Below are 111,084 nucleotides of genomic sequence, written 5' to 3'. Positions count from 1 at the left end.
ACCACGATGGTGTCGCCGGCGGTGAACGTCAGCAGCCGGGGCGCCTCGGTGGCGGACCGGACGGCGGCGGCCGGCTCGGTGCTGGAGTCGGCGATGAGGTCGGCCAGCTCGGCGTCGACCGTCCGCCACGCCAGGCTCGCCTTGGCGACGTCGACCAGCCGGCGCGGCGGCGGGTCGGTCGCCTCGATGACCTCGCGGAGCTGGTCGACCAGGTGGTCGTCGTCAGCCATGGATGCCCCCTTCAGCGCCGGCCCGTGCGCGGGTGGGCGCGGGCCGGGCCGGTGTCGTCCGTGTCGCGGGCGGTGTCCGCCGCGCTGGTGGTGCCGTCGCTGGTGTTGTCGCTGGTGTTGTCGCTGGTGTCGCCGTCGTGGAGGAGCCGGCGCAGGTGCTCGATGCAGCGCTGCCGGGTCGGCCCGACGCTGCCGACCGGCATGTCGAGCTCGGCCGCGACGTCGGCGTAGCGCGGGTCGGCAGCGGCCACCGTGAGCCGCAGCAGGTCTTGGCAACGCGGCCGCAGCCGCTGGAACGCGTGCAGCACCGCGACCTGCTCTTCGCGGGCCAGCAGCGCTTCGACCGGGCCGGGATCTGGGGCAGCGGCGTCATCGGCGCGGTCGGCGATGTGGAGGTCCGGCAGTTCGGCGCCGCCCCGGCGCAGCAGCCGCAGGCACTCGCGGCGCGCCGTGGTGACCAGCCAGGCCGGCAGCCGCTCGGGCTGGGCCAGCCGGCCCAGGTTCTCGACCAGTCGCAGCCACGTGCTCTGGAACGCGTCCTCGGCGTCGCCGCCGTAGAGCCGGTGACTCCGGACGACCGCCCAGACCAGCGACGCGTGGTCGTCGACCAGGCGGTCCCAGGCGAGTTGGTCGCCCCCGGACGCCGCCTCGACCAGTTCGCTGACGGACAGATCGGCCACCGCCCAGAGTATAGATGCAGGTAGATCGCCGTCAGTGACGGGCACGTGCCCCCGGGCGCGGCGAACCACGCCCTGCCCACGTACCCGTCACCCCCCGTTGTGCCGATCATCGCAGCAGCCCCCCGGCTTCACAGACGTTGTACGAGCAGACGTCGTGGACGCCTGCGTCGCCTGGCTGCGAGGATCTCGACGACGCGGTTTCTCGAAAGAGCCCGCCACGGTTCCAGGGGAGCGAGGCCGTCGCGCACGGGCTGGTCGGGGAGGGCCAGACGCTGTGCTGGTGTCATGGCCGCCTCCCCTCGGTGTGCACGACACGGCCGGAGGTCCCTGGTCCGCGGAACGCCACCTGGTGGCCAAGTCGGCGTTCACAGATACAGAGCACGCTCGGGCCGCTCAGATACACCCGAATGAGACTTTTCTCAGATTTCTTCGTTCCCCCAGCTCAGCGCCCACCCCAGCAACTCGAACGGACGGGGCCGGGCGGGCGAACCCGCCCGCCCGGCCCCCGCCCGTCAGTCCTGGCCGGGTGCGTCGCCGTCCGCCGCGGCCGGTGCGGCGCCCGCACCGGTCAGGGCGACCTCGACGGCGTCGCCGGGGGCGTTCGTCTCGACCACCAGGTCCGCGGTCGCCGTCTCACCGGCGGCCGACGGGGTGAACCGGACCGGCACCTCGCACGACGCGCCCGGCTGGACCGGCGCCGCCGTGCACGCCGACGGACCGGCGAGCGCGAACTCGTCCGCCGTCACCGACAGCCCGGAGACCACCAGCGGCCGGTCGCCGCTGTTCGTCAGCGTCACCGGCTGGACGGTGCCGGCCGCGTCGGCCGCCACCGCAGTGAACACCGGCGCCGCCGCATCGACCCGTGCACCCGGACCGGCAGCGGCCACGACCCGGACCGTCGTCCGCCCGGTGACCGGGGCCATCGACTCGTCGCCGGTGTAGGCGCGCATCGAGTCGTTGGTGACCTCGAGCGTCACCTCGCCGGTGCGCAGGCCGGTCAGCTGCCGCGTCACCGGGTCCAGGATCGCGACCTTGCCCTCGGCCCTCGCCCGGCTGATCGCCGCCGCGCCGGAGCCGATGGCCAGGCCGTCGTCGCCGGACCAGTGCACCGACATCGGGTAGGCCAGCGGCACCACCCGGCTGCCCGGCAGGACGCCGGACGGCTGGACGACGTGCCCGCCGACGGTCACCGCGCGGCCGACCTCGACCGTCTCCGGCGCCTCGACGACGACCTCCTGCGCGAACGCCCGGACGTCGGCGCTGAGCCACTGCTGTGCGCCGGAGTCGTCCCCGTCGACGCTCCACTCGACCCAGCCGGTGAAGCCGCCGCGGTCCGGGGTGCCGTAGGGCGCCTTGCCCGACGACGGGTGGACGACGTACTGGACGCCCTCCTGCCGCTGGACGTCGACGATCTGGGCGTGCGAGCCGACCATCGCCGCGCCCTTGTTGGCCTCGGTGCGGAAGTCGGCCAGCAGCCGCTCGACCAGCTGCACCTCCATGCGGTCGCCGAGCTGGCTGGAGTTCGTCTCCGCCGGATCGTCGACCGGGTGGTGGGCGAAGACCATGACGTTGCTGACGGAGTCGTCGTCGGCCGCGGTCGCCAGCGCCTCCTGGAGCATCGGCAACTGGTCCCAGTCCGAGCCGCGCAGGCTGCCGAGCGCGCTGTTCAGCAGGATGAACCGGGTGCCCTTGTGGTCGAAGGTCCGGTACGGCTGGCCGAACTCGGCCTCCCACGCGGCCAGCGTCCCCTGGGTGTTGTTGACGCCGTACGACTCGTGGTTGCCCGGCACGTAATAGCAGGGGACCGTGCCGGGGTCGTCGTCCGGCTCGGCGCCGGCGGCGATGAGATCGCAGCCGCCCTCCTCGAGCGTCTCCCGGGCCAGCGCGATGTCCTCGGGCAGGCCTCGGTCGACGATGTCGCCGTTGAGCACGACGAGGTCGGGCTCCTCGGCGCGGATGCGGTTCAGCGCGGCGACGGCGACCTGGGTGAGGTCCGGCGCCGACGCGGTGAACTGGACGTCGGACAGCGTGGCGAAGGTCCAGTCGGCGCCCTGCTGCGGCTGGCCGTCGGCGGAGATCAGCGGGTCGGCGCGCAGCGGCGCCTGCTCGGGCAGGTCGATCTGCGACGGGATGTCCGCCTCCAGGCCGCCGATGACGAACCGGCCCGGCACCTGCTGGTCCACGGCGGTGTTGATGCCCTGGAACGAGTTGAACCGGATCGGGAACACCGCCGTCGACGGGATGACGAACGTCGCGTACTGCCACTCGTCCGACGGCTGCAGCCCGGTGCCGTAGACGCCGACGGAGGTGCCCTGGGCGTCCCAGAAGCCGGCGTAGGTGAGGCCGCTCGGGACGAACACGTCGGACTTGATCTTCAGCCGGACGCGCAGCGGCTGGCCCGGGATCTCGACCCACCGGTTCGGGTTGCTGGCGGCGGTGATGCCCTTGTTGCGGGCCGCGCCGAACTCCAGCCGGATGCCCTCCGGGTCGTCCAGGATGTCCATCCGGACGCCCGCGGTGCCGTTGCGGGTCCAGCGGCCGTTGGCGGCGTAGTCGTCCTGGAAGTCGTACACCTGGACGGTCTGGACGCCGACGGTCACCGGCAGCTTCAGGGTCTGGCCGGCGACGCTCAGCTCGAGGACGGTCCCGCCGGCGGCCAGCGGCGTGATCTTCAGGCCGCTGCCCGACGCCGCCACGTCGATGACCGACGCGTCGTAGCTGAGGTCGAGGTCGACCAGCTCGACGGGCGCGGCGTAGCCCTGGGCGTCGCGGCCGGTGACGGCGACCTGGACGGCGTTCTGCGGGACCGGGTCGCCGATCGAGACCCGGCTGGTGGACAGCTCCAGCGAGTTCAGCTCGCCGAGGATCTCCACACTGCGCACGCCCTGCGCCGCGCCGGACGTCGCGTGGACGACGACGCGGCCGCGCCGGCCCTCCGGCACCGCCAGGACGGAGCCGTCGAACGTGCCGCCGCTGCTGCGCCAGCGAACCGCCGCCGGGTCGAGGTCGACCGGCGTGAGGTGGTTGTCGACCGCCTTGGCCGTCAGAGTGCGGTGCAGGCCGGGGAAGGCCCGCGCCTCCTCCTCGCCGGGCGTGATGACCAGCTGCTTGGGCCGGCCGTTGCCCGGCGCGACGAACAGGCCGACGCCGTTGGGGTCGGGCCGCTCGGCGCCGTCGGACGGGCTGTTGCGGACGGTCGCCGTCTCCTCGCCGAGCGGGGCCGCCACCATCGACGTCGAGCCGCCGCCGTCGAGGTTCCAGGCCGTCTCGGCGCCCAGCCGGACCATGAACCGGGCCAGCTCGCGCATCGTCATGCCGGTGACGGGCGGCTGCCGGCCGTCGTTGGTGACCAGCAGCATCGTCTGGCCGTCGTCCTTGAACCCGATGACGGTGCGCGGGTGGACGTCGTTGTCGAGTTCGGAGTCGGGCCGGGCGACGCCGTCGCGGACCAGCTCGCGGTTGGAGCCGACGACGAAGCGCATCTGCTGGGCGATCTCGTCGCTGAGCTCATAGGCCAATGTGACGGCGTCGCCCGGCCGCAGCGCGCGGATGGCGGCCGCGCCGGCCTCGCGCCCGACCAGCACGAACGCGCCGCCGGGGATCGCCCCCTCGCCGGCCGTGCTCGGGTCGACGGTGACGACGCGGTCGTCCTGCACCAGCACGGACGCGACGTCGGTGGCGCCGTTGACGCCGATCGAGCGGCGGTAGGTGCCCCACGCCGACGTGTAGGCGATGATCGCGTCGCGCGGCGAGCCGGACAGCATGTTCGACGCGTTCAGCGACGCCACGGGGCGGGCGGTGCCGGCCAGCGTCGCCGTCGCGTCCAGCGTCATGTCGACCGCGCGGCCGATGCCGTCCATGCCGACGCCGACGTGGGTCCAGTTGCCGTAGTCGGAGGACTTCAGCAGCTCGCCGTCGCGCACCTCCGCGCCGAGCGGGGCGCCGGAGTTGTTGATGTCGAAGAAGTCGCCGTTGACGCCGGCGACCGCGTCCGCGTCGTTCACCAGCACCGACGTCGGCGCCCGCTCGGCCACGTACTCGCCGGAGATGAGGTCGCTGGTGACGGCCGGGTTGGCGAGATCGGCGGTGAGAATGTGCTGGTCGTACCACCCGGTCGGGGTGACGGAGGTCAGCTCGCGCAGCGTGATGCCGGGGCCGATCTGCTCGGTACGGTCGACCAGCTCGATCGCGTCGTCGGTCAGCGGCGGGCCGTCGCCCTCCGCGGCGTTGGCTGCGGGCACGGTGCTCAGCAGGCCGACGGCGACTGCGGACGCCGTCAGCGTGGACAACGACGTCAGCCATCGACGTCGTGCTGTGGTGCTCGACATTGGCATCGAGTCCTTGGACAGAGGTATAGGCCAATGTCATTCAAGTGGTTCGATGCTCCTTGTCCAAGTCGCCCCATTTGCGGCGAATGGAACTTTGGATGAACCCCACACCCACCCCAAGTTGATCTTGGAGTAGTTCGGCAATTGCGGCCCGAGATGCCGGATTGATCCCCGAAGAACTCCAAGATCAACTTGGGGTGGGTCCGGGCGGGGCGCGGCGGGGGAAGTGCGGTAGGGGAACGCGAGGCGGCCCGCCGCGTCAGGTGGACGGGGCGGGCCGCTGGTAAGGCCGGAGCGTCAGTCGTTCTTGCGGCGGCCGAACATGATCTCGTCCCAGCTGGGGACGCTCGGGCGGCCCTTGCGCGACGAACTGGTCTTGCGGGCGGGCGGGGCCGGCTCGTCGGCCGTGGGTGCGAGGTCGGCCTCGGCCGCCTCGTCCTCGGCCTCGACGTGCTGGGCGATGTCGCTGAGCCGCAGCCGCTCGCTGGTGACCGCATCGTCGTCAGCGTCGGCGGGCGGCTCGGCCGGCTCCGGGGCGTGCTCGTGGAACAGGTCGGGCTCGCGGCGGCGGCGCTCGCGGCCGGTCCGGCTGGTGCGCCGGTTGCGACGGGCGGCCGGGATCGGTGTGGTGTTCTCGAACTCGTCGTCGTCCTGCTCGGCGGGGTCGTCGTGGTCGAGGTCGCGGACCAGGCCGCGCACCGGGCCGACGCCCACCCCGGCCGGCTTGAGGAACGCGGGCAGGTCGGGGCCCTCGTCATCGGCGGACGGGGACGCGGCGGCCGGGCGCGGGTCGGACCCGACGACGGACAGCCGGGCCGGGCCGGCCGGCACGTCGGGCTCGGGGTCGGCGGGCGCCTCGGCGGGCAGCACGCCGGCGATGGAGCGGGCGTTGTCGTCCTCGGGGATGACGGTGCGGCCGGACGGGTCGAACGAGAAGAGGGCGGAGTCCTCCTCCTCGCCGGCCCAGGCGAACCTGACCAGCCAGCGTCCGTCCTCGCGCCGCCACGCGTCCCACTCGACGAGGTCGGGGTCGGCGCCGTGCGTCTTGGCGGTCGCGCCCGCGGCGGCCTCGAGGGTCTGCGGCGGGCCGTCGCCGCCCAGCCGGCGCACCGTCGCCTGCCGGGCCCGGCCGGCGATGTGCTCGCGCTCGGCGAGGACGGGGCCGGCGAAGCGCTCGACCTTCTCGCGTGGCATCCCCGCCACCGCGGCCACGGAGTCGACGGACTCGCCGGCCCGGATGCGTGCCTGGATGTCGCGTGGACGTAGCTGGCTTTCGAGCCGGATATCCAACTGTCCCAACCTCGCTCGGTCGCCTCGGATCGCGGCGAGCAGGCGGTCGTCCACCCGCAACGCCAGCTGTTCACCGTCGCGGCCGGAGAGGATCAGATGGGCGCCGTCCTCGCTGACCGCGATCAGCCGGAGCTCGCGCACATCCTCACCTCCCAACAACGACTGCCACCATCGTCACCCGCGGGACAGGGTCCGACCAAGCCGCCACGCCGCCGTATCGGCGGGTCTGACGAGCAGTTTTATTCGTCCAGGACCTGCTCGAGGTACTCGTTGGCCATGATCCTCTCGGGGTCGACCCGGTCGCGGACCGCCCGGAAGGACCCCATTCGCTGGTATTGATCGTGAAGATACCCCGAATCGCGGGTATGGAGCTTTCCCCAATGCGGCCGCCCACCGTACTCCGTCCACAGGCGCTCGACGGCGGAGAACCACCCGGTGTAGTCGGTGCGGGGGTAGGCGTGGGTCGCGACGTAGACGGTGTCGCGGCCGTGGGCGGGGGAGAGCCAGACGTCATCGGCGGGGGCGAGGCGGACCTCGACGGGGAACGCGACGCGCCACGGCCCGCGCGCCGTCAGGTCCCGCAGCGCCTGGAGCGCGCCGGTCGCGGCGGACCGGGGCAGCGCGTACTCCATCTCGTGGAACCGCACCCGCCGCGTCGTGGTGAACACCTTCGGCGCGGCGTCGACGAACGTGCGGCCGCCGATCAGCCGGGCGGCGACGGCGTTGACGGCCGGGGTGGTCTTGGGCGCGGCCCTGGTCAGCCGCTGGACGACCGCCAGCCCGGCGTTCTCGACGACGTCGCCGGACCACCAGGCGGCGACCGGGTTCGGCGGCGCGGCCGGCTCGCCGGTGCGGCGGTTGACGGTGAGCTGGACGGCGTTGGTGAACGGCAGCCAGTACAGGTCGCAGTGGTCCTCGGCCTCGAGGTCGCCGAACCGCTCGACGACGGCGTCCAGCGTCGTCCGCTCCACCGTCGAGCGCAGCGTGAAGGCCGGCTCGACCCGGAAGGTGACAGTGGTCACGATCCCCAGGGCGCCGAGGCCCAGCCGCGCGGCCTGAAACAGGTCGGCATCATCGGACGCCGACACCCGCCGCACCGAGCCGTCGGGCAGCGCGATCTCCAGCGCCACCACCTGCTCCGACAGCGACGCGCTGGCCCGGCCGCTGCCGTGCGTGCCGGTCGCGACGGCCCCGGACACCGTCTGGACGGCGATGTCGCCCATGTTCGTCAGCCCGTAGCCGCGCTCCGTGAGCAGGGCGTTGAGCTCGTGCAACCGGGTGCCGGCGCCGACGGTGGCGGTGTGCGCGGTCGTGTCGAGCGCGAGCAGGCCGCTGAGCCCGTCCAGCCGCACCTGGACGCCGTCCGTCGCCGCGATCGTGGTGAAGCTGTGCCCGGCGCCGACCGGCTTGACTCGCAGACCGTCGCGGGCGGCCGCGACGAGCACGGCGGCGGCCTCGTCGGCGCTCGCCGGCCGCTCGACCCGGACCGGGCGCGCCTGGACAGTCCGCGCCCAGTTCTGCCAAAGCATGGGCGTTAGGCTCTCACGTGTGAGCATCACCGATCCCTACGACGCTCTCCTGGTCGTCTCCTTCGGCGGTCCGGAGGGACAGGACGACGTCATCCCGTTCCTCGAGAACGTCACCCGCGGCCGGGGCATCCCCAGCGAGCGGCTGGAAGAGGTCGGCGAGCACTACCGCCTGTTCGGCGGGCGCAGCCCCATCAACGACCAGAACCGCGCGCTGATCGCGAACCTCGAGCACGAGCTGGCCGAGCGGAAGATCTCGCTGCCGGTCTACTGGGGCAACCGCAACTGGGACCCCTATCTGGCCGACGAGCTGGCGCGCATGCGCGACGACGGCGTCCAGCGGGTCGCCGCGTTCGTCACCAGCGCCTACGACTCGTACTCCGGCTGCCGGCAGTACCGCGAGGACCTGTGGCGCGCCGTCGAGAAGGTCGGGCCGGGCGCGCCGCGCATCGACCGGCTGCGGCACTCGTTCGACCACCCCGGCTTCGTGACGGCCAACGCCGACGGCGTGGTGGGTGCGCTGGGCGACCTCCCGCGTGACGTCGCCGACGCCGCGCGGATCGTCTACGTCACGCACTCCATCCCGAACGCCATGGCCGACACCTCCGGCCCGACCGGTGGCGCGTACGTCGCCCAGCACCAGGCCGTCGCCGCCGCCGTCAGCGAGCAGGTCGCGGCGCGGACCGGCGTCGCCCGGGCGCACGACATCGTCTACTGCTCGCGCAGCGGCCCGCCGTCGATGCCGTGGCTGGAGCCGGACGTCAACGACCACCTCGCCGCGCTGGCGTCGCAGGGGGTGGAGTCGGTGGTGCTGGCGCCGATCGGGTTCCTGTCCGACCACATGGAGGTCGCGTACGACCTCGACACCGAGGCGCTGGCGACGGCGAAGGAGCTGGGCATCGCGGCGGCTCGGGCGGCCACCGCCGGGACGCACCCCGACTTCGTCGACACCGTCATCGACCTGCTGCTCGAGCGGTCCGCCGTCGAGCGCGGCGAGTCCGTGGTGCGGGCCAGCATCGGCGCCCCCGGCCCCGCCGCCGACGTCGCGCCGGCCGGCTGCTGCCCCAACCTGCGTGAGGATCTCCCCGCCCTGTGCGGCGTCGACTCGCCCCCGTACCCGTGACCGCTCCTGGAGGATTCGCCGTGACGGCCGACCCCGCCGACCTGCTCACCCTGGCCGAGAAGACCGCCCGCGAGGCCGGTGACCTGGTCCGGGACCGGCGCGAGGCGGTGGAGCGGATGGCCGTCGCCGGCACCAAGTCGACGCCCACCGACGTCGTCACCGAGTCCGACACCGCCGCCGAGGCGCTGATCCGGTCCCGCCTGTTCGCCGCCCGCCCCGACGACGGCTTCGTCGGCGAGGAGGACGGCGTCGTGCTCGGCTCGACCGGCGTCGACTGGGTGGTCGACCCGATCGACGGCACCGTCAACTACCTGTACGGCATCCCGCAGTACGCCGTCTCCATCGCCGCCCAGGTCGACGGCGTCGTGCGGGCGGGTGTGGTGCACAACCCGGCGAGCGGCGAGACGTGGACGGCGGTGCTCGGCGGCGGGGCGCTGCTGGACGGGCGCCCGGTGCGGGTGTCGGCCTGTACGTCGCTGTCGTTGGCGCTGGTCGGGACCGGTTTCGGCTACGACGCGGCGCGGCGGTCGCGGCAGGCGGCCGTGCTGCTGGAGATCGTGCCGATCGTCCGCGACATCCGCCGGGCGGGCGCGGCGGCACTGGACCTGTGTGCCGTGGCGTCGGGCCGGCTGGACGCCTACTACGAACGCGGCCTCAACCCCTGGGACCTCGCCGCCGGCGGCCTCATCGCCGCCGAGGCCGGCGCCGTGGTCGGTGGGCTGCACGGCGCCCCTGCGGGCAACGACCTCGCGATGGCGGCGACGCCCGGTGTGGCCGCCGAACTGACCGCCCTCCTCGAACGCCTCGGCGCCGACCACGACTGACCGCCGCCCCCATGATCATCAATGATCCAACCACCTATCGAGCCTGCTGCGCTTTCGGCTGTCGTCGCGCCGGAGCCGGAGATCTTCCTGCCCACATCACGCGCCGCCGGCCTGGCTAGCCAAGGCGATCGAGGGTCGCGGCGAGAACGGCGGCCGCCGAAGATTCATCGGCAACGCCCGCACCGCACGCCATTCCGCAACAGGCGCTATCGGGGGTCGTGCTGGTGAAACGGGCTGGTACTCGAAATTCCGACGCGTGCTGCCCGGATCTGGCCCGCACTCGCCGGAAATTCGAGCATCCGCCGGTTCCCTGAGCATCCACCGGCCTACCGAGATCGAGGCGTGCCCAGTTCTTCCCCGTCCCCCTGCGGCCCAAGAACGGGCGGCAGGGGCGACGGCCAACTCGGCAAACCCACGGCCAACGGTCAAGCACCAGCCCGGCGGCGGGCGGCCCAGGCGTCCTTCAGTGACACCTTGGCGCCCATCCGGAGCACCGCCCCTTCGTACACCCGCGCCGCCAGCACCACCAGGATCGCGATCAGCCCGACCATCAGGCCCAGCGCCAGCCCGATCTCCCAGGCGGCCGCGTCGCCGCGAGCCATCCGCAACGGCATGATCAGCGCGCTGAACGGCGGCACCACGCTCAATACTGCCGCGGCCGGAGCGTCCTGGTTCAGGAACACGTAGAACGCGCCGAAGTACGACACCATCATCAGCGTGTTCACCGGCGTGGTGACGTTCTGCAGGTCCTCCTGCCGCGAGATGCGGGCGGCCGCGGCCGCGGACAGGGAGGCGTACGCGGCGAAGCCGAGGACGAACCAGCCGAGGGCGGTCAGGACGGGCGTGATCATCGGCCCGCTGAGGTCCACCGCGCCCAGTGCGGACGCGAGCCCCAGCCCCAGCCCGCCGATCAGGGCCAGCTGGACCAGCCCGAGCAGCCCGATGCCGATGATCTTGCCGGCCAGCAGCGCCCGCGCAGGGATCGTCGCGAGGATGACCTCGACGACGCGGCTGGACTTCTCTTCGACGACGCCCATGGCGACCCACATGGAGTAGGTGATGAGCTGGCCGAACAGCACGATGGTCCCGAAGAAGGCGATGACGCCGCGGGCCTCGCGCTCGTCGGCGTCGGGGTCGAGCGTCACCGTCTCGAGGGTCGCCGACGTCAGGGCGGCGGACACCTCGGCAGGGTCGATGCCGGCCGACTCCAGCGCCCGCGCGCCCTCGACCTGGCTGTACGCGTTGTCGAGGACGGCGCGCAGCGAGCTGTCGAGCGACTGGTCGACGACGACGTTGTCACCGTCGACGTAGGCGTCGATGTCACCGTCACGGACGGCCTGCTCGGCCTCGGACGCGTCGGACACCGACCGGAAGCTCACCTCGACGTCGGAGATCTCGGCCTGACGCGAGACGGCATCCTGCAGGCCGGCCGGCTCGCCGACCAGCGCGACGTCGTAGCTGCCGGTGCCGAAGTCGGTGAACCGCGGCAGCAGGACGACCACGGCGATGATGCCGAGCGTGATGAGCAGCGAGATGAAGAACGACCGCTCGCGGATGCGCTGCCCGAACTCACGCCGGGCGACCAGCGTGGCGGCCTCGCGGAACGACAGTGCGCGCATCAGGCGGCCTCGACCTTCTCGGGTCCGGACGGCGGCACGGACGGCGGCACCGGCGGCTCGGCCGGAGGGTCGGCGACGACGGAACGGAACAGCTCGGCGAGCGTCGGGCGCACCGGCGTGAACTGGTGGACCGGGCCCAGGGCGCGGGCGGCGTCGAGCAGGGTCTGGTCGTCGGCGGACGGTGGCAGCTCGACCACGGCGGACCGGTCGCCGTCGTCGACGAGGGTCAGGCCGGGCACCGCGGCCGTCAGCGACGCCGTCCAGCCGGGCTGCGCGCCGACGTCGAGCCGGTAGCGGCGCGCGGCGGTCCCGCGCAGGTCGTCGACGCTGCCGTCGGCGACCAGCCGCCCGGCCCGGATGATGCCGACGGCGTCGCAGAGACGTTCGACCAGCTCGAGCTGGTGGCTGGAGAAGACGACGGAGGCGCCGGCGTCGACCCGGGCGCGCAGCACGGCGGCCATGGAGTCGACGCCCATCGGGTCGAGGCCGCTGAACGGCTCGTCGAGGACCATGACGGTGGGCTCGTGCACGAGCGCGGCGGCCAGCTGGACCCGCTGCTGGTTCCCGAGTGAGAGCGATTCGACCCGATCTGAGGCACGTTCGCTCAGAGCGAGCGCCTCCAGCAGGTCCGATGCGGCCTTCGCGGCTGTGATGCCTGACACACCGTGCAGCCGGGCGAGATACACCAGATGCTCGTGTACCTGCATCTTCGGGTACAAACCGCGCTCTTCCGGCATGTAACCGAACTCACGCCGGATGCCCTGATCGAGGGGCGTACCGTTCCACCGGACCTCGCCGCTGTCGGGTTCGAGAACCCCCAGGACGATGCGCATGGCGGTGGTCTTGCCGGCGCCGTTGGTGCCGACGAATCCGTACATCTGCCCTGGTCGGACCGTAAACGAGAGATCGTCGAGGGCCACGACGTCGCCATAGCGGCGGGACAGCCGGTCGAGCTCGAGCATGTGCGTCCTCTCGGTGCGTACGATCCGATGACAGCCTCTCGCCTGGAATCCTGGCATCCCTCGTCCCCGAGGACGGTCTGAACGGTCGGTCCAAAGGACGACACGAATTCCCACAGTGTGGGGTGGCGTGCCAACGGGGTATCGCATCAGGCAGAATCTCCCGCTCGGAGCGGGCACAACCGCGGGCCGTCGTGCGTTACGGAGGGGCACGGAGTCCAAACCGACCCCGCCACAGTCATTCACGACGCGCCCAGTGAGGGGGAATAGATCAATGGCAACCGACTACGACGCGCCACGCAAGACCGACGACGATCTGTCCGAGGACTCGCTGGAGGAACTCAAGAACCGGCGTATGGACAAGTCGTCCGGCATCGTCGACGTCGACGAGTCCGACCTGAACGAGTCCATGGAGCTCCCAGGAGCGGATCTGTCGAACGAGGAGCTGGCGGTCCGAGTGCTGCCGCGGCAGGCTGACGAGTTCACCTGCTCGCAGTGCTTCCTGGTGCACCACCGCAGCCAGCTGGCGAAGGAGAAGGACGGGATGCTCATCTGCCGCGACTGCGCGGCCTGAGCCCCTCCGAACCCCTCACCGGCCGGCGGTCTGACGCGCCGCCTCGAGCTCGGCCACGAGCCGCTCGGGGCGGCGCGTCGACACCAGCCAGTAAGGAGTGGGGTCGGCGGCGTCGTCGACCCCGATACGCACGACCCCCGGCACGTACCCGCGGATCGCCACATAGGCGCGGCGGTCGAGGCCGGGGCCACGGGCCTCACGCGCGTCCTCGCCGGTGAGCGCCTCGGCCGAGCCGAGCGCCGTCAGCGGCAGCCGGGCCCGCCCGACGCTGACACCGTCCGCCCCGACGGCGATGGCCAGCCGGCCGTACGCGAGCAGCGCGACCCCCCCGAGCGCGAACACCCCGCCGGCCACCGGCAGCGACACTCCCCAGCCGTAGGCCTGGTGGTAGACCAGCCACGCCGACGCGGCCAGACCGGCCAGCAGCAGCCACCATCGAGCCGGCACCACCAGGCGTTCGCGGTAATGGGTCACTGTTGCAGACTGCCACGGTTCGCCGGAGCCGAGCGGGTAGGGTCGTCGATCGTGACCGAACGGCAGCACGGGGAGCCGCCTCCCACCGGCGAGATCCAGCGGCATCCCGACGCGCCGGCGCCCGGCAGCACCATCGCCTCGCACTACCGCATGTGCGTCGGCTGCGGCCCGGACCACCCGACGGGGCTGCACGTCACCGTCGTCGCGGGCGAGGGCCTCACCGTGGCCGGAACGTTCACCGTCACCGACGACCACCAGGGCGCGCCCGGGCTGGCGCACGGCGGCATCCTGTCGCTGGCCTTCGACGAGGTGCTCGGCTCGCTGATCTGGCTGATCGGCAAGCCGGCCGTCACCGGCCACCTGGAGACCAGCTACCGCCGTCCGGTCCCGGTCGGCACGACGCTGCACATCGGCGCCGCGGTCGACCGCGGCGAGGGCCGCAAGATCTTCATGTCCGCCGTCGGCCGCGAGAACGCGCCCGACGGCCCGGTCAGCGTCACCGCGTCGGCCGTCTTCGTCGTCGTCCCGCCGACCCATTTCACCGACCACGGCCGCCCGGTGGCCGCGTCGGAGCTGTCCCAGGCGGCCGCGAAGGTCGCGGAGGTGAACCCGTGACGAACGAGACCCGTCCGGTCGACGTCCTGATCACCCGGCTGGACCCGGACGTGCCGCTGCCGGGCTACGCGCACCCCGGCGACGCCGGCGCCGACCTCGTCACGACCAGCGACGTCACCATCGCGCCGGGGGAGCGGGCCATGGTGGGGACGGGCATCGCGATCGCCCTGCCCGCGGGATACGCTGCATTCGTCCACCCACGATCGGGCCTCGCGCACCGGCTCGGGGTCAGCATCGTCAACACGCCGGGAACGGTCGACGCGGGCTACCGGGGCGAGATCAAGGTGGTACTGGTCAACCACGACCTGCGGGAACCGGCGGTGTTCGCGCGCGGCGACCGGATCGCTCAGCTGGTGCTCCAGCGCGTCGAGCAGGCCCGGTTCCACGAGGTGGAGCGGCTGCCCGGCTCGGCGCGGGGCGACGGCGGCTACGGATCGACGGGCACGGCAAGCCAGGCCGGCGACACCGCCGGCAGTCGATGAGACGAAGGGGACGGTCAGGGTGTGGGGACGGCGGCGCCGCGACGGCGATGAGGACGAGCCCGAGGTCGAGGAGACCACGCAGGGCTCCTCGGCGGCGTCCGGTTCGGAGGCAGGGGCGCTGTCCGGCGACGCGTCCGATGAGGACGACGGCGAGTCGCCCAAGAGCGACCGCACCGACGGCCCGCTCGACGAGTCCGAGGTCGACCTCGCCGAGGCCCGCAAGGGCCGCATCGACCTCGGCGGCCTGCTGATCAAGGGCGCGCCCGGCATGAAGCTGCAGCTGCAGGTCGACCAGCGCACCGGCAACGCCACCAGCGCCGTCCTCGCCATCGAGGACGCCGCGGTGCAGCTGATCGCCGTCGCCGCGCCGCGCAGCTCCGGCATGTGGGGCCAGACGCGGCTGCAGATCACCCAGGACGCCAAGCGCCGCGGCGGCCGGGCCGACGAGGCGCCCGGGCCGTTCGGCACCGAGGTGCGGCTGGTCGTCCCGGTGCAGGCGCCCGACGGCAAGCAGGTGCTGCAGCCGTCGCGTGTGTCGGCCATCGACGGGCCGCGCTGGATGCTGCGCGCGACGTTCCTCGGCAAGGCCACCAACGACGCCGCCACGTTCCAGCGGTTCGTCGCGCTGGTCAAGGACACCGTGGTCGTCCGCGGGCAGTCGCCGATGGCGCCGGGCGACGTCATCGTGCTGAACCCGCCGCCGGGCAACCGCCCGGTCGACCCGTCCGAGCCCGTACAGGCCTGAGCTGCGCGTTTGCCGGGCGGACTAGTCTTAAGACGTGGACGAGAAGACGGGCAAGCGCGGGCTCTGGGGTGCCATCACCCGCTGGGTCGCCTCCGACGAGGAGGTCGAGGCCGAGGAGCTGCGCGACGACGCGCGCGAGGCCGGCTGTCAGCCGCTGGCCGGGGTCGAGGACCGCACGACGGCGCGCGTCCGAGGCGTGCTGCAGTCGGTCACGCTGCAGCCGCGCGTGGGCACGCCGGCGCTCGAGGCCGACTTGTACGACGGATCCGGTGCGGTGACACTGGTCTGGCTCGGCCGGCGGCGCATCGCCGGCATCAGCTGCGGACGCCGGCTGGTCGCGACCGGACGGGTGGCCACCCTCGACGGCCGCAGGGTCATGTACAACCCGCGATACGAGCTGCTGCCCGCAGGCATGGAGTGAGATGAGTCAGAGCGATCCCGGCGCCCCCGAGCCCGCCGGCCGGCCGAGCTGGGTCCAGGCCATCGCCTCGGACGAGCGGTTCCGCCCGAAGGACGTCCTCGGCCCGGCGGCCCTGCTCGACGCCGGGCTGCCGCTGGCGCTCTTCACCGTCGTCTACACCGCGGCGGGTCGCGACCTCACACTGTCGCTGTGGGTCGCACTGGCCTCCGGCCTCGTGCTCGGCGTCGTGCGGTTGCTGCGCAAGGAGCCGCTGCAGAACGTCATCGCCGGCTTCCTCGGCGTCGGCCTCGCCGCGTTCATGGCCAACCGCACCGGGCGCGCCGAGGACGTGTTCCTGCCCGGCCTGCTGATCAATGTCGGCTACGGGCTGGCGTACCTGGTGTCGATCGTGGTCCGCTGGCCGCTGCTCGGCGTGTTCGTCGGGCTGGTCACCGGCCAGGGGACGGCCTGGCGGAAGGACCCCGCGCTGCTGCGCGCCTACACGCAGGCGAGCCTGCTGTGGGTGGGCATGTTCGCGCTGCGGCTGGCGGTGCAGGTGCCGCTGTACCTCGCCGGCGAAGAGCAGATCGGCTGGCTGGCCGGCGCCCGGCTGGTCATGAGCTGGCCGCTGTTCCTGCTGGTGGCGTACCTGTCCTGGCTGATCATCCGGCCGGCCTACCGCGCCCACCAGGAGCGGCTGGCCCCGGCGGTCAAGCCCGACCCGGACCCCGTCGACAGCTGAGCCGCGCCGCGCGCTAGTTGGCGTGCGGCGAGAGCAGGTCCTCGAGCTGCTGCTCCCGCTCCGGCGCGGCGACGAACAGCAGCTCGTCGCCGGCCTCCAGCGGCAGGTCGGGCAGCGGGCTGTGCACGTGCTTGCCGCGGATGATCGAGACCAGCGAGGTGTCGACCGGCCAGGCGACGTCCGCGACCGCCGTCCCGGCGATGGGGGAGTCGGGCGGCAGCGTCAGCTCGACGAGGTTCGCCTCGCCCTGCCGGAAGCTGAACAGCCGGACGAGGTCGCCGACGCTCACGGCCTCCTCGACCAGCGCGCTCATGATGCGCGGCGTCGAGACGGACACGTCGACGCCCCAGGACTCGGTGAACATCCACTCGTTGCGCGGGTGGTTCACCCGGGCCACCACGCGCGGCACCCCGAACTCCGTCTTGGCCAGCAGCGACACGACGAGGTTGACCTTGTCGTCGCCGGTGGCGGCGATGACGACGTTGCAGCGGTCCAGCGCCGCCTCCTCGAGCATGGACAGCTCGCAGGCGTCGGCCAGCAGCCACTCGGCCTCGGGCACGCTGGCGGCCTTGATCGCCTTGGTGTCCTTGTCGATGAGCAGCACGTCGTGGCCGTTGGCCAGCAGCTCCGACGCGATCGAGCGGCCGACGTTGCCGGCGCCGGCGATGGCGACGCGCATCAGACCTCCACCTCCGGGTCCTTGGCCAGCGCCTGCGCGACGTAGGCGATGCGTTCGGTGTTGACGAGGACGTGCACGAGGTCGCCGTCCTGGAGGACGGTGGAGGCGGTGGGCAGGACGCCTTCGCCGTAGCGGGTGAGGAACGCGACCCGGGCGCCGGACGCCTCCTCCAGCCTGTCGATGGTGAGCCCGATCCAGCCGCTGCTGACGTGGAACTCGGCCAGCTGGACCGTCCCCGTGGGATCGACCCACTCGGTCTGCGCGCCCTCGGGGAACAGCCGGCGCAGGATCTGGTCGGCCGTCCACCGCACCGTCGCCACCGTCGGGATGCCCAGCCGCTGGTAGACCTCGGCGCGGCCCGGGTCGTAGATGCGGGCCACGACGTTGTCGACGCCGAACGTCTCGCGGGCCACCCGGGCGGCGAGGATGTTGGAGTTGTCGCCGCTGCTGACGGCGACGAACGCGTCGGCGCGCTCGATGCCGGCCTCGATGAGCACGTCGCGGTCGAACCCGACCCCGGCCACCGTGGAGCCCTCGAAGCCGGGCTGCAGCCGCCGGAACGCCTCGGGGTTCTGGTCGACGATCGCGACCGTGTGGTCGTGCGACTCGAGGATGTGTGCGACGGTCGAGCCGACCCTGCCGCAGCCCATGATGACGACGTGCACTGTGGTCCTCTCCGGGTCCAGGCGGCGCTGGGCTCGCCGTGTCGCAGCCGACGTTACACGGCTGCTACGGAAGGCATACCATTGCCGATCGTGCCGAGCCTCGGCGATCTGTCCAAGCGGCTGCTCATCGGTCGCAAGCTCCCCAGCGACCGCATGGGGCACACGCTGCTACCCAAGCGGCTGGCCCTGCCGGTCTTCGCCAGCGACCCGCTGTCGTCGGTCACGTACGCCACGCAGGAGATCCTGGTCATCCTGACGCTGGGCGGCCTGGCCTACCTGACGTACACCCCGTGGGTCGCCGCGGTCGTCGTGCTGCTGCTGATCACCGTCGTCGCGTCGTACCGGCAGCTGGTCCGCGCGTACCCGTCCGGCGGCGGCGACTTCGAGGTCGCCAACACCAACCTCGGCCCGACGGCCGGGCTGATCGTCGCGAGCGCCCTGCTCATCGACTACATCCTGACGGTGGCGGTGTCGGTCTCGGCGGGCGTGGACAACCTGATCTCGGCGGTCCCGGAGCTGAACGACTACCGGGTGCCGATCGCCATCGGGTTGGTGGTGCTGCTGGCGGCGGCGAACCTGCGCGGTATCCGCGAGAGCGGCACCGCGTTCGCCATCCCGACGTACCTGTTCATCGTCGGCATCGGCGCGATGATCGCGTGGGGCCTGGGCAAGACGGTGTTCGGCGAGGACCCGGTCGCGGAGTCGGCCTCGTACGACGTCCACGCCGAGATGACCGACCTCGGCGGTATCGCGCTGATGCTACTGGTGCTCCGCGCGTTCGCATCCGGTTGTACGGCGCTGACCGGCGTCGAGGCGATCGCCAACGGCGTGCCAGCGTTCCGCAAGCCCAAGGCGAAGAACGCCGCCGCGACGCTGGCCATCATGGGCACGCTGTCCATCACGATGTTCAGCGGCATCACCGCGCTGGCCGTGATCGCCGACGTCCGCTACGTCGAGAACTCCTGCGACCTCGTCGGGTTCGACTGCACCCAGCCGCAGCCGACCGTCATCTCGCAGCTGGCCGCGGCGGTGTTCGGCGGCGACACGATCCCCTTCTACTACATCCAGGGTGCCGCGGCGCTGATCCTGATCCTGGCCGCGAACACCGCGTTCAACGGGTTCCCGCTGCTCGGCTCGATCCTCGCGCAGTACCGCTATGCGCCTCGTCAGCTGCACACCCGCGGCGACCGGCTGGTGTTCAGCAACGGCATCCTGGTGCTGGCGGTGCTGGCCGGCCTGCTGATCGTCGCGTTCGACGCCTCGGTGACCCGGCTGATCCAGCTCTACATCGTCGGTGTGTTCACGGCGTTCACGTTCGGCCAGACGGGGATGGTGCGGCACTGGAACCGGCTGCTCGCGGCTGGGCCGACCGGGCCGGAGCGACGGCAGATCCTGCGCTCCCGCGTCATCAACGGCACCGGCGCGATGCTGACCGGCGTCGTGCTCGTCGTCGTGCTGATCACCAAGTTCGCCCACGGGGCCTGGCTCGTCGTCGCGATGATGCCGCTGCTGTTCCTGGTCATGCGCGGCATCCGCCGGCACTACGACGCCACCTCCCTCGAGCTGGAGGTCGAGGACTGGCCGGCCGAGTCGCTGCTGCCGTCCCGCGTGCACGCCGTCGTGTTGGTGTCGCGGCTGCACAAGCCGACGGTGCGGGCCATCGCCTACGCGCGGGCCACCCGGCCGGACATCCTCGAGGCCATCACCGTCGACGTCGACAGTGAGGCGACCGCCGTGCTGCTCGACGAGTGGGACCGGCACGACATCCCGGTGCCGCTGCGGGTGCTCGACTCGCCGTACCGCGAGATCGCCCGGCCGGTGGTCGAGTACGTCCGGGCGATCCGCCGGGCCAGCCCGCGCGACATCGTCACGGTGTACGTGCCCGAGTACGTGGTCGGTCGCTGGTGGGAGCGGATCCTGCACAACCAGAGCGTCTTCTGGCTCAAGGGCCGGCTGCTGTTCACGCCGGGCGTCATGGTCACCAGCGTGCCGTGGCAGCTGCGCTCCGCGGCGGCGGCCAAGGCCCGGGCCAAGGCGAAGCCGGCCCGCCGGGCGCCCGGCGACGTGCGGCGGGGCGGTCCGCGCTGAGCGGGCGGGCGCGCACGGTCCGCGGCGAGTCGGTCGCCGGCACGGAGGTCGTGGTCGACGTCGGCGCCGTCGCGCACGGCGGCGTCTGCGTGGCCCGGCACGAGGGCCGCGCGGTCTTCGTCCGGCACGCGCTGCCCGGCGAGCGGGTGCGCATCAGGGTCACCGAGGGCGGCACCGAGGACCGGTTCTGGCGCGCCGACGCGGTCGCCGTGCTGACACCGTCGCCGGCCCGGGTCGAGCCGCCCTGCCCGTGGTCGGGTCCCGGGAAGTGCGGCGGCTGCGACTGGCAGCACGTGCTGCTGCCCGCGCAGCGGTCGCTGAAGGCCGCGGTCGTCTCCGAGCAGCTGGAGCGGCTGGCCGGTCTGCGCCGCGAGGTGACCGTCGAGGCCGTGGCAAGTCGATCTGCGGCCTCGGCTGAGATGCGTACCTCGGCCGGCGATGATGACGGGCTGGGCTGGCGGACCCGCGTGACCTACGCCGTCGACGCGAGTGGACGGGCCGGGCTGCGTGCGCACCGCTCGCACGAGGTCGTGCCGATCGACCACTGCCGCATCGCGCACCCCGAGGTCCGCGCGGCGCACGTCGAGGACGGCGAGTGGCCGGGCGCGTCGTCGGTCGAGGTGGTCGCCGCGAACACGGGGGAGCGGCAGCTGCTGGTCGACGGCCAGGTGGTCGAGGGCCGCCGGTACGTCGTCGAGGAGGCGGCCGGACGGCGCTGGCGGGTCGGCGGCGGCGGGTTCTGGCAGGTCCACCCGGGCGCGGCCGAGACGCTGGTGAGCGCCGTGCTGGAGGGCGTCGAGGCCCGGCCGGGCGAGTCCGCGCTGGACCTCTACTGCGGCGTCGGTCTGTTCGCCGGCGCGCTGGCGCCGCTGGTCGGGCCGTCCGGCTCGGTGGTGGGCGTCGAGGGATCGCCGCAGGCCGTCGGCGACGCCAAGCGCAACCTGCACGACGTCGGGTGGGTGCGGCTGCTGACCGGCCGGGTCGACCGGGTACTGGCCGGGACCGGCCCGGCGGGCGTGCCCGACTCCGTCGACGTCGTCGTGCTGGACCCGCCGCGCGAGGGCGCCAAGGCCGCCGTCGTCCGGCGGATCGCCGAGCGCAGGCCGCGGGTCGTCGCGTACGTCGCCTGCGATCCGGCCGCGCTGGCCCGCGACCTCGCCACGTTCGCCGGCCACGGCTACCACCTCACCGGTCTGCGCGCGTTCGACCTGTTCCCGATGACGCACCACGTCGAGTGCGTCGCGATCCTGCATCCGGCGAGCTGATCACCCGCGGCGGCCGTCTGTGGACTATCCTGAACGGTGGCGTACCAGCGGCGACGTATCGGGAGGTGAGGCTGCCATGCGCAGTGAGCCTCCTAGTCATGCGACGCAGGACACCGAGGCCGAGGACAGCTGATGTCCGGCGGCCGGGTGGTCCTGCGTCCCACGACACCCGTCACCGTCCGCCTCATCGCCATGGGAGCGTCGCCATGCCGCCTCGTCGTCAGCGTGCCTTGCGTGTCATCCGTCCCGCTCTGCGCCGTCAGGGCCGGGGCGACACCGTGACCGACCGTCCGGCCGACGAGCCGGAGACCACCGTGCGCCGGTCGAGCATCGTCGACGCCGCGCTGTATCGCGACGGCAAGCGCATCAGCACGCCCAGCTCGCTGGCCGAGACGTACCGCCAGCTGCGCGCCGACGCCGAGGCGATGGCGTGGATCGGGCTGTACAAGCCGAGCGATGCCGAGCTGCTGTCGCTGGCCGACGAGTTCGACCTGCACCCGCTGGCCGTCGAGGACGCCATGGAGGCGCATCAGCGGCCCAAGCTGGAGCGTTACGGCGAGACGCTGTTCGTGGTGCTGCGCGCGGCCCGCTACATCGACTCCGACGAGGAGGTCGACTTCGCGGAGATGCACCTGTTCGTCGGACCCGGCTTCGTCATCACCGTCCGGCACGGCGCCGCGCCCGACCTCTCCGGCGTCCGGCGGCGCATGGAGGACGACCCCGACCTGCTGCGGCTCGGCCCCGAGTCCGTCCTGTACGCCGTCCTCGACTCCGTCGTCGACGGCTACATCCCGGTCGTCAACGGCGTCAGCAACGACGTCGACGAGATCGAGGTCCAGGTGTTCGGCCGCGACCCCGAGGTGTCGCGGCGCATCTACGAGCTGTCCCGCGAGGTGCTGGAGTTCCAGCGGGCGACGCGGCCGCTGGCCGGCATGCTGTCCGGTCTCGAGGCGGGCTTCGAGAAGTACGAGACCGACGAGGAGCTGCAGCGCTACCTGCGCGACGTCGCCGACCACGCCACCGAGGTGACTGAGCGGGTCGACGGCTTCCGGCAGGTGCTGTCCGACATCCTCGCCGTCAACGCGACGCTCGTCACGCAGCAGCAGAACGAGGAGATGAAGTCGCTGACGGAGGCCAGCTTCGAGCAGAACGAGGAGCTCAAGAAGATCTCCGCCTGGGCCGCCATCCTGTTCGCGCCGACCCTGGTCGGGACCATCTACGGCATGAACTTCGACAACATGCCCGAGACGCACTGGTCGCTGGGCTACCCGTTCGCGGTGTTCCTCATGGCGATGGTCTGCGCGTCGCTGTTCGTCATCTTCCGGCGGAAGGGCTGGCTCTGAGGCTGCGGGTGGCCCGTGAAAAGCTGGACCCATGCAGCTGCGGATCTTCACCGAGCCCCAACAGGGCGCGAGCTACGACGACCTGCTCGCCGTCGCGCAGGCCACGGAACGGCTGGGCTTCGACGCCTTCTTCCGTTCCGACCACTTCCTGAAGATGGGCTCCGTCAGCGGGTTGCCCGGCCCGACCGACGCGTGGACGACCCTGGCGGGGCTGGCCCGCGAGACGTCGCGCATCCGGCTCGGCACGCTGGTCACGTCGGCGACGTTCCGGCACCCGGGCGTGCTGGCCATCCAGGTCGCGCAGGTCGACCAGATGTCCGGCGGACGGGTCGAGCTGGGGCTGGGCGCTGGCTGGTACGCGAAGGAGCACGCGGCGTACGGCATCCCGTTCCCCGAGAAGCGGTTCGGGCTGCTCGAGGAGCAGTTCGCCGTCGTCACCGGGCTGTGGAACACCCCGGACGGGTCGACGTTCTCGTTCGACGGCGCGCACTACACCGTCAGTGAGTCGCCGGGGCTGCCGAAGCCGGTGCAGCAGCCGATCCCGCTCATCGTCGGCGGCAACGGCCCGCGCCGCACGCCCGCGCTGGCCGCGAAGTACGCCGCCGAGTACAACTCGTCGTTCCCGGCGAAGTCCGACATCGCCGAGCGGTTCGGCGTCGTCCGCAAGGCCTGCGAGGACGCCGGCCGCGACCCCGACTCGCTGGTCTACTCGGTCGCCCTGGTCGCCTGCGTCGGGGCCGACGAGGCCGAGTTCGCCCGGCGCGCCGCGGCCATCGGGCGCGACCCGTCCGAGGTCCGTCAGCACGGCCTGGCCGGCACGCCGCAGGAGGTCGTCGACGGCATCAACGCCATCCGCGAGCTCGGCGGCGGCCGCATCTACCTGCAGATCCTCGACCTCTCCGACCTCGACCACCTGGAGCTGATTGCCGCCGAGGTCGCACCCCACGTCGCGGGCTGACCCCGCCCCCACCTCGAAGTTGATCTTGGAGTTGTTCGGCAATTACAGGGTGATTTGCCCCATAGATGGCCGAACAACTCCAAGATCAACATGTGGCTCTGGATCCGATCACTCGACGGTGACGGACTTCGCGAGGTTGCGGGGCTTGTCGACGTCGTGGCCGAGCGTCAGGGCGGCGTGGTAGGCGAGCAGCTGGAGCGGGATCGTCAGCAGCAGCGGGTCCAGCTCCGGCTCGCTCTTCGGCACCGCGATCACGTGCGCGGGCACGACGCCGAGGTCGACGCCGTCGTGCGTCACCACGACGAGCGGCCCGGACCGCGCGGTGATCTCCTGCAGCGCGCCGAGGTTGCGCTCGAGCAGCTCGTCGTCGGGGACGATCGCGACCGTCGGCAGCTCCGGGCCGACCAGCGCGAGCGGGCCGTGCTTGAGCTCGGACGTCTGGTAGGCCTCGGCGTGCCGGTAGGAGATCTCCTTGAGCTTCTGCGCGCCCTCGCGGGCGACCGGGAAGCCGCGCGTCCGGCCGACGAAGAACAGGCTGGGGGCCTGCGCCAGGTCCTTCGCGACGGCGGCCAGGTGGTCCTCGTCGGCGAGGATGCGCTCGATCTGCTCCGGCAGCGCCTGCAGCGCGGTGATGAGCCGGCGTCCGTCCGCCGGTGAGACGTCGCGGATGCGGCCCAGGTGCAGGCCGAGCAGCGCGAAGCCGACCAGCATGTTCGTCAGCGCCTTCGTCGACGCGACCGCCACCTCGGGGCCCGCGTGCAGGTAGACGCCGCCGTCGCACTCGCGGGCGATGCTCGAGCCGACCGCGTTGACCAGGCCGATCACCCGGCCGCCCTTCCGCTTCAGCTCCTGGACGGCGACCAGCGTGTCGTACGTCTCGCCGGACTGGCTGACCGCGACGTAGAGCGTGTCCTTCTCGATGACGGGGTTGCGGTAGCGGAACTCCGACGCGGGCTCGGCGTCGGCCGGGATGCGGGCGACCTCCTCGATGAACTGCGCGCCCGCCTGGCCGGCGTAGTAGGCCGAACCGCAGCCGAGGATCTTCACCCGGCGGAACTCGCGCAGCTCGCGGGCGTCCATCTCCAGGCCGCCGAGTCGCACCGTGTGGAAGCGCTCGTCCAGCCGGCCCTTGAGGACGCGGCGGACGGAGTCGGGCTGCTCGGCGATCTCCTTGTGCATGAAGTGCGCGTGGCCGTCGCTGCCGTAGTCGGAGGTGTCCCAGTCGACGGTGACCGCGGTCTTCGTCGTGCGGGCGTCGCGGGTGAACGTCTGGTAGCCGTCGGCCTTGAGCGTGGCGAGCTCGCCGTCGTCGAGGTGGACGACCTGCTTGGTGTAGCGGACGAGCGCGGCGGTGTCGCTGGCGACGTGCATCTCGCGGTCGCCGATGCCGAGGATGATCGGGCTGCCGTTGCGGGCGACGACGATGCGGTCCGGGTGGGCCCGGTCGAGCACGGCCAGGCCGTAGGTGCCCTCGATGCGGTCGAGGGTGGCGAGGACGGCCTGTTCGAGCGTGGTGGTGTCGCTCGTGTGTGCTCGCGCGATCAGGTGGGCGAGGACCTCGGTGTCGGTGTCGGAGGTCAGCTCGACGCCGTCGGCCGCCAGCTCGGCGCGCAGCTGGGACGCGTTGTCGATGATGCCGTTGTGCACGACCGCGACCCGGCCGTCGGCGCTGAGCTGCGGGTGGGCGTTGCGCTGCGACGGGACGCCGTGCGTGGCCCAGCGGGTGTGGCCGATGCCGGTCTTGCCGGCGAACCGCTTCGGCAGGCTCGCCTCCAGCTCCCGCACCCGGACGGCGTCGCGGTGCAGCCGGATCTCGCTCGGCCCGAGGACCGCGACGCCCGCCGAGTCGTAGCCGCGGTACTCCAGCCGCGCCAGGCCGTCGACCAGGATGGGGGCGGCCGGCTTCGCGCCGACGTATCCGACGATTCCGCACATGCCGGGTGTCCTCTCGTTGGGTTCGTGTGTAGTCGGGTGGTCGTTGGGCGACCAGGGGACGGCGTCAGCCCGCCGCGTCAGCCGGCCGCGTCAGTCGGCCGTGTCAGCCGTAGACGATGCGGCGGAGCTGCCGGGCGGACAGGTCCGGCGCGCGGACCGGCCGGTGCGCCAGTTCGGCGCGGATCCGGTCGAAGATCTCGTCGTTCTTGCCGCCGCGCAGCTGCAGCTCCTGGTGGCGGCGTCGCACGTAGTCGTCGACCGGCTCGGAGAAGTACGCCGCGACGTCCGCGACGACCCGCCGCGCCTCGCCCGCCGGCAGCCCCGTCGTCCGGATGATCTGCTCGACGAGATCCGCGGCGGTGTGGGTCACGCGTCCCACCATGCCTTCGTGGCGCGGCGATTGCCAATTTTCTGCCCGGAATCAGGCAGGGATCGGTCTTTCAGCCGCCCGGCTGCACGAGCCCGGTCTCGTAGGCGATGACGACGGCCTGGGCGCGGTCGCGCAGGTCCAGCTTCATCAGGATCCGCCCGACGTGGGTCTTCACCGTCTGCTCGGCGAGCACGAGCGTGTCGGCGATCTCGCCGTTCGACCGGCCGGCGGCGATCAGCTTGAGCACCTCGGTCTCCCGCGGCGTCAGCACTCTGAGCTGGTCCGGCCGGGGGCGGTTCTGCTGCGGCCGGCGGGCGAAGTCGGCGATCAGCGTCCGGGTGATCGACGGCGCCAGCAGCGCGTCCCCGGCGGCCACCACCCGGACGGCGTGCACGAGGTCGGCCGCCGGCGCGTCCTTCAGCAGGAAGCCGCTGGCGCCGGCCCGCAGCGCCTCGTACACATAGTCGTCGAGGTCGAACGTGGTGAGCATGATGACGCGCGGGTGCCGGTCGCCGGGCGCCTTGAGGATGCGCCGGGTCGCCTCCAGCCCGTCCAGCACCGGCATCCGCACGTCCATCAACACCACGTCCGGCTGCTTCCTCCACACCGCGTCGACCGCCTCGGCCCCGTTGGCCGCGCTCCCGACCACCTCGAGGTCGTCCTGCGCCGCCAGCAGCGCCCCGAACCCTTCCCGCACCATCGCCTGGTCGTCCACGATCAGCACGCGTGTGGTCATGCGGTGGGCTCCTCGGTCTCGGCCGCGCTGTCGTGCGGAAGTCCGGGCGCGGCCGGTGCTCCGGCCTGGTAGGGCAGCACCGCGGCGATGGCGAACCCGCCGGTCGCGGTCGGCCCGGCCGTCAACGTCCCATCCACGACGGCGGCCCGTTCCCGCATGCCGGGCAAGCCGTGCCCGCTGGCGTCGCTCTTGCTCGTCGCCACAGCCACGGCCGGTGCCGTGTTGCGCACCCGCAGTTCGACCGCCTGTGCCGTGTACGACACGTCGACCGTGACCTCGGTGCCCGGCGCGTGCCGGACGGCGTTGGCCAGCGACTCCTGCACGATCCGGTATGCCGACAGACCCACCGCGGCCGAGACCTCCGTCGCCGGAGCCCCGGCCGTCGTCAGCTCGACCGCCACGCCCGACCGCCGGGCGCCGTCGACCAGGTCGGTGAGCTGGGCCAGACCCGGCTGCGGCGCCAGCGTGACCGTCTCGTCCGTCCCGCGCAGCACGCCGAGCAGGCCGCGGATCTCGTCCAGCGCCTGCCGGGCCGACCCGCTGATGGACGTGAACTCGGCGCGCGCGTCGTCGGACAGTCCGTCGATGCGGTAGGGCGCCGTCTCGGCCTGGACGACGACCATCGACATGTGGTGTGCGACGACGTCGTGGAGGTCGCGGGCGATGCGGCTGCGTTCCTCCAGGACGGTGCGGCGGGCCTTCTCCAGTTCGCTGAGCTCGGTCTGCCGCTCGAGGTCGCGGCTCGCGGTGCGGCGGGCGCGGACGAGGTCGCCGATGACCACGATCGCCGTCGCCGCGACGATCATCGTCACCGCCGTACCCGCGTCGTCGCCCGTGCCGGTGAGCATGGCGGCGACGGTGATCGCCCACGCGCAGACCGTCGTCCACCGGTCGTACCGGACGGCGACGAAGAACACCGTCGCGAGCCAGACCCACTGGAAGATCACCGGCCAGGCGCCGTCGTACTCGCCCTCGCTCGGTGTGCCGAGCAGCGCCAGCACGACGCCGAGGACGGTGGCGAGGCGCCAGCCGACGAGGGGGCTCCGGTCGACCAGCCCGGCCGGCAACGCCATCGCCACCCCGACGACCGGCACCAGTAGCGCATGGATCTCGACCGACGCCTCGACGGTCGAGATCGCGGTCCAGAACACGACGAACGCGGCCAGCCACGGCACGTAGCGGCGCACCCAGGGCGCGACCCCGCTCGGCTCGACGGCCGGCGGCGGACCCCAGTCGGCCACGACCTGGCTGAGTCCGGTGCGGAGCAGCGCGGGCAGGTCGCCGACCGGCACCGGTGGTTCGGCCGGCGGGACGCGGAACAGCGGAAGGCGCCGGGCGACCATCCCCGCCACCCCGACGGCCGATGCCCCGACCGCCCAGCCGGCCCGCAGGTCGTCCGGCACCGAGACGGCGAACAGGAACGCGGTCGCGACGGTCGCCACGACCGGGACGGCGAGCTCGCCCAGCACCCTCGCCACCCGCGACCGCCGCGTCCGTCCGCCGCCGACGCTCGCCTCGGCGCCCCCTTCCTCGGCGTCGGCGGGGGAGCGTGACCAGGGCAGCGGCAGCAGCCCCGTCGCGAACAGCAGCGCCAGCAGCACGACGCCGTGCACCGTCGGCCAGGGCCAGGGGTCGCCGTCGACCGCGTCGTAGACCTGCGACACCAGGAGCGCCGACCCGGCCGAGAGCAGCCAGCCGAGCGCCGGCAGCGTCGCGATCAGGCCGAGCGGCACCGCGGCGGCGGCCGCGACCAGCGGGGTCGCGTTGAGCGGCACGTCCAGCACGTCGCCGGCCGTCTGCAGGGTCACGACGAACGCCGCCGCGGCGCCCAGCCACGGCAGCCACGAGCGGATGGTGCGCCGTTCGCCGTTCACGCGACTCACATTAGGGCGGCGGCCGCGGCGGTGCGTCGTACTACGGAGGTGTCCCTCAGGGGATACCAGCGGGGTACGCCGAACCTGGCTCCGCAGCGTGACGATGCGGCGCGGCCGCGTTCCTAGCGTCCGCGGCATGTGGAATCGCATCGCACTGGTCGCGGCCGCCGTGGCCGCGTCGTTCGCGCTGACCGGCGCCGGGCAGGTGGCGTCGCCGTCGGCTCCGGAGAACGCGGCGGCCGCACACGCCGTCACCGTCCTGACCGAGCAGCCGGCTGGTCCCGGTGACCTCGCGGCGGCGATCCCCGCCGACTTCGCCGCCGTCGAGGGGTACGACCCGGTCGCCGTGGCCGGCCCGGACGGGGCGGTGCTGATGATCGACCCGGCCGGCGGCTGCTCGTGGCTGGGCAGCACCGACTACGACTTCGGCCCCGCATGCCGGGCGCACGACCTCGGCTACGACCTGCTCCGCTACGCGACGGTGAAGGGCGGCGAGCTGGGCCCGTGGGCGCGCCATGCGATCGACGACCGGTTCGCCGCGGACCTGCATGACCGCTGTGCCGAGGTGGACGGCGGCACGACCTGCGCGGCGCTCGCCCGGGCGACCGCCGGCGCCGTCGGGTTCAACTCGTGGCGCCAGGGCTACGGCAACCCAGGCGACGAGGCGGTCTGGCCGTACCTCGTGTCGGCCGCGCTCATCGCCGGCGCCCTCCTCTCGCCGTCGATCGTCCGGCGGTTTCGATGACCGGCCGCCTGAACCACGGTGGTTCCGGCCGCGGGCGCCAACCCGCGGACGCCCACGCCGGCCTCGGCGGCGCCCATCCGGCCAACCCCGGCCGCGCCGACCCCGCCGGCCTCGGCCGCGGTGACCCCGTCAGCCGCGACAGCGACCGCTCGGCCAACCGCGACCGCTCAGCTGAGCGCGACCACTCAGGCGGGCGGGACCGGCTGGTCGACGCGGCGCGGGCGGGCAGCTTGGCGATCGTCGTCGCCGGGCACTGGCTGATGGCGTCGTTCTCGGTGTCGCCCAGCGGCCGGATCGTGGGCGAGAACGCTCTCTCCTTCCTCCCGGCCCTGCGGCCGGCGACGTGGGTGCTGCAGGTGATGCCACTCATCTTCATGGCCGGTGGGTTCGCCAACCGCACCGTCTGGCGGCGGACGGTCGCGGCCGGCGGCGGGCCCCGGGACTTCGTGCGGTCGCGGCTGGTCCGGCTGTGGCGGCCGGCGGCGGTGTTCCTGGCCGCGGTGCCGGTGGTCGCGGTGGTCGCACTGGCGGCCGGGGTGCCGGCAGGCGATGCCCTCGCGGTGGCCGGCCTGCTGGTGCAGCCGCTGTGGTTCCTGGCCGTCTACACCGGGATCATCGTGGTCGCTCCCTTCCTGTTGCGTTGGCATGCGGCCGTCCCGCGGACGGTGCTGGCCGTGCTCGCGTCCGGCGCCGTGGCCGTCGACGCCGTGCGACTGACCGCCGGGCCGGCCGCGGGCCTGCCCGCTGGACCGGGCGGAACGCTGACCGGCTGGCCGGCCGCGGCTGCTGCGGTCGCCGCTGCGGTCGCCGCGGCGAACCTGGCGCTGGTCTGGCTCTTCGCGCACCAGCTCGGCGTCTGGTACGGCGACGGCCGGTTCGAGGTGGTGTCGCGACGCCGGTTGTGGGCCGTGCTCGCCGCCGGGTTGGCCGCACTCGTGGTGCTGACCGGCCCGGGTCCGTATCCGGTCAGCATGGTCGGTCTGCCGGGCGAGCTCTCGAACATGTCTCCGCCGACCGTGTGCGTGCTGGTGCTGAGCATCGGCCAGGGCGCGGCCCTGCTGCTGGCCCGGCCGCGGCTGCTCGGCTGGCTGCATCGGCCGGCGCCGTGGGCAGTGGTGCGGCGCTTCGGCGGCGTGGCGATGACGGTGTACCTCTGGCACCTCCTGGTGCTCGTGGCGGCGTTCGGTGTTGTGCTCGCCGTGGATGAGCTGCCGCCTCGGCCGGGGACTGCGACGTGGTGGCTGACCCGGCCGGTCTGGCTGCTCGCGCTCGGTGCCGCGCTACTGGCCGTGACGGCGTTCGCGCGCTGGCTCGGGCGGCGGCTGCGGCTACGGCGGCGCCCGTGCATCGAGGGACGGCGGCGCGTCCGGAAGACGGATGCGCACTGACGGCGGGCCGGACCCGCGCGACCCCCGGCCCGGCCGGCTGTGCGCGCACGTCACCCGCGTAGCCGCCCTCCAGCACGACCACACACTCAGCAACAGCATCCAAAGCCTCACACCCTCTATGGGTGCTTTCCGGAGCCCGAATGTGACAGCCGGGCGACAAGAACTTCGGATCAGCTCAGCGACAGCTCGGCGGTCAGCGGCTCGTCGACCTGGAACTCGTACGTCGTGTCAGGAGCGCGCGTGCTGACCGTCCCCGTCGGCTGGTAGACGAGCGTCGCGGCCTCGAGGTCGTCGGGCACCAGGAAGACCACCGGAGCGCCACTGTCGACCGGCTCGGCGGCGGGCAGGGTGGCGCCGTCGTGCTGCAGCACCCAGCTCGCGGCGAGGTCGAGCGTCGCCTCCCACCAGCCGTCGACGACGCGCTGGAGCGGGTCCTCGACCGGGACGACGAGCCAGGCCTGGCCGGACGGCGCCCAGCCGCGGGCGCGGTCGAACGGCGTCAGGACGACCTCCTCGAACCGGCCCTGGTAGACGACGCGGGCGCCCTCGCGGGTCTGGTCGCCGAGTCCGCTGCCGAGCTCGGCCTCCAGCTGCTCGGGCGTGCGCACGACGTACGTGGTCAGTGGCCACTCGACCGGATGCGGGAAGGTCAACTCCGCGCCGTCCTGGGCGATCAGTGAGACGTCGCCGGTGACCTCCCCCGTCGCGAGGTCGAGCCGCAGCTCCTCGCCGTCGACGGTGGCCACCAGCGCGGGGGAGGAGTCGGCGTCGACCGTCGCCAGCAGGATCCGCTCGGCGGGCTCGTCCTCGGCGCAGGGCAGCTCGGGGCACTCGAATGTCAGCTCGTCCGGGCCGAACTCGCCGACCACGGGGAGCGGGTCGCCGCCCGCGTCGAGCCGCACCGTCGCCGACGCGTCGCGCGGGCTCTGCTCCGGCTCGAAGGGGGCGAACACGTCGGCCGACATCGCCGGACCCGGCTCGAAGGTGACTCGCCAGGCGTAGACGGCCTGTCCGTCGGCGGGCCGGTACTCCTCGCCGTCGTCGGCCGACGCCTCCGTCAGGGCGCCGACGACGTCGGCGGTGAGCAGGTCGAGCGTCTGGACGCCGTCGACGATGACGGTGACGGACGGGAGGACGAGGCGCTGCGGCGTGGCGACCGGCTCGACCTGGAGGTCGTCCTGGACCAGGTGCGGCGAGATGAGGGCGACGGTGTCCTCGACGGGCGCGGCCGGCAGGTCCTCGTCCGGCCCGCCGGACGACGGTGCACCGGAGGGCTCCGACCCGCCCGAGCAAGCGGCCACGAGGAGCACGGCGAGGAGCGACGTCACGACGGAGCGGCTGCGAGTCATCATGGCGAGCAACAGACTATTGGGAGGACGGTGTCCGCGGGCGCCGATCGACGTCCCGGCCGCCGTGATATCTTGACTTCAAGAGACTTCTCCGGCTCGGGCTGGGGTGCCCGGACAGTGACCGGACAGTTAGGCGAGCCTCAGCGCGCCGCCGCCACCGCGAGTGCGCGACGATGTGCGGGAACGCCACGGATGCGAGAGGTTGGGGATCGAACGTGACCAGCAAGGACAGCTTCGGCGCGAAGGGAACCCTGCAGGTCGGTGACGCCTCGTACGAGGTCTACCGGCTGGCCGCCGCGGGCGACGTGAGCCGGCTGCCGTACAGCCTGAAGATCCTGCTGGAGAACCTGCTGCGCACCGAGGACGGCGCCAACATCACCGCCGATCACGTCCGCGCGGTGGTCGGCTGGGACGCCAACGCGCAGCCGAACACGGAGATCCAGTTCACGCCGGCGCGTGTCGTCATGCAGGACTTCACCGGCGTGCCGTGCGTCGTCGACCTCGCCACCATGCGCGAGGCCATGAGCGACCTCGGCGGCGACGCGGCGAAGATCAACCCGCTGGCGCCGGCCGAGCTGGTCATCGACCACTCCGTCATCGCCGACGTGTTCGGCGCGCCCGACGCGTTCGTCCGCAACGTCGAGCTCGAGTACGGCCGCAACAAGGAGCGCTACCAGTTCCTGCGCTGGGGTCAGGGCGCGTTCGACGACTTCAAGGTCGTCCCGCCGGGCACCGGCATCGTGCACCAGGTGAACATCGAGCACCTCGCCCGCACGGTCTACACGAAGACCGTCGGCGACACCACCGTCGCCTACCCGGACACCTGCGTGGGCACCGACAGCCACACCACCATGGTCAACGGCCTGGGCGTGGTCGGCTGGGGCGTCGGCGGCATCGAGGCCGAGGCGGCCATGCTCGGCCAGCCGGTCAGCATGCTGATCCCGCGCGTCGTCGGCTTCAAGCTGCACGGCAGCCTGCCCGACGGCGCGACGGCCACCGACCTCGTCCTCACCATCACCGAGCAGCTGCGCAAGCACGGCGTCGTCGGGAAGTTCGTCGAGTTCTACGGCCCGGGCGTCGCTGCGGTGCCGCTGGCCAACCGCGCCACCATCGGCAACATGAGCCCCGAGTACGGCTCCACCATCGCGGTCTTCCCGATCGACGACGAGACCGTCCGCTACCTGCGTCTGACCGGCCGGACGGACGAGCAGGTCGCGCTGGTCGAGGCGTACGCGAAGGAGCAGGGCCTCTGGCACGACGCCGCGCACGAGCCGACGTTCTCCGAGTACCTCGAGCTCGACCTCGGCACCGTCGTCCCGTCCATCGCCGGCCCGAAGCGCCCGCAGGACCGCGTCTCGCTCACCGACGGCAAGACGGCCTTCCGCACCTCGCTGCGCGACTACGTGGCGCACGACGAGGGCCCGCACACCGCGCTGGACGAGGCCGTGGAAGAGAGCTTCCCGGCCAGCGACCCGGCCTCGGTGCACCCCAACGGCGGCGAGGCCGAGGAGCCGCGTGTGGTGTCCGCGGCCGTCACCGCCGAGGGCCGGCCGTCCGCGCCCATCAAGGTGACGCTCGACGACGGCACCGAGTGCGAGATCGACCACGGCGCCGTCGTCATCGCGGCCATCACGTCCTGCACGAACACGTCGAACCCGTCGGTGATGATCGGGGCGGCGCTGCTGGCCAAGAACGCGGTCGAGCGCGGCCTGAACCGCAAGCCGTGGGTGAAGACGACGCTCGCGCCCGGGTCGAAGGTCGTCATGGACTACTACGAGCGCGCCGGCCTGACGCCGTACCTCGAGAAGCTGGGCTTCCACCTGGTCGGATACGGCTGCACGACGTGCATCGGCAACTCCGGCCCGCTGCCGGAGGCGGTGTCGGCCGCCGTCGACGAGAACGACCTCGCCGTCGTCTCCGTGCTCTCCGGCAACCGCAACTTCGAGGGCCGCATCAACCCCGACGTCAAGATGAACTACCTGGCGTCGCCGCCGCTGGTCGTCGCGTATGCGCTGGCCGGCAGCATGGACATCGACATCACGACCGAGCCGCTCGGGGTGGGCAGCGACGGCGAGCCCGTCTACCTGCGCGACCTGTGGCCGTCGCCGGCGGAGATCGAGACGGTCGTCGAGTCGGCCATCGCCAGCGAGATGTTCACCCGCGACTACGCCGACGTGTTCGCCGGCGACCAGCAGTGGCAGTCGCTGCCGACGCCGTCGGGCAACACGTTCGCCTGGGACGCCTCGTCGACGTACGTCCGCAAGCCTCCCTACTTCGACGGCATGGGCGTCGAGCCGTCGCCGGTGGGTGACATCGCGGGCGCGCGGGTGCTGGCCAAGCTGGGCGACTCGGTGACAACAGACCACATCAGCCCGGCCGGCGCCATCAAGGCCGACTCGCCGGCGGGGCACTACCTGTCGTCGCACGGGGTGCAGCGGCGCGATTTCAACTCCTATGGCTCCCGTCGCGGCAACCACGAGGTGATGATCCGCGGGACGTTCGCCAACATCCGGCTGCGCAACCAGATCGCGCCGGGGACGGAAGGCGGCTTCACCAGGGACTTCACGGCGGCCGACGCGCCCGTGACGACGATCTACGACGCGTCGGTGGCGTACGCGTCTGCCGGGGTGCCCTTGGTGATCCTGGCCGGCAAGGAGTACGGCTCCGGCTCGTCGCGCGACTGGGCGGCGAAGGGGACGGCGCTGCTGGGCGTGCGCGCGGTCATCGCGGAGTCCTACGAGCGCATCCACCGGTCCAACCTCATCGGCATGGGCGTCCTGCCGCTGCAGTTCCCGGAGGGCTCGAACGCGGAGTCGCTGGGGCTGACCGGCGAGGAGACGTTCGAGGTCACCGGGGTGACGGCGCTGAACGACGGCGAGACGCCGGCGACGGTGCGTGTGCGCGCGGATGACGTCGAGTTCGACGCGGTGGTGCGCATCGACACGCCGGGGGAGGCGGACTACTACCGCCACGGCGGCATCATGCAGTACGTGCTGCGCAGCCTGCTCTGAGATTCGTACGCCGCCGCCGGGCGGTCTGTTCTCCACAGGCCGCCCGGCGGCGCCGCGTTGTCCACATTTCCGGGATCGGCGGTGGCGGCGAGCGGCCGGTCGTGTTGATCTTGTCGGCATGCGATCCCTACCCGACGACATCACCCGCCTCCTCCGCGCCGGCCGCGGCGTCTTCAGCGTCGCCGAAGCGCGGCTGCGGGGCATCACCAGGCCACGGTTGACGCGTCTGGCGCAGGCCGGGCTCCTGGTACGGCTCGCCCGCGGTGTGTACGCGTGCGCATCGACCTATCGCGACGCCGACGAGTGGGCCGCGTTCGGCCTGCGGTCTCGGGCGTTCACGCTCGCCTGCGGCACTCGAGCGTTCGCGGCCGGTTGGTCCGCGGCGGCCCTGTACGGGCTGCCGCCTATCAACGCGCCGCCCGCCCGGCCCGTGGTGTGTCTGGCGGACGGCGCCGGCTCGGCGGTGAACAGCCGGTACGGGACCGTACGCGTGGCTGCGCTGCCGCCGAACCAGTGCCGCTACCAGGATCGTTGCCGGCTGACCTCGCTACCTCGGACGGTGGTCGACGTCGCCCGGGTAGCGCCGCGTGCGGACGCGATCGTCGTGGCTGACGCGGCGCTGTCGTCGGGCGTCACCGTCGCCGACCTACGAGGGGTGCTCGGCGTCCAATCGGGTTGGCGCGGCAGCCGGGAAGCCGCCTGGGTGATCGAGCACGCCGATGCCTACGCGGAGAGTGCACTGGAGTCGCTGGGGCGGCTGGCGTTCATCGCGCACGACCTGCCGGTGCCGATGTCGAACGCCTGGATTGACACAGGCGAGAGACGCTACCGGGTCGATCACCTGCTGCCGGACCGCTGGCTGGTGTTCGAAGCCGATGGTTCGCTCAAGTACGACAACCGCCTGGATGCGGGTCGAGTCGTCGCTGATCAGCGAGAACGTGAATGGCGTCTTCGCGAGCTGGGGTTGGAGGTGGTGCGGTACGGCTGGGAACAGGCGCGGCACGACCGAAAGCGGCTGGCGGCAAGGTTCGCTGCGGCGATCGAGCGTTGCCCGGTGCGCCCGGAGCCTGTCCAGTGGACTCGAGGGGCTGGTCCAGGCTCCCGCCTCATGGTCTGACGTCACGTCCTGGTCTGCCGTGACGTGTTTCGGCCGGAATTGCCTCCACAGCGTGACGTGAGACCAGGACGTTCCGTGGGACCAGGAGGCGACGTGGGGCCGGGACGCGCGCCACACCCGGGATGCGACGTCAGGGTTCTGGGGGTGGGACGGGTTCGGCGCGGGTGGGCGTCTCGTCGTCGGAGCGCTGGGAGCGGCCCGTGCCGATGATCCCGACGAGCAGGACCAGCAGCGCGACGCCGCAGAGCCAGGCGCCGGCCTGGAGGTCGCCGGCCGAGAAGGAGAGGGAGTTGTCGTTGACGGACATCACGATCCAGAGCGCCAGGGTCGCCGCGCCGATCAGCCAGCCCAGGAGGAGGACGAACCGTGACAGCAGCAGCGCACCGAGCACGCCCAGCAGGCCGACCACCGCGAGCGCCAGCGCCATCGAGTTCCAGTAGGACGACGGCAGGCCGACGGCGTCGGTCTGGAAGAGCCGCTCGAGTGGGATGTCGGTCGCGTCGCGACCGTCGTACCAGTCGAGGTAGCTGCTGGCGGTGACGCCCAGGGCGCCGACCACGGCGACGACCGCGCCGGAGGCACGTTGGCGTGTGGTCATGTGGATCGCCTCCTCATCGAGGGTCCAGACGACTCGTTCACGGCCTTGCGCCGGGCGGCACCGGCCGCAGTTCCACTGTGCCACGCGCACCGGCACCGCGCACGGCAGAGCGCCTCACTGCCGAGACGCACCCGGCGTCGGCGCTGCCACGACCCAGCCGGCGGGACGGGGTCAGCTGTCGTCGCCGAACATCCGCAGCGGGGCGTCGACCTCTTCCTTGCGTGGACCCATGACGACGACGCCGACGAGGATCGCCAGCAGCCCGATCGCGCACAGCCACACGCCGGCACCCGTCCCGACGCCCGCCGGCGCGTTGTCGGTCGCGTTGCCGATGGCCCGCATCAGCCCCCACAGGGCGAGCGTCGCGACCCCGACCATCCAGGCCAGGACCAGCAGGAAGCGGAACCGCACGAGCGCGCCGAGCAGGCCCAGCGCACCGACCACCGCCAGCGGCGCCGCGACCGACGCCCAGTAGCCGCTGGCCGCGCCGGGGGCGCCGGTCTCGGCCAGGTGCCGGATGGGCAGTTCGTATGGCGCGCGGTCGCCGTACCACGACAGATAGGCGCTGAGCGCGCACATCAGCGTGCCGGCTCCGGCGATGATGGCTCCGGTGGCTCGGCGTCCCAGTCGGGCGACCGGCCCCCACGCCCGTTCCTCGTGAGACACAGCGGAAGGGTAGTGGCCCGCGCGCCGCGCGCTCAACAACGACACCTGAACGTGATCGAGAGTCGTTCGCCCTCTAGACTCGGCAGTCAGCACCGGCGCGACTTGGAGGCAGCACGCGTGGGACTTCTCGACCGCATCAAGGACCCCCGCGACCTGCGGGCATTGTCCGATGACGAGCTCGAGTCGCTGGCCGCGGAGATCCGCGACCGGCTGGTGGCGACCTGCGCCTCCAACGGCGGCCACCTCGGACCGAACCTCGGCGTCGTCGAGCTGACCATCGCGGCGCACCGGGTGTTCGACTCCCCGCGCGACCCCATCGTCTTCGACACCGGCCACCAGGCCTACGTGCACAAGATGCTCACCGGCCGGCAAGACTTCACGCGGCTCAAGCAGTCCGGCGGGCTGTCCGGGTACCCGAGCCGGGCCGAGAGCGAGCACGACTGGGTCGAGAACTCGCATGCGTCGACGGCGCTGTCCTACGCCGACGGCATGGCCAAGGCGTTCGCGGTGCGCGGCGAGCGCGACCGCACCGTCGTCGCGTTCATCGGCGACGGCGCGCTGACCGGCGGCATGGCCTGGGAGGCGCTGAACAACATCGCCGGCGGGCCGCAGACCGGCCCCGACCGCCGGCCGCTCGTCATCATCGTCAACGACAACGGCCGCTCGTACTCGCCGACCGTCGGCGGGCTGGCCCGCCACCTGACCGGGCTGCGCACCGACCCGCGCTACGAACAGGCGCTCGACGTCGTCAAGCGGACGCTCGGCCGCACCGCGCTGGTCGGCCAGCCCCTCTACGACGCGCTGCACGGGGTCAAGAAGGGCCTGAAGGACCTGCTGGCGCCGCAGGGCATGTTCGAGGATCTCGGGCTCAAGTACATCGGGCCCATCGACGGGCACGACCGCGCGCAGGTCGAGCAGGCGCTGACGCAGGCGAAGAAGTTCGGCGGGCCGGTGCTGGTGCACTGCCTGACGCAGAAGGGGTTCGGCTACGACCCCGCCCTGCGCGACGAGGCCGACCAGATGCACAGCCCGCGGCCGTTCGATCCCGCCACCGGCGCCCCCGCGGGCAAGCCGGTGCGCGAGTGGACGGACGTCTTCAGCGAGGCGCTGGTGCGCGCCGGAAGAGACCGGCCCGACGTCGTCGCCGTCACGGCCGCGATGCTCGGACCGACCGGGCTCGAGCCGTTCGCCCAGGCGTTCCCGGACCGCTGTTTCGACGTCGGCATCGCCGAGCAGCACGCGGCCACCTCGGCGGCCGGCATGGCGGCGATGGGCCTGCACCCGGTGGTCGCGGTCTACGCGACGTTCCTCAACCGCGCGTTCGACCAGGTGCTGATGGACTGCGCCCTGCACAAGGCCGGCGTGACGTTCGTGCTCGACCGCGCCGGCGTCACCGGCAACGACGGGCCGTCGCACAACGGCATGTGGGACATGTCGATCCTGCAGGTCGTGCCCGGCCTGCGGCTGGCCGCGCCGCGCGACGGCGAGCAGCTGGCCGAGCTGTTCGCCGAGGCGCTCGACGTCGACGACGCGCCCACCGTCGTGCGGTTCTCCAAGGGCGCCGTCGGCCCGGACGTCCCGGCACTCGAGCGCATCGGCACGGTCGACGTGCTGGCCCGCGCCGAGACGCGCGACGTGCTGCTGGTCGCCGTCGGCGCCATGGGCAAGGTCGGCGTCGACACCGCGCAGCGGCTCCAGGCGCAAGGCGTCGGCGTCACCGTCGTCGACCCGCGCTGGGTGAAGCCGCTCGACGCCGCGCTCGTCGAGCTCGCCCGGCAGCACCGGCTGGTCGTGACCATCGAGGACAACGGCCGGGTCGGGGGAGTCGGGTCGGTGCTGGCCCAGCTGCTCCGCGACGCCGGGGTCGCCGTCCCGGTACACGACCACGGCCTGCCGCAGCGCTTCCTCGACCACGCCAAGCGCGACGAGATCCTCGCCGCCGCCGGACTCACCGCGCAGGACCTCGCGCGTGAGGTGTCCGGGCTGGTCGCGGCGCTCGACAGCACGCCCCATGACCGAACGACGACGGTGTGATCGGTGACCATTAACCCTCCCGGACGCCGTCCGGACCCTGACTGGCTGCGGCCCGAATCCATCATCGCGCTGCGCCTGCTCATCATCGGAGTGGCCATCGCCGCCGCGATGTGGCTGGTCCTGCAGGTGCAGTTCATCGCCACGGCGGTCGTGCTGGGCTTCGCCGAGGTGGCGCTGTTGTGGCCGCTGGCCCGGTGGCTGCGCAGCAAACGCGTGCCGGCCGTGCTGGCGGCGCTGATGTGCGTGCTGCTGTTCCTGGCCTTCTTCGCCGGGCTGCTGGTCTTCGTCGTCACCGAGGTGGTCGACTCCTGGCCGCGCATGGTCGACGCCATCACCGGCTCGGTCAGCGAGATCAACCGCTGGCTCGAGGACGGGCCGTTCGGCATGGACACCCAGAACGTCCAGGACCTGCTGGACGAACTGGAGTCGCGGCTCGGCGACGTGCTGGGCGACGTCACGAGTGCCGCGGTGGGCGGGCTGTCGCTGGTCGGCAACTTCGTCACCGTCATCCTCATCGCGACATTCTTCGCCATCTTCGCGCTGACCAGCGGCGACAAGCTGTGGAAGCAGTTCGTGGCGGCGCTGGCCCCGACGCACCGCGACCCGGCCGATGCCGCCTTCCGGGCGTCGATGCGCACCGCCGGCAACTGGTTCTACGCCTCGACGCTGACCGGTCTGGTCGACGGCGTGCTGATCGGCGTCGGCCTGCTGATCCTCGACGTGCCGCTTGCGGTGCCGATCGGCGCGCTGACGTTCATCATGGCCTACATCCCGCTGGTCGGCGCCACGCTGGCGGGGGCGGTGGCGGTGCTGGTCGCGCTGTTCTCCGGCGGCTTCACGACGTCGCTGTGGGCACTGGGCATCGTCGTCGTGGTGCAGCAGATCGAGGGCAACATCCTCTCGCCGCTGCTGATGTCGCGAGCGCTCAACTTCCACCCGGTCGTCACGCTGATCCTCACGACGGCAGCAGCCGCGGCGTTCGGCCTGGTCGGCCTGTTCCTCGCCGTCCCGGTGTCGGGCGCCATCGCCGCGGCCGTCCTGGCGTGGAGACGGGTCACGCGGGCGCGCGAACTGGCCGAGAGCGGTGAACCACCCGGCGAGGACGGCCAACCACCGCCCGTCGACGCGACCGCACCGCCCTCCGCCGACCCGCCGTCCCCGCTCGGATCGCCGTCGCGCTAGGGCTGGGCCTCGGCGGACAGCTCGCCGCTCGCGAAGAAGTACCGGGTATCGCCGAGAGCGCACGGGTGGTTCGGGTCGATGGGCATCAGCCCGTTGTCGTAGTCGAGGTTGCCGCCGCCGATGCCGATCGCGTCGCCTTCGCGGGCGCGGAGCCGGCCCGTCTCGTCGAAGAGCGCCGCACGTCCGTCGCCATCCCTGGCGACGCTCCAGCCGGGCGGCCACGCGACCGGGATGACGGGATGCGATTCGGCGATGCCCCCGAGGGCGACACAGCCGTTGTCGGTCACCGTGAGCGTGCCTTGGTAGAGCGCCTCCATGGCGACACCGACGCCGTCCGGCTCTGGCCAGGTCAGCAGCTGGACCGGACGGGCCACGGCGGCGTCACCGGCGCTGCGCGCGGTCGGGGGATCGCCGGGTAGCCAGGCGAGCGCCGCCGCGCCGGCGCCGGCGACCGCCAGGGTGACCACCGGAACGACCGCGAGCAGCGTCGTCCGCCGGCGGCGTCGTTGGGACCGCCCACGTTCGACGGCGCGGTCGACGGCGGCCGGGTCGAAGGGCTGGTCGGCCGCCTCGGACCGCAGCGCCTCCCGCAGTGCCTGTTCGTCCATATCGGGTCTCCTCCCGCGCTCAGCCGAGTTCCTCGACGGCCGCCGTCGTGCGCAGCCGGGCGAGGGCGCGCGACGCCTGGCTGCGGACGGTCTTGGGGCTGCAGCCGAGGGCGTCGGCGATCTGCTCGTCGGAGAGGTCGCAGTAATACCGCAGCACGACGACCGCGCGCTGCCGTGCGCCCAGCTCGGCCAGCGCGCCGGCCAGGGCCGACCGGTCGACGACGCGCGGCACGCGATCCTCGACCGCGGCCGGAGCACCGGGCCAGCGCCGGCCCCGCCGGTCGCGGCTCTGCGACCGGCGCATCGACACGTGCTGGTTGACCAGCATCGTCCGGACGTAGCCGTCCGGACTCTCCAGGCGGCTGATCCGGGACCAGCGCAGATACACCTTGACCAGCGTCTCCTGGACGAGGTCATCGGCGTCGGCGGCGTGGTCGCACAGCAGGCCGGCGATGCGCCGCAGCCCGGGCCCGGCCCGGTGGGCCCACTCCTCGAACGGCGGCGTGCTCACCCGGCCGGCTCCTCTCCCTCTACTCAGTCAACGCCACCCTCGGGGGCAGGTGTTGCATCCGGGAGAGGACCGGCCGGACGGCGCCGGCCGTCAGCTAGGCACGACGCTCGCGACGCCGGGCTGGAGGAAGCGCCGGCCGGTGGCCCGCTCGGCGACACCGCTGCGATCGAGGTACGGCGTGATGCCGCCCAGGTGGAACGGCCAGCCGGCGCCGAGCAGCATGCACAGGTCGATGTCCTGCGCCTCGGCGACAACGCCCTCGTCGAGCATGAGGCGGATCTCGTCGGCGACCGCGGCGAGCGCCCGCTCGCGTACTTCGTCCGACGTCAGCGCGGCATCGCCCTGCTCGAACAGCGCGGCGGTCGACTCGTCGAGGTAGGGCTTGCCCTGCTCGTTCCACGACCAGATGCCGGGCTTGCCGGCCGCGACCAGGCGGCGCAGGTTCTCGGACACCGGGAAGCGCTCGGGGTAGGCGTCGTGGAGGGTCTCGGCGACGTGGAGGGCGACGGCCGGGCCGACCAGCTGGAGGAGGACGAACGGCGACATCGGCAGGCCGAGCGGCGCGAGTGCGTTGTCGGCGACGTCGAGCGGAGTGCCCTCGTCGGCCGCGCGGGTGATCTCGCCGATGAACCGGGTCAGCACCCGGTTGACGACGAACGCCGGGGCGTCCTTGACCAGCACGCACGACTTCTTCAGCGTCTTGCCGACCGCCAGCGCCGTCGCCAGCGTCGCGTCGTCGGTCGCGCCGGCGCGGACCACCTCGACCAGCGGCAGCACGGCCACCGGGTTGAAGAAGTGGAACCCGACGACGCGCTCGGGGTGCCGCAGGCCGGACGCCATGTCGGTGATCGACAGCGACGACGTGTTGGTGGCCAGCACGCACTCGGGGGAGACAACGGCCTCGAGGTCGGCGAAGACCTGCTGCTTGACCTTCATCTCCTCGAACACGGCCTCGATGACGAGGTCGGCGTCGGCGAAGACGGCCTTGTCGGTCGAGCCGGTGACCAGCGCGGTCAGCTTGTTCCGCGCGTCGGGCGACAGCCGGCCCTTGCCGGCCAGCTTGTCGATCTCGGCGTGCACCCAGCCGACGCCCTTGTCGACCCGCTCGGCGTCGAGGTCGGTCAGGACGACGGGCACCTCGAGCCGCCGGACGAACAGCAGCGCCAGCTGGCTGGCCATGAGCCCGGCGCCGACGATGCCGACCTTGGTGACCGGCCGGGCCAGCGACTTGTCGGGCGCGCCGGCCGGCCGCTTGGCCCGCCGCTGGGTGAGGTCGAACGCGTACACGCCGGCGCGAAGGTCGTCGCCCATGATGAGGTCGCCGAGCGCGTCGTCCTCGGCCGCGAAGCCGTCGTCGCGCGAGACCGTGCGTGCGGCCGCGATGAGGTCGAGCGCGCGGTACGGGGCCGGCGTGGCGCCGTGCAGCCGGCCGTCGGCGGCGGCGCGACCCCGCGCTACGGCGGCGTCCCAGGCGGCCTCCGACCGGTCGACCTCAGGCCGCGACACGACGACGTCGCCGCGCAGCACCTGCGCCGCCCAGTGCAGCGACCGCTCGATGAAGTCGGCGCCGTCGAGCGCGACATCGGCGATGCCTATCTGGGCCACCTGCGGGCCGCGGAGCATGCGGTTCTGGTTCAGCGCGTTCTCGATGATGACGGTGACCGCCTTGTCGGCGCCGATGAGGTTCGGCAGCAGCCAGGCACCGCCCCAGCCCGGGACGAGGCCGAGGAACACCTCGGGCAGTGCGATGCCCTGCGCCGCCTTGGACACCGTGCGGTAGGTGCAGTGCAGCGCGACCTCCAGCCCGCCGCCCAGCGCCATGCCGTTGATCAGCGCGAACGTCGGCACAGGGCCGTCGGCGAGCTTGCCGAACACGCGGTGCCCGAGCTGCCCGAGCGCGACCGCCTGCGACCGCTCGGTCACCAGCGCCATGCCCTTGAGGTCGGCGCCGGCGGCGAGGATGAACGGCTTGCCGGTGACGACGACGGCGACGATGCCGGGCTCGGCGTAGGCGGCGTCGATGGCCTGCTCGAGTCCGAGCAGCGTGGCCGGGCCGAGCGTGTTCGGCTTGGTGTGGTCGTGGCCGTTGTCGAGCGTGATGAGCGCTGCCTTGCCGGCGCCCAGCGGCAGCTCGACGAGGCGCAGGTGCGCGGTGGTGACGACTTCGTCGGGGAAGACGGTGGCCAGATCAGTGGTGGTCATCAGGCCGCGGCCTCCTCGGAGTAGTCGGCGTGGTGCGGGTTCTCCCAGACGACGGTGCCGCCCATGCCGATGCCGATGCACATGGTGGTGACGCCGTAGCGCACCTCGGGGTGCTCCTCGAACTCGCGGGCCAGCTGGTTCATCAGCCGGACGCCGGACGAGGCGAGCGGGTGGCCGACGGCGATGGCGCCGCCGTAGGGGTTGACGCGGGGGTCGTCGTCGGCGATGCCGAAGTGATCGAGGAGCGCCAGCACCTGGACGGCGAACGCCTCGTTGATCTCGAACAGCCCGATGTCGTCGATGCTGAGACCGGCCTTGGCCAGCGCCTTTTCGGTGGCCGGGACCGGGCCGACGCCCATGACCTCGGGCTCGACGCCGGCGAAGGAGTACGAGACCAGCCGCATCTTCGGCGTCAGCCCGAACTCGGCGGCCGCCTCGTCGCTGACCAGCAGCGCCGCGGTGGCGCCGTCGTTGAGCCCCGCGGCGTTGCCGGCGGTGACCCGTCCGTGCGGGCGGAACGGCGTCTTGAGGCCGGCGAGGTCGTCGACGGTCGTGCCGGGGCGCGGCGGCTCGTCGGCCGTGGCCAGGCCCCAGCCCTGCTCGACGCTGCGCGTGGCGACGGGCACGAGGTCGGGCTGGATCTTGCCGTCGGCGACCGCCTTGGCGTACTTGGCCTGGCTGGCCGCCGCGAACACGTCGGCCCGCTCCTTGCTCAGGTGCGGGAAGCGGTCGTGCAGGTTCTCGGCCGTGCTGCCCATGACCAGCGCGGACGGGTCGACCAGCTTCTCGGCGAGGATGCGCGGGTTGGGGTCGACGCCCTCGCCCATGGGGTGGCGGCCCATGTGCTCGACGCCGCCGGCGATGACGACGTCGTAGGCGCCGAACGCGATGCCGCCGGCCGTCGTGGTGACCGCCGTCATGGCGCCCGCGCACATGCGGTCGATGGCGTAGCCGGGCACCGACTTGGGCAGTCCGGCCAGCAGCGCCGCCGTCCGCCCGATGGTCAGGCCCTGGTCGCCGAGCTGGGTCGTCGCGGCGATGGCGACGTCGTCGACGCGCTCGGGCGGGAGGCTCGGGTTGCGGCGCAGCAGCTCGCGGATGCAGTTGATGACGAGATCGTCGGCGCGGGTCTCGTGGTACATGCCCTTGGGGCCGGCCTTGCCGAACGGCGTACGCACGCCGTCGACGAACAGCACGTCGCGAACAGGCCTGGTGGAGCGTGGCACGTGACCCTCCTCGGTTCAGAAGCTACCCACGAGTAACAATACTCGGTGGGTCGATGTTACGCAGTGCCTCGCGGCGTGACAACGGCGAGAGGTCAGCCTCGTGCGCGGCGACGAACGCCCGCACCCAGCCGGGGTCGGTCTTGGCGTGCTGGCGCAGCGCCCAGCCGATGCCCTTGCGCAGGAAGAAGTCCTTGTCGTGGACGTTCGCCTCGATGGCCTCGGCCAGCAGCGCGGTGTCGACGTCGCCCTTCAAGCCGACCTGGCAGATGACCGCCGTGCGGCGCCGCCAGCGGTCGTCGTCGCGGGCCCATCGCCTGACGACGGGCGCGACGGCGTCGTGGTGGGCGCGCAGGACGGGGCCGACGGAGCGGATGGCGACCTCGTCGACGAAGTCCCACCAGGCGCCGGTGACGACGAGGTGGTCGTAGACGTCGAGCGCGTCGGGGCGGGTCGCGTACGCGGCGTACTGCTTGAGCTGCGCCAGCGTGACGGCGGCGTAGCGCTCTTCGCGGAACTCGGCGCCGTCCCAGAGCACGAGCACCGCGGCCCGCCAGCCGTCGCCGTCGTCGACCCGATGCTCGGCGAAGACCGGCCGCAGGGCTGCGGTGCGGGCGGGTTTGGGGACGCCGAGGAACGGCATGGCCGACTTCATGTACGCGCGCATCGGCTCGGCCGCCGCGGGATCGGCGGCCGCACGCAGCGCCGTCCGCGCGGCGTCGACGAGAGCGGTGACAGCGGAGACCATGACCGCAACGCTAGGCCGCAGGACCGACAGCGAGCCGTGCATCTCTCGCTGAACTGGTTCGTCGGTGTGCCGTTGGTGGGGTTTGCGCCGTTCGCCGTCCCCCTGCTGCCCATTTTCTCAGCCGCGGACCCGCGCCTCAAGCGGACTGTTGGGCGCTTCGCGCCGGCGATGACCGCTTGACCCACGGCTCCGCGGCCAAGAACTCGGCAGCTATCAGGGGGACGGGGCGAGTCTGGGCACACCCCAACGTTCGCGGCCGTCGTCCCCGGCCGCCGGATACTCAAAGAACCGGCCGACACCCGAATTTCCGGTGGATGCGGCCCTGATCCGGGCGGCACGCGCCGGAAATTCGGGTATCCGCCGGTTTCACCAGCACGACCGTGTGACCTCACCCGGCACGGACGCACCTCACCCGCCGTAGGACCACTCCCGGCACCGATCCGGCCACCATCCGGCCCGCACACGAGTGAGGTGCCCCGTCCCCGAGTGACGACGGACCGAAACGGTCGCCGTAGCGTCCGGCCAACGCGGCAAAACCCGGCGAACCTCGCCAACCAGAAGCGACCGACCCACGGAACGGGTCGGAGAGCCTCATTTCGGGGATGGCCGGGGCGCGGCGGCGTGATGCGGCGTCCGATGTCGTTAGGCTGAGCCTTCACATGACCGGCTCGTACGATCTCATCGTGATCGGCGCCGGGCCCGCGGGGCTCGCCGCCGCGTGGCGTGCTGCCCAGCGCGGCCTGAAGGTGGCGCTGCTCGAGCGGGCCGACCACGTGGGCGGGCTGGCCGCGTCGTTCGAGGTGGGCGGGGTGCGGGTCGACCAGGGGTCGCACCGGCTGGACCCCGGCACGCCGCCGGAGATCCTGCGCGACCTGCGCGCGCTGCTCGGCGACGACCTGCAGCAGCGGCGGCGGACCAGTCGCATCCGGGTCGGCGACCAGTGGCTGGCGCTGCCGTTGCGGGCCGACGAGGTCGCGCGGCGGCTGCCGGCGTCGTTCCTGGCGAAGGTCGCCCGCGACTCCGCGGTGTCGCGGTTCCGCCGCGAAGAGGGCGACACCTACGGCGGCCTGGTGCGCAACCGGGTCGGGCCGGCGCTGTACGAGTCCGTGTACGGGCCGCTGGCCGAGAAGCTCTGGGGCATGCCGGGCGACCGCATCAGCGCCGACCAGGCCCGCCGGCAGACCGACCGGCTCGGCACCTGGCGGGTCGCCGCGCGGGCCCTGCGCCGCAGCCGCAAGCGTGGCACGTCGGCCACCGGCGGCGGCTACTACTACCCGCGCACCGGGTTCGGGCAGCTGGTCGAGGTGCTCGCCGACGCCGCCGTGACGGCCGGCGTCGAGATCCGCTGTGAGGCCGAGGTCGACCGCGTCCGCGTCACCGAGGACGAGGTCGAGGTCAGCACGCAGGACGGCGACCTCATCACCGGCGGGCTGGTGTTCTCGACGTTGCCGCTGCCGGTGCTGGCCCGCATCGCCCGGCCGGCGCCGTCGCTGACGTCGATCGAGTCGTCCGCGCGGCTGCGCTACCGCGCGATGCTGCTGGTCTACGTCGTCCACCAGGGCGGCCGGTGGAGCCCGTTCGACTCCCACGACATCCCCGACCCGCGCACGCCGGTCATCCGCATCTCCGAGCCGCCCAACTACCGCGCCAACCCCGACGACCCCGCCGACCGGTCCGTGCTGTGCGCCGAGATCCCGTGCGCGATGACCGACGACGTGTGGGGGCTCGACGACGAGTCGCTGGCCGACCTCGTCGACGAGACGCTGGGGCTCACCGGGCTGCCGAAGGTCAACCGCGTCCACGTCGAGAGCCGCCGCATCGGCCAGTCGCACCCGATCTACCGGGTCGGCTACGAGCACGACCTCAGCGACGTCGACACCTGGGCCCGCATGATCCGCCGCGTGGTCACGCTCGGCCGGCAGGGCCTGTTCGTGCTGGAGAACATCGACCAGGCGCTGCTCATGGCCTACGGCGCGGTCGACGCCATCCGCGACGACGGCCGGTTCGACCGGTACGCGTGGACGGTGGCGCGCGAGCGGTTCGCCCGCTCCGGCTACGTCGACGGCTGAGCCGGCGGCCTGGAATATCCGCTGGCGCCGCCCGGAGACCACGGGCAGACTGTCGGCGATGCTGATCGATCACTTCCCGGTACTGGGGCTGCGGCTGCGCACCCCCAGGCTGGAGCTGCGGCTGCCGACGCCCGAGGAACTGGCCGAGCTCGGGGAGCTGGCCGTCGACGGAATCCATGGACCGGACCTGATGCCGTTCGGCGTGCCGTGGACCGAACTGCCGCCCGACCAGCTGGCCCGCCGCGTCATCCAACGTCACTGGAAGACCCTGGCGGAGCTGAAGCCGGACTCCTGGGCACTGAACCTGGCCGTCTTCGCCGACGGCGTGCCGGTCGGCGTCCAGGAGCTGGAGGCCGACGATTTCGCGATCCAGCGTGAGATCCACTCCGAGTCCTGGCTCGGCCTGCGCCACCAGGGGCGGGGCATCGGCACCGAGATGCGCGCGGCCATGCTGCACCTGGCCTTCGCCGGGCTGGGCGCCGACGAGGCGGTGTCGGTCGGCTACCTCGACAACCACGCCTCGCTGCAGGTGTCGCGCAAGCTCGGCTACGCCGAGAACGGCGTCGGCCGCAGCGTCTCCAAGGGGAAGCTGACCTTCGAGCAGCGGTTCCGGCTGACCCGGCAGGCCTGGGAGCAGCACCGCAGCGTCGACGTCACGATCGAGGGCCTCGAACCCTGCCTGTCGCTGCTGGGCGCCGAGAAGGAGTGAGTGGCATGCGTCTGGAGAACGTCGAACCTCCGAGCGGATTGACGACGGACGGCTTCGTCCTGCGGCCGATCCTGGCCACCGACGCCGAGCTCGACTACGCGGCCGTCATGGAGAGCCGGGACTACCTGCGCACCTGGGAGCAGACGACCTGGCCCGAGGACGACTTCACCGTCGCCGCCAACCGGGCCGACCTGGAGAAGCTGGAAGAGCGGCACGTCGCCCGCCAGGCGTTCACGTACACCGTCATGGACCCGGCCGGCACGGAGTGTCTCGGCTGCGTCTACCTCATGCCGACCGACGGGCGCTCGTTCGCCGGGGCGCGCATCACGCCGGTCGGCGACCACCGGTGGGACGACTACGCCGCGGCGGTCTACTTCTGGGTGCGCCGGTCCCGGCTGGCGGCGCGGACGGACCGGGTGCTGCTCGACGCGCTGCGGACCTGGCTGGCGACGGACTGGCGTCTGGGCGGCTATCTGTTCGTCACCAACGAGCAGTTCACCCAGCAGGTCGAGCTGATCCGCGACACCGACCTCGAGCTGCGGTTCGAGGTCGAGGAGCCGGACAAACCGGGCCGCTATCTGGCCTACGAGTAGGACGGCCGCCTCAGGCGGCGGGCTCCGGCGGCCCGGCCTCCGGCGACCCGGCCTCCGGCGCGGGCGGCTCAGGCGGGGCCTCCGGCGGCGACGCCGGCTCCGGCGGGGCCGGGTTCGCGAACGCGTCGGCGACGGCGTCAGCCGTCAGCTCGATCTGCCACTCCCGGGCGCCGCGCGAGCGGAACAGCTCGCCGATGGCCTCGGCGGTCGCCGGCGCCGGCGGCTGCCAGGCCGCCCGGCGCAGCGTGTCGGGGGTCAGCAGGTTCTCGACCGGCAGCTCGTTGGCCTCGGCGATCTCGCCGACGCGGGCGCGCGCGGCGGTCAGCCGGGCGGCGGCGTCGGGCTGGCGGGTCGCCCAGGCGCGCGGCGGCGGCGGGCCGTCGTACGGCGCGGTCTGCGGCGGCAGCTCCTTGTCGGGCAGCGCGCGGGCGTCGGCGACGGCGCCGAACCAGCGCGACAGCTCGCGCCGCTGCGACCGGCCCCGGTAGACCGGCATCGCGGACATCGCCTCGGCGCTGGTCGGCATGGTGAGCGAGGCCTCGACGATGGCGGCGTCGGGCAGCACCCGGCCGGGGGAGAGGTCGCGCTGACGGGCCAGTTCGTCGCGGGCGTACCAGAGCTGACGGACGACGGCGAGCCGGCGGCGGTCGCGGATGCGGTGCATTCCGGACGTGCGCCGCCACGGGTCGGCGCGCGGCTCCTGCTGCGGCGCCGCGGCGATGGCGGCGAACTCTTCGTGCGCCCAGCCGAGCTTGCCGGCGTCGCGCAGCCGCTCCTCCAGCGCGTCGCGCAGCTCGACCAGCAGCTCGACGTCGAGGGCGGCGTAGCGCAGCCAGTCCTCGGGCAGTGGCCGGGTGGACCAGTCGGCGGCCGAGTGGCCTTTCTCCAGCGCGTAGCCGAGCACGCTGTCGACCAGTGGCCCGAGCCCGACGCGGGGGAGCCCGAGCAGGCGGCCGGCCAGCTCGGTGTCGAACAGCCGGACCGGCTTCATGCCGACCTCGGCGAGGCAGGCGAGGTCCTGCGACGCGGCGTGCAGCACCCATTCGGTGTCGGCCAGCGCGGCGCCCAGCGCGGACAGGTCGGGCAGCGGGATCGGGTCGATCAACGCCGTGCCCGCGCCCCGCCGGCGCAGCTGGATGAGGTAGGCGCGGTGGCCGTAGCGGTAGCCGGACGCCCGCTCGGCGTCGACGGCCACCGGTCCGTCGGCGGCCGCGAACGCCGCGATCGTGGCCTTCAGCGTGTCGTCGTCGGTGACGACGTCCGGAAGGCCGTCGCGCGGCTCCAGCAACGGAGTCGAGGCGTCGTCCGTCAAAGTCAACGACCCCGCCTACGACGTGTGGGTGGCATCGGGACGACGCCGGCCGGCAGCGGCATCAGGCCGGCCGCCGTCGTCAACGCGTCGCCCCAGGCCAGGGCCTGCGCGGTGAGGTCGGGCTCGAGCGGCGTCCAGGACGCGCGGATCTCGATCTCGGCGCTGGCCAGCTCGCCGGCCATGCCGCCGAAGCCCTCGGACGCGACCCGGGTGACGGTGCCGCTGGCCGCGGTGTACGGCGCGGACCGGCCGGCCAGCGAGTCGATGATCCAGGTCCAGCCGACGGCGAGCAGCAGCGGGTCGGCGCCCATCTCGGGTTCGAGGCTGGCGCGCAGGTACGTGACGAGACGGAACTCGCCGTGCCAGGACTCCTGGCCGGCGGGGTCGTAGAGCAGCACGAGCCGGCCGGTGGCGGTGGCGTCCTCGTCGGCCTCGTCGACGAACACGTCGGCGCTGAGCGCGTGTGTGTGCGGCGCCAGCCGCTTCGGTGCGGGGGTCTCCTCGAGCCGGACCTCGCGCCGGAACTGCGCAGACGTCAGTGAACGCACGGCACGCTCGAAGACAGCCGGTACCCCCGGCTGGAGACCCTCGGTGTCCCTTGCCACAATTGGCAGACTAGGCCCGTTTGACGGTCGCGTCAGGCAGGCACGCCCGCCATGCGACGATCAGTGATGTGACCGTGACCTACGACGAGAACGCCGCCGCGCCCGCGGATCCGTCCGACAGCCTGTTCGCGCGCGCCTGCCGAGGCGAGCGCACGAGCCGTCCACCTGTGTGGTTCATGCGGCAGGCCGGGCGCTCGCTGCCCGAGTACCGCCGGCTGCGCGAGGGCGTGCCGATGCTGGAGTCGTGCACCCGGCCCGACATGGTGACCGAGATCACGTTACAACCGGTCCGGCGCTACGGTGTCGACGCCGCCATCTTCTACTCCGACATCGTGGTGCCGCTGCGTGCGGTGGGTGTCGACGTCGACGTGAAGCCGGGTGTGGGGCCGGTGCTCGGCCGTCCCATCCGCAGCCGGGCCGACCTCGACCTGCTGCGGCCGCTGGAGCCCGGCGAAGTCTCGTTCGTCGACGAGGCGGTGCGCGCGCTGGTCGGCGAGCTGGGCGGCACTCCGCTGATCGGCTTCGCCGGGGCGCCGTTCACGCTGGCGTCGTACCTCGTCGAGGGCGGGCCGTCGAAGCACCACGAGGTCACGAAGGCGCTCATGCACAGCGACCCGGAGCTGTGGCACGAGCTGCTCAGCCGGGTCGCCGGCATCTCCGCGATGTTCCTCGACGTCCAGGTGCGGGCCGGCGCGAGCGCCGTCCAGCTGTTCGACTCGTGGGCCGGTGCCCTGTCGGCCGCCGACTACGCCAAGTACGTCCACCCGCACAGCGCCGAGGTGCTCGACAGCGTCATCGACGTGCCGCGCATCCACTTCGGCGTCGGGACGTCCGAGTTCCTGCCGCTGATGGCCTCGGCCGGCGCCGACGTCGTCGGTGTCGACTGGCGGCTGCCGCTGGACGAGGCCGCCCTGCGGGTGCCGGGCAAGCCGCTGCAGGGCAACCTCGACCCCGCGCTGCTGGGTGCGGACTGGCCGGTCGTCGAGCGCGAGGTGCACCGCATCGTGGCCGAGGGCCGGCGGGCGCCGGCGCACATCTTCAACCTCGGCCACGGCGTGCTCCCGGCCACCGACCCCGGCGTGCTGGCCCGGGTGGTCGAGACGGTTCAGGCGGCGGGCGGCGCGGGGGTGGCGGGGGCCGCGGCCGGCGCCTGACCCCGTCGGCGCCGCGTGATCCGGTAGGCGGGGACGCCGACCAGCGCGGCCAGCGCGGCGAACGGCAGCACCGCCCCGAGCGCGGTCAGGAACCCGCCGCCGACGGCCACGAACGCGTCCCACCCGCCGGCCAGCCCCGCGAGGAACCCGCGGTCGTCGTCCTCCTCCTGCGGCGGCGGGGCCTCGCCCTGCTCGTACAGGTGCAGGGTGACGGTGGCCATCGTGGTCAGCCCGGCCAGCTGCTGCTGCCGGCTCAGCAGCGCGTCCAGGTCGGCCTCGCGGGTGGCCAGCTCGGACTCGATGCTGACGACGTCGGTGAGCGCCGTCGCGTCGGCCAGCAGGGCGCGGATGCGGACGATGCTGGCCCGCTGCGACTCGATCCGCGACGCGGTGTCGACGACCTCCTGGGTGACGTCCTCAGTGCCGCGGCTGCGGCTGGTGACGTCGCCGAGCGTCTCGAGCTCGGTCACCGCCTGCTGGTGGCCGTCGGCCGGGACCTTCAGCGTGAGGACGGCGTCGCGGTCGCCGTCGACCTGCTCGCTGGCGACGAAGCCGCCGGACGTCGTCGCGATGGCGGCCGCCCGGTTCGCCGCCGCGACGACGTTGTCGGTCTCGATGGAGAGGTCGACGGTGTAGATGATGGACCGGCCCTCAACGGCGGAGGCGACGTTCGCGAGGACGCCGCCGTCGGACTGGGCCTCTTCGGGCGCGGCCTCGTCCTGGGCGGCATCGTTCTGGGCGGCCTCGCCGTCGCCCTCGCCGGCCGGGGCGTCGGCCTCGGGGGCGGAGAGGTCGGCCGCGGAGCCGCCGGCGCTGTCGCTGCCACTGTCTGAGTCGTCGGAGCCGCCGCAGCCGGCCAGAGCCAGCGCCGCGAGCAGGGTGATGGTCGTCCCGAACACCGTTCGTCGTGTCATGACGCCTCCCGAGGTCTGTTGCCTGATTCGACGGCTCGACCTTCGCCAGGGTTGCGGAACCGCTGGTCACGATCGGGGAACGACCTGGTCACGGGCGTGGGAGGGGTGCATGCCATGCTGGGGCGCGTGATCGATGTGCGGGTGGCGGTGGTCGGCGGCGGGATCAGCGGACTGGCGGCGGCGTGGTTCCTGCGGCAGTCGCTCGGGCCTGACGCCGAGATCGTCGTGCTGGAGAAGCAGCCGGTCGTCGGCGGTCACCTGCGGGTGTCCGACGTCGCCGGGCTGCCGGTCGACGAGGGCGCGGAGTCGCTGCTGGCGCGCCGGCCAGAGGCGGTCGACCTGGCCGTCGCGGTGGGACTGGGCGACGACGTGGTGCATCCGGCGTCGGTCGGTGCGGGGCTGTGGAGCCGCGGCGCGATCGTGCCGCTGCCCGCCGGGACGGTGATGGGCGTGCCCGCCGATCCCGCGCAGCTGGCCGGGGTGCTGACGGTGGCCGAGATGACGGCGGCGATCGCCCGGGACGCGTCGTATCCTCAGCTGCGGGTCGAGGAGGACGTCGCGATCGGGCGGCTGGTGCGGTCGCGGTACGGCGACGCGGTGGCGGACCGGCTGGTCGAGCCGCTGCTCGGCGGCGTGTACGCGGGGCGCGCGGACGAGCTGTCCCTGGACGCGACGGTGCCCGCGCTCGGGGCGGCGGTGCGGACGGCGCGGACGTTGGGCGAGGCGGTCGCCGCGGCGTCGCCTGGTGCGGCGGCGGGGGCGGGGCCGGTGTTCGCCGGCCTGACCGGCGGCGTCGGGCGGTTGCCGGGCGCGGTGGCGGCGGCGTCCGGTGCGGACGTCCGCACCGGCGTGACGGTGCGCTCGGTGGAGCGGACGGCGGATGGCTGGCGGCTGGTGATCGGCCCGGTCCCGGAGCCGTCCGTGCTGGACGTGGACGCGGTCGTGGTGGCGACGCCCGCGGTGGCGGCGGCCCGGCTGCTGGCGGACGCGGCTCCGGCGGCCGCGGCCGAGCTCGGCGGGGTCGAGGCGGCCAGCATGGCGATCGTGACCCTGGCCCTCCCAGCGGACGGGTTCCCGGCGGCGCCGTCGTCGACCGGGTTCCTGGTGCCGCCGGTGGACGGGCGGACGATCAAGGCGGTGACGTTCTCGTCGGTGAAGTGGCCGTGGCTGGGTGGGCGGGCCGGCGGGCTGGTGCTGCTGCGCGCGTCGCTGGGCCGGCACGGCGAGGCCAGCGACCTGCAGCGCGACGACGACGAGCTGGTCGCGGCCGCGCTGGCCGACGTCCGCGCGGCGACCGGTTACGCGGGCGCCGTCGCCGACTCGCGGGTCACCCGGTGGGGCGGGGCGCTGCCCCAGTACGCCGTCGGCCACCTGGACCGCGTCGCGAGGGTGCGAGCCGCCGTCGACGCCCTGCCCGGGCTTGCGGTCTGCGGGGCCGTGTACGACGGCGTCGGCCTGGCCGCCTGCGTCGGCGCGGCCCACGATGCGGCCAGTGGGGTGGCCGCGTACCTGTCGGACCGGCGTGCCAGGATCGAGACATGAGCGACGACACCGCGGCCAGGCCGAAGGCCCGCGAGCTGAACCAGGTCATCCGTTACACCATGTGGTCGGTGTTCCGGCTGCGCTCGCCGCTGGGCGCCACGTCGCGCGCCGAGCTCGCCGACGAGGTCACGGCGCTGTTCGCCGAGCTCGCCGCCAAGGACGTCGTCGTCCGCGGCACCTACGACGTCGCCGGCCTGCGCGCCGACGCCGACCTGCTGATCTGGTGGCACGCGCCGGCCATCGAGGACCTCCAGACCGCGTACCACCGGTTCCGCGGCACCGCGTTCGGCCGCCAGTTCGACCCCGTCTGGTCGCAGGCCGCGCTGCACCGTCCGGCCGAGTTCAACAAGAGCCACGTCCCGGCGTTCCTGGCCGACGAGGAGCCGCGCGCGTACGTGTCGGTGTACCCGTTCGTGCGGTCCTACGAGTGGTACCTGCTGCCCGACGCCGAGCGCCGCCAGCTGCTCGCCGAGCACGGCAAGATGGCCCGCGACTACCCCGACGTGCGGGCCAACACGGTCGCCTCGTTCTCCCTCGGCGACTACGAGTGGATCCTCGCCTTCGAGGCCGACGAGCTCCACCGCATCGTCGACCTCATGCGGCACCTGCGCGGGTCGGCGGCCCGGCGGCACGTCCGCGAGGAGATCCCGTTCTACACCGGTCGTCGGCTGGCGCTGTCCGAGCTGGTCGCGGCGCTGCCCTAACCGGTCACCTCGAGTTCGAGCGGCCCGCTGTAGAGCGTGAAGGCGTCGACGAACTCGAACTCGACGTAGACCTGGTAGGTGCCGGGTTCGAGCGGCTCGTGCTGCGGTTGCGTGGTCTCGTCCGGGGTGCACTGACGTAGGAACGAGTGCACCGGGTAGGTGACGCTCTGGCCCTGAGCCAGCATGACGCCATGGAGCGACGCCTGCTGCGGACCCACCTCCGTGACCACTGAGTCATCGCGGACCACGAACGCTCCGGGGAACCGGCCCGTTGCGCCACTGAAGGGCTCTTCGCTGACATTGGTAATGGTCGCGGTGCCGATGGGCTCCGCCCAATCGCGGTCGAGATCCACGGTGTCGTCGAGGTCTACGGTCATCTCCAGGGGCGTCTCTGGCGCCAGGCCCTGCGTCGCCACCTCTTCGCCACAGCCGGGCGCGTTGAACGCCAGCTGTGGACCCGGCGGCGGCGACTTCTCGACCGTCGGCGGGCCGCTCGGTGTGGGTGTCGACTCGCCGGCCACCGGGGGCGGGCCTTCCTGGTCGAGGAGGCCCACCGCGGCCACGGAGGCGGCCGTCGCGGTGAGGACGACAGCCGCGCCCGCCGAGGCGAGCCGGGCCCGTCGCCGGCGGACGATGCGGCCGTGCAGCCGGTCGAGGTCGAGCGTGCCGGGGCCGGGGGCGTCCGCGGCCAGGTCGTCGAGTCGGGTACGCAGAGTCATCGCAGTCCCTCCCGCGAGTCGCTGAGCAGGGGTTCGAGCCGGGCGCGGGCGTCGCTGAGGTGCCGCTTCACCGCGCCGGGAGCGCAGCCGAGCACGTCGGCGACCTGCGCCACGGAGAGGTCCTCGTAGTAGTGCAGCACCACGCAGGCCCGCTGCCGCGGCGACAGCGTCGCCAGCGCGGACCGCAGGTCGGCACCTTCGACGACGACACCTTCCGGCCCGGCGACGTCGGGACGGGCGGCCAGCAGGTGCCGCACCCGCCGCCACCGCCCCGACCTCCGCGTCCGTCGACGTGGATGGTGAGGATCGCGCGCCGCACGTACGCCTCGGCCGACTCGAGCGTCAGCCCGCGCGTCGTCCGGCCGAAGGCGCGCAGCAGCGCCTCCTGCACCAGGTCCGACGCCTCGGCGCCGTCGCCGGTCAGCAGGTACGCGTAGCGGAGCAGAGCCTGGCCGCGGGTCTCCGCGAGGTCGGTGAAGACGTGCTCCCAGCTCGCCACCCGGCCACCTCCGCCCTCTCACCCACTAAGACGAACAGCGCGGCGATCCGGTTGGGGGTGGGGTTGCGATGAAGGATCGACGCCCGTCACTGCGGCGCCGGGCGGGCCATCGGCAGGTGCGGGATGTGGCCGTCGAGGAACTCGGGGCCGGTGACGGAGAAGCCGTAGCGGGCGTAGAAACCGGCCAGGTGGGACTGCGCGGCGAGTACGCATCGACGGTCGCCGATGTGCTCCAGCGCGGCCGACATCATCCGCCCGGACAGTCCGCCGCCACGAGCGTCGGCGGCGACAACGACCCGGCCGATGCGGGCCGCGCCGTCGGGATCGTCGAGGATGCGCAGGTAGCCGACCGGCTCGTCGCCGCGGGCGAGCCAGAGGTGGACGGCGGACGGCTCGAGGTCGCGGCCGTCCAGCTCGGCGTAGGGGTCGCCCTGCTCGACGACGAAGACGTCGGTGCGCAGGCGCAGCAGCCGATAGAGCGTCGTCGCGTCGAGCTGGTCGATGGTGGCGATGTGCAGGGTGAGGTCGGCGGTCACCGGCTCAGTGTGCCGGATCGGCCTCGCGCCGCTGCAGGGAGATGCCGTTGATGCAGTAGCGCAGGTCGGTCGGGGTGGCGAAGCCCTCGCCCTGGAAGACGTGGCCCAGGTGCGAGCCGCAGCGGGCGCAGCGGACCTCGGTGCGGACCGAGCCGAAGCTACGGTCCTCGATGTACTCCACGCGGTCCTCGGCCAGGGGCTCGTAGAACGACGGCCACCCGCACTGGGCGTCGAACTTGGTGGCGGACTCGAACAGCTCGGCGCCGCACGCGCGACACGAGTACACGAACGGCTGGTCGTCGGCGTACTCCAGCGGGCTGGTGAAGGCGCGCTCGGTGCCGGCATCGCGCAGCACGTGATACTCCTCCGGCGTCAGCTCCGCGCGCCACTCGGCGTCGCTCTTCTCGATCGGATAGCTCATGTCCGGTAAACCCCCTGGAAGACGCCAGGATTCCCAGGTGTGAGCGTACGCCGCCGTGGCAATGATCAGGACGGAACTACTCACTCACGGAGGCGACATGGACGTCGTGTTCCTGATCGGCCGTATCCTCTTCGCCGCGATCTTCATCGGCAGCTCGGTCGCCCATCTCACCGACCGCGGCGCGATGGCCGGCTACGCGGAGAGCCGCGGGGTCAAGCCTGGTCAACCGGCGGTGTGGGTCACCGGCGGGCAGATCCTGCTCGGCGGGCTGTCGGTGCTGCTCGGCGTCTGGATGGACGTCGGCGCGATCCTGCTCGCGCTGTTCACGCTGTCGGCGGCGCTGCTCATGCACGCCTTCTGGCGAGACAAGGACCCGGTGACCCGCCAGCAGGAGATGACCCAGTTCATGAAGGACATCTCGCTGACCGGCGCGTCGCTGATCCTGCTCTTCCTGGTCTGGGAGCTGGGCGACGCCACCCCGCTGACCATCACCGACCCGCTCTTCGACGTCGACTGACGGCCGCTGCGCCGCGCACCCGGCCGCCGCCAGCCGTCAGAACGGCGGCGGTTCCGGTACGTGCGGCAGGGCAGGCATGACCGGCGGCGGCCGTGTGATGTGTCGGTGGCCCAGCGGGCTCAGCCAGACCGTGGTGTCTGATGCATGCTTGACGATCCGCCAGCCGCCGTCGTGTTTGAGCCGGTGGTCGTGGCGGCAGCAGCAGCCCAGATTCGCCTCGTCCGTCGGCCCGCCACGGGCGTGATCGACGGCGTGGTCCTGATCGGTGCGGCTGGCTGGAGCCCGGCAGGCGGGGTGCGTGCAGTACCGATCCCGGATCTGCACCACCCGCCGCAGCCGGAGTCGCGCGCGCCGCCGGAACGGGTCGTCCGTGGCGGTGTCCTCGGCTCCGCTGGCGGCGTGTTGGGCGCCGAGGTCGGCGAGCACGGTGTCCCAGCCACACAGCCGGCCGGCGGCGATCAGGTCCGGCAGTTCGCCGGCCCTCAGCTGGAGTTCGACGATCGCCGAACGGCCGCGGCCGGGCGAATGCGCCGGTGCCGGTGGTCCGCCTGAGGCCCGTGGCGACGGTCGGCGGCGGGTGATGCCGCTATCTATCGGGCGGCCGTCGTGGCCGCAGATCACCCAGCGCCATTCCGCATCGCTCATCGTGGCCAGCAGCTGCCGGGCCAGTGTCGCCGGGATGACGTCCCAGCCGACGATCTCGGCCGGATGCTCGTTCAGCCCCAGCAGCGCGGCGACCTCGACGCGTAGCTCTCGAACGCACCACCCGCCCGCTGAGCCGCCGGAAACGGCTGGGCCCGCCGCTCCAACGGTCGCCACCTCGTCGGTCGTGCCCCCTGACATGGCCCCGTCGGCCCGTCGCCGGTCCGAGGCCGCCGCGGACGGTGGGCGGCTCGCGTCCCCGTGACTGCGGCCGCTGCCGTCGCCGGGCTCGTGCTCGGCGAGGTCGGTGAAGGGGTGGGCGAGAACGTGTTCGATGATCTGGTCTTCGGTGAGCCGCTCGAAGGTGCCGTCGAGCATGCCCAGGTAGAGGTCGGCGCGGATGTGGTCGATCGGCCGGGCGTCACGGGCGTGCTTGCACGCCCGCGCGAGCGTGTCGATGCGGTCGCACGCCGCGGCGGCCCGGTCGATCGGCAGATCCAGGCCCTGCACGTTCGCCGTGCCGTCGTCGTTGCGCGATCCCTCGACCCGGCGGCCCTTGACCGCGGCCCGGTAGCGGCGCTCGGCCCAGCCGGGGTCGATGGCGATCGCGGCCCGCTTGATCCGGTCGATCAGCGCACCGACCAGCAACCCGGCGGCCACCGGCAGCAGGGCGGCGATCACCTGAGCGGCGTGGTCGTCGTCCAGTCCGATGGTCCAGTGGACGAACGCACGTGCCCGCGGCTCGTCCAGGACGCCGGCCTCCATCGCCTCACCCAGCATCGGCAGCCGCTCGTGTACCTGCCAGGCGAACTCGAACGTGCTGTCGGCGCGGCGGCGCGACCAGACCAGCGCCGCCCTGGCCTCTTCCGCGGCGAACTCGCCAGGGCTCTGCAGCCGCGACACACCCTCCGGAGTATGCGGCCGGCGCATCCCGGTCTCGAGCAGCGCCCGCAGGAACACCCCCTGCGCATGACACACCTGCCGATACGCCGCGGCCATCACCTCGACGGTGTCATGTCCGCTGACCCGGCGGACCGGGACGCGGGCCAGCGCGGCACCCAGCTGCGGGCCGGGTGGCAACGACCCGAGATCGGACGGCACCGGGACCGGCCCGGACCCCGCATCGCCGCCGGAGCCAGACCGGCCACTGCGGCGTCCGAGCAGGAACCCGGCAACCGCGTCATCGAGCCGACGGACCGCAGGATCGTCGTCCTGCACCAGTCGGATCTGCTCCGCCGCCCAAAGGCCGGTGCGACTGTCGAGAGCTGTGCGCACGCCGAACCTCCTCGTGTCTACAACGGAACATCTGTCGACATGAGAAGTATAATTCGAACACAAGGGCGGCGCAATTCGACGGCTGGGTGCGTCAGTCGAAGGTCGCGCGGCGGGACGGCTGGACACGCAGGGGCTCGCCGGGCATCTTCGGGTACTCCGGCGGGTAGGGCAGGTCGCCGAGGTCGTGGTCCTTCTCGTCGCGGGCGGCCAGTTCCAGCAGCGGCTCCAGCGAGTACGCGACCTCGGCCACGCCGGCATGGAGGTCGCCGACCGAGGCGAACCGGGCCGGCATCGTCGTGATGTCGAAGTCCTCGGGCCGGGCGTCGTCGACCTCGTCCCAAGACAGCGGCGCCGACACCGTCGCCCGCGGCTTGGGCCGGACGGAGTAGGCGGAGGCGATGGTGCGGTCGCGGGCCATCTGGTTGAAGTCGATGAAGATGCGCTCGCCCCGCTCCTCCTTCCACCAGTCGACGGTGACCTGCTTGGGCATCCGGCGGTTCAGCTCGCGGCCGAACGCGATGACGGCGCGGCGGGCCTGGACGAAGTCCCACTCGGGCCGCACCGGGACATACAGATGCATGCCGCGGCCGCCGGACGTCTTCGGGAAGCCGTCCATGCCGAGCTCCTGGAGCAGCGCCCGGGCCTCATGGGCGACGGGGACGGCGTCGGCGTAGTCGGTGCCGGGCTGCGGGTCGAGGTCGATGCGCAGCTGGTCGGGGTGCTCGGCGTCGGGACGGCGGACCGGCCACGGGTGGAACGTCAGCGTGCCGAGGTTCGCCGCCCACGCGACCACCGCGACCTCCGTCGGGCAGACCTCGTCGGCGGTGCGGCCGCTGGGAAACGCGACGGTCGCGGTCTCGACGTAGTCGGGCGCGCCCCTGGGGATGCGCTTCTGGTAGAACGCGTCGCCGCGGTTGTCCTGGCGGGTGGACAGTTTGGCGCCCTCGAAGACGCCGCCGGGCCAGCGCTCCAAGGTGGTCGGCCGCTCGCGCAGCGCGCCGAGGATGCCGTCGCCGACGGCGAGGAAGTACTGCACCACGTTGAGCTTGGTGAGACCGCGCTCGGGGAAGTAGACCTTGCTGGGGCTCGAGACCCGGACCATGCGGCCGCCGGCCTCGACCTCGATCGCTTCCCTCATGCGGTGCCCGACGTGGTGTCGTTGCCGGCAGCGCGGCGGTCGCGTTCGGCGGCGTGCTCGGCCTCGACCTCGGACTCCCAGTCGGGCTCGCCCTTGGCCAGCAGGTGCAGCACCGGCACCTTGAGCCGGCGCCGGGCCCGGGCGGTCCAGTCGACGTGGAACAGCTCGGCGACCACGTGCGGGCGGGTGAGGATGATGATCTCGGCCGCACCGCACTCCGTCGACAGCGCGCACAGGCGGTCCAGCGGGTCGGTCGCGGTGACCTCGCCGCCGGCCTGGGCGCCCGCGGCGGCGAACGCCTCCAGCGACTGCGCCAGCGCGCGTTTGCTGGCGGCCCGGATCTCCTCGTGCACCCGCTCGAGGTCGGCCTCGTCGACGTACATGGCGGCCGTGCCCATGACCTCACTGGCCGCGAGCGAGCCGATGGTCGACTCGACCCGGCTGGCGGCGTCCTCGACCGGGATCAGCACGTGATAGCGGACCGGTTCGGGTGTGTCGGCATGCAGCGCCACGATCTGGCGCGCGTCCCAGTCGGCAACGGGCTCTTCCACGAGTACCACGATGTTGTACGACATGGCGCACCTCCCAGGGTCGACGCCCGGCTGCTTCCATTCTGACTCAGATGGCGCAGCATAATCAGCCTAGGACGTCGGCGAGGTCGAACTTGACTGGTTCTTCGAGCTGCGCGTACGTGCACGACGACGGGTCGCGGTCGGGCCGCCAGCGGACGAACTGCGCGGTGTGCCTGAACCGGACGCCCTCCATGTGGTCGTAGCGCACCTCGACGACCCGCTCAGGGCGCAGCGGGACGAACGAGAGGTCCTTACCCGCGCTCCACCGGCTGTACTCGGCGTTGCGCGGCGTGCGGGTGCCCTCTTCCTGCTTCGCCCAGGCCCAGGGGTGGTCGTCGAACGTGGTGACCAGCTCCTGCAGCTCCTCGAACAGTTCCTCGCGCCGCTTCATCGGGAACGCCCCGATGACGCCGACGCTGGCCAGCACGCCGTCGTCGTCGTAGAGGCCGAGCAGCAGCGAGCCGATGCGGTCGGGGCCGCTCTTGTGGACGCGGTAGCCGGCGACGACGCAGTCGGCGGTGCGCTCGTGCTTGATCTTGAACATCGTCCGCTTGTCCGGCTCGTAGAGGCCGTCCTGCGGCTTGGCGATGAGGCCGTCGAGCCCGGCGCCCTCGAACTGGTGGAACCACTGCTCGGCGACGGTCTTGTCGGTGGTGGCGGTGGTGACGTGGATGGGCGCCTGGGCCGCGGCGAACGCCTCGACGAGGGCCGCGCGACGCTCGCGGAACGGCCGCTGCGTGTAGTCGTCGTCGCCGAGGGCGAGCAGGTCGAACGCGACGAACTTGGCAGGCACGGTCTCGGAGAGCATCTTCACCCGGCTGGCGGCGGGGTGGATGCGCTGCTGCAGCATCTCGAAGTCGAGCCGGTCGCCGGCGTCGCCGACCAGCACGATCTCGCCGTCGACCACTGCCCGCTCGGGGAAGTTCGCCTTGACCGCCTCGACCAGCTCGGGGAAGTACCTGGTCATCGGCTTCTCGTTGCGGCTGCCGATCTCGACGTCGTCGCCGTCGCGGAAGATGATGGACCGGAAGCCGTCCCACTTGGGCTCGAAGCTGAGGTCGCCGTCGGGGATCGCCTTGACCGGCTTGGCCAGCATCGGCGGCACGGGCGGCAGGACCGGGAGTCGCATGCGCCCAGTGTGTACCACGTCGCTGACAATGCTCAGGACCGGCGCGCGACCCAGCGCATGAGCAAGGTGTCGCCGTCCTCGATCAGATGGCCGAGCGACCAGTCGCTGCGCAGCGTCGACGGCGCCTCGAGCAGCCGGTGCGACCGGCCGCCGACCATCGACGGCGTCAGCGTGTAGCAGAGCTCGTCCAGCGCGTCCGCCGCGACGATCGCCGCCAGCAGGTGCGGGCCGCCCTCGCACAGGATCCGGGTGAGGCCGCGCTCGGCCAGCGCGCGGACCGCGGCCGGCACGTCCAGCGTCGTCTCTCCGGCCACGACGACGTCGGCGACCTCGCGCAGGGCCGCTTGCCGGTCGGCGGGGGAGGATGCGCAGGTCAGCACGATGGTCTGGTGCGTCGCCTCGGTGAACAGCGGCGCCGCCGGGTCGAGGTCGAGGGACCGGCTGGCGACCGCGATCGGCCGCTGCGCCGGGCCGTAGTGCTCGGCCCGGACGGTGCCCGCGCCGGCCAGGACGACGTCGGCCAGCCGCCGCAGCAGGGACAGCACGACGCGGTCGGGCGGGCTGGACACCGTCGCCGACCGGCCGTCGGGACCCTGCACGGCGCCGTCGAGGCTGGTCACCATGTTGGCCCGCAGCCAGGTCGCGCCGCCGTCGAGCGGGGGATAGGCGTACGCGGCGTCGAGGTCGACGGCGTCGCCGGGCGGATAGAGCTGCTGCACGAGGAGAACCTTACGATTGCCGTCGTGCCGTCTCGCCTCGCAGACCGCCGTCCGGACGTGCCGGCGTCGCGGCTGGTCGCCGACATGGTCCCGCCGCCGCGGTTCCGCGACGTGAGCTTCGAGAGCTACCGCGCCGATCCCGACGTCCCCAGCCAGGCGGCCGCCGTCGCCGCCGCCCGGGCCTTCGCCGCGGCCATCGGTGACGGCGCCGGCGGGCGGCGCCGCGGGTGGTTCCGGAGGACGCCGGACGAAGCCCCGGGCGCGGGGATCTATCTCGACGGCGGCTTCGGCGTGGGCAAGACGCACCTGCTGGCGTCGCTGTGGCACGCCGCGCCGGTGCCGGCCGAACGGAAGCTGTTCTGCACGTTCGTCGAGCTCACCAACCTCGCCGGCGCGCTCGGCTTCGCCGCCACCGTCGAGGCGCTGTCCGCGCACCGGCTGGTCTGCGTCGACGAGTTCGAGCTGGACGACCCCGGCGACACCGTCCTCGTGTCGACGCTGCTCGGACGGCTGTCCGAGCGCGGCGTCCGGCTGGCCGCGACCAGCAACACGCTGCCGGACCAGCTCGGCGAGGGCCGGTTCGCCGCTGCGGACTTCCTGCGCGAGATCCAGCGGCTGTCCGGCCGGTTCACCGTCGTCCGGGTCGACGGCGAGGACTACCGGCACCGCGGGCTGCCGTCGGCCCCGTCGCCGGTGCCGGACGCCGTGGTGGCGTCGTCGGCCGTCGGCGACGGTGTCACGCTCGACGACTTCGACGCGCTGACGGCGCACCTGGCCACCGTCCACCCGTCGCGGTACGGACCGCTGCTCGACGGCGTCCGCCGCGTCCACCTGCGCGGCGTGCGCACCGTCGACGACCAGTCGGCGGCGCTGCGGCTGGTCGTGCTGGCCGACCGCCTCTACGACCGTGACCTGCCCGTCGTCGCCGGCGGCGTGCCGCTGGACCGGCTGTTCACGCCCGAGTTGCTGGCCGGCGGGTACCGGAAGAAGTACTTCCGCGCGGTCTCCCGCCTGACGGCGCTGAGCAGGGACGGCGCGGCCTCTCTCGGATCGCGATAAGAGCCCTGGCCGCGGCGGGTGCGCGGGCGGAGACTGGCTCCGCAGAGGTCCGAAGCGACGAGGAGGTCCGACCCATGCCCAAGGTGCTCATCCTGACCGGTGACGCGGCCGAGGATCTGGAGTTCTTCTACCCGTACCAGCGGCTGCTCGAAGAGGGCTACGAGGTCGACGTCGCCGCCCCGTCGGTGAAGAAGCTGCAGTTCGTCGTGCACGACTTCGTCGACGGGTTCGACACGTACACCGAGAAGCCCGGCCACAGCTGGCCGGCCGACGTCGCGTTCGCCGACGTGAACGTCGACGACTACGTGGCGGTCGTGGTGCCCGGCGGCCGCGCGCCCGAGTACATCCGCAACGACGCCGACGCCCAGCGCATCGTCAAGCACTTCATGGACAGCGGCGCGCCGACCGCCGCCCTGTGCCACGGCCCGCTGCTGCTGGCGGCCGCGAAGACCCTGGACGGACGGCGTTCGTCGGCGTATCCGGCGCTCGCCGTCGACGTCGAGACCGCCGGCGGCACCTTCGTCGACGGCGCCGGCGTGGTCGACGGCAACCTGGTGACCGGCCGCGCCTGGCCCGACCACCCGCAGTGGTTCGGCGCGTTCATGGAGCAGCTGCGCAAGACCGCCCCCGTCTGATCGGGCCCGGCGATAACGCTGTGACATATTTATGTCGCCGCGCTATCGTTGGGGCATGCGAACGACGGTACGCCTCGACGAGGACCTGATGAGGCAGGTCAAGGAGTACGCCGCGCGCAGCGACCGCACCATCACGTCAGTTCTGGAGGACGCCTTGCGCCAGCTACTCGAACGAGAACGCCGCGATGTCGGCGGCCCGCGCGCCGATGTCCTCGCCGTCTTCACCGGTGACGGGCTGTACGCCGGCTTCGATCTGGACGACCGCTCCACCTGGGCCGAGCAGGCCGAGCTGGAGGACGCCGCGCACTTCGAGGCCGTCGATCGTGTTGATGCCTGACGTCAACATCCTGGTCTACGCGCACCGCGGTGAGCTGCCGCAGCATCCGCCGCACCGCGAGTGGCTGCAGGGCCTGCTCGATGGCATGGAGAGCTATGCGGTCAGCGACGCCGTGCTCAACGGGTTCCTGCGGTTGGTGACGAACCGGCGGGTGTTCCGGACGCCGACGCCGCTCGACGACGCGCTTCGGTTTGCCGACGCCGTCCGGCACCGTCCGCAGGCCATCGTCGTCGCGCCGGGGCCGCGGCACTGGCCGATCTTCGAGCAGCTGTGCCGCGACGCCGGCGCCACGGGTCGCGACGTCCCCGACGCGCACCTCGCGGCGGTGGCCATCGAGCACGGGTGCGAATTCGTCACCGCCGACAAGGGCTTCGCGCGGTTCAAGGGCCTGCGCACGAGCGCCGTCCCCGTCTGAGCGGCGATGGTTGAGGGATCCGCGCTGCTCTGGCTACCCGGATCCCTCAACCACGGGCGACCTCAGGCGAGCATCGGCGGCAGCGGCTCGGCGTGCAGCAGGACCAGCCGCTGGGTGGGCCGGGTGACGGCGACGTAGAGGTCGGTCGCGCCGCGGACGGACTCGGCCAGCAGCTCGGCCGGCTCGACCACCACGACGGTGTCGAACTCGAGGCCCTTGGCCTGCCCGGCGGTCAGGACGGTCACCGGGGCGTCCAGGGCATCCGTCGTCGAGGCACGCGACACCGAGACCGGCAGCGCACCGGCCAGGCCGGCGTGCACCTCGTCCAGCCGCGCCACCGGCACCAGCACCGCCAGCCGGCCCGCGCCGATCGCGTCCAGCTCGGCCGACACCTCCGTGGCCAGCTGCTCCACGAGGTCCAGCGACGACCACACCGGCACCTCGCGCGGCGTCTCGCCGGTCGAGCGCACCGAGGTCGGCGGCTCCAGCGCGGGGTCGATGGCGTGCAGCACCCGGGCCGCGAGGTCCATCACCTCGCTCGGCGTGCGGTAGTTGACGGTCAGCGTCTCCTGCCGCCACCGGCCCGGCACGTGCGGCTCCAGCACGTCGGCCCACGAGCGCGCGCCCGCCGCGGCCGCCGTCTGCGCGATGTCGCCGACGACGGTCATCGAGCGGCCCGGCGCCCGGCGCATGACCATGCGCCACGCCATAGGCGACAGCTCCTGCGCCTCGTCGACGATGACGTGCCCGAACGCCCACGAGCGGTCCAGCCCGGCCCGCTCGGCGACACTGCGACGGGCCTCGCCGCCGCGGTAGCGCTCGGCCACCAGCGACGGGTCGACCGGGATCTCCAGCGACAGCTCGTCCAGCAGGTCGCGGGCGTACTGGATCTCGGCCTCCTCGCGCTGCCGGGCCAGCCGGGCCGCCTCGTCGGGGTCGTCGATCTCGCCGAGCAGCTCCGCGGCCTCGTCCAGCAGCGGCACGTCGGACGTCGTCCAGGCGGCGCCGGGCTCGCGCTCGAGCAGCTTCCGCTCCGCCGCCGTCAGGTCACCGCCGGCCGACGCGAGCAGCGACGGCGACGCGAACAGCTCGCCGAGCAGCCGCTCGGGCGTCAGCGCCGGCCACAGCTCATCGACGACGGTGGCGACGGACGGCTCGGCGGCGAGGTCGGCGCGGATCTCGGCGAGGTCGTCCTCGTCCAGCGACTCGCCGAGCACCCGGGCCTGCTCTTCGGCGAGGTGGTCGAGCAGTTCGCGGACGAACACCCGGCGGGCGACGTTGTGCGGACGGCGGGCGCGGCGGGCGCGCGTGCGGGCGGCCCGGGCGGCGGCCGTCGCCAGCGTCAGCTCGACGCGGTCGACCTTGAGCTCGACGGGGCCGGCGGGCAGCCGCTGCCGGTCGCGGACGGCGGCAGCGATGACGTCGGCCATGCGGGGGTCGGCCTTGACGACGGCGACGTCGGCGGGGTCGTCGGTGGTCGCCTCGACACCGGGCACCAGCTCGCCGACCGTCGCCAGCACGACGCCGGTCTCGCCCAGCGACGGCAGTACCTGGTCGATGTAGTGCAGGAACGTGCGGTTCGGCCCGACCACGAGCACGCCACTGGAGCCCAGGCGGTCGCGGTGGGTGTAGAGCAGGTACGCCGCGCGGTGCAGCGCCGCGACCGTCTTGCCGGTGCCCGGCCCGCCCTGCACGACCAGCACGCCGCCCAGCGGCGACCGGATGATGCGGTCCTGCTCGGACTGGATCGTCGCGACGATGTCGGACATGCGGCCGGTACGGTGCTCGGTCAGCGCCGCCAGCAGCGCCGCCTCGCCGCGCAGCGTGCCCTGGCCGCCGGCCGGCATCGCGGCGAGGTCGAACACCTCGTCGTCGACGGCGAGCACCTTGCGCAGCCGGGTCTGGATGTGCCGGCGGCGGACGAGCTCGCCCGGGTCGGCGGCGGTGGCGCGGTAGAACGGCTCGGCGGCCGGGGCGCGCCAGTCGACCAGCAGCTGCTCGTAGTCGTCGTCGGTCAGTCCCATGCGGCCGATGTAGCTGGTGTGGCTGTCACGGAAGTCGAGCCGGCCGAAGCACAGCCCGCGGTCGACCGAGCCCAGCCGCTCCAGCCGCTCGACGTCGCGGGCGACGAACGCCTCGCGGTCCCACACCGAGGCGTGGGTGCCGCCGTGCTCGCGGTACAACGTCGCCAGCCGGGCCGTGAGCCGCGCCTTGAGCTCGTCGAGCCGCTCGTACAGATGGGTGATGTACGGCTGCTCCTCGTCGACGGCATCGTCGTGACCCGCCCCCGGCCGTGCGGCGGCATCGTGCTTCTCGGCGTCGATGACGTTCCCTTTCCGAAGCCGTTCGGTCCAGCCGACCGAATCGTCAATTGTACCGGCACTCGCCCGTATGCCATCCGTTACGCTCGATTGATGAGCCAGCCGACGTGGTCGTCACTTCTCCGTCTGCCGCCCGGGCCGGTCGACCTCGCGTCGCTCGACACCCGCGCCACACCCGGCTTCGACGGCAAGAAGGCCGACGGTCAGGCCGCGCTGCAGGAGCTCGGCCCGGTCATCTCCGACCTGCAGGAACGGCTGTTCGCGGCCGGCCGCGCCGGCGGCGACCAGCGGCTGCTGCTCGTCGTCCAGGGCATGGACACCTCCGGCAAGGGCGGCACCATGCGCCACGCCGTCGGCCTGATGGACCCGCAGGGCGTCAGCATCCGCGCGTTCAAGGCGCCGACCCCGACCGAGCGCCGCCGCGGCTTCCTCTGGCGCATCCGCCAGGCGCTGCCCGAGCCCGGCCAGATCGGCGTCTTCGACCGCAGCCACTACGAGGACGTGCTGGCCGCGCGGGTGCGCAAGCTGGTCCGGCCGGCGGTCGTCGAGTCCCGCTACGAGGCGATCAACGACTTCGAGCGCGAGCTGGCCGGCTCCGGCTGCGTCGTCGTCAAGGTCATGCTGCACATCTCCGCCGACGAGCAGCGCGCCCGGCTGGCCGAGCGGCTGGACGACCCGGCGAAGTACTGGAAGTACAACCCGAGCGACATCGACGACCGCAAGCTCTGGCCCGACTTCCAGCGCGCCTACGAGATCGCGCTGGAGCGCTGCAACACCGACGCCGCGCCCTGGCACGTCGTCCCGGCCGACCGCAAGTGGTACCGCAACCTCGCGGTGACGCAGCTGCTCATCGAGCATCTCGCGCCGCTGAAACTGGACTGGCCGCCGGCCGACTTCGACGTCGAGGCCGAGAAGGCGCGGCTGGCCGCGTCCTGACCCGTGTACGTCAGGGGGAGTAGACGACGGCCGCGCGCCTACGCAGATCTGCGTAGCCGGTTCCGTTCCGGAGCGGACGACTCGCACCCCCGCCTGGGCGAATGATCGCTCCGGGAGCCGGCGGTGTAGCCGGCCCGGAGGGAGCGGGTCATGCGGAAGGTCTTCCTCGGCTTCGCGGTGCTCATGCTCGCGGCGGTCGCGGTGCAGTTCTATTTGGCGGCGGTCGGCGCGTTCGACACCCGGCCGAACGACGAGGCGTTCAGCGCCCACGCGATCGGCGGCACCGTGTTGCTGCTGCTCGCGGTGGTGGCGACGATCATCGCGGCGGTGGCCCGGATGGGCGGGCGGCTGATCGGGATGACCGCCGGGATCGCCGGGCTGACCCTGCTGCAGAGCCTGATCCGGGTGCTCGCCGACGCGCTGAACGACTCCGGCGACACGTCGACGACTGCCGGGCGGCTGGTGTTCGGGCTGCACGCCCTGAACGGCCTGGCGATCATGGGGCTCACCGGCCGGGCGCTCGCGGACGCTCGGCGGCCGGAGCGGACCGAACAGCCTGCCGCCGCCACGTGAGCACCGGCCAGCTGGTCCTCCTCGACCACGGCGTCGCGGTCCTGACGGCGGCGCTCTGGGTGGCCGCGGGCGGGGTCGCGGCGGCCGGGCGGACCCGGCTGGCGCTGTGGCTGGCGGCCGCCGGCGTGCTGGCGGTGGCCGGGCGGCTGGTGCTGGTCGCCGTGCTGGCCGACCGGGGCTGGTGGTTCGTGCAGGAGAAGGTGCTGCTCGGGGTGCCGTTGCTGGTCGTGACGGTGGCCGCGGCCGGCGTGCTGGCCGGGCGGCCGTTGCTGCGCGGGCGTGCGCCGTTGCCGCCGGGCGCGGTGACGGCGCTGTTCGCGGCCGGGTACGCGGCGCTGGCCGGCTTCGTCGTGACGTACGTCGGCGGCTACCCGCTCACCTGGAGCGTCGCGCTGTTCGCCCTGGCCGGGGTCGGCGGTGCGGTGCTGGTCACGGCGCAGGCACTCACCCCGGCACCCACGGCGGCGGGGCCGGCGGTGTCGCGGCGCCGGTTCCTCGCGATCGCCGCCGGGGCCGCGGGCGCCGCCGGGGTGGGGCTGGCGTTCGTCCGCGCCCCGTCGGCCGACGCGGGCGGGGGAGTGGCCGCCGCCCATCCGGCCGGCCACGGCACGCCGGTGACCGACCTCCGCGGCGCGACGACGCCGGCCGCGGGCGGGACCGTCCGGCCGTACACCGTCACGGCCCGCACGGCGACCGTCGCCCTGACGTCCGGGCACGAGGTCGACGCGTGGACGTACGACGGCACGCTGCCGGGCCCGCCGCTGACCGCCGTCCAGGGCGACCTCGTCGAGGTGACGCTGCGCAACGAGGACGTCGACGAGGGCGTGACGATCCACTGGCACGGCTACGACGTCGCGTGCGGCGAGGACGGCGCGCCCGGCACCACGCAGGACGTCGTGGGGCCCGGCGCCGAGTTCGGCTACCGCTTCCGCGCCGACCAGGCCGGCACGTTCTGGTACCACACGCACCAGGTGTCACACGTCGGCGTGCGCCGCGGGCTGTACGGCACGCTCGTCGTCGCGCCGCGCGACGCCGCGCCTGAGGACGTCGACCTCGCCGTGCCGGTGCACACCTACGACGGCGTGCTGGCGATCGGCGACGACGACGGCGTGCTCGACCAGGCCGCCGAGCCCGGCGCGTCCGTCCGGCTACGGCTGCTGAACACCGACTCCGAGCCGCACCGGTTCGGGCTGGCCGGCACCGCGTTCCGGCTGGCGGCCGTCGACGGGCGCGACCTGAACGGACCCGGCGAGGTGTCCGAGCGCGCGCTGCGGCTGCCCGCGGGCGGCCGGTACGACGTCGTGTTCACGATGCCGGACGGCCCGGTCGCGCTGACGGTGGACGGCGAGGTCCGGCTGCGCCTGGGCGGCGGGGACGACGACCCGGCGACGAGCGGCTGGGCCGAGCTGGACCCGCTGCACTACGGCGAGCCGGCCGACGTCCCGTTCACGCTGGACACCACGTTCGACCGGCACTTCACCATGGTTCTGGACCGCGGCGCGGCGATGGTCGACGGCCGGCCGGCGTTTGCGCAGACGGTGAACGGCCGCGGCCACCCGTCCATCCCGGAGCAGGTGGTGGCCGAGGGCGACCTCGTCCGCTTCACCGTCGTCAACCGCAGCCTCGAGACGCACCCGTGGCACCTGCACGGGCACGGCGTCCTCGTGCTGGCGCGGGACGGACAGGCCGCGACCGGCAGCCCGCTGTGGGTCGACACGTTCGACGTCCGGCCGGGCGAGGTCTGGGACGTCGCCTTCGAGGCCGGCAACCCGGGCGTGTGGATGAACCACTGCCACAACCTCCCGCATGCCGACCAGGGGATGATGCTGCGGCTGCGCTACGACGGCGTCGCCGCGATGGCGGGCGGGCACGGCCATGCAGCGCATTGAGCCGCCGGACGCCGGCCCGACGGTGGAGCGCTTGCGCCGCCGCGGCGACGTCATCATCGGCCGGGAGCTGACCCGGCTGGCCGGCCGCGCCCGCACCCTCGGCCCGCGCGACCTCGCCGTCGTCGAGGAGGCGCTGAACGGGCTGGTCGAGCGGCTGGTGCTGGAGCGGCTCCGCGCCGTCCCGCACCGCGCGGCCGAGCTCGACCGCCTCTTCGACGACGCTGACCCCACCGCCGAAGCCACCCCTGACCCGGTCCCACGTTGATCTCCGAGATCAACGCGGCGCACCGTCCTCCTCCTGACGGCGACCCAGCTGACGGCCGGCGGCTGCTCTAGGACGACGGCGGCGAGGGCGACGACGGGGGAGGCGGCGGCGGGCCGAGCCGCGACTGGACCGCCGCCACCCGCCGCGCCACCGCGACCGACGCCAGCCCGGCCGCACCCAGGACCAGGAACGTCTGAGTCAGCGACAGCACTAGGGTCGCGGCGCCGAACAGCGCCGGCGCGGCGAACTTGCCGACGTTGCGGACCATGCCGGTCAGACCGACGTACGTCGAGCGCAGGCCGGGTGGGGCCAGCTCCGTCACCAGCACGTTGTGCGCCACCCCGTATACGCCGTCCTGGGCGCCGAACACCAGCATCGCGGCGATCGCCAGCGCCACCCACTCGCCCACGGCCATGCCGCCGACCGCCAGCGCCGCGACGACCAGGCTGCCGCCGATCAGTTGCGCCGACGTCCAGCGGCCGGCCAGCTTCTCCGTCAGCGCGGCGGAGACCGCGGCGATCGCTGCCGATGCACCCATGACGAGGCCGACGGTGGCCGGCGACAGCCCGAGCTGGCCGGTCGCGAGCAGCGGGTAGTAGGTGATGACCGGGAACTTGAACACGAACCGCATCGCGGCCAGCACCTGCACGCCGACGACCGCGGGCGCCTTCAGCACCGCACGCATCCCGCCGGACCGCGACGGTGCCCCGTCCCCGTCCGAGCCCGCCGCCGGCCCGGAACGCCGCAGTGGCGGCAGTACCCGCCAGGCCAGCACGGCCAGCGGAAGCGCCACCAACTGCAGCGCGAACGGCGACGACCAGCCCAGTCCCCACGCGAGCAGCAGGCCGGCCGCGATGGGCAGCACGGCCTCGGCGATCGCCATCGCGATGATCCGCCGGCTCTGCCCGCGCGCCGCCGCGGCGCCTGACGGAGCGACGTCGCCGATGATCCCGACGGTCAGCGAGAGCACGGCGCCGAACGCCGCGCCCTGCACGAACCGGATCGCCAGCAGCGTCCAGAACGACACGTCCAGCAGCAACAGCCCGCCGCCGAGACCGAACAGCAGCAGCGACCCGGCGATCACCGGCCGGGTACCGACGCGGTCGGCGAGGATCCCGCCGATCAGCGCCGACAGCACGCTCGGCAACAGGTACACGCTGGTGACCAGCGCGACCTCCGCCGAACTGAGGTCGAACCGGTCCTGGATGGCCGGCAGCGCGGGCGCGATGCCCTGAATGCCGGCCGTCACGATCGCCGAGGACAGGCTGGCGACCGCGATCACCCGGCCCGCCGAGACGCCGCCCGAACCCTCCGTCCGTTCCGCCATCGGCCCGCTGGTCCCTTCTCGAGTGGCCGTCGGCGATGACGCCGCCGAACAGCGACCTCAGTGCTGGCACCAGCGCGCCGGCTGCGACGATGCCGATGCCGCCGACGAGCGCGACGGCCGCGGGTCGCGCAGCGGGCCCGAGTTGGGCACCCGGGCTCCGAACGAGATCTTGGCCATCAACCACTCCCGAGAGTCGTGCCGACGTCGATCGTCTGAATCGGCCGGCTGCGGGCGAGTGTGCTCAGCCCGCAACCGGCCGGTATGTGGGTGCCCGGGGCAATTCCCGCGCAGCTTTTCGATTGAAGATACAGGATACAATCGAGCAGTCAAGAGTGGCCCGGATCACACTTGGTGTCGGGAGGGGTGTGCGGCGTCAGGCGGAGGCGAGCGCCGCGACGTCGCCGACGACGATGACGGCCGGCGGCTTCGCCCCGGCCTTCTGCGCTGCCGTGGCGATGCCGGAGAGCGGCGCGGTGGTGACCCGCTGGCCAGGGCCGAAGCCGTCCTCGACGACGGCTGCGGGGGTGGCGGGGTCCATGCCGTGCGCGACGAGTTGGGCGGCGGTGTCGGCGAGCAGGCTGACGCCCATGAGGAACACCAGCGTGCCCTCGGTGCCGGCGAGGTTGGCCCAGTCCAGGCCCTCGTGGCCGGAGACGACGGTGAACTGCTTGGCCAGCCCGCGGTGCGTCACGGGGATACCGACGGAGGCGGGCACGGCGATCGCGCTGGTCACGCCCGGGACGACCTCGACGGGGACGCCGGCCTCGCGGCAGGCGGCCGCCTCCTCGCCGCCGCGGCCGAGGACGAACGGGTCGCCGCCCTTGAGCCGGACGACCTGCTGGCCGGCCTGCGCGTGCTCGACCAGCAGCCGGTTGATCTCATGCTGCGGGACGGGGTGGTGGCCGGGCGTCTTGCCGACGTCGATCACCTCGACGTCGTCGTCCAGGTCGGCCAGCAGCGCGCGCGGCGCCAGCCGGTCGACCACGACGACGTCGGCGGCGGCCAGCAGCTGCCGGCCGCGGGTGGTGATCAGCCCGGGGTGGCCGGGGCCGCCGCCCACGAGGGCGACCTGACCCCGTCGATCCCGGCGGGTCCGGCGCAGCGGCAGCTCGCCCGTCTCCAGCGCGGTCTGGACGGCGTTGCGCAGCCGGACGGCGCGCCGCGGGTCGCCGCCGGCGGTGACGGCGATCAGCACGTCGCCGACCCGGGCGACGGCCGGCGTCCATGCGGCCGAGCGGGCGGCGTCGTCGGCGCGGACGCACCAGGTGCGCTGGGCGTCGGCCGCCGCGGCGACGGTGTCGTCCACGGCCGGCTCGCCGGTGGCGGTGTGCACCAGCCAGGCGCCGTCGAGGTCGCCGTCGGAGTAGTCGCGCGGCGACCACGTGACCCGTCCGGCCGCGACCAGCTCGGCCAGCGGCTCGCACAGGAACGGCGCGACGACGTGCAGCTGGGCGCCGGCGTCGACGAGGGGGAGCGCGCGGCGTGCGGCCACCGGGCCGCCGCCCACCACGACGACCCGCTTGCCGGCGACGTCCAGCTGCAGGGGATACATCAGATGTTGATCCCGCACTCGGTCTTCGACGAGCCGGACCAGCGGCCGGCGCGCGCGTCCTCACCAGGCGCGACGGGACGGGTGCACGGCTCGCAGCCGATCGACAGGAAGCCCAGCTCGCGCAGCGGGTTCACCAGGATGGAGTGCTTCTCGACGTACGCGTCGACCTGCTCGTCGGTCCAGGTGGCCAGCGGGTTCACCTTGACCTTGCCGCGCTTGGGGTCCCAGGCGACGACGGGGGTGGTGGCGCGGCTGGACGACTCGGAGCGGCGGACGCCGCCGGCCCAGGCGTCGTACGGCTTGAGCGCGCGGTCCAGCGGCCAGACCTTGCGGATCGCGCAGCACAGGTCGGAGTCGATCTCGTAGAGCTTCCCGTACTCGGCCTCGTGCTCCGGGACGCGCAGCGGGTGCGTGATCGTCTCGACCTCGACGTCGTAGGTCGCCGCGATGGCGTCGCGCGTGCCGATGGTCTCGGCGAAGTGGTAGCCGGTGTCGAGGAACAGCACCTTGATGCCCGGCACCGCCATCGACGCCACGTGCGACAGCACGCCGTCGGCCATCGAGGCGGTGATGGCGAACCGCTCGCCGAAGGTCTCGTGCGCCCAGCGGACGATCTCGCCGGCCGGTGCGTCCTCCAGGTTCCGCGCGGCGTCCAGCGCGAGTGCCTCGAGGGAGTTCGTCGGGCAGAGGGTCATCCTGCGCTCCTTCGGGTCGAGAGGCCGAGCAGTTTCACCGAGAACACCCGCAGACAGGACCGGCACTCCCACGCACCGTGCGGCTCCTCCACGGGGAAGAGGTCCTCCTCCGCACAGAACGGGCAGTGCATGATCGCGGCCCTGGTCTCAGCCATGTCTAGATCGCCGTCCTCACTGGAGTGCGTCCTCGTCCGCGCGGGCCACCCACTGGGCGAACCGCTCGCCGTCGGTGCGCTGCTCGACGAATCGCCGGACGACGCGCTCCACGTAGTCGGGCAGTTCCGCCGCCGTCACCTTGAGGCCGCGCAGCTTCCGGCCGAACCCGGCGTCGAGACCGAGACCGCCACCGAGGTGGACCTGGAAGCCCTCCTCGCCCTTGACGACCTGCCCCTTGAGGCCGATGTCGGCGACCTGGATGCGGGCGCAGGAGTTCGGGCAGCCGTTGATGTGCAGCGAGATCGGCACGTCGATGTCGGCCGTCAGGTCGGCCAGCCGCTTCTCCAGGTCGCCGACGGTGTCGACGGCCAGCTGCTTGGTCTCGACGATGGCCAGCTTGCAGTACTCCAGGCCGGTGCAGGCCATGGTGTTGCGGCGGAAGACGCTCGGCCGGGCCTGCAGGCCGATCGCGTCGAGCGCGGTGACCAGCGACTCGACCTGGTCGCCGTCGACGTCGAGGATGACCAGCTTCTGGTGCGGCGTCGTGCGCAGCCGGCCGGAGCCGTGCGTCTCGACGACGTCGGCCAGCTTGCTGAGCATCGAGCCGGAGACGCGGCCGACCAGCGGCGCGACGCCGACGTAGAAGCGGCCGTCCCTCTGCTCATGGACGCCGACGTGGTCGATCGGCTCGACGTGCCCGGGCGGCGGCGGGCCGTCGATCAGCTTGCGGCCGAGGTACTCGTCGGACTCGAGAACTTCCCTGAACTTCTCCGGGCCCCAGTCGTCGACGAGGAACTTCAGCCGTGCGCGGTGGCGCAGGCGGCGGTAGCCGTAGTCGCGGAAGATGCCGACGACGCCGGCCCACACCTCGGGCGCCTCGTCCAGCGGGACCCACGCGCCCAGCCGCACGGCCAGCTTCGGGTTCGTCGACAGGCCGCCGCCGACCCACAGGTCCAGGCCCGGCCCGTGCTCGGGGTGGACGACGCCGACGTAGGCGATGTCGTTGGCCTCGTGCACGATGTCGGGCAGCCCGCTGATCGCCGACTTGAACTTGCGCGGCAGGTTCGAGAACTCCGGCGACCCGATGTAGCGGCGCTGGATCTCGTCGATCGCCCAAGTGGGGTCCAGCACCTCCTCGGCGCTGATGCCGGCGACGGGGGAGCCGAGGATGACGCGGGGCACGTCGCCGCAGGCCTCGGTCGTGCTGAGGCCGACGCCCTCCAGCTTCTCCCAGATGGCCGGCATGTCCTCGACCCGGATCCAGTGCAGTTGGATGTTCTGCCGGTCGGTGACGTCAGCGGTGTCGCGCGCGTACGTCGTCGAGATCTCCGCGACGGTGCGCAGCTGCTCCAGGCTGAGCGCGCCGCCGTCGATGCGGACCCGCAGCATGAAGTACTCGTCGTCCAGCTCGTGCGGCTCCAGCACCGCCGTCTTCCCGCCGGGGATGCCGGGCCGTCGCTGCGTGTACAGGCCCCACCAGCGGAAACGCCCGCGCAGATCCTGCGGGTCGATGCTGGCGAACCCGCGCTTGCTGTAGATCGTCTCGATCCGCTTGCGGACGTTGAGCCCGTCGTCGTCCTTCTTGACCCGCTCGTTCGGGTTCAGCGGCTCCAGGTGGCCGAGGGCCCACTGCCCCTGGCCCCGGGGGCGCTTGGGAGCCGGCGTCTGCGTGGGAGACATGTGCAGTGCAGTCCTCGAAGGGTCGGGGACGCACGGTGCGCGCGCTTTCTTCGGCGGCTGTGGTGTCCGGGGTGCCCGCCGGCGCGACCGCGCGCCCGGCTGAGTGAGTCCGGGGCGGTCAGAACGCCAGACAGAGCATGCTGTCCATGCGGCCGTAGTCGACGTGACGCCGACTCACCAGCAGCAGAGGAATGACGGACAACATGCGAAGCATCGTGCCATGCTTCGGCGCTGGTCGCGAATGGCGTGTCCATCATTCGGGCAAAGTTGTCTTATATTTCGAGATTTCCTAGCGGTTGAGTAGGTTTTAATGCGGCGTGTGTAGGGTCGGGCGGTGCGACGAATCCTGCGACCCGTTGTCCTGCTCGCCGTCGGCGTCCTGGCGCTGACCGCCTGCTCCGAACAGCTCGACCAGGGCCTCAACGACCTCGCCGCCACGGCGCTCGAGGACGCCGTCACCCGGCAGCTCTCCGATGCCGGTGTGACGCTCGAGACCGGCCCCGACTGCTCCACCGACCTCAACCGCGACGGCACCTCCCTCAGCGGCGACGCATCCTGCACGGGCACCGCGGTCGACGGCCGCGACGTCCGGGCCGAGTTCGACGGGACGCTGTCCAGCTCCGGCTGCACCGGCTCCCTCGGCGTCTTCGTCGACGACGAGGCGATCGCTCAGATGGACGAGATCCCCGACTGCTCGGTGAACGTGAGCCTCTGAGGCAGGCCGGGGCCGCGACGGGGAGTCCGGCTCGGCGAGCGGCGGGTCCTCGATGGCGGCGGCCGTCCTCGATACGCAGTGTGGTCCTCGATCTCGAAAACCCTCCTCTGCATGCCTCGAGGACGGTTCTTGCCATCGAGGACGACTCTGGGCATTGAAGTGGGCTGCTGGCTGGTGTCGGGAGGGACTTTCACCCGCCAGGGCCGGGAAACTCCCTCCTGACGTTCGTGGAGGGTGGGTTACTGCTGCTCTGGCCGCAGTAGATCGCCCCCGACACCGCCGAACGCCCGGCAGGGACGGCGGGCTATGTGCGGGAGGCCCACCTCATCACCCCCGCAGAACCTCACTCCGACGCGTGACCGGTCGCCGGCTCGACCGGGCGATCCTTCCCCTGATGCTGGCAGTCGCACCAGGAGCGGCCCTTCTCGCGAGCCGGGCAGTCGTCGTGGCGTTGCTCACTACACGCGGGACAGATCACGGCGCCTCCGGGGTCGCGCGGCGGACGATCGCACCAGTATCCAGCCCGGCGGGCAGCGCGCCATAGACCCCGTGCCGGGCATCGAGGCGGCTGGCGCAGAACGCGTCGGCGACGGCCGGCGGAGCGAACCGGACCAGCAGGCTGGCCTGCAGCAACACCGCCATCCGGCCGGCCAGCACCCGCGCCTGCCCGGGCTCGCCCACCTCGACGTCGAGTGAGCTCAGCGCCTCATCGAGGCGGCGGTCCTGGCCCTTCGCGGCCTCGACCTCGGTCCGCCAGGCGGCGACGGCGTCGGGCTCGCGCGTGATCACCCGCAGCAGGTCGAGCGCCTGGACGTTGCCGGCACCCTCCCAGATCGAGTTCAGCGGCGCCTCGCGATACAGCCGCGGCATGCCGCTCTCCTCGACGTAGCCGTTGCCGCCCAGGCACTCCAGCGCCTCGGCGACCGCGGCCGGCGTGCGCTTGCACACCCAGTACTTCGCCAGCGGCAGCCCGATGCGCCGCAGCGCCCGCTCGTGCGGATCGGCGGCGGCGTCGACGGACGCGGCGAGGCGCATGCCGAGCGCCGTCGCGGCCTCGGACTCGAGCGCGAGGTCGGCGAGGACGGCGCGCATCAGCTCGGAGTCGGCCAGCCGGGCGCCGAACGCGGACCGGTGCGCCGCATGCCACGTCGCCTCGGCCACGGACCGGCGCAGCAGCGCGGCCGAGCCGAGCACGCAGTCGAGCCGGGTGGCGGCCACCATCTCGATGATCGTGGCCACACCGCGGCCCTCGTCGCCCAGCCGCTGCGCCAGCGCGCCGTCGAACTCGACCTCGGCCGACGCGTTGGCCCGGTTACCCAGCTTGTCCTTGAGCCGCTGCAGCCGCAGGGCGTTGCGGCTGCCGTCGTCGAGCACGCGGGGGAGGACGAAGCAGGTCAGACCGCCCGGCGCCTGCGCGAGCACCAGGAACACGTCGTTCATCGGCGCCGAGCAGAACCACTTGTGCCCGGTGAGCCGGTACCAGCCGGCCCCGATCGAGGCGGCCGGCTCGGCCCGCGTGGTGTTGGCGCGGACGTCGGAGCCGCCCTGCTTCTCGGTCATCGCCATGCCGGCCAGCGCGCCGGCCTTCGTCGCGGGCGCGCGCAGGCCGGGGTCGTACGCCGTCGACGTCAGCCGCGGCTCCCACACGGCCGCCACCGCGTCGTCGGTCCGCAGCGCCGGGACCGCCGCGTACGTCATGGAGACCGGGCAGAGATGCGCCGCCTCCAGCTGGCTCCACACCAGGAACTTCGCGGCCCGGACGGCGTGCGCGGCCGGCCGCGGCGGGGCCCACGGCGCCGCCTGCAGCCCGTGCTCGACGGCGGCCGCCATGAGCCGATGCCACGACGGGTGGAAGTCGACCTCGTCGACGCGATGGCCGTACCGGTCGTGCGTGCGCAACACGGGGCCGTTGCGGTCGGCCTCGACGGCCCATCGCTGCGCCTCGGCGGACCCGGCCAGCCGCCCCAGCGCAGGCAGCTCGTCGCGCGCGCCGGCGCCGCCGTGGCGGCCGAACGCCTCGGCCAGCGCGGCGTCGGCGCCGAACACGTCGTAGCCGGTGAGCGGCGGCGGCTGGTTGGTGACCTCGTGTGTCGCTTCCACAAACCCACGGTAGACCGGGCCGGCCGTTATTCGCTGGCCGCGAATGCCCGCCTGTGGATAACGTGACGATCAAATTCAGCCTGTGGACGACGGAGGAGGTGAGCGGCCCATGCACGTGAGCAGATCCGTTCGCTCCAGTACTCTCCGGCCAGCACGCCGCCGCTGACACCGTCGCGCGTGAGGCCACCCGAGAAGAAGGTCTCACATGTCCGCTTCCCAGCAACGCCTGCTCGACCTCGGCTGGACGCCCGACGTCGGCCGGGCGTTCCAGCCCTACCGGGGCGCCCACCGGCTGGCCCGCGTCTGCCGCGTCGACCGCGGCGGCGCCGACCTCGCCGGCGGCATGGGCGCGGTCCGGGCCACGTACGGCGGCGACGTGCTGCGCGCCGTCGCCGCCGACCGGATGGCGCAGCCCGCCGTCGGCGACTGGACCGCGGTCCGCGACTGGCCGGACGACCGCGTCACGCTCGAGGCGGTGCTGCCGCGGCGGACGGCGATCGTGCGCGACAGCGCCGACCGGACGTCGTACGGCCAGGTCGTCGCCGCGAACATCGACGTCGTCGTGATCGTCGAGCACCTCGACCCCGATCCCGACCTCGGCCGCATCGAGCGGCTGCTGGTGCTGGCGTGGGGGAGCGGCGCGCAGCCGGTCGTCGTCCTGACCAAGCCCGACCTCGTCCCCGACCCGGACGGCATGCGCGCCGAGGTCGCCGAGGTCGCGCCGGGCGTGGAGATCCTGCTGGTCAGCGCGGTTCCGGGGACCGGGCTCGACGAGCTGGGCGCGCTGCTGCGCAACGGCCGGACGCTGGCGCTGGTCGGGCCGTCCGGTGCGGGGAAGTCGACGCTGACCAACGCGCTGGCCGGGGTCCCGCTGCTGCCGACGGGGTCCGTGCGGGCCCGCGACGGCCGCGGCCGGCACACGACGACGCATCGCGAGCTGGTCGTGCTGCCCGGCCGCGGCGTCATCGTCGATACGCCCGGACTGCGCGCCGTCGGGCTGGTGGCCGACGACGACGCCGTCGCCGGGGCGTTCGCGGACGTCGAGGCGCTGGCGGCGCACTGCCGGTTCCGTGACTGCGCGCACGTGGCCGAGCCCGGGTGCGCCGTCCGGCTCGCGGTCGCCGACGGTGAGCTCGACGAGGACCGGCTGGCGCGCTGGCGGAAGCTGCGGCGCGAGGCGGCCCGGAACGCGGCTCGCCGCGCGGGGGACCGGCGCTCCGTCGTCGCCGAACTGGAGGCGAAGCGGCACCGGCGCTGACGCCGTCGCAACCCGTCAGCCGGCCCCGTCAGCCGGCCACGGAGCGGGCGGTTGTCGCCGGCCGGGTGATGGGCCAGGATGGCGGCGCGGGCACGCCGCACTCGATCGAGGACGCCATGACGCTCGAAGACAACGCTCGCCACGTCATCGACACCACCCGCTACATGAGCCTGGGCACCGTCGACCCCGACGGCCGCGCCCGGGTGTCGCCGGTCTACTACGCGCCCGACGGCTACGACGTCTTCTACTGGATGTCGGTGCCCGAGGCGCAGCACTCCCAGAACATCGAGCGCCAGCCCGAGATGAGCGTGGTGATCTTCGACTCGACCCAGCCGGTCGGCAGCGACATCCGCGCCGTCTACCTGAAGGCCACCGCCGGCCGGGTCCCGGACGACGAGCTGGCGGTTTGCGCGCCGATCGCGTGCCGGGTGCGGTTCCCGGAACGGACCGAGCCGTTCCCCGTCGAGTGGCTGTATCCGCCGGAGCGGCTGCGGCTGTGGCGGGCGCGCGTGACGGAGCACTCGGTGCACGTGCGGGGGAGCGACCCCGAGTACGGGACGGGCATCGACTCGCGGCGTGTGGTGACGTTGTGAGCGGCGGGTGCTGCGGCCCGCGTAGCTGAATCGGCGTCCCTACGCGACCGCGTCGGCGCAGCTCATGGCCGCACCGGGCGCGGTCTCGCCGTGCGTGTGTTCCAGGTGGGCCTCGCCCCACGCGCGCACGTTCTCGACGACGGGCAGCACCGTGGCGCCGTACGGGGTCAGCCGGTAGATGACCGGCGCCGGGACGGGCCCGGTCTCGACCCGCTCGACGAGCCCGTCGGCCTCGAGCTCGCGCAGTTGCTCGGCCAGCACCTTCGGGGTGATCGGCGCGCCCCGGCGCCGCAGGCCGGCGAAGTGGCTCTCGCCATGGGCGAGCCAGTACAACAGGGTCAGCTTCCACTTCCCGCCGATCGCGGCGAACGCCGCCGCCATCGGGCAGCCGGGAATGGGGTTGGGGCGCGACGGTGAGGGGTTACCTAAAAGTGCCTTCTTGTTCACGGGCCCACTCTGCTCCGATATTCGCCTCATGAACACTCACGCGAAGATCACCACGCCACGGAAGCGGATCCTGGTCGTGTGCATGTCGCTGCTCGCGTTGACCGCGGGCGCGGCGTCGGGCGAGGCGGCGCCGATTCCGTCAACGACTCGAGAGGCTGTCGCGGAAGGCCAGCGAAGCTTCGACTGGGAGATCGGCACCTGGCGCTCTCAGGTGCGGGTGCTGGCCAATCCGCTCTCGGACGCCCCGGACGAGTGGCTCGACTTCGCGGGCACGAGCGTCGTCCGCCCGCTGATGGACCGTCGGGCGAACGTCGTCGAGTTCGAGGTCCAGGGGCCGACCGGACGGATCGACGCCCTCAACATGCGGCTCTACGAGCCGCAGAACGATCGCTGGAGCCTGACCTTCGTCAACATGCGCGACGGGCTGCTCACGCCGGCCGTTTACGGCGGCTTCGACGGCAGGGTGGGCGAGTTCTACGGCGAGGATCAGCTCGATGGACGCCCGATCAAGGTGCGCTTCCTCGTCACCCGGCTGGGACCGGACAAGGCCCGATTCGAGCAGGCGTTCTCCGACGACGGCGGGCAGACGTGGGAGACGAACTGGATCGTCGTGGACAAGCGGATCTGACCCGCAACCCGACCGCGCGGACATGAAAGAGGCCCTGCCGACAAGATCGACAGGGCCTCTGAGCTGGTGGGCGATACTGGGATTGAACCAGTGACCTCTTCCGTGTCAGGGAAGCGCTCTCCCGCTGAGCTAATCGCCCGAGTCTTCGTACCGAGGTGGAGACGGGATTTGAACCCGTGTAGACGGCTTTGCAGGCCGTTGCCTCGCCTCTCGGCCACTCCACCGTGATGAGGGCCGAAGCCCCGCTCCGAGCGGACGACGGGACTCGAACCCGCGACCCTCACCTTGGCAAGGTGATGCGCTACCAACTGCGCTACGTCCGCATTGCATCGGGCCGGTTTCCCGTACCACGGTGCGGGTGAAACATTAGCCCATCGATGCCGCCGCCGCCAAACGCGGTAGCGTCGCGTGTTGTGGACGTGCCGCCGACACCCATGGCGCATCTCGGGGGGATGCTGGCCACGGGACTGGCAGAGGTGTCGTCCGACCTGCGGGTCCTCGACGGGGCCGGGCGGTGGGCCGTCGTGGTGACGTTCGAGGGCGACATCGTCTGCGCCCGGTTCGACCACTGGGAGAACGCGCCGCTGCCACGGGCCGAACGCCGGTGGAACGGACCCGAGGCGGCGGCCTGGACGTCGTCGCTGGAGCGCGAGGCCTACGTCGACGCCGTGCGGGAGGTGCGGGAACGCATCGCGGCGGGGACGGTGTACCAGGTCAACGTGTGCCGGGTGCTGGAGGCGCCGCTGCCGGACGGCGCCGGCGACCTGCTGCCGCTGGCGAACCGGCTCCACGACCGGCACGACGCGCCGTTCGCCGGCATCGTCGCGCTGCCCGACCTCCAGGTCGTGACGGCGTCGCCGGAGCTGTTCCTGCGCCGCCGCGGCGACCACGTCACGTCGTCGCCGATCAAGGGGACGGGGCGGACGGCGGCCGACCTGACGGCCAAGGACGGCGCCGAGAACGTGATGATCGTCGACCTCGTCCGCAACGACCTGTCGCGGGTCTGCGTCACCGGCAGCATCGCCGTCGACGAGCTGCTGAGCGTCGAGAAGCACCCCGGCCTCGTGCACCTGGTGTCGACGGTGAGCGGGCGGCTGCTGCCCGGCGCGGGCTGGGCGGAGCTGTTCGACGCGACGTTCCCGCCCGGCTCGGTGTCCGGCGCGCCGAAGTCGACGGCGCTGGAGGCGATCGCGGAGCTCGAGCCGGTGCCGCGCGGGCCGTACTGCGGCGCCGTCGGCTGGGTCGACGCCGACACGGGGGAGGGCGAGCTGGCCGTCGGCATCCGCACCTTCTGGGCGCGCGACGGCGTGCTGCGGTTCGGGACCGGCGCCGGCATCACGTGGGGCTCGGATCCGGACCGGGAATGGGCCGAGACGGAACTGAAGGCGGAGCGCCTCGTAGGCTTGGCCTCGTGCTGACTTGGGTGAACGGTGAGCTGCTGGACGAGTCCGACGCGACCGTCAGCGTGTTCGATCACGGCCTCACGGTGGGCGACGGCGTCTTCGAGACCGTGAAGGTCGTCGGCGGCGTGTCGTTCGCGCTGGGCCGGCATCTGGCCCGGCTGGGCCGCTCGGCCGCCGGGCTGGGCCTGCCGGCGCCCGACCCCGTCGAGGTCGCCAAGGCGTGCGAGCAGGTCGCGGTCCAGGCGACCGGCGACGGCGTGTACCGGCTGCGCATGACCTACACCGGCGGTGTCGCGCCGCTCGGCTCGCAGCGCGGCGACGCCGGGCCGACGCTCGTCATCGCGCTGGCGCCGGCCGCGCCGCAGCCGCCGGTCACGACGGTCGCGGTGGTGCCGTGGCCGCGCAACGAGCGGGGCGCGCTGGCCGGCCTGAAGACCACGTCCTACGCCGAGAACGTCGTCGCGCTGGACCGCGCGGCTGCCGCCGGGGCCAGTGAGGCGCTGTGCGCCGACACCCGCGGCCGGCTGTGCGAGGGCACCGGCAGCAACGTGTTCGTCGTCGTCGGCGGCCGGCTGCTGACGCCGTCGACCGCGACGGGCTGCCTGGCTGGCGTCACCCGCGACCTCGTCATCGAGTGGTGCGACGCGGCCGAGGCCGACGTCGACCTCGGCGTCCTCGACACCGCCGACGAGATCTTCCTCACGTCGACGACGCGCGACGTGCAGCCGGTGTCGTCGGTCGTCTGGCCCGACGGGCGACGGCGGGAGCTGCCGGCCCCCGGCCCGGTGACGGCGCGCGCCGCCGCGACGTTCGCCGAGCGGGCGGCGGCCGACCCGGAGCCGTGAGCTGACGCCGTCGTCAGACGGCGGCGGCGCGCTGCCGCTCGCGGTAGGCCGCGACGTGAAGCCGGTTGCCGCAGGTGCGGCTGTCGCAGTAGCGCTTGGAGCGGTTGCGCGAGAGGTCGACCAGGACGCGCTCGCAGTCGGGGGCCGAGCACACCTGCAGCCGCTCCTGCTCGCCGGCGACCACGACGAACGACAGCGCCATGCCCGCGTCGATCAGCAGGTGCTCGGCCGGGCGCGAGCCGGGCGCGAAGTAGTGGATGTGCCAGTCGTAGCCGTCGTGGTTGGTCAGCCGCGGGCACACCCGCGCGCCGCTGAGCAGCTCGTTGACCAGTTCGGCGGCGGTGGCGGTGTCGCCGGCCTCGAAGACCTGGCGCAGCCGCGGGCGCAACGCCCGAACCGCCTGCAGGTCGGACTCGGTGACCGTGGGCAGGTCGCTGATCTTGAATGAATCGATGAACGACCGCAGCGCGCCGACGTCGGGCAGGCCCTCGGTGCCGCCGGCGACGGGGTCGCCGTTCACCAGGTCGACGACAGCCTCGAGAGCGTGTTCGGTGTCGTGGCTGAAGGTCACGTGCCCTGCCCTTACCTCGGATTCCGGGTCTCAAGTGGACTTGACCGTAGTCGACCGGTGCGCGGCGGACAACATGCGAGGGACACGTGGTGAGGTCAGGTACGGTCCAGCAACGAGTCCAGGACGGCGTCGATGCTGAGCAGCCGCCCCTCGATGCCGGTCGGCACCAGCGTCCACGTCTGGATGAGGAAGTCCTCGACCGCCGTCGCCGGCGCCTCCAGCACCGCGTCGCCGTCGGGCGAACGCAGCCGCAGCCGCACCGTCGGCGTGCCGTGCGGGTCGAGCGCCGGCCAGACGTTGATGTCGCCCTTGCCGCTCGGCTCGTCCAGCCCGGCACTGAGCAGATCGCGGGCGAACACCCACGGCACCGGCTCGCGCGCCGTGGTGTCGAACACCGCCGTGACCGCCAGCGGGTCGGTCACGGAATAGCGCAGCTCCGCCTGGATGTACCGCTCGTCGTCACCCTCGTCGAGCAGGCGCAGGGCCAGAGGGTAGGAGATGGTCGACGCGCTCATGGCCAGTAGTGTCAGCCCATTCCGGACATCGCGCAACGCGAAACTCCGGCGGTTGTTTCTGTTCGGGTGCCGGGGTGCGGTATCGTTCTGCTCGCGCCCGGGCGATTAGCTCAGCGGGAGAGCGCTTCGTTCACACCGAAGAGGTCACTGGTTCGATCCCAGTATCGCCCACCCAGGTCAGCCCCTGTATCGATCATCACCTCTCGAGCCGTTTCAGGGCTCTGTGCGCCAGCCGTGTGATGATCTTGGTCGATCGGTGCGACGCCCTTGTCCGAACGACGGGGCCGGCCGACCTTGTGATCAGATCGTCTCCATTTCTCGCCCTCGCTGACACCCTCAGCGAGGGCTTTCTGCTGCGGCACCACTTACGTGCGTGGCCAATGAGTGGCGTCCACCGATGCACCTCGGCGCGGCCGTCAGCAGAGTGGACCGCGGCACTTGGTCGGGGCCTGCGGCTGTCGGAGCGGAAACCGCCGCTTCGGGGATGTCGAGAACGGCGCACCGGCTCCGTCCCAGGAACAGCAGCGGCTAGGACCGGCCGCGTGACGAGAAGGAGAGAACCACCATGACGATCCAGCGGATGGACAACGTCGGCATCGTCTTCGACGACCTCGACGCGGCCGTCGCGTTCTTCCTCGAGCTCGGCATGGAGCTGGAAGGCAGGGCGACGGTCGACGGGCCCGTGGCGGACCGCACCGTCGGACTCGACGGCGTCCGCTGCGACATCGCGATGCTGCGGACCCCGGACGGCCACGGCCGGCTCGAGCTGGCGAAGTACCGCACGCCCGCGGCGATCGCCGGACCGCACAACCCGCCGCACAACACGGTGGGCATGCATCGCGTCATGTTCGCCGTCGACGACATCGAGGACGTCGTCGCCCGCCTGCGCACGCACGGCGCCGAACTGGTCGGCGAGCTGGCCCAGTACGAGGACAGCTACCGGCTCTGCTACGTCCGCGGCCCCGAGGGTGTCATCGTCGGGCTGGCCGAGCAGCTCGGCTGACAGCCGTCAAGGCCGGACCCACTCACCCAACGTCAAGGAGACCGCACCATGGGAAAGATCGTTGTCTGCACCATGCTCAGCGTCGACGGCTACACCGAGGGCCGCGACGGCGACGTCATGGCGATGCCGATGGATCAGGCGTTCGCCGAACACAACACCGACCGGACTCGGACGGCGAGCTCGTTCCTGTTCGGCGGGACGACGTATCGCGGTGCCCTGACCTACTGGCCCCAGCAGCACGACAACCCGGACGCCTCACCGCTCAACCACTACATCGCCAAGCGGTACGCCGAGGGCATCCCCATCACGGTGGTGTCGGACACTCTGACCGCGGACGACACCGGGCCATGGCGCGACCAGACCACGATCGTCCGGCGCGCGGACGGTCACGAGGCCGTCGCGAGGCTGCGCGAGCAGGAGGGCGATGCCTTGATGTTCGGCAGCCGGACCCTCTGGACCGACCTGCTGGCCCATCGGTTGGTCGACGAGCTCCACCTGATGATCGGCCCCAAGATCGTGGCCGGCGACCAGCGCGCCTTCGCGGGCGTGGCCGAGACCGACCTGCGGCTCATCGGCGTGCGGACCTGGGGCGGGTCGGACAACGTGGTCCTCAGCTACGGGCTCGGCCGGTCGTGAGCGGGGAGACGGTACGCGGGTTGCGGCCGGGCGACGCGGGGTACGACGCCGCGCGCACGGTCTGGAACGCGATGGTCGACCGCAGGCCGGCCCTGATCGCCCGCTGCGCTACGGCCGCGGAGGTGGTCGAGGCGGTGCGGTACGGCCGCGAGCAAGGTCTCGAGATCGGCGTGCGCGGCGGTGGGCACAGCGTGCTCGGCCTGCCGATCGCCGATGGCGGGCTGGTGATCGACCTGGCGCCGATGGGCACGGTCCGGGTCGACGCCGGCAGCCGCCGGGCGCGGGTCGGCGGCGGCGCGCTGCTCGGTGCGCTGGACACCGCGGCCCAGCGATACGGCCTGACCACCACCGCCGGCAACGTCTCGCACACCGGCGTCGGCGGCCTGACGCTCGGTGGCGGCGTCGGATGGCTGGCCCGCATGCATGGGCTGACCTGCGACAACGTCACCTCGTACGAGGTCGTCACGGCCGACGGTGAGCTGGTCACGGCCAGCCGGACCGAACGACCGGACCTGTTCTGGGGGCTGCGCGGCGGCGGCGGCAACTTCGGCGTCGTCACCGAGTTCGAGTTCCGCCTGCACCCGATCGGGACCCGGGCGCTGCGAGTGGAGCTCGTGCACGAGCTCGAGGACGCCGGCACGGCGCTGCGCGGCTGGCGCGATCTCCTGGCCGAGGCGCCTCGCCGCGCGACTCCCGTTGCCCGGGTCACCGAACGTGACGGGCGCCCGGTGGTGACGATCGGGTACGTCTGGGTGGGCGATCCCGCCGACGGGCGGCGGTTGCTCGCCGCGTACAGGTCGATCGGGCGGCCGGTCGCGGAGCGGGTCGAGGAGCTGAGCTACCTCGACCTGCAGACCGCCGACGACGATGACGAGGGCCATGCCGTACGCCGCTACTGGAAGGGCCACTACCTCCGGCAGCTGAGCGACCGGGCGATCGAGGCGTTCCTGGACCGCGGGAACGGGACGGCCCCGGCGGGGCGGCTGACGCTGAACGGCGGGGCGGTCTCCGACGTGCCGGACGAGGACTCGGCGTTCAGCCACCGCGACGCGCTGGTCGAGTTCACCACGGCGACGGGCTGGACCGATCCCGCGGAGGACGAGGCACGGATGAGCGCTGCCCGGGAGTACGCCGCGGGCATCGAGCCGTTCGCGAGCGGCGCCTACGTGAACGCCCTGTCCGACGAGGGAGCCTCAGGAGTACGCCGCGCCTACACCCCGGCCAAGCTGGCACGTCTCACGGAGCTGAAGGTCCGGTACGACCCGGACAACGTGTTCCACCTCAACCCGAACATCCGCCCTGAACCGCGTCGAGCCGGCGACGGCCGTCCTGGCGACCACTAGCGTCCGGCGCTCATGGCCCGGCCGCCGGTCAGCGCGCCCAGGACGACGAGGAGAGCGCAGGTGATCGCGATCGCGGTGAGCGGCAGCCAGGGCATGGTCAGTCCGACGTCGGTGACGTCGGCGGTCGTCGCCCGGCGGATGAGCCAGCCGAGGAAGGCGGTGACCGCGGCGCCCACGAGGAGCGCGGCGGCGCCGACCAGGCCGGCCTCCCAGAGCGCCATCCGCCGCACCTGCCGGTGAGTCGCGCCGAGCAGCTGGACGACCCGAACCTGGCGGCGCCGCTGCGAGGCGCCGATCAGGATCGCGTTGACGATCGCGATGCCGGCGTAGAGGCCGGCCGGCCCGAGCAGCACCCAGAGGCCGACGTCGTTGGCCGACCGGGCCTCGCGGTCCACCTGGTCGATCCACGTGTCGCCGGCCAGGACCCGGCTGGACGTACCGGCGAGGCGCTGTTCGATGGACGCTCGCGCGTCGGCGACCGAGACGTCGTCGCGGGGCACCACGAAGATCAGCGCGGGGTCCAGCCCTCGCAGCTCCTGCTCGACGAGGCCGGCGGGCACGAGCAGGTCGCCGTACAGGTCGGGCGCGTCGGCGACCACGGCGACGATCCGCAGCGCCACGTCGCTGCCGTCGATCCGTGCCGGGAGCGTGTCGCCGAGGTCCTTGCCCGAGTCGCTGACCCAGGTCTCCGACACTGCGAGGGACTGGCCCCGCAGGTCGCCGAGGTCGCCGCGGACGGCGTGCAGCCCGCGGGCGGTCGTGGCGGCGGCGACGTCCACGGCCTCGACGTCCTCGGTCTCGCCGTCGGCGCCGAGCCGCAGCCGCACCGGCGGGCTGGCGTCGGCGATCGCGACGGCCGGGTCGTCGGCGAGCAGGTCGGTGACGCCGGCCGCGCCGGCCTCGACGACCAGGGGCGCGGCGAGCTGCTCGCGATTCAGGGCCGTCGTCCAGTCGGCGGTGAAGCTCAGCGCGACGATCATCGACCCCGCGATCGACGAGATGGCCACGATCGGAGCCGCCAGCGCCGCGGGGGTCCGCGACGAGGTGCGGACGTGGTCGCGCGCGAGCCGGGCGGCGACGTCGCGGCCGACGAACGGCCGGGCGAGCAGGCCGGCCAGGGCCGGGAACAGCACGCCGCCGAAGCACATGAGGCCGATGACGATCACCTCAGGCAGCAGGATGGCCGTGACCAGCGCGAAGAGCGGCTCCATCCGGGTGGCGACCAGCAGGACGCCCACCACCGCGGCTGTGCAGCACAGGCCGATGAGCCACTGCCACACGCTGAGCCGCCGCCGCTCGACGGCCGCCTCGTGGAGGGCGGCGACGGGTGGCACCCGCGCCGCACGCCGGGACGCGCGCCAGGCACCCACCAGAGCGACACCTGCGCCGCAGGGCGCCGCGACGGCCCACGCCGCCCACGGCGACGGGGACTGCAGGTCGAGGTCGGTGATACCGCGGGACCGGAGCAGCGCCAGGACGACCGGCGTGAGGGCGGTGGCCGCGAGACAGCCGGCCACCGTCGCGACCACCGCCACCACCGCGGACTCGCCGAGCACGAGGCGGCGCACCTGCCGGGGCGTCGCCCCGACGAGACGCAGCAGCCCCAGCTCTCGGCGCCGGGTGGCGACCACGAAGCCGAACGTGCTCGAGACCACGAACATCGCCATGAAGAGCGAGACCGCCGCCATGAACCCGAACATCGCCCCGAGTTCGTCCAGCTGGGCCAGGTCGGCCGTGGTCGCGCCGGGCTGTGACGCCGTGGCGGCGACCGAACCCAGGAGCGACACGGTCAGCGCGATCAGCACGATGCCGCAGGCGAGCGCGGTGAAGGCGCCGGCGAACGGCCGCCAGTTCTGCCGGACGGTCTGCCGGCTCAGGCTGAGCATCATCGTTCGAGCTCGTTCATCGCGGCCGCGATGCGGCTGGCGTCGGCCTGGTGCAGCCGCCCGACCACCTGGCCGTCGGCGAGGAACAGCACGTGGTGCGCGAACGACGCCGCGAGCGGGTCGTGGGTGACCATCACGACGGTCTGCCCGTGGTCGTCGGTGAGCCTGCGCAGCAGCTCGAGCACCTGGCGGCCGGAGCCGCGGTCGAGCGCGCCCGTGGGTTCGTCGGCGAACAGCACGTCGGGCCTGGAGTGCAGGGCTCTCGCCACCGCGACCCGCTGCTGCTGGCCGCCGGACAGCTCGGGCGGCCGGCGCTTCGCGAGACCGTCGAGGCCCACCTGATCGAGGGCACCGATCACCGCGTCGCGGTGCACCCGCCGGCCGGCGAGACGGGCCGGCAGCGCCACGTTGTCGTACGCCGTCAGGGCGTCCAGCAGGTTGTAGGCCTGGAAGACGAAGCCCATGGAGTCGCGACGTACCCGCGTGAGCTCGGTCTGGCCGAGTCCCGTCAAGGCGACGCCGGCGACGGTGACCTCGCCGCGGGTCGGGCGGTCGAGCCCGGCCGCGACCTGGAGGAGGGTGGACTTGCCCGAGCCGGACGGTCCCATCACGGCGGTGAAGCTGCCACGCGGGAACGCATGGGTGACACCGCGCAGAGCGTGGACGTCGCCGGCACGGGATCGATAGGTGCGGGTGACGCCGTCGAGGGCGACCGCGATCGTGGTCTCGGGAGCGGCTGTCTGCGAGAGGGTTCCGGTCATGGTTCGAGTCCACCGTCGCATCGACGTCCGGGCACGGGCTCGTACGCGAGATCCGGGGTAGCGCGTGCGCTACCCCGGCGGGCCACCGATGCATCTAGGGTCCTGTGGAGGGCCGGGCATACCGGCGACGACTGGGGGCCGGAGGCTCCCACGAGTCGTTGGTCCGGGGCGGAAGTAGATCGGAGCGAGTGAGTCGAGGTGCCTGGCCCGACACGTAGAGGGGGTGCAGCCATGAGCTCGTTCCCGGACGCGTGGACGGCTGTCCGGGGGAGACCGTGGCGGTTCCTCTTCTCGATGTGGCCGTGGCGTTCGCTGGCCTACCTGGTCACCACGGTCCCGGTCGGCCTGGCGGCCTGCGCGGTGTTGTTCGTTGTCGTCGGGGTCGGGCTGCTCACCCTCGTCGTGGTCGTCGGCCTCCTGGTCCTGGCCGGTGTGCCGGCGGTCGCGGCCGTGGTCGCCGACGTCGAGCGTCGTCGTTCGCGGCTGGTGCTGCCGCAGGCGACCCAGGCCCGGTTCGGCACGCTGCGCGAGCGGCTGCGCGCGGGCCGCCGGCTCCCGATCGTCTGGGCCGAGGTCGGCTACGCCGTCCTGCTGGCCACGATCCTGTGGCTGGTCGACGCCGTGGTGGTCACCTTGGCCCTTGTCGTGCCGGGCAGCCTGCTGCTGGCGCCGGCACTGGTGCGGATCGACCAGCTCGACGTGCTCGGCTGGCAGATCGACACCACGCGCGAGGCGGCGCTCGCCGCGGCGGGACCGGGCCTGGTCGGGCTGGTGGCCGCCGCGTACGCCGTCACGGCGCTCGCCGCGGCCCAGGCCGCGCTCGCCCGGCTGCTGCTCGACCCGCGGCAGGCCGAGCTGGCGGCCGCGGTCGCCGACCTGCGGCGCTCCCGGGTCGGCCTGGTCGACGCCTTCGAAACCGAGCGCCGCCGGATCGAGCGCGACCTCCACGACGGCGTCCAGCAGCGGCTCGTCGCACTCACCATGACCCTGGGCCGGGCCGAGCTCGACGTGCCCGACGGCGCCGGGCTCGAGCTCGTCCGCGAGGCGCACCGGCAGGCCGAGGGGGCGCTCGAGGAGCTGCGGTCGACGGTCCGCGGCATCCATCCACGGGTGCTGGCCGACCACGGCCTCGAGGCGGCGGTGCACGAGATCGCGGACCGCTCGCCGGTGCCGGTCGACACCGAGATCAGCCTGACCGGCCGGCTGCCCGCCCCGGTCGAGACCGCGGCGTACTTCGTGGTCAGCGAGGCGCTCACCAACGTGGTCCGGCACGCGTCCGCACGCTCGGCGCAGGTGCACGCCTGGACCCAGAACGGCAGGCTGGTCGTGACCGTGGTGGACGACGGCGTCGGCGGCGCCGACATAGGCAGAGGCACCGGACTGGCCGGCCTCGCCGTCCGGCTCGAGGCGCTCGACGGCGGGCTGCAGGTGACCAGCCCGGCGGGCGGTCCGACGGAGGTGAGGATGGAATGTCCGGTCGACGCAGCCTGAGGCTGGTCATCGCCGAGGACGCGGTGCTGCTGCGCGAGGGCCTGGTCGGCATCCTGGAACGGGCCGGCCACGAGGTGCTGGCCGCGGTGAACGACGCCGACGCGCTACTGGCCTTCGTCGCACACACCTCGCCCGACGCAGTGGTCACCGACATCCGGATGCCACCCGGACACTCCGACGAGGGCCTGCGGGCCGCGGCCGCGATCCGGGCCGCGCACCCGGACATCGCGATCATGGTGCTCTCGGCGTACGTCGCCGACGCCTACGTCGCCGAGCTGCTCGACTCCACCCCCGGCGGCGGGGTCGGCTATCTGCTCAAGGACCGGGTGGGCCACGTCCGCGAGTTCCTCGACAGCCTCGACCGGGTCGCCGACGGCGGCACCGTGGTCGACCCGCAGGTGGTCCGTCAGTTGCTCCGGCGCCGCCGCACCGACGGACCGCTCGCCGCGCTCACCGAGCGCGAGCACGAGGTTCTGGCGCTGATGGCCGAGGGCCGCACCAACGGCTCCATCGCCGAGACCCTGGTCGTGAGCGAGGCCGCGGTGCGCAAGCACGTGGGCAACATCTTCGCGAAGCTTCGCCTCGAGCCGGGTTCGGACTGCCGCGTCTCCGCCGTCCTGGCCTACCTGCGTGGCTGACGACCACGCCCGGACCGTCAGCTCGCGCCCCGACGGGGTCAGCCGGCGGTCTCCTTCAGGGAGGTGATGAGCGCCTCGACGCGGCCGCGGATGTCGTCGCGGATGGGGCGGACGGCCTCGATGCCCTGGCCGGCCGGGTCGTCGAGCTCCCAGTCCTCGTAGCGCTTGCCGGGGTAGAACGGGCAGGCGTCGCCGCAGCCCATGGTGATGACGACGTCGGACTCCTGGACCGCCTCGTCGGTGAGGATCTTGGACTGCTCGGCGGCGATGTCGATGCCGATCTCGGCCATCGCCGCCACGGCGACCGGGTTGATCTGGTCGGCGGGGGCGGACCCGGCCGAGCGGACCTCGATGTCGCCGCCGCCGAGGTGGCTGAGGAATCCTGCTGCCATCTGGGAACGGCCGGCGTTGTGGACGCAGACGAACAGCACGCTGGGCTTGTCGGTCACCTGGACTCCGTGTCGATGAGGTCGGCGAGGAGCGCGTGGACACGGCCGTCGAGATCGTCGTGGATCGCCGCCAGCCGGGCGTCGTCGGCGCCGTCGGGGTCGGCGACGTCCCAGTCCTCGTAGCGCTTGCCGGGATAGACCGGGCAGGCGTCGCCACACCCCATCGTAATGACGACGTCGGCGGCCCTGACGACGTCGTCCGTCAGCGGCTTCGGGAAGGCTGTCGCGACGTCGGCGCCGACCTGCTCGAGCAGCCGGCGGGTCTCGGGATGCAGGTCGCCGGCCGGGTGCGACCCGGCGGAGCGCACGTGGACCCGCCCGATGGCGATGCGGTCGAGGAGCGCGGCGGCGATCTGCGAGCGGCCGGCGTTCTGCTCGCACACGAACAACACCTCGGGCACAGCCTTGACGGTGGCGCCGCTGGCCTGGGTGACGGCGGTGAGCCGCTCCAACGCGAAGTGCTCGGTCAGCGACGGGACGTGTTGCTTCACCGCCGACGTGCGCAGCAGCGCGACGTAGGACTCGGCGACGAGGCGGTGCACCGTCTCCGCGGTCACGATGCCGGTGAACCGGTGTGCCAGGCGTTCACCGATCCGGTCCAGGACGGCGTCGGCCGAGAGCAGGCCGTCGGGCTGGGTCATGGTGGGCTCCAACGTCGAGAGGTTCGGCCGGCGGCTCGCCGACCACGATAGGAAGCGCTCCGTCGGGCCCGGGCGGTTCGGTAGGCGTGCCGTCTGCTGTTCACGAACCGTTCGCCGACGTGTTCAGTAGCTCGCCGGCGATGCGGCCTGCCGTCGTCGGTTCCGCCCGTCGCATAGACACGCGTAAATATTGATCGATATCGATGTCACGCAGGTGCCTAGCGGGTGGCGAGTGGCTGAACCGGGCCCGTGGGAGCGCTCTAGTACTGCTGACGGGCCTGTTCGCCCCTTACGATGGACAGTGTGAGTGTCACGCCGCAGTACCGAGGGCCGGTGGGTGAACCCGCCGAGGTCGCTGCTCGCTCCCTCACACCCGGGACGTCGCTCACCCGCGACGACGCCGAGCGTCTCGCCGGTCTGCTGCGCGTGGTCTCCGACCCGACCCGCCTGCAGTTGCTCAGCATGCTGCTGGCCGCGCCCGACGCCGAGGCGAACGTCACCGACCTCACCGAGCCGCTCGACCTCACCCAGCCCACGGTCTCGCACCACCTGCGCCTGATGGTCGAGGCCGGCGTGCTTCGGCGCGAGCGGCGTGGCAAGCAGGTCTGGTTCTCGATCGTGCCGGAGCGGCTGGCGGCCATCGCCGACATTCTGCGCTGACCTTCGGATGGCTGAGTTTCGTCTAGACCGTTCACATAGATCTGCGTCAAAATAGGCGCCATGACGACGGAGTCGGGCGGTGGAGGCCTGCGACCGATCAGCCGGTCGGCCGCCACCGAGATCGCCCAGCAGCTCAAGGTGCTCGCCGACCCGGCACGGCTGCAGCTGCTCGCCGTCCTGATCGATCACGAGGACGGCGAGGCGTCCGCTGGGGAGCTGGCCGCGAGCGTCGCGCTGTCGCCGTCGACGGTGAGCCACCACCTCGGCGTGCTGCACCGCGCCCGTATGGTCGAGAAGGAGCGCCGCGGCACCGAGATCCACTACCGGCCGTCGCACGATGCGCTCGCCCGCTACGCCCGGCTGGTCGAGACCGGGAGTCCGGGGCCGGCGCAGGGGCTGATCCGCGTCGACGCCGTCCTCGGCCGGGTGGCCGACCAGCTCGCGGCGCGCTTCTCCGGCATCTTCTCGCCGGAGACCGTCGAGCGGTACGTGGTGGAGAGCTACCAGCTGCTGGCCGGGCGGGCCCGCATCACCCGCTATCTGCCGTCGCTGACGTCCAGCTTCGCCGCCGAGCGGCTGACCGCGCTGGCGCAGGCGCAGGGGATCGTCGTCAAGGGCGTGCCCGAGGTGCTGTTCGTGTGCGTGCAGAACTCCGGACGGTCCCAGCTGGCGGCCGCCGTCCTCAAGTTCATCGCCGGGGCGCGGGCGCACGTGCGCACGGCCGGCTCGGCGCCCGCGCGGGCGCTGAACCCGGAGCTGGTGACCGTGCTGGACGAGATCGGGGTGCCGCTCGGCGCGGAGTTCCCGAAGCCGCTGACCGACGATGTGGTGCGCGCGGCCGATTACGTCATCACGATGGGCTGCGGTGACGCCTGCCCGGTGTACCCGGGCCGCCGCTACCTCGACTGGGCGATCGACGATCCGGCCGGCAGACCGATGGAGGAGATCCGCCGGATCCGCGACGACGTGGTCTCGCGCGTGGAAGGGCTGGTGGCGGAGGTAGTGCCGGCCGGGGCGTCGTCCGGGGCGACCAGGCGGTAGCCCAGGCCGCGTACGGTCCGGATGATGCGCGGGTTGCGCAGGTCGTCACCGAGCTTCACCCGTAGCCGGCGGATGTGCACGACGAGGGTGTTCGTGGTGCTGCGCGGCCGGCCCCAGACCGCGGCCATGATCTGCCCGGACGTGACGACGCTCTCGGTGTTGCGGATCAGGTATGCGAGCAGTTCGAGCTCGCGGACGGTCAGCTGGACCTTCTGACCGCCGATCGTGGCCTCGTAGGAGCGCAGGTCGACGCTCAGGCTTCCGCTGTGCAGCAGGCCCTCGCCGGGCGTGGGGTTCGGGCGGATGCCGGCGAGCAGGGGCGTGAGCTCGGGCATGCGGTAGGGCCGGGCGACGATCGCGCTGACACCGGCGGCGAGGAGATCGTTCATGAGGATGGAGTCGTCGTTGGCGCCCATGCCGGCGATGACGGCTGCCACCCGCTGTTCGCGGATGGCTCGAACGGCGGCGGCGACGGGCACGCCGGGAAGGTCGGTGCTGATCAGGACGACGTCCGGGTGGGTCAGGCCGGTGCGTAGCAATGCCTCGGCGCCGTTGGAGCAGGTGGTCACCTCGGCGCCGAGAACGGACAGGCCGTCGGTGAGGTCGGCCGCGACGGCCGGGTCCGGCTCGGCCACCAGGACGCTGAGCTGTTGCTGGGTGCCGATGGAATGGAGGGCGGGCACGGTCACGATGACCTCCTATCCGAACCGGCCGGAGATGTAGTCCTCGGTGCGCTTGTCGGCCGGCTTGGTGAAGAGCACGGTGGTGCGGTCGAACTCGACGAGCATCCCGGTGCGGTCCCCGGTCTGCTCGTCCGGCCGGGCGGTGAAGAACGCCGTCCGGTCGGCGACGCGGGCGGCCTGCTGCATGTTGTGGGTGACCACGACGATCGTGTAGTCGTCGCGCAGTTCGTGCATCAGGTCCTCGATCTTCGCCGTCGCGATCGGGTCCAGAGCCGAGCACGGCTCGTCCATCAGGATCACCTCGGGCCGTGTCGCGATGGTGCGGGCGATGCACAGTCGCTGCTGCTGTCCGCCGGACAGGCCGTAGGCGGACTGCTTGAGCTTGTCCTTGACCTCGTCCCAGAGCGCGGCACGGGTCAGGACTTCCTCGACGAGGTCGTCCATGTCGTCGACCTTCATGCCGGTCACGCGTGGTCCGTAGGCGACGTTGTCGTAGATCGACTTGGGGAACGGGTTGGGCTTCTGGAAGACCATGCCGATCTTGCGGCGCACCTCGATCGCGTCGACGTCGTCGGCGTACATGTCCTGGCCGTGGTAGGCGATCACGCCGGCCACCCGAGCGCCCTCGATGAGGTCGTTCATCCGGTTGAGCGAGCGCAGCAGGGTCGACTTCCCGCAGCCGGACGGACCGATCAGCGCTGTGATCTCCTTGCGCCCGAACACCATCGTCACGTCGCTGACGGCGCGGAAGCTGCCGTAGTAGATGTCGACGCCCTTGCACTCGATCACCGGGTCCGGCACGTCGGCGACGGAACGATCGGGGCGGCCGGTCTTCACCGCGGATGGGTCGATGTGGAAGTCGCTCTGCGCCTGGCCGTTGCCCGGGTGGGTCAGGTCCTGTCCGGTCGACGTCTCGCTGGTCATGGGGTTGGTCTCCACGAGTCGGGTCACCAGCGATGCTGGTAGCGGTTGCGGATGAAGATGGCCAGCGCGTTCATGGCCAGCAGCAGCACGAGGAGCACCACGCTGGCGGCGGCGGCCAGCTCGTGGAACCCCTCCTGCGGGCGGCCGGTCCAGTTGAAGATCTGGATCGGCAGGGTCGTGAACCCACTCAGGAGGCCGTTCGGGTCGAACGTCACGTAGACGAGCCCGCCGAGCAGCAGCAGCGGCGCGGCCTCGCCGAGCGCCCGCGAGAGGGCGAGGATCGTCCCGGTCGCGATGCCCGGTACCGCCGAGGGCAGCGTCTGGCGCCAGACGGTCTGCCACTGCGTGGCGCCCAGGGCGAGCGAGCCCTGACGGATCTCGTCCGGGACGGCGCGCAGGGACTCTCGCGTCGCGATGATGACCACCGGAAGGATGAGCAGGCTGAGTGCCAGTGCGCCACCGATGACGACGTTCTTGTTCTGCACGCCGAGCAGGGCCAGGAAGCCCAGCGCGAGCATGCCGTAGATGATGGCCGGGACCGCGGCGAGGTTCTGGATGTTGAGTTCCAGCAGCCGGTTGAACCAGTGCTTCTTGTCGGCGAACTCCTCGAGGTGGATCGCTGCCGCGACGCCGAGCGGGATGGTCAGCACCGCCGTCGTCCCGATGACCCAGGCCGACCCCAGGATCGCCGCGCGTGCGCCCGCCTCTTCGGGGACGGACGCGGAGTACCCGGTGAGCAGGCCGGAGTCGAGGCGGCCGGCGCCGTCCTGCGCGATCGTGACGATCAGTGTGACCAGGACGCCGAAGGCGATCAGCAGGCTCAGCCAGAGCAGCAGGAGGAAGACCAGTGAGCGGGTGCTGCGTTCGCCGCCGCGAGCCCGGCCGGTGATGGCCGCGTTGGCGGCATCGGCTGTGGTGGTGGCCATCAGTACGCCTCCCGGAAGCGCCGGACCAGCCGGATGCTGATGAAGTTGACGACGAGGGTCAGCAGGAACAGCAGCAGGCCGACCGCGAAGAGGGTGTTGTACTCCAGCGACCCGACCCGGGCGTCGCCGAGCGCGGCGTTGGCGATGAAGCCGGTCATCGTCTGTCCCGCCTCCAGCGGCCCCTCGACGATGCGCGCCTGGTTGCCCGCGGCGATGGCCACGATCATCGTCTCGCCGACCGCCCGCGAGATACCGAGCACGATGGCCGCGATGATGCCGGACAGCGCGGCCGGGAACACCACCCGGAGGCTGGTCTGCATCCGGTTGGCGCCGAGGGCGGCCGAGCCCTGCCGCATGCTCATCGGCACCGCGGACATCGCGTCCTCGGACAGCGACGCGATCGTCGGGATGATCATGATGCCCATCACGAGGCCCGCGGCCAGCACGCTGAACGCGCCGGTCTGGAAGCTGAACAGGTCGCGCAGGATCGTCGCCTGCACGAAGGTCAGGGCGAAGAACCCGAAGACGACGGTCGGGATGCCGGCCAGGACCTCGAGGATCGGCTTGAGGACCTTGCGAACCCGGCGGTGCGCGTACTCGCTGAGGTAGATCGCCGCGCCCAGTCCCAGCGGCACGGCCACCAGCAGGGCGATGGCCGTCGTCCACAAGGTGGCGGTGATGAGCGGCACCACCCCGAAGGTGGCCGGGCTGAACTGCGGCGCCCAGCGCGTCCCGGTCAGGAAGTCGATGACGCTGACCTCGGCGAAGAACTCCAGCGCCGGCACCAGCAGCGCGATGACGATGCCGATGGTGGTGGCCATCGACACGGCGGCCGCGAGGAACAGGCCGAGCCGGATCGCCCGCTCGCCGGGCCGGCGGTTCCTCACGGTGATGGACGCGCCGGGGTGGCCCGGCACACCGGCCGGGCCACCCTGGTTGACGACGGTGCTCACGCGGTACTAGCCGAGGCTCGCGAGCTCGTCCGCGGCAGTCTGCTGCTGCTCCGGCGTCAGCCCGATGAACAGCGCCCGCTCGGCCACGTCGACCGCGTTCTCGACGTAGAAGTCCACGAACGCCTTCACCTGCGGCTGGCCGGTGTAGGACTCGTTCTTGACGTAGATGAACAGCGGCCGGCCCAGCGGGATGTACTCGTTGGACTGCACCGTCTCCGACGAGGGCGCCACGCAGCCGTTGCCGCCGTCGACCTCGACCGCCTTGACCGAGTCCGGGTTCTCCTCGACGTAGGACAGGCCGAAGAAGCCCGTGGCGCCCACGTCGCCGGCGATGCCCTGGACCAGGACGTTGTCGTCCTCGGACGGGCTGTAGTCGGTGCGGATCGCGCCGGTCTCGCCGTTGATCGCCTCAGTGAAGTAGTCGAACGTGCCCGAGTCGGTGCCGGCGCCGAACAGCGTGAGCGGCTGGTCCGGGAACGACGGGTCGACCTGGTTCCAGTTGGTGACCTGGCCCTCGGAGTCCGGCGACCAGATCGTCTGCAGCTGCTCGACGGTGAGGCAGGTGGCCCAGTCGTTGTCCGGGTTGACGGCGACCGCGAGGCCGTCGTTGGCCATGATGATCTCGGTGAAGTCGATGCCGCCGGACTCACAGGCCGCGGTCTCCTCCTCGTCGATGGGCCGCGAGGCGTTGGAGATGTCGGTCTCACCGGCGCAGAACGCGTCGAAGCCGCCGCCCGTGCCGGAGGTGGCCACCGTGACGTCGACGTCCGGGTTCTCGTCGCCGAAGAGGTCGGCCGCGGCCTCGGTGAGCGGGCCGACGGTCGAGGAGCCGTCAGCCGTGACGGCACCGGAGACCGCGCCACCCGCGTCGCCGTCAGGCGCCTCGGACTCGCTGCTGCCACCCTCGTCGGAGCTGGTCTCAGGGTCGTCCTGACCGCCGCACGCGGCCAGCCCGAACGTCAGAGCGCCCGTCGCCGCGATCGCGAGGATCGACCGGCGAAGTCTGCTGGAGGTCACGATGAATCTAGCCTTCCCGTATCTGACCGTCCGGCGCCCCCCACGGGTATGCCGGCTGCTCGGTGAGCAGGTCATATTGAAGACCGTCTATGTGAACGCCAAGCAAACGCACGCCATCTGACGTCGAAATATAGAAGAGTGTCTATGTGAAAGAAGTTCAAGAGCCGTGGCGCGCGTGCATCGCCGGTACGGCAGTGCCGGCTGCTACGACGGCGGCGGCGCCGGCGATCGCGGTGAGCACGGTGAACATGGCCGGATAGCTCCCGACGGCGGCGGCGATGGCGCTGCCGGCCCAGGGCGCGACGGCCATCGCGATGGTGGTGGGCGCGTTGAGAATGCCGTAGAGGGTGCCGAAGCCGGCGATGCCCCATCGGTCGCTGACGGCGGTGGACTGCAGCAGGGTGAACGCGCCGCGGGCGATGCCGAGGACGATGCTGGCGGCGACCAGGGCGGCGGCCGGCCCGGGCAGCAGGCCGACGGTGGCGATGGTGGCGGCGCCGCCGGCGAGGATGGCGACGGACCGGAAGCGCGGCGTGGTGCGGCGCGACAACGGCGCGTAGCCGACGCGGCCGAGCAGCTGCCCGGCGCCGGAGAGGCCGAGCGCCCAGGCGGCGAGTGACATGGACAGTCCGCGGTCGGTGAGCAGCGGGATGAGGTGGATGGTCGCGGCGAACATCGCGAATGCCGTGAGTGCCGAGGCGACGGTGAGACACACGAACGCCCGGCTGCTCGCGACCGTGCGGACGTGGCCGTTGCGTCGTCGCGGATGGGCCGTGTGGTCGTGTGCGGGCCAGGGTGCGGTGAGGCCGAACGCATGGCCGGGGATGGTGGTGACCGCCAGGAGGACGGCGAGCACGAGGTAGGTCTGCCGCCAGCCGAAGTGGTCGAGCAGAGCTGCGGTGGCCGGGGCGAAGATCGTGCTGGACAGGCCGGCCACGAGGGTCAGGACGGTCAGCGCGTGGGTGCGGCGCGGGCCGTACCAGCGGGTCAGTGCGGTGAATGCGGCCGCGTAGAGGGTGCCGGCCTGCGCGAGTCCGGCGACCACCCAGGCAGCGGCGAACCAGCCGATGGTCGGTGCGGCGGCGATGCCGAGGGTCGCGGCGACGCCGACGACCGAGCCGATGGTCATGATCGGTCGCGGGCCGTAGCGGTCGATGGCCCGGCCCGCCGGGATGCCCACAAGAGCCGCGACCACGAGCGCGAGCGAGAAGGCCGCAGTCGTCGACGGGCCGGACCAGCCGGTGTCCGCGGTGATGGTCGGCAGTGCGACCGGGAACGAGTAGTAGAGGACGCCCCAGCCGACGACCTGCGTGACGCACAATGCGGCCAGCGCGCGTCTTCGGCTCACAGGCCGATGGTGGCGGGCGCCTGCCGGACGTGTGCGGCGAGCGGTCCGACGACGTAGTCGGCATCGCGGCTGACACCGCGGAGGGTGTTGGAGGAGAAGGAGCGCTGGAACTCCAGGCCGAGGTAGACGAGGCCGGGGTGAGTGGTGGAGATGCCGTCGACGTGCCGCGGCAGGCCGGTCTCGTCCAGCGCGCCGAGCGGCCGCAGGTAGTCGACGTCGGGCCGGTACCCGGTGGCGAAGATGACGGTGTCGACGTGCTCGCGCTCGCCGTCGGGCCAGCTGACGGCGTCGCCGTCGAAGGCGGTGAACATCGCTCGCCGCTCGACCTGGCCGGACGCGATGGCCTCGTGGTAGTGGCCGGTGTCCAGCACGAGCGGCTTGCGGACGATGTGGCGCAGCCAGGCCGCGGGCAGGTGGTCGAAGCCGGTGACGTCGAGCCAGTGGTGCAGGTCGCGGCCGCGGATCACCTGGGGAAGGAAGAGCACCGGCGCGAGCGTGGCGAGCGTGAGGTCGGCGCCGGCGGCGAGCTCGTCGGCGATCTGGACGCCGGAGTTGCCGCCGCCGACGACGATGACGCGCTTGCCTGCGTACGGGGCCGGGACGCGGTAGGCCGCGACGTGCAGCAGCTCGCCCGCGAACGTCTCCTGGCCGGGCAGGTTCGGGATGATCGGGCTGCCGAACGAGCCGGACGCCGCGACCACGCCCGCGGCCGGCAGGGCGTCGCCGCCGGCCGTGCGCACGACGAACCCGGTGCCGTCGGCCTCCACCGCGCTCACCCGGGTGTGCGTGCGGATGTCGACGCCGAGGTGCCGGGCGTAGTGGTCGAGGTAGTCGGCGACCTCGTCGCGGGTGGGGTAGCGGTCGGGGTCGCCGTCCATCGGGAAGCCGGGCATGGCGCTGTAGCGGGCGGGGGAGAAGACCCGCAGGCTGTCGTAGTAGTGCGGCCAGGAGCCGGCCGGCCGGTCGCCGGCCTCGAGCACGACGGGGTGCAGGCCTGCGTCACGGACGGCGCGGGCGGCGGCGAGGCCGGACTGGCCGGCGCCGACGACGATCACAGGGAGCGCGGTGGCGGTCATGCGAGCCAACATATCGTCGATTCGCGAGATGGCAAAATGACGATACGTTGCGTATTCTCGGCGGCATGAGCGAAGTCGTGGCGGCGGGGGAGCGCAGGTCGTTGCCGCTGGTGGCGGACGATCTCGTCGAGCTCAGCGACGCCACGCTCGACTTCCTCAAGGCGCTGGCCAATCCGGCCCGGCAGAAGATCATGCTGCTGTTCGCCCGCGGCGCCGAGCTGTCCGTGGGGGAGATCGCCGAGCTCGCCGACATCGGCCAGTCGACCGCGTCGGAGCAGCTGAAGCTCCTGCGACGCGGTGGCATCGTCACCTCGCGCCGCGACGGCAAGACCGTCTACTACCGCGCCAACAAGGACGGCATGGCCCGCGCGCTCGAGGACCTGCAGAACTACCTCAAGGTCTGCTGCTGAGCCCGTCCAGCGTGTCCGGCGTCACGGGTCCAGTGTCAGGGCGTCGCGGATCGCAGTCAGACGCTCGGGGATGACGCGGTAGTTGACCCAGGTGCCGCGTCGGTCGCCGGTGATCAGGCCGGCGTCGCGTAGCAGCTTCAGATGGTGGCTGGTGGTGGCCGCGGTCTTGCCGATGCTGGCCGAGAAGTCGCAGGCGCAGACCTCGTCGGCGTTGAGCAGCATGGACAGGATCTTCACCCGTGCCGGGTCGGCCAGCGCCTTGAACATGCCGGCCAGCAGCGAGGCGTCGTCGTCGCTGATGGCGGAAGTCGGCGTGCAGCAGTCGTTCAGCACCGGCAGGGCGCGAGCCTTCGCCGGTGCTGTGGGGCTGATCGTGGCGGTGGTCATCGTCGCTCCAGGCTACCCGGGACAGTCTGCTGGTTCCATGATTCTCGACGTTTGTTTTGACATCCTTCGAATCAGTGATTAGATGAACGTCGAAACAGGGTCGGTCTGGTCCGGCCCCGTGAGCGCTGCCGAGGAGGCGTCATGGACCCGTACTTGCCTGAGACGATGGCCGCCGAGCGTCGTCGCGACCTGATCGCCGAGGCCGCCCGCCACCGTCTCGCCGCGCTGGCGACCTGCTGCCGCAAGAGCGCTCTGGGCCGCACTGTGTCGCGCGTGCGCGACGCCTGGGCGGCGCGCACCTCGAGCCGCGGCTCCGCCTGCTGCGCGAACGCCTGACCACCGCTCGCGAAACGCGCGAGGGAGGTGACCACGATGGACTGCTGCGACGACCAGATCACGGACTGCTGCAACACCGGGTGCTGCTGACAGCGTCAACCTCTGGCGGCGGCGCTCGGCGCCGCCCCGCTGCCGTGGGCCTCAGGGGCGTGGTGACGGCGCGGACTGCGGGGACGCGGCCCACGACGCGAGGAGCTTGAGCGCGTCGGCGGCCGGCGAATCGGCGGGTGCGGTGTAGATGTTGAGGTAGAGGCCGGGCGCGGAGGCGAGCTCCAACGACTCGAAGTCGAGGTCCAGCTGCCCGACGACCGGGTGGCGCAGGCGCTTGCGCTCGCTGCGGTGGAACTTGACGTCGTGGCTGGCCCAGCGCTGGCGGAACCGTTCGGACTGGGTGGACAGCTCGCCGACCAGCTCGATGAGCGCGTGGTCGTGCGGGTTGCGGCCGGCCTCGAGCCGCAGCATCGCCGCGGCGTCGTCGGCGATGCGGTCGTAGTCGACGAAGAACTCCTCGGCCGCGGGGTCGAGGTAGATGAACCGGGTCGTGTTCGGCGGCCGGCGCGGATCGGCGAGGACGGGGGAGTAGAGCGCCCGGCCCAGCTGGTTCGTCGCGACGATGTCGTGGCGGCCGTTGCGCACCCAGGCGGGCGCCTCGGTCATCGCGTCGAGCACCCGCTGGATCGGCGCCGCGACGGTGGCGGGCGCGGTCCGCCGCTGCTTGCGGCCGCGGCTGCGGCTCTCGCGGGCCAGCGCGTACAGGTGGGTCCGCTCGGCCTCGTCCAGCCGGAGCGCGTTGGCCAGGGCGTCGAGGACGCTCTCGGACGCGCCGGCCAGGCTGCCGCGCTCCATGCGGACGTAGTAGTCGACCGAGACGCCGGCCAGCATCGCCACCTCTTCCCGCCGCAGCCCCTTGACCCGGCGGTTACCGCCGAACACGGGCAGGCCGGCCTCCCCCGGTGTGAGGCGGGCGCGCCGAGTGCTGAGGAACTCGCGGATCTCGGCGCGCAGATCGACGGTGTCCATGCCCCTACGGTAGGCCGCCGCCCGGCCCGCTGGGGGGCACTGGCAGTACCGGTGACGACAGGCTCTCCCCGCGCGCCCGGCGGTGCCGTCCACTGGAGGCATGCGAGCCACCTATCTGTACGGCGCGGGCGACGTCCGCGTGATCGATGTCCCCGAGCCGACGATCAAGCAGCCGGCCGACGCGCTGGTGCGCGTGGTCCGGGCCTGCGTGTGCGGCAGCGACCTGCACCCGTACCACTCGATGCCGGCCAGCGACGCCGGCACGTCGATGGGCCACGAGTTCATCGGCGTGGTCGAGGAGGTCGGCGCCGAGGTCACCACGCTGCGCGCCGGCGACTTCGTCATCGCCCCGTTCGCGATCTCCTGCGGCCGGTGCGAGTTCTGCCGGGCCGGGCTGCAGACATCCTGCGCCCTCGGCGGGTTCTGGAACGACGCCGGCCTGGGCACGGGCGGCGGGCAGGCCGAGGCCGTCCGCGTCCCGTTCGCCGACGGGACCCTGGTCGCCGTCCCCGGCGTCGACGCGGGCACCGACGACGCCCGGCTGGCGAGTCTGCTCACCCTGTCCGACGTGTACGGCACCGGCTGGCACGCGGCCGTCCGCGGCGGCGTGACCGAGGGCAGCACCGTCACCGTCATCGGTGACGGCGCCGTCGGCCTGCTGGCCGTGTTGTCGGCCGCCCGGCTGGGCGCGGAGCGGATCGTGCTGATGGGACGGCACCAGGTGCGCACCGACCTCGGCCGCGAGTTCGGCGCCACCGAAGTCGTGCCTCAGCGCGGTCCAGAGGGCATCGCCCAGGTCCGCGAGCTCACCGGCGGCGGCAGCCCGATCGTGCTCGAAGCCGTCGGGCACCGGCCGGCCTACGACCAGGCCGTCGGGATCGTCCGCCCCGGCGGCGTCATCAGCCGCGTCGGCGTCCCGCAGTACGAGGAAGCGCCGATCGGGTTCGGCAGCCTCTTCCTCCCCAACATCACCCTGACCGGCGGACCCGCGCCCGTCCGCGCCTACATCGAGCAGCTGCTGCCCGCGGTGCTGGACGGCACGCTGAACCCCGGACGGGTCTTCGACCGGACCGTCGCCCTGGACGACGTCCCCAAGGCCTACGCCGCGATGGACGACCGCACCGCGCTCAAGGTCGCCGTCCGGCCGTGACGCTTGGGCCGTCAGGCTCGGGGCAGCGCCCGGAGGGTCTCGCCGACGGCGTGGGGACCCGTCACGGTGCCGACGATGGCCGGGCCGTGGCGGTCGTACTTGGCGTGGTAGGCCTCGTCGACCGCGGTGTGGACGTCGTCGCCCGGCTCCTCGAACGTCACGTCCCTCTCGACGCCGCCGGCGCGGATGCGGCCGGTGCCGCTGGCGAGCGCGCGCCGGAACCAGCCGTTGTCGCGGCCGTAGGCGGAGCGGACGTAGATGTCGTCGCCGGCGCGGACGGTCCAGATGGTCACGTACGGACGGAGGGTGCCGTCGGCGCGGTAGGAGGCGACCTGCAGCTCTTCCGCTTTGCCGATGCGGGTCAGCTCGTCGTCGGTCCAGGCTGTCATGCGCTCACGCTAGGTCGCCGGCGGCGGCCGAGGGAGGCACTGTCAGTGCCTGGTTCGGCAAGCACTCCCAGGCCGCAGCCGCGGCGCCTAGCGTGGACGTCATGAACGTTCCCCAGATCGAGCTGAACAACGGGGTCGAGCTGCCGGCCCTCGGGTTCGGCGTGTTCCAGACACCGCCGGAGGAGACGGTGGCGGCGGTCGAGACGGCGCTGGCCACGGGCTACCGCCACATCGACACGGCCGCGGCGTATCTGAACGAGCGGGAGGTGGGTGAGGCGATCCGCCGCTCCGGCCTGGACCGCTCGGAGCTGTTCGTCGAGACGAAGGTGTGGATCAGCGACTACGGGTACGACGAGACGCTGCACGCGTTCGACAAGAGCGCCGGCAAGCTCGGCGTCGAGCGGATCGACCTGCTGATCCTGCACCAGGCGCTGCCGGGCGAGTTCGACCGCACGATCGCCGCGTACCGGGCGTTGGAGACGCTGCTGGGCGACGGGCGGGTGCGGGCGATCGGGGTCAGCAACTTCATGCCCGCGCATCTGACCCGGTTGATGGCGGCGACGTCGGTGGTGCCGGCGGTGAACCAGATCGAGGTGCACCCGTACTTCCGCCAGTCCGAGCTGCTCGCCGTCGACGCCGAGCACGGCATCGTGTCGCAGGCGTGGTCGCCGATCGGCGGCATCACCTTCTACCGCGACGGCGCGCACGGCAGCACGCTGCGGGACCCGGTGATCAACGAGATCGCGCGGGCGCACGGGAAGACGCCGGCCCAGGTGATGCTGCGCTGGCACCTGCAGCAGGGCCGCCAGGTGATCCCGAAGTCGGTCACCCCGTCGCGGATCGCGGAGAACTTCGACGTCTTCGACTTCGAGCTGACGGCGGACCAGCTGGCCGGGATCGACGCCCTCGACACCGGCGTGCGCGGCGGCCCCGAGCCGGAGCAGATCACCCTCGAGGCCTTCGGCCGCCCGATCCCCGAGGCCTGAGGCCGTGACCTCGTCGATCAGCCGCCCGCCGCGTCGAGGGGGAACGTCACGCTGAAGGTGCGGCCCGGGTCGTAGCGGTCCTTGAGAGCGCGCAGCCGGGTCAGGTCGTCGGGCCGGTAGTGGCGCGCGGCGAGCGTGGTGGCGTGCTCGACGCCGCTGAAGTTCAGGTAGCTGCCACCGGTCGACCACGGCTCCATGGCCGCGAGCAGCCGGTCGCGGGCCGCCCGGTCCTCGGCCGGCGGCCCGGCGATCGCGAGCAGCGAGAAGGCGGCGTCGCGGCCGCCGACGGCGTTCGGCACCGCCGGCTGCCTCGCCAGCGCCCCGCCCCAGGCGCGCAGCTCCACCAGGAACGGCGCATCCGCGTCCGGCCCGGCGAGCTTCGTGATGACGGCGGCAGCGTCGCCACCGAGGTCGCGCAGCAGCACGTTGCGGTCGAAGGCGGCGACCGGTGTGCCGGTCGGGTCGTGGTGGATCGTGCCGACGTCCGCGTACGGCATCGGCCGGACGGTGTCCACGAGCCGCGGCCCGGCGGCCCGCAACTCGTCGACGAGCGTACGGCCGGCCTCCGCGTCGTCGCCGCTGTCGGCGAGCCGCAGGTGGGTGACGTGCTGCCCACGCAGCCGCTCCGGAACGGCGGGATCGTCCGGGTAACGCAGGAGGAGCAGCGACGACGCCATCGTCTCCGGAGCGGTGCAGGCCCACGCCAGGTAGGCCTGCAGCACGTCGTCCGAATGCTCCGGGCCGAAGCACAGTTCGCCGCCGTACAGCGTCGCCACCGGGAACAGGGCGATCTCCATGGCCGTGACGACGCCGAAGTTCGCACCGGCGCCACGCAACGCCCAGAACAGGTCCGGGTCGGTGTCGGCGTCGACGCGCTGGAGCCGGCCGTCGGCGGTGACGACGTCCATCCAGTGCACATGGTCGGCGGCGAAGCCGAACCGCCGGCCCAGCAGGCCCACGCCGCCGCCGAGCGTGTAGCCGGCGACGCCGACGTCAGGGCTGGACCCGTTGAGCGGGGCGAGGCCGTACGGTGCGGCGGCGGCGATGACGTCGCGCCAGCAGGCGCCGGCCTCGACCCTGGCGACCCGCCGGCCCGGGTCGACCTGAACGCCGGACAGCCCTCCGGTGCGGATCAGGACGGCGCCGTCGGCCGGCACCGACGGCCCGTGCCCGGTGTTCATGACGCCGACCGGCCGGCGTTCGCCGGTCGCGGCCGCCACAGCTGCGGCCACGTCGTCCGCCGAGCGCGCCTCGACGATCAGCGCCGGCTCGTGCGTGACGGCGAGATTGAAGCCGGCCCGCAGCGTGTCGTAGCGGCTGTCACCAGGCCCGACGCCTTCGATGTCCATACAGGCATCGTGCACCACCGCCGGCCCCTGGTCTTGAAGGTTTCGGACGCCGCCGTACGACCTGAGGCGTACTCGACGGCGCAGACACTAGCCGCGAGACGATCGCGGGGGTGGCAGGCGCCTTCCTAGTGTCGATCTCATGATCGAGATATCGGGACTGACCAAACGCTTCGGCGATTCGATCGCCGTCGATGGACTCTCCTTCACCGTGCCGCCAGGGCAGGTGACCGGGTTCCTCGGACCCAACGGCGCGGGCAAGTCGACCACAATGCGCATGATCGTGGGACTGGACCGCCCGAGCGGCGGGGCCGCGCTGGTGAACGGCGTCGCCTACGCGCAGCACAGGGCACCATTGTGCGAGGTCGGAGCGCTGCTGGACGCCAAGGCCGTCCACCGTGGCCGGAGCGCACGCAAGCATCTCCTGGCGCTGGCGCAGACCCACGGCTTCGCCGCGAAGCGGGTCGACGAGGTGCTCGGGGCGGTGGGTCTGGAGGCGGTGGCAGACCGCCGTGCCGGTGGCTTCTCCCTCGGCATGAGTCAGCGGCTCGGGATCGCCGCCGCCCTGCTCGGGGATCCCGCCGTGGTGATCCTGGACGAGCCGGTCAACGGCCTCGATCCGGACGGCGTGCTGTGGATCCGCAACCTGCTCAAGCAGCTGGCGGCGGAGGGACGCACCGTCCTGGTCTCCAGCCACCTGATGAGCGAGATGGCGATGACGGCGGAGCACCTGGTGATCATCGGCCGGGGCCGGCTGCTGGCCGACACGTCCGTCGACGAGCTGATCGCGCGGGTCGTGGTGGATCGGACGTCGGTGCGGTCCCCGCAGGCGGCCGAGCTGCGCGACGTGCTCGTGCGGCATGGGGCACGGGTGACCAGCGAGGCGTCGGGTGTGCTCCAGGTGAGCGGCCTCGCGGTGGAGACGATCGGGGAGCTGGCGCGTCAGCACGACCTGGCGCTGTACGAGCTCACCCCGGCGCGGGCCTCGCTGGAG

Annotated in this window: 110 protein-coding genes, 4 tRNA genes and 2 pseudogenes (2 of these 116 cut by a window edge); 53 read left to right on the top strand and 63 right to left on the bottom strand. The window is 72.6% G+C overall.

Annotated elements, in window-relative coordinates:
• From BLV05_RS23235 to BLV05_RS23215, 5 genes are all read right to left on the bottom strand, one after another.
• Positions 1–230, bottom strand: the 5' portion of a protein-coding gene (locus BLV05_RS23235) for a hypothetical protein (protein WP_052762676.1). 226 nt of this gene lie to the left of the window's left edge; 230 of the gene's 456 nt are visible here — the first part of the coding sequence; the start codon lies at positions 228–230; its stop codon lies off the left edge, out of view.
• A gap of 11 nt (positions 231–241) precedes the next feature.
• The gene (locus tag BLV05_RS23230; protein ID WP_063932588.1) at positions 242–910 is read right to left on the bottom strand and encodes an RNA polymerase sigma factor; all 669 of its coding nucleotides are present in this window, start codon (positions 908–910) and stop codon (positions 242–244) included.
• A 512-nt stretch (positions 911–1,422) separates the two neighbouring features.
• Positions 1,423–5,238: a phosphodiester glycosidase family protein gene (locus BLV05_RS23225; protein WP_160312768.1), complete on the bottom strand. Its 3,816-nt coding sequence runs from the start codon at positions 5,236–5,238 to the stop codon at positions 1,423–1,425.
• 297 nt (positions 5,239–5,535) lie between these two features.
• Positions 5,536–6,669, bottom strand: a complete 1,134-nt coding sequence (gene sepH, locus BLV05_RS23220; protein WP_046770090.1) for a septation protein SepH — start codon at positions 6,667–6,669, stop codon at positions 5,536–5,538.
• Between the two features lie 98 nt (positions 6,670–6,767).
• Positions 6,768–8,057, bottom strand: coding sequence for a D-arabinono-1,4-lactone oxidase (locus tag BLV05_RS23215; RefSeq protein WP_197683277.1), 1,290 nt, complete (start codon positions 8,055–8,057; stop codon positions 6,768–6,770).
• Between the two features lie 19 nt (positions 8,058–8,076).
• Here BLV05_RS23215 and BLV05_RS23210 point away from each other — a divergent pair, with 19 nt between their 5' ends.
• Together BLV05_RS23210 and BLV05_RS23205 are read left to right on the top strand one after the other, a co-directional pair.
• Positions 8,077–9,177 (top strand): ferrochelatase, encoded by a 1,101-nt coding sequence (locus BLV05_RS23210; protein ID WP_197683276.1) that lies wholly within the window; start codon positions 8,077–8,079, stop codon positions 9,175–9,177.
• 20 nt (positions 9,178–9,197) lie between these two features.
• On the top strand, positions 9,198–10,001 hold the full coding sequence (locus tag BLV05_RS23205; protein ID WP_046770088.1) for an inositol monophosphatase family protein: 804 nt from the start codon (positions 9,198–9,200) through the stop codon (positions 9,999–10,001).
• Positions 10,002–10,426: 425 nt separating this feature from the next.
• On the opposite strand, the gene BLV05_RS23200 is transcribed toward BLV05_RS23205, so the two are convergent.
• The gene (locus BLV05_RS23200; RefSeq protein WP_046770087.1) at positions 10,427–11,620 is read right to left on the bottom strand and encodes an ABC transporter permease; all 1,194 of its coding nucleotides are present in this window, start codon (positions 11,618–11,620) and stop codon (positions 10,427–10,429) included.
• A complete protein-coding gene (locus tag BLV05_RS23195; RefSeq protein WP_046770086.1) occupies positions 11,620–12,582 on the bottom strand; it encodes an ABC transporter ATP-binding protein in 963 nt (320 codons plus the stop codon). The genes BLV05_RS23200 and BLV05_RS23195 overlap by 1 nt, the downstream gene beginning before the upstream one ends.
• Positions 12,583–12,853: 271 nt before the next feature.
• Here BLV05_RS23195 and BLV05_RS23190 point away from each other — a divergent pair, with 271 nt between their 5' ends.
• Complete coding sequence (locus BLV05_RS23190; protein WP_046770085.1) at positions 12,854–13,153, top strand: DUF4193 domain-containing protein; 300 nt, start codon at positions 12,854–12,856, stop codon at positions 13,151–13,153.
• 15 nt (positions 13,154–13,168) lie between these two features.
• On the opposite strand, the gene BLV05_RS23185 is transcribed toward BLV05_RS23190, so the two are convergent.
• A complete protein-coding gene (locus BLV05_RS23185) occupies positions 13,169–13,627 on the bottom strand; it encodes a DUF3093 domain-containing protein (protein ID WP_046770084.1) in 459 nt (152 codons plus the stop codon).
• A gap of 51 nt (positions 13,628–13,678) precedes the next feature.
• On the opposite strand from BLV05_RS23185, the gene BLV05_RS23180 reads away from it, so the two are divergent.
• The 5 genes from BLV05_RS23180 to BLV05_RS23160 are packed head-to-tail and all read left to right on the top strand — an operon-like array spanning position 13,679 to position 16,611.
• Positions 13,679–14,242, top strand: coding sequence for a PaaI family thioesterase (locus tag BLV05_RS23180; RefSeq protein WP_046770083.1), 564 nt, complete (start codon positions 13,679–13,681; stop codon positions 14,240–14,242).
• Positions 14,239–14,724 (top strand): dUTP diphosphatase, encoded by a 486-nt coding sequence (gene dut / locus BLV05_RS23175; RefSeq protein ID WP_046770082.1) that lies wholly within the window; start codon positions 14,239–14,241, stop codon positions 14,722–14,724. Before BLV05_RS23180 ends, dut begins: the two co-directional genes overlap by 4 nt.
• Before the next feature lie 19 nt (positions 14,725–14,743).
• Entirely contained in the window at positions 14,744–15,469 is a 726-nt protein-coding gene (locus tag BLV05_RS23170; RefSeq protein WP_046770081.1) for a DUF3710 domain-containing protein, read from the top strand.
• Between the two features lie 34 nt (positions 15,470–15,503).
• Positions 15,504–15,890, top strand: coding sequence for an OB-fold nucleic acid binding domain-containing protein (locus BLV05_RS23165; protein ID WP_082155418.1), 387 nt, complete (start codon positions 15,504–15,506; stop codon positions 15,888–15,890).
• A 1-nt stretch (position 15,891) separates the two neighbouring features.
• Positions 15,892–16,611 (top strand): DUF3159 domain-containing protein, encoded by a 720-nt coding sequence (locus tag BLV05_RS23160; protein WP_052762674.1) that lies wholly within the window; start codon positions 15,892–15,894, stop codon positions 16,609–16,611.
• Between the two features lie 13 nt (positions 16,612–16,624).
• Here the strand turns inward: BLV05_RS23160 and BLV05_RS23155 are convergent, their stop codons facing one another.
• Positions 16,625–17,290, bottom strand: a complete 666-nt coding sequence (locus BLV05_RS23155) for a potassium channel family protein (RefSeq protein ID WP_046770080.1) — start codon at positions 17,288–17,290, stop codon at positions 16,625–16,627.
• Positions 17,290–17,955 carry a potassium channel family protein gene (locus tag BLV05_RS23150; RefSeq protein WP_046770079.1) on the bottom strand — a complete coding sequence of 222 codons (666 nt, stop codon included), beginning with the start codon at positions 17,953–17,955 and terminating at the stop codon, positions 17,290–17,292. The genes BLV05_RS23155 and BLV05_RS23150 overlap by 1 nt, the downstream gene beginning before the upstream one ends.
• A 90-nt stretch (positions 17,956–18,045) precedes the next feature.
• Here BLV05_RS23150 and BLV05_RS23145 point away from each other — a divergent pair, with 90 nt between their 5' ends.
• From BLV05_RS23145 to BLV05_RS23130, 4 genes are all read left to right on the top strand, one after another.
• Entirely contained in the window at positions 18,046–20,043 is a 1,998-nt protein-coding gene (locus BLV05_RS23145) for an APC family permease (protein ID WP_197683275.1), read from the top strand.
• Positions 20,040–21,308 carry a class I SAM-dependent RNA methyltransferase gene (locus tag BLV05_RS23140; protein ID WP_046770163.1) on the top strand — a complete coding sequence of 423 codons (1,269 nt, stop codon included), beginning with the start codon at positions 20,040–20,042 and terminating at the stop codon, positions 21,306–21,308. The genes BLV05_RS23145 and BLV05_RS23140 overlap by 4 nt, the downstream gene beginning before the upstream one ends.
• Positions 21,309–21,586: 278 nt before the next feature.
• A complete protein-coding gene (locus BLV05_RS23135) occupies positions 21,587–22,651 on the top strand; it encodes a magnesium and cobalt transport protein CorA (protein ID WP_046770078.1) in 1,065 nt (354 codons plus the stop codon).
• 31 nt (positions 22,652–22,682) lie between these two features.
• The gene (locus BLV05_RS23130; RefSeq protein ID WP_046770077.1) at positions 22,683–23,609 is read left to right on the top strand and encodes an LLM class F420-dependent oxidoreductase; all 927 of its coding nucleotides are present in this window, start codon (positions 22,683–22,685) and stop codon (positions 23,607–23,609) included.
• Between the two features lie 108 nt (positions 23,610–23,717).
• Here BLV05_RS23130 and glmS read toward each other — a convergent pair whose 3' ends face one another.
• The 4 genes from glmS to BLV05_RS38245 form a co-directional block, all read right to left on the bottom strand.
• The gene (gene glmS / locus BLV05_RS23125) at positions 23,718–25,544 is read right to left on the bottom strand and encodes a glutamine--fructose-6-phosphate transaminase (isomerizing) (RefSeq protein WP_046770076.1); all 1,827 of its coding nucleotides are present in this window, start codon (positions 25,542–25,544) and stop codon (positions 23,718–23,720) included.
• A 103-nt stretch (positions 25,545–25,647) separates the two neighbouring features.
• Positions 25,648–25,926 (bottom strand): hypothetical protein, encoded by a 279-nt coding sequence (locus tag BLV05_RS23120; RefSeq protein ID WP_046770075.1) that lies wholly within the window; start codon positions 25,924–25,926, stop codon positions 25,648–25,650.
• A gap of 58 nt (positions 25,927–25,984) precedes the next feature.
• The gene (locus BLV05_RS23115) at positions 25,985–26,650 is read right to left on the bottom strand and encodes a response regulator (protein WP_046770074.1); all 666 of its coding nucleotides are present in this window, start codon (positions 26,648–26,650) and stop codon (positions 25,985–25,987) included.
• A complete protein-coding gene (locus BLV05_RS38245; RefSeq protein ID WP_052762673.1) occupies positions 26,647–28,524 on the bottom strand; it encodes a sensor histidine kinase in 1,878 nt (625 codons plus the stop codon). Before BLV05_RS38245 ends, BLV05_RS23115 begins: the two co-directional genes overlap by 4 nt.
• A 136-nt stretch (positions 28,525–28,660) precedes the next feature.
• Here BLV05_RS38245 and BLV05_RS23105 point away from each other — a divergent pair, with 136 nt between their 5' ends.
• Positions 28,661–29,269, top strand: coding sequence for a phospholipase A2 (locus tag BLV05_RS23105; protein WP_052762672.1), 609 nt, complete (start codon positions 28,661–28,663; stop codon positions 29,267–29,269).
• A complete protein-coding gene (locus BLV05_RS23100; protein ID WP_052762671.1) occupies positions 29,266–30,657 on the top strand; it encodes an acyltransferase family protein in 1,392 nt (463 codons plus the stop codon). Before BLV05_RS23105 ends, BLV05_RS23100 begins: the two co-directional genes overlap by 4 nt.
• Positions 30,658–30,827: 170 nt before the next feature.
• Here BLV05_RS23100 and BLV05_RS23095 read toward each other — a convergent pair whose 3' ends face one another.
• Positions 30,828–32,009: a hypothetical protein gene (locus tag BLV05_RS23095; protein WP_152690857.1), complete on the bottom strand. Its 1,182-nt coding sequence runs from the start codon at positions 32,007–32,009 to the stop codon at positions 30,828–30,830.
• A 170-nt stretch (positions 32,010–32,179) separates the two neighbouring features.
• Between BLV05_RS23095 and acnA the strand changes: the two genes are divergently transcribed.
• On the top strand, positions 32,180–35,017 hold the full coding sequence (acnA, locus tag BLV05_RS23090) for an aconitate hydratase AcnA (RefSeq protein ID WP_046770072.1): 2,838 nt from the start codon (positions 32,180–32,182) through the stop codon (positions 35,015–35,017).
• Between the two features lie 118 nt (positions 35,018–35,135).
• Positions 35,136–36,134 (top strand): type IV toxin-antitoxin system AbiEi family antitoxin domain-containing protein, encoded by a 999-nt coding sequence (locus BLV05_RS23085; protein ID WP_052762670.1) that lies wholly within the window; start codon positions 35,136–35,138, stop codon positions 36,132–36,134.
• A 130-nt stretch (positions 36,135–36,264) separates the two neighbouring features.
• On the opposite strand, the gene BLV05_RS23080 is transcribed toward BLV05_RS23085, so the two are convergent.
• Both BLV05_RS23080 and BLV05_RS23075 read right to left on the bottom strand, forming a co-directional pair.
• A complete protein-coding gene (locus tag BLV05_RS23080) occupies positions 36,265–36,732 on the bottom strand; it encodes a hypothetical protein (RefSeq protein WP_046770071.1) in 468 nt (155 codons plus the stop codon).
• A gap of 171 nt (positions 36,733–36,903) precedes the next feature.
• On the bottom strand, positions 36,904–37,398 hold the full coding sequence (locus BLV05_RS23075; RefSeq protein WP_046770070.1) for a hypothetical protein: 495 nt from the start codon (positions 37,396–37,398) through the stop codon (positions 36,904–36,906).
• Between the two features lie 117 nt (positions 37,399–37,515).
• On the opposite strand from BLV05_RS23075, the gene dxs reads away from it, so the two are divergent.
• On the top strand, positions 37,516–39,432 hold the full coding sequence (gene dxs, locus BLV05_RS23070) for a 1-deoxy-D-xylulose-5-phosphate synthase (RefSeq protein WP_046770069.1): 1,917 nt from the start codon (positions 37,516–37,518) through the stop codon (positions 39,430–39,432).
• 3 nt (positions 39,433–39,435) lie between these two features.
• Positions 39,436–40,614: an AI-2E family transporter gene (locus BLV05_RS23065; RefSeq protein WP_046770068.1), complete on the top strand. Its 1,179-nt coding sequence runs from the start codon at positions 39,436–39,438 to the stop codon at positions 40,612–40,614.
• Here the strand turns inward: BLV05_RS23065 and BLV05_RS23060 are convergent.
• From BLV05_RS23060 to BLV05_RS23040, 5 genes are all read right to left on the bottom strand, one after another.
• On the bottom strand, positions 40,611–41,222 hold the full coding sequence (locus BLV05_RS23060; RefSeq protein ID WP_046770067.1) for a hypothetical protein: 612 nt from the start codon (positions 41,220–41,222) through the stop codon (positions 40,611–40,613). The two genes, BLV05_RS23065 and BLV05_RS23060, sit on opposite strands and share 4 nt — an antisense overlap.
• A 19-nt stretch (positions 41,223–41,241) precedes the next feature.
• Positions 41,242–41,733, bottom strand: a complete 492-nt coding sequence (locus tag BLV05_RS23055; RefSeq protein ID WP_046770066.1) for a SigE family RNA polymerase sigma factor — start codon at positions 41,731–41,733, stop codon at positions 41,242–41,244.
• A gap of 90 nt (positions 41,734–41,823) precedes the next feature.
• On the bottom strand, positions 41,824–43,935 hold the full coding sequence (locus BLV05_RS23050) for a 3-hydroxyacyl-CoA dehydrogenase NAD-binding domain-containing protein (protein WP_046770065.1): 2,112 nt from the start codon (positions 43,933–43,935) through the stop codon (positions 41,824–41,826).
• Positions 43,935–45,161, bottom strand: a complete 1,227-nt coding sequence (locus tag BLV05_RS23045) for a thiolase family protein (RefSeq protein WP_046770064.1) — start codon at positions 45,159–45,161, stop codon at positions 43,935–43,937. The genes BLV05_RS23050 and BLV05_RS23045 overlap by 1 nt, the downstream gene beginning before the upstream one ends.
• Before the next feature lie 22 nt (positions 45,162–45,183).
• The gene (locus BLV05_RS23040; protein WP_046770158.1) at positions 45,184–45,906 is read right to left on the bottom strand and encodes a DNA alkylation repair protein; all 723 of its coding nucleotides are present in this window, start codon (positions 45,904–45,906) and stop codon (positions 45,184–45,186) included.
• A gap of 659 nt (positions 45,907–46,565) precedes the next feature.
• Here BLV05_RS23040 and BLV05_RS23035 point away from each other — a divergent pair.
• Genes BLV05_RS23035 through BLV05_RS23025 form a run of 3 tightly spaced genes read left to right on the top strand, consistent with a single transcriptional unit; the run spans position 46,566 to position 49,277 of the window.
• On the top strand, positions 46,566–47,975 hold the full coding sequence (locus BLV05_RS23035; protein WP_046770063.1) for a protoporphyrinogen/coproporphyrinogen oxidase: 1,410 nt from the start codon (positions 46,566–46,568) through the stop codon (positions 47,973–47,975).
• A 58-nt stretch (positions 47,976–48,033) separates the two neighbouring features.
• Complete coding sequence (locus BLV05_RS23030; RefSeq protein WP_046770062.1) at positions 48,034–48,684, top strand: GNAT family N-acetyltransferase; 651 nt, start codon at positions 48,034–48,036, stop codon at positions 48,682–48,684.
• Positions 48,685–48,689: 5 nt separating this feature from the next.
• Positions 48,690–49,277, top strand: a complete 588-nt coding sequence (locus tag BLV05_RS23025) for a GNAT family N-acetyltransferase (protein WP_046770061.1) — start codon at positions 48,690–48,692, stop codon at positions 49,275–49,277.
• 10 nt (positions 49,278–49,287) lie between these two features.
• Here BLV05_RS23025 and BLV05_RS23020 read toward each other — a convergent pair whose 3' ends face one another.
• Together BLV05_RS23020 and BLV05_RS23015 are read right to left on the bottom strand one after the other, a co-directional pair.
• Entirely contained in the window at positions 49,288–50,595 is a 1,308-nt protein-coding gene (locus BLV05_RS23020; protein ID WP_197683274.1) for an HRDC domain-containing protein, read from the bottom strand.
• Complete coding sequence (locus BLV05_RS23015; protein WP_046770060.1) at positions 50,592–51,194, bottom strand: DUF3000 domain-containing protein; 603 nt, start codon at positions 51,192–51,194, stop codon at positions 50,592–50,594. Before BLV05_RS23015 ends, BLV05_RS23020 begins: the two co-directional genes overlap by 4 nt.
• 59 nt (positions 51,195–51,253) lie before the next feature.
• On the opposite strand from BLV05_RS23015, the gene hemE reads away from it, so the two are divergent.
• Positions 51,254–52,348 carry a uroporphyrinogen decarboxylase gene (gene hemE / locus BLV05_RS23010; protein WP_046770156.1) on the top strand — a complete coding sequence of 365 codons (1,095 nt, stop codon included), beginning with the start codon at positions 51,254–51,256 and terminating at the stop codon, positions 52,346–52,348.
• Here hemE and BLV05_RS23005 read toward each other — a convergent pair.
• Complete coding sequence (locus BLV05_RS23005; protein WP_046770059.1) at positions 52,300–53,262, bottom strand: DUF4349 domain-containing protein; 963 nt, start codon at positions 53,260–53,262, stop codon at positions 52,300–52,302. The genes hemE and BLV05_RS23005 overlap by 49 nt on opposite strands.
• A gap of 114 nt (positions 53,263–53,376) precedes the next feature.
• On the opposite strand from BLV05_RS23005, the gene hemG reads away from it, so the two are divergent.
• The gene (gene hemG, locus BLV05_RS23000; protein ID WP_046770058.1) at positions 53,377–54,804 is read left to right on the top strand and encodes a protoporphyrinogen oxidase; all 1,428 of its coding nucleotides are present in this window, start codon (positions 53,377–53,379) and stop codon (positions 54,802–54,804) included.
• Positions 54,801–55,508, top strand: a complete 708-nt coding sequence (hemQ, locus tag BLV05_RS22995; protein WP_046770057.1) for a hydrogen peroxide-dependent heme synthase — start codon at positions 54,801–54,803, stop codon at positions 55,506–55,508. The genes hemG and hemQ overlap by 4 nt, the downstream gene beginning before the upstream one ends.
• Here the strand turns inward: hemQ and BLV05_RS22990 are convergent.
• Together BLV05_RS22990 and BLV05_RS37105 are read right to left on the bottom strand one after the other, a co-directional pair.
• On the bottom strand, positions 55,505–56,227 hold the full coding sequence (locus BLV05_RS22990; RefSeq protein ID WP_046770056.1) for a hypothetical protein: 723 nt from the start codon (positions 56,225–56,227) through the stop codon (positions 55,505–55,507). The two genes, hemQ and BLV05_RS22990, sit on opposite strands and share 4 nt — an antisense overlap.
• The gene (locus BLV05_RS37105) at positions 56,224–56,484 is read right to left on the bottom strand and encodes an RNA polymerase sigma factor (protein ID WP_197683272.1); all 261 of its coding nucleotides are present in this window, start codon (positions 56,482–56,484) and stop codon (positions 56,224–56,226) included. Before BLV05_RS37105 ends, BLV05_RS22990 begins: the two co-directional genes overlap by 4 nt.
• A 39-nt stretch (positions 56,485–56,523) precedes the next feature.
• Between BLV05_RS37105 and BLV05_RS37100 the strand changes: the two genes are divergently transcribed.
• The gene (locus BLV05_RS37100) at positions 56,524–56,664 is read left to right on the top strand and encodes a hypothetical protein (RefSeq protein ID WP_197683836.1); all 141 of its coding nucleotides are present in this window, start codon (positions 56,524–56,526) and stop codon (positions 56,662–56,664) included.
• On the opposite strand, the pseudogene BLV05_RS38700 reads toward BLV05_RS37100, so the two are convergent.
• The 3 genes and pseudogenes from BLV05_RS38700 to msrB form a co-directional block, all read right to left on the bottom strand.
• Positions 56,631–56,726, bottom strand: a pseudogene (locus tag BLV05_RS38700) (RNA polymerase subunit sigma-24); the annotation flags it as partial. The gene BLV05_RS37100 and the pseudogene BLV05_RS38700 overlap by 34 nt on opposite strands.
• Positions 56,727–56,812: 86 nt before the next feature.
• Positions 56,813–57,262 (bottom strand): GNAT family N-acetyltransferase, encoded by a 450-nt coding sequence (locus tag BLV05_RS22980; protein WP_046770055.1) that lies wholly within the window; start codon positions 57,260–57,262, stop codon positions 56,813–56,815.
• A gap of 4 nt (positions 57,263–57,266) precedes the next feature.
• Positions 57,267–57,683 carry a peptide-methionine (R)-S-oxide reductase MsrB gene (msrB, locus tag BLV05_RS22975; RefSeq protein WP_046770054.1) on the bottom strand — a complete coding sequence of 139 codons (417 nt, stop codon included), beginning with the start codon at positions 57,681–57,683 and terminating at the stop codon, positions 57,267–57,269.
• 97 nt (positions 57,684–57,780) lie between these two features.
• Between msrB and BLV05_RS22970 the strand changes: the two genes are divergently transcribed.
• Positions 57,781–58,200: a DoxX family protein gene (locus BLV05_RS22970; RefSeq protein ID WP_046770053.1), complete on the top strand. Its 420-nt coding sequence runs from the start codon at positions 57,781–57,783 to the stop codon at positions 58,198–58,200.
• 36 nt (positions 58,201–58,236) lie between these two features.
• Here the strand turns inward: BLV05_RS22970 and BLV05_RS22965 are convergent, their stop codons facing one another.
• The 5 genes from BLV05_RS22965 to BLV05_RS22945 form a co-directional block, all read right to left on the bottom strand.
• The gene (locus BLV05_RS22965; protein WP_152690853.1) at positions 58,237–60,117 is read right to left on the bottom strand and encodes an HNH endonuclease signature motif containing protein; all 1,881 of its coding nucleotides are present in this window, start codon (positions 60,115–60,117) and stop codon (positions 58,237–58,239) included.
• Between the two features lie 91 nt (positions 60,118–60,208).
• Entirely contained in the window at positions 60,209–61,255 is a 1,047-nt protein-coding gene (locus tag BLV05_RS22960) for a DNA polymerase domain-containing protein (protein ID WP_046770052.1), read from the bottom strand.
• Positions 61,252–61,806: a hypothetical protein gene (locus tag BLV05_RS22955; RefSeq protein ID WP_197683271.1), complete on the bottom strand. Its 555-nt coding sequence runs from the start codon at positions 61,804–61,806 to the stop codon at positions 61,252–61,254. The genes BLV05_RS22960 and BLV05_RS22955 overlap by 4 nt, the downstream gene beginning before the upstream one ends.
• Positions 61,807–61,891: 85 nt before the next feature.
• Positions 61,892–62,956 carry an ATP-dependent DNA ligase gene (locus tag BLV05_RS22950; RefSeq protein WP_046770051.1) on the bottom strand — a complete coding sequence of 355 codons (1,065 nt, stop codon included), beginning with the start codon at positions 62,954–62,956 and terminating at the stop codon, positions 61,892–61,894.
• Between the two features lie 32 nt (positions 62,957–62,988).
• Positions 62,989–63,675, bottom strand: a complete 687-nt coding sequence (locus BLV05_RS22945; protein WP_046770153.1) for a pyrimidine reductase family protein — start codon at positions 63,673–63,675, stop codon at positions 62,989–62,991.
• A gap of 15 nt (positions 63,676–63,690) precedes the next feature.
• Between BLV05_RS22945 and zapE the strand changes: the two genes are divergently transcribed.
• From zapE to BLV05_RS22925, 4 genes are all read left to right on the top strand, one after another.
• The gene (zapE, locus tag BLV05_RS22940; RefSeq protein ID WP_407717027.1) at positions 63,691–64,734 is read left to right on the top strand and encodes a cell division protein ZapE; all 1,044 of its coding nucleotides are present in this window, start codon (positions 63,691–63,693) and stop codon (positions 64,732–64,734) included.
• Between the two features lie 74 nt (positions 64,735–64,808).
• Positions 64,809–65,369, top strand: coding sequence for a DJ-1/PfpI family protein (locus BLV05_RS22935; RefSeq protein ID WP_046770050.1), 561 nt, complete (start codon positions 64,809–64,811; stop codon positions 65,367–65,369).
• Between the two features lie 55 nt (positions 65,370–65,424).
• Positions 65,425–65,706: a CopG family ribbon-helix-helix protein gene (locus tag BLV05_RS22930; RefSeq protein ID WP_063932585.1), complete on the top strand. Its 282-nt coding sequence runs from the start codon at positions 65,425–65,427 to the stop codon at positions 65,704–65,706.
• Positions 65,699–66,121 (top strand): type II toxin-antitoxin system VapC family toxin, encoded by a 423-nt coding sequence (locus BLV05_RS22925; RefSeq protein WP_197683269.1) that lies wholly within the window; start codon positions 65,699–65,701, stop codon positions 66,119–66,121. Before BLV05_RS22930 ends, BLV05_RS22925 begins: the two co-directional genes overlap by 8 nt.
• Positions 66,122–66,183: 62 nt before the next feature.
• Here BLV05_RS22925 and BLV05_RS22920 read toward each other — a convergent pair whose 3' ends face one another.
• Positions 66,184–68,445, bottom strand: coding sequence for a HelD family protein (locus tag BLV05_RS22920; protein ID WP_082155413.1), 2,262 nt, complete (start codon positions 68,443–68,445; stop codon positions 66,184–66,186).
• Positions 68,446–68,535: 90 nt separating this feature from the next.
• On the opposite strand from BLV05_RS22920, the gene BLV05_RS22915 reads away from it, so the two are divergent.
• From BLV05_RS22915 to BLV05_RS22900, 4 genes are all read left to right on the top strand, one after another.
• On the top strand, positions 68,536–69,378 hold the full coding sequence (locus BLV05_RS22915; RefSeq protein ID WP_046770047.1) for a PPK2 family polyphosphate kinase: 843 nt from the start codon (positions 68,536–68,538) through the stop codon (positions 69,376–69,378).
• A 150-nt stretch (positions 69,379–69,528) separates the two neighbouring features.
• Complete coding sequence (locus BLV05_RS22910) at positions 69,529–69,951, top strand: DUF6220 domain-containing protein (RefSeq protein ID WP_046770046.1); 423 nt, start codon at positions 69,529–69,531, stop codon at positions 69,949–69,951.
• Positions 69,948–71,840, top strand: a complete 1,893-nt coding sequence (locus BLV05_RS22905; RefSeq protein WP_046770045.1) for a multicopper oxidase family protein — start codon at positions 69,948–69,950, stop codon at positions 71,838–71,840. Before BLV05_RS22910 ends, BLV05_RS22905 begins: the two co-directional genes overlap by 4 nt.
• Positions 71,827–72,105 (top strand): hypothetical protein, encoded by a 279-nt coding sequence (locus tag BLV05_RS22900; protein ID WP_046770044.1) that lies wholly within the window; start codon positions 71,827–71,829, stop codon positions 72,103–72,105. The genes BLV05_RS22905 and BLV05_RS22900 overlap by 14 nt, the downstream gene beginning before the upstream one ends.
• A 67-nt stretch (positions 72,106–72,172) precedes the next feature.
• On the opposite strand, the gene BLV05_RS22895 is transcribed toward BLV05_RS22900, so the two are convergent.
• From BLV05_RS22895 to BLV05_RS22880, 5 genes are all read right to left on the bottom strand, one after another.
• Positions 72,173–73,432, bottom strand: coding sequence for an MFS transporter (locus BLV05_RS22895; RefSeq protein ID WP_046770043.1), 1,260 nt, complete (start codon positions 73,430–73,432; stop codon positions 72,173–72,175).
• A 373-nt stretch (positions 73,433–73,805) separates the two neighbouring features.
• Positions 73,806–74,984, bottom strand: coding sequence for a uroporphyrinogen-III C-methyltransferase (cobA, locus tag BLV05_RS22890; RefSeq protein ID WP_046770042.1), 1,179 nt, complete (start codon positions 74,982–74,984; stop codon positions 73,806–73,808).
• A complete protein-coding gene (locus tag BLV05_RS22885) occupies positions 74,984–75,679 on the bottom strand; it encodes a phosphoadenylyl-sulfate reductase (protein WP_046770041.1) in 696 nt (231 codons plus the stop codon). Before BLV05_RS22885 ends, cobA begins: the two co-directional genes overlap by 1 nt.
• On the bottom strand, positions 75,676–75,834 hold the full coding sequence (locus BLV05_RS36655; RefSeq protein WP_169790503.1) for a hypothetical protein: 159 nt from the start codon (positions 75,832–75,834) through the stop codon (positions 75,676–75,678). Before BLV05_RS36655 ends, BLV05_RS22885 begins: the two co-directional genes overlap by 4 nt.
• 16 nt (positions 75,835–75,850) lie before the next feature.
• The gene (locus tag BLV05_RS22880; RefSeq protein ID WP_046770040.1) at positions 75,851–77,515 is read right to left on the bottom strand and encodes a nitrite/sulfite reductase; all 1,665 of its coding nucleotides are present in this window, start codon (positions 77,513–77,515) and stop codon (positions 75,851–75,853) included.
• Between the two features lie 334 nt (positions 77,516–77,849).
• On the opposite strand from BLV05_RS22880, the gene BLV05_RS22875 reads away from it, so the two are divergent.
• Positions 77,850–78,230, top strand: coding sequence for an LPS-assembly lipoprotein LptE (locus tag BLV05_RS22875; protein WP_046770039.1), 381 nt, complete (start codon positions 77,850–77,852; stop codon positions 78,228–78,230).
• Between the two features lie 474 nt (positions 78,231–78,704).
• On the opposite strand, the gene BLV05_RS22870 is transcribed toward BLV05_RS22875, so the two are convergent.
• Complete coding sequence (locus tag BLV05_RS22870) at positions 78,705–80,330, bottom strand: acyl-CoA dehydrogenase family protein (RefSeq protein ID WP_046770038.1); 1,626 nt, start codon at positions 80,328–80,330, stop codon at positions 78,705–78,707.
• A 205-nt stretch (positions 80,331–80,535) separates the two neighbouring features.
• On the opposite strand from BLV05_RS22870, the gene rsgA reads away from it, so the two are divergent.
• Together rsgA and BLV05_RS22860 are read left to right on the top strand one after the other, a co-directional pair.
• A complete protein-coding gene (gene rsgA, locus BLV05_RS22865; RefSeq protein ID WP_052762667.1) occupies positions 80,536–81,588 on the top strand; it encodes a ribosome small subunit-dependent GTPase A in 1,053 nt (350 codons plus the stop codon).
• Between the two features lie 116 nt (positions 81,589–81,704).
• On the top strand, positions 81,705–82,181 hold the full coding sequence (locus tag BLV05_RS22860) for a pyridoxamine 5'-phosphate oxidase family protein (RefSeq protein ID WP_046770149.1): 477 nt from the start codon (positions 81,705–81,707) through the stop codon (positions 82,179–82,181).
• Between the two features lie 39 nt (positions 82,182–82,220).
• Here the strand turns inward: BLV05_RS22860 and BLV05_RS22855 are convergent, their stop codons facing one another.
• The gene (locus BLV05_RS22855) at positions 82,221–82,562 is read right to left on the bottom strand and encodes a winged helix-turn-helix transcriptional regulator (RefSeq protein WP_046770037.1); all 342 of its coding nucleotides are present in this window, start codon (positions 82,560–82,562) and stop codon (positions 82,221–82,223) included.
• A gap of 148 nt (positions 82,563–82,710) precedes the next feature.
• Here BLV05_RS22855 and BLV05_RS22850 point away from each other — a divergent pair, with 148 nt between their 5' ends.
• Entirely contained in the window at positions 82,711–83,256 is a 546-nt protein-coding gene (locus BLV05_RS22850) for a hypothetical protein (RefSeq protein WP_197683268.1), read from the top strand.
• A gap of 64 nt (positions 83,257–83,320) precedes the next feature.
• Here BLV05_RS22850 and BLV05_RS22845 read toward each other — a convergent pair.
• From BLV05_RS22845 to BLV05_RS22835, 3 genes are all read right to left on the bottom strand, one after another.
• Positions 83,321–83,395 (bottom strand) — tRNA-Val (locus tag BLV05_RS22845).
• A 14-nt stretch (positions 83,396–83,409) separates the two neighbouring features.
• Positions 83,410–83,480: transfer RNA gene (locus BLV05_RS22840), tRNA-Cys, on the bottom strand.
• A gap of 26 nt (positions 83,481–83,506) precedes the next feature.
• Positions 83,507–83,579, bottom strand: a tRNA-Gly gene (locus BLV05_RS22835).
• 111 nt (positions 83,580–83,690) lie between these two features.
• Between BLV05_RS22835 and BLV05_RS22830 the strand changes: the two genes are divergently transcribed.
• Together BLV05_RS22830 and BLV05_RS22825 are read left to right on the top strand one after the other, a co-directional pair.
• A complete protein-coding gene (locus BLV05_RS22830) occupies positions 83,691–84,674 on the top strand; it encodes a chorismate-binding protein (protein WP_197683267.1) in 984 nt (327 codons plus the stop codon).
• On the top strand, positions 84,668–85,504 hold the full coding sequence (locus BLV05_RS22825) for an aminotransferase class IV (RefSeq protein ID WP_152690851.1): 837 nt from the start codon (positions 84,668–84,670) through the stop codon (positions 85,502–85,504). Before BLV05_RS22830 ends, BLV05_RS22825 begins: the two co-directional genes overlap by 7 nt.
• A gap of 13 nt (positions 85,505–85,517) precedes the next feature.
• Here BLV05_RS22825 and BLV05_RS22820 read toward each other — a convergent pair whose 3' ends face one another.
• Together BLV05_RS22820 and BLV05_RS22815 are read right to left on the bottom strand one after the other, a co-directional pair.
• A complete protein-coding gene (locus tag BLV05_RS22820) occupies positions 85,518–86,075 on the bottom strand; it encodes a CGNR zinc finger domain-containing protein (protein ID WP_046770033.1) in 558 nt (185 codons plus the stop codon).
• 95 nt (positions 86,076–86,170) lie between these two features.
• Positions 86,171–86,590, bottom strand: coding sequence for an SsgA family sporulation/cell division regulator (locus BLV05_RS22815; protein WP_046770032.1), 420 nt, complete (start codon positions 86,588–86,590; stop codon positions 86,171–86,173).
• Between the two features lie 99 nt (positions 86,591–86,689).
• On the opposite strand from BLV05_RS22815, the gene BLV05_RS22810 reads away from it, so the two are divergent.
• From BLV05_RS22810 to BLV05_RS22795, 4 genes are all read left to right on the top strand, one after another.
• Positions 86,690–86,761: transfer RNA gene (locus BLV05_RS22810), tRNA-Val, on the top strand.
• 394 nt (positions 86,762–87,155) lie between these two features.
• Positions 87,156–87,593 (top strand): VOC family protein, encoded by a 438-nt coding sequence (locus BLV05_RS22805; protein WP_046770031.1) that lies wholly within the window; start codon positions 87,156–87,158, stop codon positions 87,591–87,593.
• A gap of 48 nt (positions 87,594–87,641) precedes the next feature.
• Positions 87,642–88,229: a dihydrofolate reductase family protein gene (locus BLV05_RS22800; RefSeq protein ID WP_046770030.1), complete on the top strand. Its 588-nt coding sequence runs from the start codon at positions 87,642–87,644 to the stop codon at positions 88,227–88,229.
• Positions 88,226–89,572, top strand: a complete 1,347-nt coding sequence (locus BLV05_RS22795) for an FAD-binding oxidoreductase (protein WP_046770029.1) — start codon at positions 88,226–88,228, stop codon at positions 89,570–89,572. The genes BLV05_RS22800 and BLV05_RS22795 overlap by 4 nt, the downstream gene beginning before the upstream one ends.
• Here BLV05_RS22795 and BLV05_RS22790 read toward each other — a convergent pair.
• Both BLV05_RS22790 and BLV05_RS22785 read right to left on the bottom strand, forming a co-directional pair.
• Positions 89,569–91,461 (bottom strand): FtsX-like permease family protein, encoded by a 1,893-nt coding sequence (locus BLV05_RS22790; protein ID WP_082155412.1) that lies wholly within the window; start codon positions 91,459–91,461, stop codon positions 89,569–89,571. The genes BLV05_RS22795 and BLV05_RS22790 overlap by 4 nt on opposite strands.
• On the bottom strand, positions 91,458–92,219 hold the full coding sequence (locus BLV05_RS22785; RefSeq protein ID WP_046770027.1) for an ABC transporter ATP-binding protein: 762 nt from the start codon (positions 92,217–92,219) through the stop codon (positions 91,458–91,460). The genes BLV05_RS22790 and BLV05_RS22785 overlap by 4 nt, the downstream gene beginning before the upstream one ends.
• A gap of 231 nt (positions 92,220–92,450) precedes the next feature.
• Between BLV05_RS22785 and BLV05_RS22780 the strand changes: the two genes are divergently transcribed.
• Together BLV05_RS22780 and BLV05_RS22775 are read left to right on the top strand one after the other, a co-directional pair.
• Positions 92,451–93,710: a sensor histidine kinase gene (locus BLV05_RS22780; RefSeq protein WP_046770026.1), complete on the top strand. Its 1,260-nt coding sequence runs from the start codon at positions 92,451–92,453 to the stop codon at positions 93,708–93,710.
• Entirely contained in the window at positions 93,689–94,348 is a 660-nt protein-coding gene (locus BLV05_RS22775; protein ID WP_046770025.1) for a response regulator transcription factor, read from the top strand. The genes BLV05_RS22780 and BLV05_RS22775 overlap by 22 nt, the downstream gene beginning before the upstream one ends.
• A gap of 38 nt (positions 94,349–94,386) precedes the next feature.
• Here the strand turns inward: BLV05_RS22775 and BLV05_RS22770 are convergent, their stop codons facing one another.
• Both BLV05_RS22770 and BLV05_RS22765 read right to left on the bottom strand, forming a co-directional pair.
• Entirely contained in the window at positions 94,387–94,740 is a 354-nt protein-coding gene (locus tag BLV05_RS22770; protein WP_407717026.1) for an arsenate reductase ArsC, read from the bottom strand.
• Between the two features lie 53 nt (positions 94,741–94,793).
• Entirely contained in the window at positions 94,794–95,438 is a 645-nt protein-coding gene (locus BLV05_RS22765) for an arsenate-mycothiol transferase ArsC (protein WP_046770023.1), read from the bottom strand.
• 333 nt (positions 95,439–95,771) lie between these two features.
• Here BLV05_RS22765 and BLV05_RS22760 point away from each other — a divergent pair, with 333 nt between their 5' ends.
• Both BLV05_RS22760 and BLV05_RS37795 read left to right on the top strand, forming a co-directional pair.
• Positions 95,772–96,098 carry an ArsR/SmtB family transcription factor gene (locus tag BLV05_RS22760; RefSeq protein ID WP_369124068.1) on the top strand — a complete coding sequence of 109 codons (327 nt, stop codon included), beginning with the start codon at positions 95,772–95,774 and terminating at the stop codon, positions 96,096–96,098.
• A 60-nt stretch (positions 96,099–96,158) separates the two neighbouring features.
• Positions 96,159–97,139, top strand: a complete 981-nt coding sequence (locus tag BLV05_RS37795) for a metalloregulator ArsR/SmtB family transcription factor (protein ID WP_082155410.1) — start codon at positions 96,159–96,161, stop codon at positions 97,137–97,139.
• Between the two features lie 50 nt (positions 97,140–97,189).
• Here BLV05_RS37795 and BLV05_RS22750 read toward each other — a convergent pair.
• From BLV05_RS22750 to BLV05_RS22720, 7 genes and pseudogenes are all read right to left on the bottom strand, one after another.
• A pseudogene (locus tag BLV05_RS22750) lies at positions 97,190–97,774 on the bottom strand (response regulator transcription factor); the annotation flags it as partial.
• Between the two features lie 63 nt (positions 97,775–97,837).
• Positions 97,838–98,746, bottom strand: coding sequence for a phosphate ABC transporter ATP-binding protein PstB (gene pstB, locus BLV05_RS22745; RefSeq protein WP_082155408.1), 909 nt, complete (start codon positions 98,744–98,746; stop codon positions 97,838–97,840).
• A 23-nt stretch (positions 98,747–98,769) separates the two neighbouring features.
• Positions 98,770–99,672, bottom strand: a complete 903-nt coding sequence (pstA, locus tag BLV05_RS22740) for a phosphate ABC transporter permease PstA (protein ID WP_046770021.1) — start codon at positions 99,670–99,672, stop codon at positions 98,770–98,772.
• A complete protein-coding gene (gene pstC, locus BLV05_RS22735; RefSeq protein ID WP_082155407.1) occupies positions 99,672–100,625 on the bottom strand; it encodes a phosphate ABC transporter permease subunit PstC in 954 nt (317 codons plus the stop codon). The genes pstA and pstC overlap by 1 nt, the downstream gene beginning before the upstream one ends.
• 6 nt (positions 100,626–100,631) lie before the next feature.
• Positions 100,632–101,642 (bottom strand): PstS family phosphate ABC transporter substrate-binding protein, encoded by a 1,011-nt coding sequence (locus tag BLV05_RS22730; protein WP_046770020.1) that lies wholly within the window; start codon positions 101,640–101,642, stop codon positions 100,632–100,634.
• A 157-nt stretch (positions 101,643–101,799) separates the two neighbouring features.
• The gene (locus tag BLV05_RS22725) at positions 101,800–102,990 is read right to left on the bottom strand and encodes an MFS transporter (RefSeq protein WP_046770019.1); all 1,191 of its coding nucleotides are present in this window, start codon (positions 102,988–102,990) and stop codon (positions 101,800–101,802) included.
• A complete protein-coding gene (locus tag BLV05_RS22720; protein ID WP_046770018.1) occupies positions 102,987–104,066 on the bottom strand; it encodes a flavin-containing monooxygenase in 1,080 nt (359 codons plus the stop codon). The genes BLV05_RS22725 and BLV05_RS22720 overlap by 4 nt, the downstream gene beginning before the upstream one ends.
• Before the next feature lie 65 nt (positions 104,067–104,131).
• On the opposite strand from BLV05_RS22720, the gene BLV05_RS22715 reads away from it, so the two are divergent.
• Positions 104,132–104,476, top strand: coding sequence for an ArsR/SmtB family transcription factor (locus BLV05_RS22715; RefSeq protein WP_082155404.1), 345 nt, complete (start codon positions 104,132–104,134; stop codon positions 104,474–104,476).
• 21 nt (positions 104,477–104,497) lie between these two features.
• Here the strand turns inward: BLV05_RS22715 and BLV05_RS22710 are convergent, their stop codons facing one another.
• Positions 104,498–104,863 (bottom strand): ArsR/SmtB family transcription factor, encoded by a 366-nt coding sequence (locus BLV05_RS22710; protein WP_046770017.1) that lies wholly within the window; start codon positions 104,861–104,863, stop codon positions 104,498–104,500.
• 141 nt (positions 104,864–105,004) lie between these two features.
• Here BLV05_RS22710 and BLV05_RS22705 point away from each other — a divergent pair, with 141 nt between their 5' ends.
• Positions 105,005–105,199 (top strand): hypothetical protein, encoded by a 195-nt coding sequence (locus BLV05_RS22705; protein ID WP_046770016.1) that lies wholly within the window; start codon positions 105,005–105,007, stop codon positions 105,197–105,199.
• 141 nt (positions 105,200–105,340) lie between these two features.
• Here BLV05_RS22705 and BLV05_RS22700 read toward each other — a convergent pair whose 3' ends face one another.
• Complete coding sequence (locus BLV05_RS22700) at positions 105,341–106,219, bottom strand: helix-turn-helix transcriptional regulator (RefSeq protein WP_046770015.1); 879 nt, start codon at positions 106,217–106,219, stop codon at positions 105,341–105,343.
• A 100-nt stretch (positions 106,220–106,319) separates the two neighbouring features.
• Here BLV05_RS22700 and BLV05_RS22695 point away from each other — a divergent pair, with 100 nt between their 5' ends.
• A complete protein-coding gene (locus BLV05_RS22695) occupies positions 106,320–107,369 on the top strand; it encodes an alcohol dehydrogenase catalytic domain-containing protein (RefSeq protein WP_046770014.1) in 1,050 nt (349 codons plus the stop codon).
• An 11-nt stretch (positions 107,370–107,380) separates the two neighbouring features.
• On the opposite strand, the gene BLV05_RS22690 is transcribed toward BLV05_RS22695, so the two are convergent.
• Positions 107,381–107,758 (bottom strand): DUF2255 family protein, encoded by a 378-nt coding sequence (locus BLV05_RS22690; RefSeq protein ID WP_046770013.1) that lies wholly within the window; start codon positions 107,756–107,758, stop codon positions 107,381–107,383.
• Between the two features lie 101 nt (positions 107,759–107,859).
• Here BLV05_RS22690 and BLV05_RS22685 point away from each other — a divergent pair, with 101 nt between their 5' ends.
• Complete coding sequence (locus tag BLV05_RS22685) at positions 107,860–108,744, top strand: aldo/keto reductase (protein ID WP_046770012.1); 885 nt, start codon at positions 107,860–107,862, stop codon at positions 108,742–108,744.
• A gap of 17 nt (positions 108,745–108,761) precedes the next feature.
• Here the strand turns inward: BLV05_RS22685 and BLV05_RS22680 are convergent, their stop codons facing one another.
• The gene (locus tag BLV05_RS22680; protein ID WP_046770011.1) at positions 108,762–110,093 is read right to left on the bottom strand and encodes an FAD-binding oxidoreductase; all 1,332 of its coding nucleotides are present in this window, start codon (positions 110,091–110,093) and stop codon (positions 108,762–108,764) included.
• Positions 110,094–110,232: 139 nt separating this feature from the next.
• On the opposite strand from BLV05_RS22680, the gene BLV05_RS22675 reads away from it, so the two are divergent.
• Positions 110,233–111,084, top strand: partial view of an ABC transporter ATP-binding protein gene (locus tag BLV05_RS22675; protein ID WP_046770010.1) — the 5' portion only. 69 nt of this gene lie beyond the right edge of the window; the window shows 852 of its 921 coding nt (coding positions 1–852); its start codon is at positions 110,233–110,235; the stop codon falls past the right edge of the window.

The sequence above is a fragment of the Jiangella alkaliphila genome, assembly GCF_900105925.1.
Taxonomy (GTDB): domain Bacteria; phylum Actinomycetota; class Actinomycetes; order Jiangellales; family Jiangellaceae; genus Jiangella; species Jiangella alkaliphila.
Note: the sequence above shows the minus strand (reverse complement) of the source record. Positions and strands in the feature narration are given on the sequence as shown.

What these genes read in the sequence shown, in the direction of transcription:
- BLV05_RS23085 (WP_052762670.1), top strand. Translation starts at nt 35,136, where the DNA reads ATGCGATCCCTACCCGACGACATCACCCGCCTCCTCCGCGCCGGCCGC.
- BLV05_RS22880 (WP_046770040.1), bottom strand. Translation starts at nt 77,515, where the DNA reads ATGTCTCCCACGCAGACGCCGGCTCCCAAGCGCCCCCGGGGCCAGGGG.
- BLV05_RS37100 (WP_197683836.1), top strand. Translation starts at nt 56,524, where the DNA reads ATGGTGAGGATCGCGCGCCGCACGTACGCCTCGGCCGACTCGAGCGTC.
- BLV05_RS37795 (WP_082155410.1), top strand. Translation starts at nt 96,159, where the DNA reads ATGACGACGGAGTCGGGCGGTGGAGGCCTGCGACCGATCAGCCGGTCG.
- BLV05_RS23030 (WP_046770062.1), top strand. Translation starts at nt 48,034, where the DNA reads ATGCTGATCGATCACTTCCCGGTACTGGGGCTGCGGCTGCGCACCCCC.
- BLV05_RS23115 (WP_046770074.1), bottom strand. Translation starts at nt 26,650, where the DNA reads ATGACCACACGCGTGCTGATCGTGGACGACCAGGCGATGGTGCGGGAA.
- BLV05_RS23035 (WP_046770063.1), top strand. Translation starts at nt 46,566, where the DNA reads ATGACCGGCTCGTACGATCTCATCGTGATCGGCGCCGGGCCCGCGGGG.
- BLV05_RS22705 (WP_046770016.1), top strand. Translation starts at nt 105,005, where the DNA reads ATGGACCCGTACTTGCCTGAGACGATGGCCGCCGAGCGTCGTCGCGAC.
- glmS (WP_046770076.1), bottom strand. Translation starts at nt 25,544, where the DNA reads ATGTGCGGAATCGTCGGATACGTCGGCGCGAAGCCGGCCGCCCCCATC.
- pstA (WP_046770021.1), bottom strand. Translation starts at nt 99,672, where the DNA reads ATGGCCACCACCACAGCCGATGCCGCCAACGCGGCCATCACCGGCCGG.
- BLV05_RS22910 (WP_046770046.1), top strand. Translation starts at nt 69,529, where the DNA reads ATGCGGAAGGTCTTCCTCGGCTTCGCGGTGCTCATGCTCGCGGCGGTC.
- BLV05_RS23005 (WP_046770059.1), bottom strand. Translation starts at nt 53,262, where the DNA reads ATGACACGACGAACGGTGTTCGGGACGACCATCACCCTGCTCGCGGCG.
- BLV05_RS22970 (WP_046770053.1), top strand. Translation starts at nt 57,781, where the DNA reads ATGGACGTCGTGTTCCTGATCGGCCGTATCCTCTTCGCCGCGATCTTC.
- BLV05_RS23215 (WP_197683277.1), bottom strand. Translation starts at nt 8,057, where the DNA reads ATGCTTTGGCAGAACTGGGCGCGGACTGTCCAGGCGCGCCCGGTCCGG.
- BLV05_RS23050 (WP_046770065.1), bottom strand. Translation starts at nt 43,935, where the DNA reads ATGACCACCACTGATCTGGCCACCGTCTTCCCCGACGAAGTCGTCACC.
- BLV05_RS22925 (WP_197683269.1), top strand. Translation starts at nt 65,699, where the DNA reads ATGCCTGACGTCAACATCCTGGTCTACGCGCACCGCGGTGAGCTGCCG.
- BLV05_RS22885 (WP_046770041.1), bottom strand. Translation starts at nt 75,679, where the DNA reads ATGACCCTCTGCCCGACGAACTCCCTCGAGGCACTCGCGCTGGACGCC.
- BLV05_RS23095 (WP_152690857.1), bottom strand. Translation starts at nt 32,009, where the DNA reads ATGATGACTCGCAGCCGCTCCGTCGTGACGTCGCTCCTCGCCGTGCTC.
- BLV05_RS22780 (WP_046770026.1), top strand. Translation starts at nt 92,451, where the DNA reads ATGAGCTCGTTCCCGGACGCGTGGACGGCTGTCCGGGGGAGACCGTGG.
- BLV05_RS23190 (WP_046770085.1), top strand. Translation starts at nt 12,854, where the DNA reads ATGGCAACCGACTACGACGCGCCACGCAAGACCGACGACGATCTGTCC.
- BLV05_RS22915 (WP_046770047.1), top strand. Translation starts at nt 68,536, where the DNA reads ATGAGCCAGCCGACGTGGTCGTCACTTCTCCGTCTGCCGCCCGGGCCG.
- BLV05_RS22895 (WP_046770043.1), bottom strand. Translation starts at nt 73,432, where the DNA reads ATGGCGGAACGGACGGAGGGTTCGGGCGGCGTCTCGGCGGGCCGGGTG.
- BLV05_RS22855 (WP_046770037.1), bottom strand. Translation starts at nt 82,562, where the DNA reads ATGGCGGCGGCGTTCGCCGCGATCGGCGGGAAGTGGAAGCTGACCCTG.
- BLV05_RS22790 (WP_082155412.1), bottom strand. Translation starts at nt 91,461, where the DNA reads ATGATGCTCAGCCTGAGCCGGCAGACCGTCCGGCAGAACTGGCGGCCG.
- msrB (WP_046770054.1), bottom strand. Translation starts at nt 57,683, where the DNA reads ATGAGCTATCCGATCGAGAAGAGCGACGCCGAGTGGCGCGCGGAGCTG.
- BLV05_RS23130 (WP_046770077.1), top strand. Translation starts at nt 22,683, where the DNA reads ATGCAGCTGCGGATCTTCACCGAGCCCCAACAGGGCGCGAGCTACGAC.
- BLV05_RS23155 (WP_046770080.1), bottom strand. Translation starts at nt 17,290, where the DNA reads ATGCGCGTCGCCATCGCCGGCGCCGGCAACGTCGGCCGCTCGATCGCG.
- BLV05_RS23195 (WP_046770086.1), bottom strand. Translation starts at nt 12,582, where the DNA reads ATGCTCGAGCTCGACCGGCTGTCCCGCCGCTATGGCGACGTCGTGGCC.
- BLV05_RS22830 (WP_197683267.1), top strand. Translation starts at nt 83,691, where the DNA reads ATGGCGCATCTCGGGGGGATGCTGGCCACGGGACTGGCAGAGGTGTCG.
- BLV05_RS23120 (WP_046770075.1), bottom strand. Translation starts at nt 25,926, where the DNA reads ATGGTGGGACGCGTGACCCACACCGCCGCGGATCTCGTCGAGCAGATC.
- BLV05_RS23080 (WP_046770071.1), bottom strand. Translation starts at nt 36,732, where the DNA reads ATGACCACACGCCAACGTGCCTCCGGCGCGGTCGTCGCCGTGGTCGGC.
- BLV05_RS22930 (WP_063932585.1), top strand. Translation starts at nt 65,425, where the DNA reads ATGCGAACGACGGTACGCCTCGACGAGGACCTGATGAGGCAGGTCAAG.
- BLV05_RS22715 (WP_082155404.1), top strand. Translation starts at nt 104,132, where the DNA reads ATGAGCGAAGTCGTGGCGGCGGGGGAGCGCAGGTCGTTGCCGCTGGTG.
- BLV05_RS23060 (WP_046770067.1), bottom strand. Translation starts at nt 41,222, where the DNA reads ATGGACGAACAGGCACTGCGGGAGGCGCTGCGGTCCGAGGCGGCCGAC.
- BLV05_RS22900 (WP_046770044.1), top strand. Translation starts at nt 71,827, where the DNA reads ATGCAGCGCATTGAGCCGCCGGACGCCGGCCCGACGGTGGAGCGCTTG.
- hemQ (WP_046770057.1), top strand. Translation starts at nt 54,801, where the DNA reads ATGAGCGACGACACCGCGGCCAGGCCGAAGGCCCGCGAGCTGAACCAG.
- BLV05_RS22710 (WP_046770017.1), bottom strand. Translation starts at nt 104,863, where the DNA reads ATGACCACCGCCACGATCAGCCCCACAGCACCGGCGAAGGCTCGCGCC.
- BLV05_RS23225 (WP_160312768.1), bottom strand. Translation starts at nt 5,238, where the DNA reads ATGTCGAGCACCACAGCACGACGTCGATGGCTGACGTCGTTGTCCACG.
- hemG (WP_046770058.1), top strand. Translation starts at nt 53,377, where the DNA reads ATGCTGGGGCGCGTGATCGATGTGCGGGTGGCGGTGGTCGGCGGCGGG.
- BLV05_RS22960 (WP_046770052.1), bottom strand. Translation starts at nt 61,255, where the DNA reads ATGAGGGAAGCGATCGAGGTCGAGGCCGGCGGCCGCATGGTCCGGGTC.
- BLV05_RS23105 (WP_052762672.1), top strand. Translation starts at nt 28,661, where the DNA reads ATGTGGAATCGCATCGCACTGGTCGCGGCCGCCGTGGCCGCGTCGTTC.
- BLV05_RS23025 (WP_046770061.1), top strand. Translation starts at nt 48,690, where the DNA reads ATGCGTCTGGAGAACGTCGAACCTCCGAGCGGATTGACGACGGACGGC.
- BLV05_RS22770 (WP_407717026.1), bottom strand. Translation starts at nt 94,740, where the DNA reads ATGGCAGCAGGATTCCTCAGCCACCTCGGCGGCGGCGACATCGAGGTC.
- BLV05_RS22690 (WP_046770013.1), bottom strand. Translation starts at nt 107,758, where the DNA reads ATGACAGCCTGGACCGACGACGAGCTGACCCGCATCGGCAAAGCGGAA.
- BLV05_RS22805 (WP_046770031.1), top strand. Translation starts at nt 87,156, where the DNA reads ATGACGATCCAGCGGATGGACAACGTCGGCATCGTCTTCGACGACCTC.
- BLV05_RS23160 (WP_052762674.1), top strand. Translation starts at nt 15,892, where the DNA reads ATGAGTCAGAGCGATCCCGGCGCCCCCGAGCCCGCCGGCCGGCCGAGC.
- BLV05_RS36655 (WP_169790503.1), bottom strand. Translation starts at nt 75,834, where the DNA reads ATGGCTGAGACCAGGGCCGCGATCATGCACTGCCCGTTCTGTGCGGAG.
- BLV05_RS22815 (WP_046770032.1), bottom strand. Translation starts at nt 86,590, where the DNA reads ATGAGCGCGTCGACCATCTCCTACCCTCTGGCCCTGCGCCTGCTCGAC.
- BLV05_RS22860 (WP_046770149.1), top strand. Translation starts at nt 81,705, where the DNA reads ATGACGCTCGAAGACAACGCTCGCCACGTCATCGACACCACCCGCTAC.
- BLV05_RS22950 (WP_046770051.1), bottom strand. Translation starts at nt 62,956, where the DNA reads ATGCGACTCCCGGTCCTGCCGCCCGTGCCGCCGATGCTGGCCAAGCCG.
- acnA (WP_046770072.1), top strand. Translation starts at nt 32,180, where the DNA reads ATGTGCGGGAACGCCACGGATGCGAGAGGTTGGGGATCGAACGTGACC.
- BLV05_RS23200 (WP_046770087.1), bottom strand. Translation starts at nt 11,620, where the DNA reads ATGCGCGCACTGTCGTTCCGCGAGGCCGCCACGCTGGTCGCCCGGCGT.
- BLV05_RS22700 (WP_046770015.1), bottom strand. Translation starts at nt 106,219, where the DNA reads ATGGACACCGTCGATCTGCGCGCCGAGATCCGCGAGTTCCTCAGCACT.
- BLV05_RS23040 (WP_046770158.1), bottom strand. Translation starts at nt 45,906, where the DNA reads ATGGTCTCCGCTGTCACCGCTCTCGTCGACGCCGCGCGGACGGCGCTG.
- BLV05_RS22935 (WP_046770050.1), top strand. Translation starts at nt 64,809, where the DNA reads ATGCCCAAGGTGCTCATCCTGACCGGTGACGCGGCCGAGGATCTGGAG.
- BLV05_RS22990 (WP_046770056.1), bottom strand. Translation starts at nt 56,227, where the DNA reads ATGACTCTGCGTACCCGACTCGACGACCTGGCCGCGGACGCCCCCGGC.
- BLV05_RS22765 (WP_046770023.1), bottom strand. Translation starts at nt 95,438, where the DNA reads ATGACCCAGCCCGACGGCCTGCTCTCGGCCGACGCCGTCCTGGACCGG.
- BLV05_RS23100 (WP_052762671.1), top strand. Translation starts at nt 29,266, where the DNA reads ATGACCGGCCGCCTGAACCACGGTGGTTCCGGCCGCGGGCGCCAACCC.
- BLV05_RS22685 (WP_046770012.1), top strand. Translation starts at nt 107,860, where the DNA reads ATGAACGTTCCCCAGATCGAGCTGAACAACGGGGTCGAGCTGCCGGCC.
- BLV05_RS22800 (WP_046770030.1), top strand. Translation starts at nt 87,642, where the DNA reads ATGGGAAAGATCGTTGTCTGCACCATGCTCAGCGTCGACGGCTACACC.
- BLV05_RS22695 (WP_046770014.1), top strand. Translation starts at nt 106,320, where the DNA reads ATGCGAGCCACCTATCTGTACGGCGCGGGCGACGTCCGCGTGATCGAT.
- BLV05_RS22775 (WP_046770025.1), top strand. Translation starts at nt 93,689, where the DNA reads ATGTCCGGTCGACGCAGCCTGAGGCTGGTCATCGCCGAGGACGCGGTG.
- BLV05_RS22680 (WP_046770011.1), bottom strand. Translation starts at nt 110,093, where the DNA reads ATGGACATCGAAGGCGTCGGGCCTGGTGACAGCCGCTACGACACGCTG.
- pstB (WP_082155408.1), bottom strand. Translation starts at nt 98,746, where the DNA reads ATGACCAGCGAGACGTCGACCGGACAGGACCTGACCCACCCGGGCAAC.
- BLV05_RS22720 (WP_046770018.1), bottom strand. Translation starts at nt 104,066, where the DNA reads ATGACCGCCACCGCGCTCCCTGTGATCGTCGTCGGCGCCGGCCAGTCC.
- BLV05_RS22850 (WP_197683268.1), top strand. Translation starts at nt 82,711, where the DNA reads ATGTCGCTGCTCGCGTTGACCGCGGGCGCGGCGTCGGGCGAGGCGGCG.
- cobA (WP_046770042.1), bottom strand. Translation starts at nt 74,984, where the DNA reads ATGTATCCCCTGCAGCTGGACGTCGCCGGCAAGCGGGTCGTCGTGGTG.
- BLV05_RS22785 (WP_046770027.1), bottom strand. Translation starts at nt 92,219, where the DNA reads ATGACCGGAACCCTCTCGCAGACAGCCGCTCCCGAGACCACGATCGCG.
- rsgA (WP_052762667.1), top strand. Translation starts at nt 80,536, where the DNA reads ATGTCCGCTTCCCAGCAACGCCTGCTCGACCTCGGCTGGACGCCCGAC.